Annotated in this window: 102 protein-coding genes, 1 tRNA gene and 2 riboswitches (2 of these 105 running past the window's edge); of the genes, 61 read left to right on the forward strand and 42 right to left on the reverse strand. The window is 68.0% G+C overall.

Annotated elements, in window-relative coordinates; all coding sequences use genetic code 11:
- Positions 1 to 62: the 5' end (the start) of a hypothetical protein gene (locus AC3WS6_RS07810; protein WP_492500473.1), read on the reverse strand. The gene continues 607 nt to the left of window position 1, outside the view; 62 of the gene's 669 nt are visible here — the first part of the coding sequence; it begins with the start codon at positions 60 to 62; its stop codon lies beyond the left edge, outside the window.
- Positions 63 to 191: 129 nt separating this feature from the next.
- On the opposite strand from AC3WS6_RS07810, the gene AC3WS6_RS07815 reads away from it, so the two are divergent.
- Positions 192 to 1,856: an ABC-F family ATP-binding cassette domain-containing protein gene (locus tag AC3WS6_RS07815; protein ID WP_492500475.1), complete on the forward strand. Its 1,665-nt coding sequence runs from the start codon at positions 192 to 194 to the stop codon at positions 1,854 to 1,856.
- A 21-nt stretch (positions 1,857 to 1,877) separates the two neighbouring features.
- On the opposite strand, the gene AC3WS6_RS07820 is transcribed toward AC3WS6_RS07815, so the two are convergent.
- From AC3WS6_RS07820 to AC3WS6_RS07830, 3 genes are all read right to left on the reverse strand, one after another.
- Positions 1,878 to 2,222 (reverse strand): LysR family transcriptional regulator, encoded by a 345-nt coding sequence (locus tag AC3WS6_RS07820; RefSeq protein WP_492500476.1) that lies wholly within the window; start codon positions 2,220 to 2,222, stop codon positions 1,878 to 1,880.
- A 131-nt stretch (positions 2,223 to 2,353) separates the two neighbouring features.
- Positions 2,354 to 2,653 (reverse strand): Fe-S cluster assembly protein HesB, encoded by a 300-nt coding sequence (locus AC3WS6_RS07825; protein WP_492500477.1) that lies wholly within the window; start codon positions 2,651 to 2,653, stop codon positions 2,354 to 2,356.
- A 76-nt stretch (positions 2,654 to 2,729) separates the two neighbouring features.
- On the reverse strand, positions 2,730 to 3,284 hold the full coding sequence (locus tag AC3WS6_RS07830; protein WP_492500478.1) for a GNAT family N-acetyltransferase: 555 nt from the start codon (positions 3,282 to 3,284) through the stop codon (positions 2,730 to 2,732).
- Positions 3,285 to 3,385: 101 nt separating this feature from the next.
- On the opposite strand from AC3WS6_RS07830, the gene AC3WS6_RS07835 reads away from it, so the two are divergent.
- Positions 3,386 to 3,928, forward strand: a complete 543-nt coding sequence (locus tag AC3WS6_RS07835; RefSeq protein ID WP_492500479.1) for a Dps family protein — start codon at positions 3,386 to 3,388, stop codon at positions 3,926 to 3,928.
- Positions 3,929 to 3,950: 22 nt separating this feature from the next.
- On the opposite strand, the gene AC3WS6_RS07840 is transcribed toward AC3WS6_RS07835, so the two are convergent.
- The gene (locus tag AC3WS6_RS07840) at positions 3,951 to 4,484 is read right to left on the reverse strand and encodes a DUF6328 family protein (RefSeq protein WP_492500480.1); all 534 of its coding nucleotides are present in this window, start codon (positions 4,482 to 4,484) and stop codon (positions 3,951 to 3,953) included.
- Between the two features lie 69 nt (positions 4,485 to 4,553).
- Here AC3WS6_RS07840 and AC3WS6_RS07845 point away from each other — a divergent pair, with 69 nt between their 5' ends.
- Positions 4,554 to 4,775, forward strand: coding sequence for a hypothetical protein (locus tag AC3WS6_RS07845; protein ID WP_492500481.1), 222 nt, complete (start codon positions 4,554 to 4,556; stop codon positions 4,773 to 4,775).
- Positions 4,776 to 4,786: 11 nt separating this feature from the next.
- On the opposite strand, the gene AC3WS6_RS07850 is transcribed toward AC3WS6_RS07845, so the two are convergent.
- Entirely contained in the window at positions 4,787 to 5,368 is a 582-nt protein-coding gene (locus AC3WS6_RS07850) for a 1-acyl-sn-glycerol-3-phosphate acyltransferase (protein ID WP_492500482.1), read from the reverse strand.
- Positions 5,369 to 5,461: 93 nt separating this feature from the next.
- Between AC3WS6_RS07850 and AC3WS6_RS07855 the strand changes: the two genes are divergently transcribed.
- Positions 5,462 to 5,605, forward strand: coding sequence for a hypothetical protein (locus AC3WS6_RS07855; protein WP_492500483.1), 144 nt, complete (start codon positions 5,462 to 5,464; stop codon positions 5,603 to 5,605).
- A gap of 25 nt (positions 5,606 to 5,630) precedes the next feature.
- Here the strand turns inward: AC3WS6_RS07855 and AC3WS6_RS07860 are convergent, their stop codons facing one another.
- Entirely contained in the window at positions 5,631 to 7,109 is a 1,479-nt protein-coding gene (locus AC3WS6_RS07860; protein ID WP_492500484.1) for a DHA2 family efflux MFS transporter permease subunit, read from the reverse strand.
- Between the two features lie 173 nt (positions 7,110 to 7,282).
- On the opposite strand from AC3WS6_RS07860, the gene AC3WS6_RS07865 reads away from it, so the two are divergent.
- Positions 7,283 to 9,328 carry an ABC transporter ATP-binding protein gene (locus tag AC3WS6_RS07865; protein ID WP_492500485.1) on the forward strand — a complete coding sequence of 682 codons (2,046 nt, stop codon included), beginning with the start codon at positions 7,283 to 7,285 and terminating at the stop codon, positions 9,326 to 9,328.
- Between the two features lie 51 nt (positions 9,329 to 9,379).
- Here AC3WS6_RS07865 and AC3WS6_RS07870 read toward each other — a convergent pair whose 3' ends face one another.
- From AC3WS6_RS07870 to AC3WS6_RS07900, 7 genes are read right to left on the reverse strand one after another with little or no spacing between them, the layout of a single operon-like run.
- Positions 9,380 to 10,177, reverse strand: coding sequence for an SDR family NAD(P)-dependent oxidoreductase (locus AC3WS6_RS07870; RefSeq protein ID WP_492500486.1), 798 nt, complete (start codon positions 10,175 to 10,177; stop codon positions 9,380 to 9,382).
- 20 nt (positions 10,178 to 10,197) lie between these two features.
- Positions 10,198 to 11,145 (reverse strand): glycosyltransferase family 2 protein, encoded by a 948-nt coding sequence (locus AC3WS6_RS07875; protein WP_492500487.1) that lies wholly within the window; start codon positions 11,143 to 11,145, stop codon positions 10,198 to 10,200.
- A 49-nt stretch (positions 11,146 to 11,194) separates the two neighbouring features.
- Positions 11,195 to 12,334, reverse strand: a complete 1,140-nt coding sequence (locus AC3WS6_RS07880; protein ID WP_492500488.1) for a cysteine desulfurase family protein — start codon at positions 12,332 to 12,334, stop codon at positions 11,195 to 11,197.
- 4 nt (positions 12,335 to 12,338) lie between these two features.
- Positions 12,339 to 13,190, reverse strand: a complete 852-nt coding sequence (gene nadC, locus AC3WS6_RS07885; protein ID WP_492500489.1) for a carboxylating nicotinate-nucleotide diphosphorylase — start codon at positions 13,188 to 13,190, stop codon at positions 12,339 to 12,341.
- A complete protein-coding gene (nadB, locus tag AC3WS6_RS07890) occupies positions 13,190 to 14,680 on the reverse strand; it encodes an L-aspartate oxidase (RefSeq protein WP_492500490.1) in 1,491 nt (496 codons plus the stop codon). Before nadB ends, nadC begins: the two co-directional genes overlap by 1 nt.
- Positions 14,677 to 16,014, reverse strand: a complete 1,338-nt coding sequence (gene nadA, locus AC3WS6_RS07895; RefSeq protein ID WP_492500491.1) for a quinolinate synthase NadA — start codon at positions 16,012 to 16,014, stop codon at positions 14,677 to 14,679. Before nadA ends, nadB begins: the two co-directional genes overlap by 4 nt.
- Positions 16,011 to 16,727 carry an NUDIX hydrolase gene (locus AC3WS6_RS07900; RefSeq protein ID WP_492500492.1) on the reverse strand — a complete coding sequence of 239 codons (717 nt, stop codon included), beginning with the start codon at positions 16,725 to 16,727 and terminating at the stop codon, positions 16,011 to 16,013. Before AC3WS6_RS07900 ends, nadA begins: the two co-directional genes overlap by 4 nt.
- Before the next feature lie 246 nt (positions 16,728 to 16,973).
- Between AC3WS6_RS07900 and AC3WS6_RS07905 the strand changes: the two genes are divergently transcribed.
- The 13 genes from AC3WS6_RS07905 (at position 16,974) to AC3WS6_RS07965 (ending at position 33,347) form a co-directional block, all read left to right on the forward strand.
- The gene (locus AC3WS6_RS07905) at positions 16,974 to 18,665 is read left to right on the forward strand and encodes an ABC transporter substrate-binding protein (RefSeq protein ID WP_492500493.1); all 1,692 of its coding nucleotides are present in this window, start codon (positions 16,974 to 16,976) and stop codon (positions 18,663 to 18,665) included.
- A gap of 39 nt (positions 18,666 to 18,704) precedes the next feature.
- Positions 18,705 to 19,700 carry an ABC transporter permease gene (locus tag AC3WS6_RS07910; protein WP_492500494.1) on the forward strand — a complete coding sequence of 332 codons (996 nt, stop codon included), beginning with the start codon at positions 18,705 to 18,707 and terminating at the stop codon, positions 19,698 to 19,700.
- Positions 19,693 to 20,673: an ABC transporter permease gene (locus tag AC3WS6_RS07915; protein ID WP_492500495.1), complete on the forward strand. Its 981-nt coding sequence runs from the start codon at positions 19,693 to 19,695 to the stop codon at positions 20,671 to 20,673. Before AC3WS6_RS07910 ends, AC3WS6_RS07915 begins: the two co-directional genes overlap by 8 nt.
- Positions 20,670 to 21,533 (forward strand): ABC transporter ATP-binding protein, encoded by an 864-nt coding sequence (locus AC3WS6_RS07920; protein ID WP_492500496.1) that lies wholly within the window; start codon positions 20,670 to 20,672, stop codon positions 21,531 to 21,533. Before AC3WS6_RS07915 ends, AC3WS6_RS07920 begins: the two co-directional genes overlap by 4 nt.
- Entirely contained in the window at positions 21,530 to 22,366 is an 837-nt protein-coding gene (locus tag AC3WS6_RS07925) for an ABC transporter ATP-binding protein (protein ID WP_492500497.1), read from the forward strand. The genes AC3WS6_RS07920 and AC3WS6_RS07925 overlap by 4 nt, the downstream gene beginning before the upstream one ends.
- A gap of 87 nt (positions 22,367 to 22,453) precedes the next feature.
- Positions 22,454 to 22,548: riboswitch (glycine riboswitch) on the forward strand.
- A 67-nt stretch (positions 22,549 to 22,615) separates the two neighbouring features.
- A riboswitch (glycine riboswitch) is annotated at positions 22,616 to 22,739 on the forward strand.
- A 53-nt stretch (positions 22,740 to 22,792) separates the two neighbouring features.
- Positions 22,793 to 23,977, forward strand: a complete 1,185-nt coding sequence (locus AC3WS6_RS07930; RefSeq protein ID WP_492500498.1) for a glycine cleavage system aminomethyltransferase GcvT — start codon at positions 22,793 to 22,795, stop codon at positions 23,975 to 23,977.
- The gene (gene gcvH, locus AC3WS6_RS07935) at positions 23,974 to 24,351 is read left to right on the forward strand and encodes a glycine cleavage system protein GcvH (protein ID WP_492500499.1); all 378 of its coding nucleotides are present in this window, start codon (positions 23,974 to 23,976) and stop codon (positions 24,349 to 24,351) included. Before AC3WS6_RS07930 ends, gcvH begins: the two co-directional genes overlap by 4 nt.
- A gap of 61 nt (positions 24,352 to 24,412) precedes the next feature.
- Complete coding sequence (gene gcvP, locus AC3WS6_RS07940; RefSeq protein ID WP_492501468.1) at positions 24,413 to 27,241, forward strand: aminomethyl-transferring glycine dehydrogenase; 2,829 nt, start codon at positions 24,413 to 24,415, stop codon at positions 27,239 to 27,241.
- Positions 27,242 to 27,466: 225 nt separating this feature from the next.
- A complete protein-coding gene (locus AC3WS6_RS07945) occupies positions 27,467 to 29,143 on the forward strand; it encodes a peptide ABC transporter substrate-binding protein (protein WP_492500500.1) in 1,677 nt (558 codons plus the stop codon).
- Between the two features lie 104 nt (positions 29,144 to 29,247).
- The gene (locus AC3WS6_RS07950; protein ID WP_492500501.1) at positions 29,248 to 30,174 is read left to right on the forward strand and encodes an ABC transporter permease; all 927 of its coding nucleotides are present in this window, start codon (positions 29,248 to 29,250) and stop codon (positions 30,172 to 30,174) included.
- Positions 30,167 to 31,111, forward strand: a complete 945-nt coding sequence (locus tag AC3WS6_RS07955; RefSeq protein ID WP_492500502.1) for an ABC transporter permease — start codon at positions 30,167 to 30,169, stop codon at positions 31,109 to 31,111. Before AC3WS6_RS07950 ends, AC3WS6_RS07955 begins: the two co-directional genes overlap by 8 nt.
- Positions 31,108 to 32,781 (forward strand): dipeptide ABC transporter ATP-binding protein, encoded by a 1,674-nt coding sequence (locus tag AC3WS6_RS07960; RefSeq protein ID WP_492500503.1) that lies wholly within the window; start codon positions 31,108 to 31,110, stop codon positions 32,779 to 32,781. Before AC3WS6_RS07955 ends, AC3WS6_RS07960 begins: the two co-directional genes overlap by 4 nt.
- Positions 32,782 to 32,783: 2 nt before the next feature.
- Positions 32,784 to 33,347 carry a PH domain-containing protein gene (locus AC3WS6_RS07965; protein ID WP_492500504.1) on the forward strand — a complete coding sequence of 188 codons (564 nt, stop codon included), beginning with the start codon at positions 32,784 to 32,786 and terminating at the stop codon, positions 33,345 to 33,347.
- Between the two features lie 31 nt (positions 33,348 to 33,378).
- On the opposite strand, the gene AC3WS6_RS07970 is transcribed toward AC3WS6_RS07965, so the two are convergent.
- Positions 33,379 to 34,164: a CPBP family intramembrane glutamic endopeptidase gene (locus tag AC3WS6_RS07970; RefSeq protein WP_492500505.1), complete on the reverse strand. Its 786-nt coding sequence runs from the start codon at positions 34,162 to 34,164 to the stop codon at positions 33,379 to 33,381.
- 101 nt (positions 34,165 to 34,265) lie between these two features.
- On the opposite strand from AC3WS6_RS07970, the gene typA reads away from it, so the two are divergent.
- The 4 genes from typA to AC3WS6_RS07990 all read left to right on the forward strand — a co-directional run bounded on the left by typA (position 34,266) and on the right by AC3WS6_RS07990 (position 40,047).
- Complete coding sequence (gene typA / locus AC3WS6_RS07975; protein ID WP_492500506.1) at positions 34,266 to 36,179, forward strand: translational GTPase TypA; 1,914 nt, start codon at positions 34,266 to 34,268, stop codon at positions 36,177 to 36,179.
- Between the two features lie 170 nt (positions 36,180 to 36,349).
- On the forward strand, positions 36,350 to 37,231 hold the full coding sequence (locus AC3WS6_RS07980) for an aggregation-promoting factor C-terminal-like domain-containing protein (RefSeq protein ID WP_492500507.1): 882 nt from the start codon (positions 36,350 to 36,352) through the stop codon (positions 37,229 to 37,231).
- Positions 37,232 to 37,365: 134 nt separating this feature from the next.
- Entirely contained in the window at positions 37,366 to 38,382 is a 1,017-nt protein-coding gene (gene glsA / locus AC3WS6_RS07985; protein WP_492500508.1) for a glutaminase A, read from the forward strand.
- Between the two features lie 33 nt (positions 38,383 to 38,415).
- The gene (locus AC3WS6_RS07990) at positions 38,416 to 40,047 is read left to right on the forward strand and encodes an MFS transporter (protein ID WP_492500509.1); all 1,632 of its coding nucleotides are present in this window, start codon (positions 38,416 to 38,418) and stop codon (positions 40,045 to 40,047) included.
- Between the two features lie 2 nt (positions 40,048 to 40,049).
- Here the strand turns inward: AC3WS6_RS07990 and AC3WS6_RS07995 are convergent, their stop codons facing one another.
- Positions 40,050 to 40,598 carry a helix-turn-helix domain-containing protein gene (locus AC3WS6_RS07995; RefSeq protein ID WP_492500510.1) on the reverse strand — a complete coding sequence of 183 codons (549 nt, stop codon included), beginning with the start codon at positions 40,596 to 40,598 and terminating at the stop codon, positions 40,050 to 40,052.
- A gap of 93 nt (positions 40,599 to 40,691) precedes the next feature.
- Between AC3WS6_RS07995 and AC3WS6_RS08000 the strand changes: the two genes are divergently transcribed.
- The 7 genes from AC3WS6_RS08000 (at position 40,692) to AC3WS6_RS08030 (ending at position 45,635) form a co-directional block, all read left to right on the forward strand.
- Positions 40,692 to 41,408, forward strand: a complete 717-nt coding sequence (locus tag AC3WS6_RS08000; protein WP_492500511.1) for an AzlC family ABC transporter permease — start codon at positions 40,692 to 40,694, stop codon at positions 41,406 to 41,408.
- Complete coding sequence (locus tag AC3WS6_RS08005; RefSeq protein ID WP_492500512.1) at positions 41,405 to 41,719, forward strand: AzlD domain-containing protein; 315 nt, start codon at positions 41,405 to 41,407, stop codon at positions 41,717 to 41,719. Before AC3WS6_RS08000 ends, AC3WS6_RS08005 begins: the two co-directional genes overlap by 4 nt.
- 36 nt (positions 41,720 to 41,755) lie before the next feature.
- Entirely contained in the window at positions 41,756 to 42,232 is a 477-nt protein-coding gene (locus tag AC3WS6_RS08010; RefSeq protein ID WP_492500513.1) for a histidinol dehydrogenase, read from the forward strand.
- A 9-nt stretch (positions 42,233 to 42,241) separates the two neighbouring features.
- Complete coding sequence (gene fdxA, locus AC3WS6_RS08015; RefSeq protein WP_042542002.1) at positions 42,242 to 42,562, forward strand: ferredoxin; 321 nt, start codon at positions 42,242 to 42,244, stop codon at positions 42,560 to 42,562.
- Between the two features lie 3 nt (positions 42,563 to 42,565).
- The gene (gene dapC, locus AC3WS6_RS08020) at positions 42,566 to 43,678 is read left to right on the forward strand and encodes a succinyldiaminopimelate transaminase (protein ID WP_492500514.1); all 1,113 of its coding nucleotides are present in this window, start codon (positions 42,566 to 42,568) and stop codon (positions 43,676 to 43,678) included.
- Positions 43,679 to 43,824: 146 nt separating this feature from the next.
- Entirely contained in the window at positions 43,825 to 45,144 is a 1,320-nt protein-coding gene (locus tag AC3WS6_RS08025; protein WP_492500515.1) for a citrate synthase, read from the forward strand.
- A gap of 11 nt (positions 45,145 to 45,155) precedes the next feature.
- Positions 45,156 to 45,635, forward strand: coding sequence for an SRPBCC family protein (locus tag AC3WS6_RS08030; protein WP_492500516.1), 480 nt, complete (start codon positions 45,156 to 45,158; stop codon positions 45,633 to 45,635).
- A 66-nt stretch (positions 45,636 to 45,701) separates the two neighbouring features.
- On the opposite strand, the gene AC3WS6_RS08035 is transcribed toward AC3WS6_RS08030, so the two are convergent.
- Positions 45,702 to 47,105 (reverse strand): DEAD/DEAH box helicase, encoded by a 1,404-nt coding sequence (locus AC3WS6_RS08035; protein WP_492500517.1) that lies wholly within the window; start codon positions 47,103 to 47,105, stop codon positions 45,702 to 45,704.
- A gap of 227 nt (positions 47,106 to 47,332) precedes the next feature.
- Positions 47,333 to 48,286, reverse strand: a complete 954-nt coding sequence (gene dapD, locus AC3WS6_RS08040) for a 2,3,4,5-tetrahydropyridine-2,6-dicarboxylate N-succinyltransferase (RefSeq protein WP_492500518.1) — start codon at positions 48,284 to 48,286, stop codon at positions 47,333 to 47,335.
- 65 nt (positions 48,287 to 48,351) lie between these two features.
- Here dapD and dapE point away from each other — a divergent pair, with 65 nt between their 5' ends.
- From dapE to AC3WS6_RS08055, 3 genes are all read left to right on the forward strand, one after another.
- On the forward strand, positions 48,352 to 49,425 hold the full coding sequence (dapE, locus tag AC3WS6_RS08045) for a succinyl-diaminopimelate desuccinylase (RefSeq protein WP_492500519.1): 1,074 nt from the start codon (positions 48,352 to 48,354) through the stop codon (positions 49,423 to 49,425).
- Positions 49,407 to 50,624 carry a hypothetical protein gene (locus AC3WS6_RS08050; protein WP_492500520.1) on the forward strand — a complete coding sequence of 406 codons (1,218 nt, stop codon included), beginning with the start codon at positions 49,407 to 49,409 and terminating at the stop codon, positions 50,622 to 50,624. The genes dapE and AC3WS6_RS08050 overlap by 19 nt, the downstream gene beginning before the upstream one ends.
- A 96-nt stretch (positions 50,625 to 50,720) precedes the next feature.
- A complete protein-coding gene (locus tag AC3WS6_RS08055; RefSeq protein WP_017203323.1) occupies positions 50,721 to 50,894 on the forward strand; it encodes a DUF3117 domain-containing protein in 174 nt (57 codons plus the stop codon).
- A gap of 86 nt (positions 50,895 to 50,980) precedes the next feature.
- Here the strand turns inward: AC3WS6_RS08055 and AC3WS6_RS08060 are convergent, their stop codons facing one another.
- Complete coding sequence (locus AC3WS6_RS08060) at positions 50,981 to 51,616, reverse strand: O-methyltransferase (RefSeq protein ID WP_492500521.1); 636 nt, start codon at positions 51,614 to 51,616, stop codon at positions 50,981 to 50,983.
- Between the two features lie 89 nt (positions 51,617 to 51,705).
- On the opposite strand from AC3WS6_RS08060, the gene AC3WS6_RS08065 reads away from it, so the two are divergent.
- Positions 51,706 to 52,092: a twin-arginine translocase TatA/TatE family subunit gene (locus AC3WS6_RS08065; protein WP_492500522.1), complete on the forward strand. Its 387-nt coding sequence runs from the start codon at positions 51,706 to 51,708 to the stop codon at positions 52,090 to 52,092.
- Positions 52,089 to 52,697, forward strand: a complete 609-nt coding sequence (locus tag AC3WS6_RS08070; protein WP_492500523.1) for a hypothetical protein — start codon at positions 52,089 to 52,091, stop codon at positions 52,695 to 52,697. Before AC3WS6_RS08065 ends, AC3WS6_RS08070 begins: the two co-directional genes overlap by 4 nt.
- Here AC3WS6_RS08070 and AC3WS6_RS08075 read toward each other — a convergent pair.
- The 3 genes from AC3WS6_RS08075 to AC3WS6_RS08085 are packed head-to-tail and all read right to left on the reverse strand — an operon-like array spanning position 52,694 to position 55,619.
- Positions 52,694 to 53,812 carry an Mrp/NBP35 family ATP-binding protein gene (locus AC3WS6_RS08075; RefSeq protein WP_492500524.1) on the reverse strand — a complete coding sequence of 373 codons (1,119 nt, stop codon included), beginning with the start codon at positions 53,810 to 53,812 and terminating at the stop codon, positions 52,694 to 52,696. The genes AC3WS6_RS08070 and AC3WS6_RS08075 overlap by 4 nt on opposite strands.
- Positions 53,809 to 54,354 carry a DUF1003 domain-containing protein gene (locus tag AC3WS6_RS08080; protein ID WP_492500525.1) on the reverse strand — a complete coding sequence of 182 codons (546 nt, stop codon included), beginning with the start codon at positions 54,352 to 54,354 and terminating at the stop codon, positions 53,809 to 53,811. Before AC3WS6_RS08080 ends, AC3WS6_RS08075 begins: the two co-directional genes overlap by 4 nt.
- Positions 54,354 to 55,619: a magnesium transporter MgtE N-terminal domain-containing protein gene (locus tag AC3WS6_RS08085; RefSeq protein ID WP_492500526.1), complete on the reverse strand. Its 1,266-nt coding sequence runs from the start codon at positions 55,617 to 55,619 to the stop codon at positions 54,354 to 54,356. Before AC3WS6_RS08085 ends, AC3WS6_RS08080 begins: the two co-directional genes overlap by 1 nt.
- Positions 55,620 to 55,729: 110 nt before the next feature.
- On the opposite strand from AC3WS6_RS08085, the gene AC3WS6_RS08090 reads away from it, so the two are divergent.
- The 3 genes from AC3WS6_RS08090 to AC3WS6_RS08100 are packed head-to-tail and all read left to right on the forward strand — an operon-like array spanning position 55,730 to position 57,896.
- Positions 55,730 to 56,482, forward strand: a complete 753-nt coding sequence (locus AC3WS6_RS08090) for a YflT domain-containing protein (RefSeq protein WP_492500527.1) — start codon at positions 55,730 to 55,732, stop codon at positions 56,480 to 56,482.
- Entirely contained in the window at positions 56,482 to 57,234 is a 753-nt protein-coding gene (locus tag AC3WS6_RS08095; protein ID WP_492500528.1) for a DUF4870 domain-containing protein, read from the forward strand. The genes AC3WS6_RS08090 and AC3WS6_RS08095 overlap by 1 nt, the downstream gene beginning before the upstream one ends.
- Complete coding sequence (locus AC3WS6_RS08100) at positions 57,234 to 57,896, forward strand: alpha/beta hydrolase family protein (protein ID WP_492500529.1); 663 nt, start codon at positions 57,234 to 57,236, stop codon at positions 57,894 to 57,896. Before AC3WS6_RS08095 ends, AC3WS6_RS08100 begins: the two co-directional genes overlap by 1 nt.
- A 120-nt stretch (positions 57,897 to 58,016) precedes the next feature.
- On the opposite strand, the gene AC3WS6_RS08105 is transcribed toward AC3WS6_RS08100, so the two are convergent.
- On the reverse strand, positions 58,017 to 59,438 hold the full coding sequence (locus tag AC3WS6_RS08105) for an aminopeptidase P family protein (protein ID WP_492500530.1): 1,422 nt from the start codon (positions 59,436 to 59,438) through the stop codon (positions 58,017 to 58,019).
- 37 nt (positions 59,439 to 59,475) lie between these two features.
- Entirely contained in the window at positions 59,476 to 60,498 is a 1,023-nt protein-coding gene (locus tag AC3WS6_RS08110) for an endonuclease/exonuclease/phosphatase family protein (RefSeq protein WP_492500531.1), read from the reverse strand.
- Positions 60,499 to 60,587: 89 nt separating this feature from the next.
- On the opposite strand from AC3WS6_RS08110, the gene AC3WS6_RS08115 reads away from it, so the two are divergent.
- Positions 60,588 to 61,463 carry a PHP domain-containing protein gene (locus AC3WS6_RS08115; RefSeq protein WP_492500532.1) on the forward strand — a complete coding sequence of 292 codons (876 nt, stop codon included), beginning with the start codon at positions 60,588 to 60,590 and terminating at the stop codon, positions 61,461 to 61,463.
- Between the two features lie 94 nt (positions 61,464 to 61,557).
- Here the strand turns inward: AC3WS6_RS08115 and AC3WS6_RS08120 are convergent, their stop codons facing one another.
- Positions 61,558 to 63,072 (reverse strand): DEAD/DEAH box helicase, encoded by a 1,515-nt coding sequence (locus AC3WS6_RS08120; RefSeq protein ID WP_492500533.1) that lies wholly within the window; start codon positions 63,070 to 63,072, stop codon positions 61,558 to 61,560.
- A 168-nt stretch (positions 63,073 to 63,240) separates the two neighbouring features.
- On the opposite strand from AC3WS6_RS08120, the gene AC3WS6_RS08125 reads away from it, so the two are divergent.
- Positions 63,241 to 63,954 (forward strand): ferritin-like fold-containing protein, encoded by a 714-nt coding sequence (locus AC3WS6_RS08125; RefSeq protein ID WP_492500534.1) that lies wholly within the window; start codon positions 63,241 to 63,243, stop codon positions 63,952 to 63,954.
- A 51-nt stretch (positions 63,955 to 64,005) separates the two neighbouring features.
- On the opposite strand, the gene AC3WS6_RS08130 is transcribed toward AC3WS6_RS08125, so the two are convergent.
- Together AC3WS6_RS08130 and AC3WS6_RS08135 are read right to left on the reverse strand one after the other, a co-directional pair.
- A complete protein-coding gene (locus tag AC3WS6_RS08130; RefSeq protein ID WP_492500535.1) occupies positions 64,006 to 64,293 on the reverse strand; it encodes a hypothetical protein in 288 nt (95 codons plus the stop codon).
- Positions 64,294 to 64,300: 7 nt separating this feature from the next.
- Complete coding sequence (locus AC3WS6_RS08135; RefSeq protein ID WP_492500536.1) at positions 64,301 to 64,525, reverse strand: DUF3107 domain-containing protein; 225 nt, start codon at positions 64,523 to 64,525, stop codon at positions 64,301 to 64,303.
- 184 nt (positions 64,526 to 64,709) lie between these two features.
- Between AC3WS6_RS08135 and AC3WS6_RS08140 the strand changes: the two genes are divergently transcribed.
- Together AC3WS6_RS08140 and AC3WS6_RS08145 are read left to right on the forward strand one after the other, a co-directional pair.
- Positions 64,710 to 67,943: an ATP-dependent helicase gene (locus tag AC3WS6_RS08140; protein WP_492500537.1), complete on the forward strand. Its 3,234-nt coding sequence runs from the start codon at positions 64,710 to 64,712 to the stop codon at positions 67,941 to 67,943.
- Positions 67,940 to 71,440 carry an ATP-dependent helicase gene (locus tag AC3WS6_RS08145; protein WP_492500538.1) on the forward strand — a complete coding sequence of 1,167 codons (3,501 nt, stop codon included), beginning with the start codon at positions 67,940 to 67,942 and terminating at the stop codon, positions 71,438 to 71,440. Before AC3WS6_RS08140 ends, AC3WS6_RS08145 begins: the two co-directional genes overlap by 4 nt.
- On the opposite strand, the gene AC3WS6_RS08150 is transcribed toward AC3WS6_RS08145, so the two are convergent.
- A complete protein-coding gene (locus tag AC3WS6_RS08150) occupies positions 71,386 to 72,699 on the reverse strand; it encodes a protein kinase family protein (protein ID WP_492500539.1) in 1,314 nt (437 codons plus the stop codon). The genes AC3WS6_RS08145 and AC3WS6_RS08150 overlap by 55 nt on opposite strands.
- Before the next feature lie 64 nt (positions 72,700 to 72,763).
- On the opposite strand from AC3WS6_RS08150, the gene nudC reads away from it, so the two are divergent.
- Together nudC and AC3WS6_RS08160 are read left to right on the forward strand one after the other, a co-directional pair.
- Positions 72,764 to 73,660: an NAD(+) diphosphatase gene (gene nudC / locus AC3WS6_RS08155; RefSeq protein WP_492500540.1), complete on the forward strand. Its 897-nt coding sequence runs from the start codon at positions 72,764 to 72,766 to the stop codon at positions 73,658 to 73,660.
- Entirely contained in the window at positions 73,657 to 75,378 is a 1,722-nt protein-coding gene (locus tag AC3WS6_RS08160) for an ATP-dependent helicase (RefSeq protein WP_492500541.1), read from the forward strand. The genes nudC and AC3WS6_RS08160 overlap by 4 nt, the downstream gene beginning before the upstream one ends.
- Positions 75,379 to 76,165: 787 nt before the next feature.
- Here the strand turns inward: AC3WS6_RS08160 and AC3WS6_RS08165 are convergent.
- A complete protein-coding gene (locus AC3WS6_RS08165) occupies positions 76,166 to 77,578 on the reverse strand; it encodes a zinc-dependent metalloprotease (protein ID WP_492500542.1) in 1,413 nt (470 codons plus the stop codon).
- A gap of 117 nt (positions 77,579 to 77,695) precedes the next feature.
- Here AC3WS6_RS08165 and AC3WS6_RS08170 point away from each other — a divergent pair, with 117 nt between their 5' ends.
- Positions 77,696 to 78,790, forward strand: a complete 1,095-nt coding sequence (locus AC3WS6_RS08170) for a YlbL family protein (protein WP_492500543.1) — start codon at positions 77,696 to 77,698, stop codon at positions 78,788 to 78,790.
- A 46-nt stretch (positions 78,791 to 78,836) separates the two neighbouring features.
- Positions 78,837 to 81,734 (forward strand): UPF0182 family membrane protein, encoded by a 2,898-nt coding sequence (locus tag AC3WS6_RS08175; RefSeq protein ID WP_492500544.1) that lies wholly within the window; start codon positions 78,837 to 78,839, stop codon positions 81,732 to 81,734.
- Positions 81,735 to 82,002: 268 nt separating this feature from the next.
- On the opposite strand, the gene AC3WS6_RS08180 is transcribed toward AC3WS6_RS08175, so the two are convergent.
- A tRNA-Met gene (locus AC3WS6_RS08180) sits at positions 82,003 to 82,076 on the reverse strand.
- A 79-nt stretch (positions 82,077 to 82,155) separates the two neighbouring features.
- On the opposite strand from AC3WS6_RS08180, the gene AC3WS6_RS08185 reads away from it, so the two are divergent.
- The gene (locus tag AC3WS6_RS08185) at positions 82,156 to 82,968 is read left to right on the forward strand and encodes a carbon-nitrogen hydrolase family protein (RefSeq protein WP_492500545.1); all 813 of its coding nucleotides are present in this window, start codon (positions 82,156 to 82,158) and stop codon (positions 82,966 to 82,968) included.
- Between the two features lie 15 nt (positions 82,969 to 82,983).
- Here the strand turns inward: AC3WS6_RS08185 and AC3WS6_RS08190 are convergent, their stop codons facing one another.
- Entirely contained in the window at positions 82,984 to 84,183 is a 1,200-nt protein-coding gene (locus AC3WS6_RS08190; protein ID WP_492500546.1) for an aminotransferase class I/II-fold pyridoxal phosphate-dependent enzyme, read from the reverse strand.
- A gap of 98 nt (positions 84,184 to 84,281) precedes the next feature.
- On the opposite strand from AC3WS6_RS08190, the gene AC3WS6_RS08195 reads away from it, so the two are divergent.
- From AC3WS6_RS08195 to AC3WS6_RS08205, 3 genes are read left to right on the forward strand one after another with little or no spacing between them, the layout of a single operon-like run.
- Positions 84,282 to 85,883 carry a S1C family serine protease gene (locus AC3WS6_RS08195; protein ID WP_492500547.1) on the forward strand — a complete coding sequence of 534 codons (1,602 nt, stop codon included), beginning with the start codon at positions 84,282 to 84,284 and terminating at the stop codon, positions 85,881 to 85,883.
- A 53-nt stretch (positions 85,884 to 85,936) separates the two neighbouring features.
- The gene (locus tag AC3WS6_RS08200; protein WP_492500548.1) at positions 85,937 to 87,190 is read left to right on the forward strand and encodes a CDP-glycerol glycerophosphotransferase family protein; all 1,254 of its coding nucleotides are present in this window, start codon (positions 85,937 to 85,939) and stop codon (positions 87,188 to 87,190) included.
- Complete coding sequence (locus AC3WS6_RS08205; RefSeq protein WP_492500549.1) at positions 87,187 to 88,623, forward strand: CDP-glycerol glycerophosphotransferase family protein; 1,437 nt, start codon at positions 87,187 to 87,189, stop codon at positions 88,621 to 88,623. The genes AC3WS6_RS08200 and AC3WS6_RS08205 overlap by 4 nt, the downstream gene beginning before the upstream one ends.
- Positions 88,624 to 88,643: 20 nt before the next feature.
- Here AC3WS6_RS08205 and AC3WS6_RS08210 read toward each other — a convergent pair whose 3' ends face one another.
- Entirely contained in the window at positions 88,644 to 89,669 is a 1,026-nt protein-coding gene (locus AC3WS6_RS08210) for a glycosyltransferase family 2 protein (protein ID WP_492501469.1), read from the reverse strand.
- Between the two features lie 124 nt (positions 89,670 to 89,793).
- Here AC3WS6_RS08210 and AC3WS6_RS08215 point away from each other — a divergent pair, with 124 nt between their 5' ends.
- From AC3WS6_RS08215 to AC3WS6_RS08240, 6 genes are all read left to right on the forward strand, one after another.
- The gene (locus AC3WS6_RS08215) at positions 89,794 to 91,077 is read left to right on the forward strand and encodes a CDP-glycerol glycerophosphotransferase family protein (protein WP_492500550.1); all 1,284 of its coding nucleotides are present in this window, start codon (positions 89,794 to 89,796) and stop codon (positions 91,075 to 91,077) included.
- The gene (locus tag AC3WS6_RS08220; protein ID WP_492500551.1) at positions 91,077 to 91,850 is read left to right on the forward strand and encodes a biotin--[acetyl-CoA-carboxylase] ligase; all 774 of its coding nucleotides are present in this window, start codon (positions 91,077 to 91,079) and stop codon (positions 91,848 to 91,850) included. Before AC3WS6_RS08215 ends, AC3WS6_RS08220 begins: the two co-directional genes overlap by 1 nt.
- 51 nt (positions 91,851 to 91,901) lie before the next feature.
- Positions 91,902 to 92,456 carry a PH domain-containing protein gene (locus AC3WS6_RS08225; RefSeq protein WP_492500552.1) on the forward strand — a complete coding sequence of 185 codons (555 nt, stop codon included), beginning with the start codon at positions 91,902 to 91,904 and terminating at the stop codon, positions 92,454 to 92,456.
- Between the two features lie 112 nt (positions 92,457 to 92,568).
- Entirely contained in the window at positions 92,569 to 93,693 is a 1,125-nt protein-coding gene (locus AC3WS6_RS08230) for a 5-(carboxyamino)imidazole ribonucleotide synthase (RefSeq protein ID WP_492500553.1), read from the forward strand.
- A 123-nt stretch (positions 93,694 to 93,816) separates the two neighbouring features.
- A complete protein-coding gene (purE, locus tag AC3WS6_RS08235) occupies positions 93,817 to 94,284 on the forward strand; it encodes a 5-(carboxyamino)imidazole ribonucleotide mutase (protein WP_492501470.1) in 468 nt (155 codons plus the stop codon).
- Positions 94,281 to 95,735 carry an LCP family protein gene (locus AC3WS6_RS08240; protein ID WP_492500554.1) on the forward strand — a complete coding sequence of 485 codons (1,455 nt, stop codon included), beginning with the start codon at positions 94,281 to 94,283 and terminating at the stop codon, positions 95,733 to 95,735. The genes purE and AC3WS6_RS08240 overlap by 4 nt, the downstream gene beginning before the upstream one ends.
- A 306-nt stretch (positions 95,736 to 96,041) precedes the next feature.
- Here the strand turns inward: AC3WS6_RS08240 and AC3WS6_RS08245 are convergent, their stop codons facing one another.
- Together AC3WS6_RS08245 and AC3WS6_RS08250 are read right to left on the reverse strand one after the other, a co-directional pair.
- Positions 96,042 to 96,620, reverse strand: coding sequence for an LAVTG motif-containing sortase-dependent surface protein (locus tag AC3WS6_RS08245; RefSeq protein WP_492500555.1), 579 nt, complete (start codon positions 96,618 to 96,620; stop codon positions 96,042 to 96,044).
- A 143-nt stretch (positions 96,621 to 96,763) separates the two neighbouring features.
- Positions 96,764 to 98,524: a DUF4012 domain-containing protein gene (locus AC3WS6_RS08250; RefSeq protein ID WP_492500556.1), complete on the reverse strand. Its 1,761-nt coding sequence runs from the start codon at positions 98,522 to 98,524 to the stop codon at positions 96,764 to 96,766.
- A gap of 107 nt (positions 98,525 to 98,631) precedes the next feature.
- On the opposite strand from AC3WS6_RS08250, the gene AC3WS6_RS08255 reads away from it, so the two are divergent.
- Entirely contained in the window at positions 98,632 to 99,705 is a 1,074-nt protein-coding gene (locus tag AC3WS6_RS08255) for a glycosyltransferase (protein ID WP_492500557.1), read from the forward strand.
- A gap of 15 nt (positions 99,706 to 99,720) precedes the next feature.
- Here the strand turns inward: AC3WS6_RS08255 and AC3WS6_RS08260 are convergent, their stop codons facing one another.
- Together AC3WS6_RS08260 and AC3WS6_RS08265 are read right to left on the reverse strand one after the other, a co-directional pair.
- Positions 99,721 to 100,455 (reverse strand): ABC transporter ATP-binding protein, encoded by a 735-nt coding sequence (locus tag AC3WS6_RS08260; protein ID WP_492500558.1) that lies wholly within the window; start codon positions 100,453 to 100,455, stop codon positions 99,721 to 99,723.
- Positions 100,439 to 101,308: an ABC transporter permease gene (locus AC3WS6_RS08265; protein WP_492500559.1), complete on the reverse strand. Its 870-nt coding sequence runs from the start codon at positions 101,306 to 101,308 to the stop codon at positions 100,439 to 100,441. The genes AC3WS6_RS08260 and AC3WS6_RS08265 overlap by 17 nt, the downstream gene beginning before the upstream one ends.
- A 186-nt stretch (positions 101,309 to 101,494) precedes the next feature.
- On the opposite strand from AC3WS6_RS08265, the gene AC3WS6_RS08270 reads away from it, so the two are divergent.
- The 4 genes from AC3WS6_RS08270 to AC3WS6_RS08285 are packed head-to-tail and all read left to right on the forward strand — an operon-like array spanning position 101,495 to position 106,703.
- The gene (locus tag AC3WS6_RS08270; RefSeq protein WP_492500560.1) at positions 101,495 to 103,426 is read left to right on the forward strand and encodes a DUF6541 family protein; all 1,932 of its coding nucleotides are present in this window, start codon (positions 101,495 to 101,497) and stop codon (positions 103,424 to 103,426) included.
- Positions 103,427 to 103,475: 49 nt separating this feature from the next.
- Positions 103,476 to 104,366, forward strand: coding sequence for a glycosyltransferase (locus AC3WS6_RS08275; protein WP_492500561.1), 891 nt, complete (start codon positions 103,476 to 103,478; stop codon positions 104,364 to 104,366).
- A gap of 52 nt (positions 104,367 to 104,418) precedes the next feature.
- Complete coding sequence (locus AC3WS6_RS08280; protein ID WP_492500562.1) at positions 104,419 to 105,555, forward strand: NAD-dependent epimerase/dehydratase family protein; 1,137 nt, start codon at positions 104,419 to 104,421, stop codon at positions 105,553 to 105,555.
- Entirely contained in the window at positions 105,552 to 106,703 is a 1,152-nt protein-coding gene (locus AC3WS6_RS08285) for an acyltransferase family protein (RefSeq protein WP_492500563.1), read from the forward strand. Before AC3WS6_RS08280 ends, AC3WS6_RS08285 begins: the two co-directional genes overlap by 4 nt.
- Here the strand turns inward: AC3WS6_RS08285 and AC3WS6_RS08290 are convergent.
- Genes AC3WS6_RS08290 through AC3WS6_RS08300 form a run of 3 tightly spaced genes read right to left on the reverse strand, consistent with a single transcriptional unit; the run spans position 106,624 to position 109,655 of the window.
- Positions 106,624 to 107,376, reverse strand: a complete 753-nt coding sequence (locus AC3WS6_RS08290; protein ID WP_492500564.1) for a glycosyltransferase family 2 protein — start codon at positions 107,374 to 107,376, stop codon at positions 106,624 to 106,626. The two genes, AC3WS6_RS08285 and AC3WS6_RS08290, sit on opposite strands and share 80 nt — an antisense overlap.
- On the reverse strand, positions 107,366 to 108,673 hold the full coding sequence (locus AC3WS6_RS08295; RefSeq protein ID WP_492500565.1) for an MATE family efflux transporter: 1,308 nt from the start codon (positions 108,671 to 108,673) through the stop codon (positions 107,366 to 107,368). Before AC3WS6_RS08295 ends, AC3WS6_RS08290 begins: the two co-directional genes overlap by 11 nt.
- 10 nt (positions 108,674 to 108,683) lie before the next feature.
- Positions 108,684 to 109,655: a glycosyltransferase gene (locus AC3WS6_RS08300; RefSeq protein WP_492500566.1), complete on the reverse strand. Its 972-nt coding sequence runs from the start codon at positions 109,653 to 109,655 to the stop codon at positions 108,684 to 108,686.
- Between the two features lie 102 nt (positions 109,656 to 109,757).
- Between AC3WS6_RS08300 and AC3WS6_RS08305 the strand changes: the two genes are divergently transcribed.
- Positions 109,758 to 110,765 (forward strand): glycosyltransferase, encoded by a 1,008-nt coding sequence (locus tag AC3WS6_RS08305; RefSeq protein WP_492500567.1) that lies wholly within the window; start codon positions 109,758 to 109,760, stop codon positions 110,763 to 110,765.
- A gap of 1 nt (position 110,766) precedes the next feature.
- On the opposite strand, the gene AC3WS6_RS08310 is transcribed toward AC3WS6_RS08305, so the two are convergent.
- The 3 genes in view from AC3WS6_RS08310 to AC3WS6_RS08320 are tightly spaced (at most 39 nt apart) and all read right to left on the reverse strand, a layout consistent with a single transcriptional unit that may run on beyond the window.
- Positions 110,767 to 111,168: a DUF2304 domain-containing protein gene (locus AC3WS6_RS08310; RefSeq protein WP_492500568.1), complete on the reverse strand. Its 402-nt coding sequence runs from the start codon at positions 111,166 to 111,168 to the stop codon at positions 110,767 to 110,769.
- Entirely contained in the window at positions 111,165 to 111,902 is a 738-nt protein-coding gene (locus AC3WS6_RS08315; RefSeq protein ID WP_492500569.1) for a glycosyltransferase family 2 protein, read from the reverse strand. The genes AC3WS6_RS08310 and AC3WS6_RS08315 overlap by 4 nt, the downstream gene beginning before the upstream one ends.
- Positions 111,903 to 111,941: 39 nt before the next feature.
- Positions 111,942 to 113,608: the 3' portion of a hypothetical protein gene (locus AC3WS6_RS08320; RefSeq protein WP_492500570.1), read on the reverse strand. It continues 412 nt past the right edge of the window; the window shows 1,667 of its 2,079 coding nt (coding positions 413–2,079); its start codon lies beyond the right edge, outside the window; it ends in the stop codon at positions 111,942 to 111,944.

Raw genomic sequence — 113,608 nt, forward strand, 5'->3', positions numbered from 1 at the left:
CAGGCCGCGAGCAGCACCGCGGCGGTTGCCAGAGCGAGCAGGAACGGAGTGCGGCGGCGCATGTCGCCGATCATATCCGCGAAGGTCGCAGCGGTGGGGATCCGCCCTCGTGCGGTGACCGCAGGATGCGGCGTGCGGCAGCGGTGCTCCGAGAGGCTGGCCGCCGGCCACGGGCCTGAGATGATGGTCTGATGACCGCCACTCTCGTCGCCCAGAATCTGGCGGGCGGCTACGGCCACCGCATCCTTTTCGAAGGCCTCGACCTCACCGTCGCACCCGGTGACGTGGTCGGTGTGGTCGGGGCGAACGGCGCCGGCAAATCGACTCTCCTCCGGCTGCTTGCCGGCGTGGACGCACCGCTGGGCGGATCGATCTCCCTCGCCCCGACCGACGCGTTCGTCGGGTGGTTGCCGCAGGAGCACGAGAGGGTCGAGGGCGAGACGGTCGCGGGGTACATCGCGCGCCGCACGGGCTGCTCTGCGGCGACCAGGGAGATGGACGCGGCAGCCGCCGCGCTCGGAGATCCGACGCTCGCGCCCGAGGGCAGCGACCCGGCAGACACCTACTCCGAGGCATTGGACCGGTGGCTCGCGAGCGGCGCTGCCGACCTCGACGAGCGAATCCCCGCGGTTCTCGCCGATCTCGGGCTCCCGAGCGGGAGCGGTGTCGCCGAGGACGCGCTCATGACAGGGCTGTCCGGGGGACAGGCCGCCCGCGTCGGGCTCGCGGCGCTGCTGCTCTCGCGTTTCGACATCGTCTTCCTCGATGAGCCGACCAACGATCTGGACCTCGACGGTCTGGAGCGACTCGAGAGCTTCGTGCGCGGACTCCGCGGTGGCGTGGTGCTCGTGAGCCATGACCGTGAATTCCTTGCCCGCAGCGTCACCCGCGTGCTCGAACTCGATCTGGCTCAAGGGTCGAATCGTCTCTACGGGGGTGGATACGACGCGTACATCGAGGAACGCGCGGTCGTTCGCCGGCACCTGCGCGAGAAGTACGACGAGTTCGCAGACAAGAAAGCCGATCTCGTGGCGCGTGCACGCACGCAGCGTGAATGGTCGAGCCAGGGTGTGCGCAACGCGATGAAGAAGTCGCCCGACAACGACAAGATCAAGCGCAGAGCGTCGATGGAGTCGAGCGAGAAGCAGGCGCAGAAAGTGCGTCAGATGGAGAGCCGGATCGCACGCCTCGACGAGGTCGAGGAGCCGCGCAAGGAGTGGCAGCTGGAGTTCACGATCGGCTCGGCGCCCCGATCGAGCACCGTCGTCTCGACCCTGCGCGGAGCGACCTTCCGCCAGGGCGCCTTCACCCTCGGGCCGGTGTCCCTGCAGATCGACGCGGGCGACCGGATCGGGATCACCGGACCGAACGGCGCCGGAAAGTCGACTCTTCTGCGGGGTCTTCTCGGAAGACAGCAGCCGGCCGAGGGAGATTCCGCGCTCGGCAGCAGCGTGCAGATCGGTGAGATCGATCAGGCGAGATCTCTTCTCGTCGGCGACGCCGCTCTCGCCGACGCATTCGAGGCGCTGGTGCCCGAGCTGGCATCAGCCGAGGTGCGCACGTTGCTGGCGAAGTTCGGCCTCAGGGCAGACCACGTCACACGCGCAGTGGAGGGTCTGTCGCCCGGCGAGCGCACGCGGGCGGCGCTCGCGCTGTTGCAAGCACGCGGGATCAACCTGCTGGTGCTGGACGAACCGACGAACCACCTCGACCTGCCCGCGATCGAACAGCTGGAGCAGGCGCTCGAGTCGTACACGGGAACCCTGCTGCTGGTCACGCACGACCGACGGATGCTCGAGGCCGTGCAGACGACCCGGCGCTGGAGCGTCGAAGGCGGTCAGGTCACCGAGCTCTGAGCGAGGCAGCGACCGTGAAGATCAGCGCCCCTGGCGTTTCTTGTAGGGCTTCGGCTGGCCTTTGACGATGGGGGCGCGTCCTTTGCCCTTCGATGCCTTGGCCTTGCCTCCCGCGGGACCCGCCGTTTTCGGTGCGGGCGGGGGAGCGGCGGCGACCGTCGCCTGAGCTTCGACGAGGAACAGCTCTCCGACGCTCGTGAGGCGCGGGGTGCCTTCGCGATTGATCAGGGTGTGCCCGACCTCCTCCTCGAGCTTGTCGAGCGAGGTGTAGAGCGAGGCGAGCGGGATCCCGAGCTCCTGCGCCGCGCGCGGAAAGTGCAGCGTCTCGGCGAGGACGAGGTACCGACGGAGCAGTGCCAACTTCATGCGGGTGAACGGTCCTTCTGGAGCGCCGACGATCGCCGCTCTTCCTCTAACCTACGCGAGCTCGATACGGGGCTGCTCCGGATGCACGGATGCCGCGGCTCGACGAGCCGCGGCATCCGGGGAGTCGTGCGTCAGGCGACCTTCGAGAGCACGGCGAAGGACACCGAGCCCTCGTCGTCCACGCCGGCGTCGAGCACCTTGTCGTCGAGTGCCGCGGCGGCGGTCTCGTCGAGGAAGAGACGGGTACCCGACACCTCGACGACCTGGTCGGCAGGCTCGGGGTCGGGGGTGACCAGGACCGCGAGGCGAGCGCCTCCGTCGGCTCCCGGGGTGGGGGTGGAGTGAATACGGAGCCCGGCATCAGAGGCGTCGGTCTGACGGCTGACGAGGGTGTTCACGATTGCGGTGGCGTTATCGGTGAGGGTGAGCACGAGACTCTCCTTCCGGTTGCGGACACGACGCAGGTGCGGCGTGTCCGGGCCACGATTCCGCACGTGCCGACAGGATTCAACCCGACGCGCCCGGTTCGGAGGGGTCTCCCACCTGATGCAGAGGTTTTCTCAGGAACACCTGCTCGGTGCCATCGCCCTGGGGCACGCGCTCCGCCTCGCGGTAGCCGCACGCCTCGTACAGACGGATGTTCGCCTCGCTCAGACTGCCCGTGAAGAGCTCGGACACCCGTGCGGTCGAGGTCCGCTCTGCGGCGTCGAGAAGCGTGCGTCCGATCCCTTCTCCCTGGACATCGGGAGCGATGGCGATGCGGCCGATCAGCAGCACGTCATCCGTCTCCGCATATCGGATGGCTCCCACGAGTCGGCCGTCGATGCGCGCGGTCAGGCCGCTGCCGGATCGCAGTTCGGCCTCGACCTCGGAGAGGGTCTGTGTCAGGGGCGGCATGTCGGCGGAGCCGTAGATCTGCGCCTCGGACACGAAGGCCGCCCGCTGCAGTGTGAGCACCTCGCCGGCATCCGCTTCGGTGATCGTCGCGATCACGACCTCGGGCGTGGTCTCGGCCGCAGATGCGGCGCGGTCGTCGGATTCTCTCAGGCTGTCTTTCGTCATCACCTGCGTAACGATCGGGGGCCGGGGCGGAGGTGTCAACCCCCTCGATCGCGGTCGCCCGCTGACGTACGGTCGTGTCTCCGACACGAGGAGGACAAGTCATGGCCGACAACACGAAGTCGAAGAACAGCGGTGCGACGAAGCGCGGAGCGAAGACGACGAGGCGCCAGAACGCGGAACAGGGGTTCACTGCGTCGGCCACTCTCGCCGCGAATCTCCAGTCCGTTCTCGTCGACCTCATCGAGCTCTCTCTCCAGGGCAAGCAGGCGCACTGGAACGTCGTGGGTCGCAACTTCCGCGACACGCACCGCCAGCTCGACGAGATCATCGAGGCCGCGCGCACGTTCAGCGACACGGTCGCCGAACGCATGCGGGCGCTGCACGCCGTTCCCGACGGCCGGACCGACACGATCGCCGAGACGACCTCGCTCCCGGCGTTCCCGATGGGCGAGGTGTCGACCACGGACACGATCGATCTCATCACCGCGCGCCTGGAGGCTGCGATCGGCACGATCCGCGACGTGCACGACGCGGTCGATGAAGAGGACCCGACATCCGCAGACATCCTGCACGCCGTGCTCGAGAGCCTCGAGCAGTTCGCGTGGATGGTCAGCGCCGAGAATCGCACGCCTGCAGCACGCTGACGGCCACATCAGGTCGGCTCTGTCAGCCCCTGTCGTCCGCCCCGCCTCGATCGGCCTCGCGCCGCACGAGGCGGGGGAGGACGAGCCACAGCAGAAGGACTCCGATCAGTGAAGACACGAGAGCGATGAGGCCCGCGGCTCGACCGACCGTGAAATCCACGATGAGCGTCGTGACACCGATCGTCAGGGCGGCTATCGCGACGAGGTCGATCTTCACGATCCGGGCGGCGACGCGAACCAGCTCCGGTTTGCGGCGCCTGCCGAACAGCGCTCGGTGCATGCCGACGGGAGCGAGCGCGAGGATCGTGGCCGCGGCTGCGAGACCGACGAGCACGACGTACAGATCGCGTTGGAGGTCATCCATGTCCTCGAAACGCGGCGTGAACGCGACCGCGAGGAGAAAACCGGTGAGGATCTGCGTGCCGGTCTGCATGACTCGCAGCTCTTGGAGCAGCTCCTCCCAATTGCGGTCCGCGCGCTCGTTCGGTGTCTCGTCCCGCCCATCGCGGCGGTCGTCGAGTTCCTCTGACGGCACGGGTCGGTCACCGGATTCCATGCGGCCAGTCTCGCGCGAGACGCCGGATCGTGTCCACTTCCGTGCGCGTCGATCGGCGAGGGGGCCACGATGACGCTTCCCCCGATCCGGGAGTGGTGGTCAGAGCTGTCGCTCGAAGCGCGCGTCGACGTGCTGGGCGATCTGGCGCCGCACCTGAGCGAGAGAGTGCGCGACGAGATCCGGACGATCACGGGCGCGGTGGTCGGGATGGTCGAGCCGCTGTCTGACGACGATCTGGAGTACGCGCGCTCCGAGGCCCGCTCGCAGATCGACGGACACGACTCGGCCTGATCCGGGGCGACTCAGCTTCCGCCGGAGGGCTGCTCCTCGCGGAGGCGGGGAACCGTGCGACGCTCGGGGCGGAGTCCCGATTTGTCGGCGTAGAACGCTCGGATGCGGTCCATGTCGGCAGAGACGTCGCCGGTCAGGTCGAGAGTGGGACCGAGGCCCGTCGTCATCGTGGTGCGGTCCACGAATCCGAGTGTCACCGGCATGCCGGTCTCTCGGGAGATGCGATAGAAGCCCGACTTCCAATACTCGTTGCCGCCGCGCGTCCCGTCGGGCGTGATCACGAGCCCGAACACGCTTCCCGAGTGCACCTGAGCGACGACATCGTTCACGACTCGGGCAGGATCGGACCGATCGACGGGGATGCCGCCGAGGCCCCGCATCACCGGACCGCGCCACCCCCGGAAGAGGCTGCTCTTGCCGAGCCAGTGCACCTCGATGCGCAGATGCCAGGCGATGGCGAGCATCAGCACGAAGTCCCAATTGGAGGTGTGGGGTGCGCCGATCAGGATCGTAGGGCGCGTGGGCGTGCCCTCGGACGTGAGGGTCCAGCGGCTGAACGTCCAGAACAGTCGGGCGATGAATCGTTTGAGCACTCGTCAACCGTAGGGGAGTCGTGCTGTCGTTTCGCTGTCGGTCGGCGTGTCGATTTCGACGCCACCGGGGTGCGGCAGGCGTAGCATCGAGGGATGGCCAAGACACAGGACTCCGTCGAGCAGGACGCATCTCTCGCGCTCCCGCCGCTTCCGGACGCTCTGAACCTGCTCGCGAACGACTCCGCCGGGTACTGCAGCGGCGGCGTCTGCCACTTCCCTGCGCCCAAGACGCAGTAGCAGCGAGACGCCGCCGCGGCGGTGATCAGTGCCCGCCGTGCACGCCGCCCGCGACGTCGTCTGCGGGCTTGCGGACGAACGCACTCAGTGCGACCGCGGCGAGCGAGATGATCGCGGCGATCAGGAATGCCATGCGCGCGCCGGGAGCGCCGGCGGCCGCAGCCTCGAGCCCCTCGGCCTCACCGGCGTGCAGGATGGCCGAGTAGGTCACAGTCAGCACGGCCACACCGGCTGCTCCGCCGACCTGCTGCAGCGTGTTGAGGACCGCCGAACCGTGCGAGTACAGCGAGCGCTGCAGCGACCCGAGCGAGGCGGAGAACAACGGCGTGAACGACATCGCAAGCCCGACCGACATGACCGCCTGAACGATGATCAGCACCCACCACACGGTGTGCTCGCCCACCGTCGAGTAGTAGAACAGGGCGGCGGACACGAAGATCGTTCCGGGGATCAGCAGCGGCCGCGTACCGCGCGCGTCGTAGAGACGGCCCATGACCGGACCCAGCAGGCCCATGAGGACCGAGCCCGGAAGCAGGATGAGTCCTGACTGGAGCGCGTTGAGTCCGGCGACGTTCTGCAGGTACTGAGGCAGCAGAGTCAGCGTGCCGAACATCGACAGCGCGAGGATCGTCATGATGATGACGGAGAACGTGAAGTTGACCGAGCGGAAGACGCGCAGATCGAGCAAGGCATCGTCACTGCGCTGCAGCACCAGCTGGCGCCAGACGAACAGCGCGAGAGCGATCGCGCCGACGACGAGCGAGGTCACTCCGACGACCTCCCCGGACCCTCCGTGACCACCGAACTGACTCAGACCGAAGACGATGCCGCCGAAGCCGAGAGCGGCCAGCGGGATCGAGATCACATCGAGCGGCACGTCGCGGGTCTCGCCGAGGTTCGTCATCCACTTCGCGCCCATGAGCAGCGACACGATGGCGATCGGCAGAACGATCGCGAAGAGCGCGCGCCAGTTGAGCGTCTCGAGGACGGCGCCCGCGAGTGTCGGGCCGATGGCCGGCGCCAGCGAGATGACGAGACCGACGCGGCCCATCATGCGACCTCGCGACTGCGGCGGGACGACGTTCATGATCGTGGTCATCAGCAGCGGCATCATGATTCCGGTGCCGGCCGCCTGGATCACTCGACCGGCGAGAAGCACCTCGAACCCGGGGGCGATCATCGCCACGAGAGTGCCCGCGGAGAATGCGGTCATCGCCGCGATGAAGACCTGGCGGGTGGTGAGCCGCTGCAGGATGAAGCCGGTCGTGGGAATGACCACGGCCATGGTCAGCATGAACGCGCTCGTGAGCCACTGGCCGAGCTCCGGCGGGATGCCGAGGTCGGCGTTGAGGTGCGGGATCGCGATCCCCATCGTGGTCTCGTTGAGGATCGCGACGAACGCGGCCACCAGCAGCAACCAGATGACGCGCATGTCACTGCGGGCGATCTCGCCCGAGGCGGTCGTGGGTGGTGTGGTGATCGAACCGGTGTCGACGGCAGACATGCGGCCTCCTGGGCACAGCAGAGAAGAGGGAGGGAGCGCGCGAGTGCGCGGGGACAATTCAGCGTAACCACAGGTTCGGACATTTCATTCCGGATTCGGGTGAATCCGCTCTCGGCGGGGCCCGATGCCGAAGAGCGGCCCGTGGTGTCTGCGGCGCTGACTACGCTGACTCCATGAGCATGGGTGGGATGCACGGCGGCTTCCGCCGCGTGGATGAAGACACGCAGCGTCGCCTCAACGCCGACGCACCTCGGATCAGCGGGCTCGGTGCGAGGGTGGTCGCACTGTTCAAGCCTTACAAGTGGCGCATCGCGATCACCGGCATCCTGGTCGTCCTCGGCGCCGGCATCGCAGTGATCCCGCCGCTCATCGTGCAGCGCATCTTCGACGATGCGCTGTTCCCGGTCGACGGCGGCGGACCCCAGCTGGAACTGCTGATCCGGCTCGTGTCTGCGATGGTCGGACTCTTCCTCCTCTCCGCCGTGCTCGGAGTGGCGCAGACATGGCTCACGTCGACCGTCGGCAACAGCGTCACGGGAGACCTGCGCGTGCGGCTGTTCGAGCACCTGCAGGCGATGGAGCTGGGCTTCTTCACCCGCACAAAGACGGGAGTCATCCAGTCGCGGCTGCAGAATGACGTCGGCGGCGTCTCGGGCGTTCTGACCAACACCGTCACCAGCATCCTCGGCAACGTCGTCACCGTCATCGCCTCTCTGGTCGCGATGATCCTGATCGACTGGCGCCTGACGCTGATCGCGGTCGTCCTGATGCCGTTCCTCATCGTCGTGCAGCGACGCGTCGGCCAGGTGCGAGCGCGCATCGCCGGAGAGACGCAGGAGTCGCTGTCGGAGCTCACCTCGATCACCCAGGAGACGCTGAGCGTCTCGGGGATGCTGCTGTCGAAAGCATTCAATCGTCAGCGCACCGAGTCGCAGCGATACCAGGCGGAGAACCGCAACCAGGTGCGGCTGCAGGTGCGCAGGGCGATGAGCGGTCAGGGGTTCTTCGCCGTCGTGCAGGTGCTCATGGCAAGCGTGCCGGCGGTCATCTACCTGGTCTCCGGATACCTGATAGCGGGCGGCACCGGAGCGATCACGGCCGGAACGGTCGTGGCGTTCACGACCGTGCAGGCTCGCTTGCTGCAGCCGCTCATGGGGCTCATGCGAGTGTCGCTCGATCTGCAGACCTCGTCGGCGCTGTTCGCCCGGATCTTCGAGTACCTCGATCTGGTGCCCGAGATCCGGGATGCTCCACACGCCATCGCGGTCGACGCGGCGCCGGGTCCCCGTGGTCGCATCGAGTTCCGCGATGTCGTGTTCCGTTACCCGGATGCGGCGCCGGATGCTCGTCCCACGCTGCAGGGCGTGTCGTTCGTCGCGGAGCCCGGGCAGCATGTGGCCTTCGTGGGTCCGTCGGGGGCGGGAAAGACCACGGTGCTCTACCTCGCCCCGCGACTGTATGAGGCGCATGGCGGGGCCGTGCTTTTCGCCGGAGAAGACGTGCGTTCACTCACGCAGGAGTCGATCATCGACAACGTGGGGATCGTGTCGCAGGAGACCTATCTCTTCCATGCGACGATCCGTGAGAACCTGCTGTACGCCAAGCCGGATGCCACCGAAAGCGAGATGGTCGCGGCGTGCACCGCGGCGAACATCCACCACATCATCGCGGGGTTCGAGCACGGCTACGACACCGTGGTCGGCGAGCGCGGCTACAGGCTCTCGGGAGGTGAGAAGCAGCGCATCGCGATCGCACGCGTGCTGCTCAAGGACCCGCCGGTGCTGCTGCTCGACGAGGCGACCTCGGCGCTCGACACCGTGTCGGAGCGGGTCGTGCAGGAGGCACTCGACGAGGCGGCCAAGGGCCGCACCACGCTGACGGTCGCGCATCGGCTCTCGACCGTGATCGGCGCCGACACCATCCACGTGCTCGAGGCCGGCCAGATCGTCGAGTCCGGCACGCACGCGCAGTTGATGGCGCAGAACGGGCTCTACGCCGAGTTGGCGGCACAGCAGGTCGCCGCGTCGCGGGTGATCGACACCGAAGCTGTGATCGAAGAGGCGGTCACCGGGGGAGTGGCTGCGGCCCTCGCGCATCGCCGTGCCGATCGTGCACCCGACGACTCCGCGGGTGCCGACGCGGTCGCGGCCCTGACGGCGCCCGTGCCGCTGCTGGACTCACCACGACCCGATGAGCGGGTCTATCCGGCGGAGATCTGAACGACGGCCGGCGGTGCGACCGGCGGCACGACGGCAGGGCGGCCCCGCGGATCAGTGCACCGACAGACCGCCGTCGATGAAGAGCGACTGCCCCGTCACGTAGGAGGAGCCCGCGCCCGCGAGGAAGACGGCTGCGCTCGCGAAGTCGGAGGGGAGGCCGTTCCGACCGACCATGGTCCGCGCGGCGAGTGCGGAGACCTGGGCCGGATCCTCCTGCAGCCGGGCGTTCAGAGGGGTCAGCACGAAGCCCGGCACCAGAGCGTTGCTCGTCACGCCGGTGCCGCCCCACGCCTCGGCCTCGGAGCGCACGAGCGACTCGACGGCGCCCTTCGACACACCGTAGACACCGCTGCCCACGAACGCGCGGTGCGCCTGCTGCGACGAGATGTGGATCAGTCGGCCGTATCCGCGCTCTGCCATGCCGGTCGCGAACGTCTGGCCCAGAAGGAACGGGGCGAGCGCGTTCACGGTCATCGTCGCATCCCAGTCGGCCTCGGTGATCTCGGCGAACGGAGGGCGGATGTTGATGCCGGCCGAGTGGACCACGATGTCGGGGGCACCGAACGGCACAGCCGCGGCATCGGCGACTGCGCGGATCCCTTCGCGGGTGCCCAGATCGCCCACGACCCCGGCCGCGATGCATCCCGCATCCGTCAACGCCTGCACGGTCGAGGTGATGCGGGACTCGCCCCGCGCCACGATCACGGTCGACGCGCCGGCTCGTGCGAGAGCCGTCGCGATGCCGTGGCCGATGCCCGAGCTGCCGCCGGTCACGACCGCGGTGCGTCCTGCGAGCGAGAAGAGATCCGCGAGGTAGTCGGCGGTGTTCGTGTGGCGCGCGTGGTTCATGGGGCTCCTGCGTGTGTCGCTCACCAGGCCAGTGCGGTGGTGATCGTGGGGTCCGGGCGGACATGGGCGAACTCGGGAAGCTCCTCCAGCTCGGCCACGAAGGCAGTCACCGCAGCCGCGTACGCGGGATCGGGGTGAGTGCCCGCGATGTCGATCAGAGGGGGCAGGTCCATCGCCAGGATCAGCTCGAGTCTGGCTCTGACGGCCTCGGTCGCGCCGGCCTCGTGCAGAATCCGGATGCCGCCGCGCAGCGCCCCCAAGTAATCACGCAGCACGGGGAGCTGCGCTTTGCCCTGCGTGATCGATGTGCCGTCGGCGCGGAGTCGCCAGCGCACCACGACATCGGGGATCACGTCGAAGGCCCGAGCCCTCGTGTACATCGACTGGGCGACGAGCTGGTCTTCGTAGGCGACGCCCTCCGGGAACCGCAGATCGTGCCACAGGTGAAGCCGACTGATCTTCGACCACGCGACGATGTTCGCGCTGGCATCCGGATGCTCATGGATCGTCGTGCCGAGACGCTCGGGATCCGTGGCGGCCGACACCCAGGGCTGCACGCGGCCGGGCGCATAGCGTCGGCCGTCGAACCGGGTGCGCACGTAGGCGCCGGCGACGAAGTCGCTGCCGGTCTCGGCGATGGTTCCGGTGAGACGCTCGAGGGCGGTGGGAGTCAGCTCGTCGTCGCCGTCGAGGAAGCCGACCAGCGGGGTGTCGACGGCGTCCAGCGCCACGTTCCGGGCCGCCCCCAACCCGCGGGAGGCCTCGTGCGCGATGAACCGGAACCGTCGATCGTCCGCTGCGGCGGCACGGAAGATGGCGCCGGTGTCGTCGCTCGACCCGTCGTCGACGAGGATCGCGTTCCAGCGCTGCTCGGTCTGCGAGCGCAGCGAATCGAGCGCAGCCGGAGCGAAGCCGGCGATGTCACGCCCAGGGACGATCACGGTCACGAGGGGCGAGGCTGCGGTCACCAGCCGAGTCTATGACCGCTCGGCCGGCGGAGCGCGCGGCGCACCCTGCTCACGCGTGGCCGACGCTGCGCACGGAATCGGCGACGAGCGCAGCGAGCTTGTCCGGGGCGCCGTCGGGCAGCGGTTCGCGGCCGAACGTGAAGCGCACGGATGTCTGCGCGAGCTGCGGATCGATGCCGCAGGCGAGGAGCACGTGCGAGGGCTCGTCGCTGCCCGCCGCACACGCCGAGCCGCTCGACGACACGACGCCCCGCCGCTCCAGCTCCAGGAGCGCGGCCTCGCCGCTCACGCCCTCGAAGGTGAACGACGCGGTGCCCGGGAGGCGTTCCTGCGGATGCCCGGTGAGTGCTGCTCCGGGCACGAGTGCGCACACGCGATCGATGAAGCGACGCGTCGCGGCTCCCACCCGGGTCGCGGCGATCTGCCGCTCCGCGTCAGCGAGCTCGAGAGCGGTCGCGAGGCCCACGGCGCCTGCGACGTTCTCGGTGCCCGAGCGGCGGCCGCGCTCCTGGCCGCCGCCGTGCAGCAACGGCTCCAGCTGCACTCGACCCCGCACTCCGAGGGCGCCGATGCCCTTGGGGGCGCCGAGCTTGTGACCGGCGATCGCCACGGCATCCGCGCCCGATCCCCCCAGCGCGAGCCAGCCCGCCGACTGCACCGCGTCCACGTGCACGGGGACACGCGCCTCGTGCGCGACAGCTGTCAGCTCGGAGAGCGGCTGAATCGTGCCGATCTCGTTGTTGGCGTGGCCGAGTGCCACGAGCGCAGTGTCTTCGCGCAGAGCCTTGGCCAGTGACTCCGGCGCAATCCGTCCTGTCCTGTCCACGGGCACATGCGTCACGACGACGCCGTGGAAGCGCCGCAGATACTCGGCGGACTCGAGGATCGACTCGTGCTCGATCGGCGACACCACCAGATGGCGACGATTCTCGGCAAGGGCGGGCAGCACGATGCCCTTGACCGCGAGATTGTTCGCCTCGGTGCCGCCTCCCGTGAAGACGATGTCACCCGTGCGCATGCCGAGGAGACGCGCGACGCGTGCGCGTGCATCCTCGAGCGCGCTCGCCGCAGCCTCGCCGACCGTGTGGTGGCTCGACGGATTCCCGAACACGCCCGTCAGATAGGGGGTCATGGCCTCCAGGACCTCTCGGCGCACCGGTGCCGTGGAGGCATGATCGAGATAGATCACCGGCTCAGTCGATCCTGACGTCGAGGCCGAGATCGAGGGCGCGAGCGGAGTGGGTGAGCGCACCGACCGAGATCACCTCGACCCCGGTCGCGGCGATGTCGCCGACCGTGGCCAGGGTGACTCCGCCCGAGGCCTCGACCTGGGCGCGGTCGCCGATCAGCGCGACGCCTTCGCGCAGATCGTCGAGCGAGAAGTTGTCGAGGAGCACCGTGTGCGCGCCTCCCTCGAGAACCTCGGAGATCTGGTCGAGTCGGTCGACCTCCACCACGACGTGGGTCGTGTGGGGGAGCCGTGCGAGGGCCTCTCGCAGCGCGGTCGAGAGATCGGCGCCCGAGCGCTTCAGCACCGCGAGGTGGTTGTCCTTGGCCATCACCGCGTCGGACAGCGAGTACCGGTGGTTGTATCCGCCGCCGCTCACGACCGCGTGTCGCTCGAACGCGCGCAGCCCTGGAGTGGTCTTCCTCGTGTCGGCGATCCGCGCGCGCGTCGAAGCCACGGCTCGCACGTACGAGGCGGTGATGGTGGCGATGCCGCTCATGCGCTGAGTGAAGTTCAGAGCGATGCGTTCGGCGGTCAGGATGCTGCGGGCCGCACCCGAGACCGAGGCGAGCACGTCTCCGCTCGAGAACTCGTCGCCGTCGCCGACGTGCACGTCGATCCTGAGGCTCGCGTCCGTGAGGGCGAAGGCGGCCGTGAAGACATCGCCGCCGCTGAAGACCCCGGGCTCGCGCGCGACCAGGTCGGCCGTGGCGGTGGCGTCGACAGGCAGCAGAGCCGAGCTGGTGAGGTCGCCCCAGGGCGCATCCTCTTCGAGCGCTGCGCCGACGACGCGGGTGATGATGGCGGGTGTGAGCATCAGACGGTCTCCAAGACGGCGGGGGCGGTTTCGAGGTGGTGCGACCCCACGGATTCGGTTCGAGCACGAGCAGCGGATGTCACGGCCCCCGCCAGTGCCAGCAGGTTCGCGTCCTCGTGGTCGAGGATGCTGCGCACGGAGCGCGGCTCCGCCGCCCACTGCGTGATGGTGTCGTGAGCGCGGCGGAGCCCGGCGGGGGTGCGGATGAGCCCGACTTCGTCCCACATCAGCTGCTGCAGCGCCGAACGGGAGAACGGGGCGTTGCTGCCTGTCTCAGACCTGTCGTCGAAGACGCCGGGGAGCTGTGCGCGGTTCTTCGAGGCTGTGCGCCACGGCAGCCCGAGAGCTGCGGCGGCGCGGGCCCCGAAGACAGCGCCCTCGAGCAGGGAGTTGGAGGCGAGACGATTGGCGCCGTGGACTCCGGTGCGCGCGGTCTCGCCGACGGCGAAGAGTCCGGTGAGGGACGTGCGACCGTCGACATCCGTCACGACGCCGCCCATCAGGTAGTGCGCGGCAGGAGTGACCGGGATGGGCTCGGTCGACCAGTCGAATCCGCGCTCTCTGGTCACGCGGTCGATCGTCGGGAATCGATGGCCGAGCGTCTCGGCGCCCAGCATCGTGGCGTCCAGCCGCACCGGCGATCCCTGCGCGGCGGCCCGTCGCGCGATCGCCCTCGCGACGACATCGCGCGGTGCGAGCTCTCCATCGGGATGGCTGTCGAAGGTGAAGCGACGGCCGTCGTCGTCGATGAGTGTCGCCCCCTCGCCGCGAACCGCCTCGGACACGAGGAACGCCGGCCCCGTGCCGAGGATCGTCGGATGGAACTGCACGAACTCGAGGTCGGCCACATCTGCACCGGCCCGCAACGCAGCGGCGATGCCATCGCCTGTCGTCCCCGCGGGATTCGTTGTGTGCGCATAGAGGTGACCGGCCCCGCCGGTCGCGAGGATCACCGCGTCGGCGTCGAGCTGGGGGGCCCCGTCGTCGATCAGCACGCGCACGCCGCGCACGGCGCCGTCGTTCACGTGCAGATCCAGGAGGAACGCGTTCTCGACCACGGCGATGTGTGCCGCGCGGGTCGCCGCGACGAGGGCTCGCGCGATCTCGGCTCCCGTGGCATCTCCACCCGCGTGCACGATGCGCGCTCGACTGTGCGCAGCCTCGCGTCCGCGACGCAGCACGCCGTCCGCGGATCGGTCGAACGCCACGCCACGCGCGATCAGTTCCGCGATCCTCGCGCCGGCGCCGTCGACGAGTACCTCGACCGCTGTGGCATCGGCCAGTCCGGCGGACGCCGCCATCGTGTCCTCCGCGTGCAGCGCGGGGGAGTCATCGGGGCCGTATTCTCCGGCCACGCCGCCCTGTGCGTACCCCGTGCAGCCGTCGCCGAGCGCTCCCTTCGTCACCACCGTGACGGAGTGGCCACGCTCCTGTGCGTGCAGCGCCGCGGTCAGCCCGCCGATCCCCGAGCCGACCACGATCACCCTCATCGGGCACCCGCAGCCGCCGGGGGCTTCGCCGCCAGCATCCGCTCCAGCGCCACACGCGCGGGATCCGCCACGTCCGACGTCACGGTGATGCGATTCGGCGTTCGCCCTGCGACGAGCTCCTCCAGCACCCACGCCAGATACCCGGGGTGGATCCGATACATCGTCGAGCACGGGCAGACCACCGGATCCAGGCAGAAGATCTCATGCTGGGGGAACTGCGCCGCCAGCCGACGCACGAGGTTGATCTCCGTGCCGATCGCGAAGGACGTGGGTTCGGACGCCGCGGCGATCGCCCGGCGGATGTAGTCGGTCGATCCCGCCTCGTCGGCCGCGTCGACGACATCCATCGGGCATTCCGGGTGCACGATCACCCGCACGCCCGGGTGCTCGGCCCGTGCCTCGTCGATCTGGGCGACCGTGAAACGGCGGTGCACGGAGCAGAATCCGTGCCACAGGATCACGCGAGAGTCGACGAGATCCGCCGCGGACGAGCCGCCGAGCGCTTTGCGCGGGTTCCACATCGGCATCTTCGCGAGAGGCACGCCCATCGCCTTCGCGGTGTTGCGGCCGAGATGCTGGTCGGGGAAGAACAGCACCCGGTGACCGCGTTCGAACGCCCACTCGAGCACTGTCTGCGCGTTCGACGAGGTGCAGACGATGCCGCCGTGGCGCCCGACGAAACCCTTGATGGCGGCGGAGGAGTTCATGTAGGTCACGGGGATCACCGGCACCCGACCGTCCTGATCCTCCGCGTCCAGATCTCCGAGCACGTCGGCGAGCTGCTCCCAACAGTCCTCGACCTGATCGATGTCGGCCATGTCGGCCATCGAGCATCCGGCGGCGAGATTGGGGAGGACCACGGCCTGATCGGCACCGGAGAGCAGGTCCGCGGTCTCGGCCATGAAGTGCACACCGCAGAAGACGATGGCGTCGGCGTCCGGCCGTTCCTTGGCCGCTGTGGCGAGCTGGAACGAGTCGCCCACGTAGTCGGCGTGACGCACGACTTCCTCGCGCTGGTAGAAATGACCGAGGATCACTGCGCGGTCGCCGAGCGTCGCCTTGGCAGACCTGATGCGGGCGTCGAGTTCGTCCTCGTCCGCGTCACGGTACGCGGCCGGGAGCTCTCCCTGTCGCGGTGCGCCGGTGGGGATCACATCGCCCATCGAGGAACCAGGGCCGTATCCGGGTCGGGAGTCGAAGTCCCACGGGCCGACGGCGAGATCGGTGGTGCAGGTGGCATCGGTCGACGCGCCCGACACGATCGACCGGATCATGTGGTCGACGGACGGGTCTGCGGGAGGCACGGCGGGAGTCGGGACGAAGGTGATGCTCATCGGATGCTCGTTTCCTCGGGGCCGAGCGGGCCGTGATCGGCCAGCTCGACATCGGTGTTGTAGCGGTAGAGGCGCGCAGGACGGTGGCTGCCGGTGCGGAATCGATCGGTGGGCAGCAGGTTGCCCGCTGACTCGACCTGTCGCCGGAAGTTGGCCGGGTCCAGGTGTTTCCCGAGGATCGCCTCGTAGGCCTCTCGGAGCTCCGCCAGGGTGAACTCGGCGGGCAGGAATCCATGCGCGACGCGGCTGTAGCCGACCTTGTTGCGCAGTCGCCAGAGTGCGTAGTCCACGATCTTGGCGTGGTCGAACGCGAGCGGCGGAAGCTCGTCGAGGTCGAACCAGCGCACGTTCTCGGGTGCCTGGCCGGATGCGCGGTGCGCGGCACTCTGTGCGTCGACGTCGTCCTGCCGCAGCAGCGCCCAATACACGATCGACACCACTCGGGTGGGGGAGCGGTCGACGGCACCGAAGGCGTAGAGCTGCTCGAGATAGCTCGGGGTCAGCCCCGTGGTCTCCGCGAGGGTGCGGGCGGACGCGTCGACGGGAGATTCGGCGGGGGTGAGCCATCCGCCGGGAAGCGCCCACTGATCGGCGAAGGGTTCTCGGGTGCGCAGCACGAGCGGCAGTGCGAGCACCGCGCGGCCGTCACCCGTGCGGCGCAGAGTGAGGATCACCGTGGATACGGCGACATCGATGCCGGAGCTTTGAGTCATAGGTACCTTAACCTCCCGAGTCGATCTTAGTGTCATAGCGACCCTTAGTGCACCTTCGTGACGGGACGGTGGTCGAGTCCGAAACGTTATATGCCGGTGTTCTGAACCCTTGTCGCACGAAAAGGGATTTGTTAGGTTACTGTCCTAACAAATCCCTTTCCCTGGGATCTGTCACGAGCCCCACCTCCGGGGCTCGGCTCCATCCGGAGATCCCTCCTGCAGTGCAGCACCGAGAGGAAATACAGAATGATCCGTAACGGAAGGCGCAAGATCGCGCTCACCGCTGTGGCGGGGGCATCCGTCCTCGTCCTGGGTTTGACCGCGTGCGGCGCGGGCGGCGGCAACGAGGGGAGCGGTGGCGACGGCGACCGCGCACTTCGAGTGTGGGCCGGCAGCCAGACCCCGATCACCGCGAACTACAACCCGTTCGCCCCCACCGTGCTGCACGGCGCGCTCGGGCCGATCTACGAGCCGCTGTTCTTCTTCAACAAGACGGCGGACTCCGAGCCCGTCGGCCTGATCGGAGACTCGTACGAGTACAACGAGGACGGCACGGCGATCACGATCGCCATCAAGCCCGACCTCAAGTGGAGCGACGGCGAGCCGTTGACCGCCGCCGATGTCGCGTTCTCCTTCAACTACGAGGCGAACAACCCGGAAGGCAACGGTCTCGTCTCGGCGGAGGCGACCGACGACACGACGGTCGTCCTCACGTACACGACCGCGCAGTACACGACCGAGTTCCAACGCCTCGGCTCGACCTACATCCTCCCCGAGCACATCTGGTCCGAGGTCAGCGACTTCGCGAACTTCGCCAACGAAGAGCCGGTCGGGTCCGGTGCCTACGTGGTCGACAAGACGACGAGCGAGTCGTACACGCTCGTCGCCAACGAGAACTTCCGCGACGCCGACGACCTCGGAGTCAAGAAGGTCCAGTACATCGCGGTCGACAACAACCAGACCGCACAGGACCTGCTCGCCGCCGGCAAGCTCGACTGGACGGGCATGTTCATCCCGAACCCGGACGATGTCACGGGCAACGGTGCGATCGACTGGATCAACACCCCGCAGGACCCGACCGTGCTCTACACCTGCTCCAACGCCGAGCTCGGCTGCACCGGTCCGCAGACCGATGTCGCGGTGCGTCAGGCGCTCAACGTCGCGATCGACCGTGCGGCCATCAAGGACAAGGCGTTCGTCGGTCTGACCGGCGACATCTCGCCGACATTCGCGCTGCTGCCTCGTGACGAGAAGTGGGTCGCGGACTCCGCCAACGAGGTCAGCCCGCAGGAGGCGAACGCCGCCGAGGCGGGCGAGATCCTCGAGGCTGCCGGGTACACCAAGGACGGCGACTTCTACTCCAAGGACGGCAAGCCGCTCGAGCTCAGCCTGATCTCCGTCGACGGGTGGACCGACTACAACGATGCGGCCAAGCTGATCGCCGAGCAGGCAGCGGCGGCCGGCATCAAGGTCACGGCATCCACGGTGCAGTGGCAGGAGTTCTCGGACGCCCGTCAGGGCGGCGACTTCCAGCTGATCGTCGGTGGAGTCATCGGCACGTCGGTGGCCGACCCGTTCCAGATCTACCGCGACTGGTTCGGCGGCACGACCGTCGGCTCCACTTCAGCCGTGGGCTCCGAGGTCCCCGCCGGACGCTGGAACTTCAGCCGCTACAGCAACCCCGTCGTCGACGAGGCGGTCCAGGCCGCGGTCAGCACGAATGACGAGGCGGAGAAGAAGGAGCTGTACGGAACGATCCAGACCGAGATCGTCCGCGACCTGCCGTACATCCCGCTGGTGATCAATGCGACGCAGACCTTCTACAACACGAAGGACTTCACGGGCTGGCCGACGGAGGAGGACCTCTACGCCTTCCCGCCGTCCTGGGGCGCGATCGCGGCGGGCTACATCCTGACGCAGCTCGAGCCGGCGAACTAATCGAATGGAGTCGGGGGAGCAGGAAGCACGGTCAGTGACATGAAGTTCTATGCACGGAGAATCGGGTTCTACGCGTTCACGCTATGGGCCGCGATCTCACTCAACTTCCTGCTTCCCCGGCTCATGCCGGGGAACCCGGCGGACATCATGATCGCCAAGATGCAGCGAGCGGGCGGCGAGGTCTCCGAGACCACGATCCGCAACATCAAGCTCCTGCTCGGCGGCGATGACTCGTCCCTCTGGGAGCAGTACATCGCGTACTGGGGACGGATGTTCCAGGGCGACCTGGGCATCTCCGTCACCAAGTTCCCGGCACCTGTCAGCGAGCTGATCGGGCAGGCGCTGCCCTGGACGCTGATCCTCGTCGGCACGGTGACCGTCATCTCGTTCATCCTCGGCGTCGTGCTCGGCGCCTGGGCCGGATGGAAGCGCGGCACCTGGGTCGACCACCTCATCCCGGCGACCACCGTGCTGCAGTCCATCCCGTACTTCTGGATGGCTCTGCTGCTCGTCTCCGTCTTCGCGGTCGGACTCGGCTGGTTCCCGATCTTCGGAGGCTACGACGTCTTCGATTTCCCGGACGGCCCCGAACCGACGTGGGCGTTCTTCACGAATGCGCTGTCACATGCCGTCCTCCCCGCGCTGACCATCGTGCTGTCGTCGGTCGGTGGGTGGATGTTCGGCATGCGCAACATGATGGTGCAGACCATGGCCGAGGACTACGTCCTCACGGCCGAGGCCAAGGGGCTGAGGCCCCGCCGCATCATGACCACGTATGCGGCCCGGAACGCCGCGATCCCCTCGATCGCCGGCTTCTCGATCACGTTGGGATTCGTGGTCGCCGGTTCGATCGTGATGGAGCAGGTGTTCACCTACCCGGGTATCGGCAAGCTGATGTTCCAGGCGGTCACGAACAACGACTACGCGCTGATGCAGGGCTTGTTCCTCGTCATCACCATCACCGTGCTCGCCGCCAACTTCATCATGGACCTCGTCTATGGCTTCATCGACCCGAGGGCTCGCCAGAATGTCTGACACCGAGAACGCAGTGCTGATCACCAAGGATCAGCCCATGACCCAGCCCGCGAGCACCATCTCGCTGGCCACGCAGCGCGGACGCAAGCGTCGCCGCATCCTGCCGAGCACATCTCCGAAGTTCATCGTCGGCGCGACGCTCGTACTCGCGATCGTCCTCTTCGCGATCATCGCCCCGATGTTCTCGCAGGACCCGCGAAGCACCGACAACCCGGCTCTGCTGCCTCCGTCGTCGGAGCACTGGCTGGGTACCACGAAGCTCGGCAACGACATGTTCGCGCAGCTCGCAGTCGGCGCCCAGGGCTCTCTGCTCGTCGGCGTGGTCGCCGGCGGTATCGCGATCGTCCTCTCGCTGCTGTTCGGCGTCCTTGCGGGGTACCTCGGCGGTTGGCGGGAAGACGCACTCGCACTTCTGACCAACGTCATGATCGTGATCCCGGGTCTGCCGCTGGTCATGGTGATCGCCTCTTTCGTCCCGCAGCGCACGTGGCAGCTCGTCGCGTTCGTGCTCGGGATCACGTCATGGGCCGGGGCGGCGTACGTCCTACGCCTGCAGACGCGTTCGTTGCGCACCCGCGACTACGTCTACGCGTCGAAGGTCGCGGGGGAGCGGTCGTTCCGCGTCATCCTCGTGGAGATCATGCCGAACCTGCTCCCGCTGCTCACCGCGCAGTTCCTGTTCGCGATCATCTTCGCGATCCTCGGGGAGGCCGGACTCTCGTACCTCGGGCTCGGCCCGACCTCGTCGATCACATGGGGCACGATCCTCAACGACGCGCAGTCCGGGCAGGCGCTCGGCCGCGGAGCCTGGTGGTGGTTCGTACCCCCGGGCGTCATGATCGCGATGCTCGGTGCCGGCCTCGCCCTGATCAACTTCGCGATCGACGAGGTCATCAACCCCAAGCTGCGCAATGCGCCGGATGCCGCTCGGCGCGTGCGCAAGGCCGCCAAGACGAAGGGGGTCGCCGCATGAGCGCTCCGGATGCCGTGCTCACGGCGCGCAACGTGTCGATCGAGTACGAGGTGGATCCGCCGGTGAAGGCCGTCCGCAACGTCTCTCTCACCCTCAACAGGGGGGAGATCCTCGGCCTCGCAGGGGAATCCGGGTGCGGCAAGACCACGCTCGCGTATGGGATGAACCGGCTGCTCAAGGCACCCGCGCTCATGACCAGCGGCGAGATCGTCTTCCATGACCGCGACGGGCACGACATCGACATCGTGGCGCTCGACGGCGAAGGGCTGCGCGCGTTCCGCTGGGACAAGATCTCGATGGTGTTCCAGGGGGCGATGAACTCGCTCAACCCGGTCATCAGCGTCAAGGCGCAGATCTTCGACATCTTCGACACACACCGACCGGGCATGTCCAAGAAGGACAAGCAGGCCAGAGCTGAAGAGCTCCTCACACTCGTCGGAGTCGATCCGTCGAGGTTGACGAGCTTCCCGCATGAGCTTTCCGGCGGCATGCGCCAGCGCATGATGATCGCCATGGCGCTCGCGCTCGACCCGCAGGTGATGATCATGGACGAGCCGACCACCGCGCTCGACGTGGTCGTGCAGCGCGGGATCATCCGCGAGATCATGCGGCTGCGCGAGCGCCTCGGCTTCGCGGTCATCTTCATCACACACGACCTGCCGATGCTGATCGAGATCAGCGATCGCATCGCCGTGATGCTGCAGGGCCAGATCGTCGAAGAGGGCACGGCTGAAGAGATCTACCGCACCCCGCAGCACGAGTACACGCAGAGGCTGCTCTCGAGCTTCCCCAGTCTCACCGGGGAGCGCGGCGACTTCGTCCGCACCGGCAACCAGCCCAGTCAGGAGGAGGTCCGATGAATGCTCCCACCCTCGAAGCGCGCAACCTGGTCAAGGACTTCACGCTGCGATCAGGCCTCAAGACGTCGATCCTGCACGCGGTGAAGGACGTCTCGTTCACGATCGAAGCGGGCAAGACGGTCGCGCTCGTCGGCGAATCGGGATCCGGCAAGTCGACGATCGCGCGGATGCTGATGAAGCTCGAGACTCCGACCAGCGGCCAGATCCTGCTCGACGGCAAGGACGCAGGGATGCGTGGCCGGGCGGTCGAGGAGTACCGCTCGCAGGTGCAGATGGTCTTCCAGGATCCTTTCGCCTCGTTGAACCCGTTCCACACGATCATCCATCATCTGGAGCGCCCGATCAGGCTCCACCACCCGAAGCTTTCTGGCCCAGAGGTGCGGGCGCGCGCGATCGAGCTGCTCGAGCGAGTGCGGCTGTCGCCCGGCGAGAGCTTCGCCGAGCGCCGTCCGCACGAGCTGTCGGGCGGTCAGCGACAGCGCGTCGCGATCGCGCGTGCGCTCGCCCCGGGGGCGCGGTTCATCGTCGCGGATGAGCCGGTCTCGATGCTCGACGTCTCGATCCGCCTGGGGGTGCTGAACCTGCTGGCGGATCTGCAGCGCGAAGAGAACCTCGGCGTGCTCTACATCACGCACGACCTCGCGACCGCACGGCATTTCAGTGACGAGATCATGGTGCTCTACAAGGGGGATGTGGTCGAGCGGGGGCCGGCCGACGAGGTGATCCTCAACCCGCAGCACGAGTACACGAAGACACTCCTGGGTGCCGCGCCCGAGCCCGAGAACCTCGGTCGTCTGCGTGACGAGGTGCGGGCGGAGCTCGCGGGGCTGTGAATGTCCGCCGCGACAGGGACGATGAGGGTGCACCTGTCGCGGCGGAGCCGAGCCGCTAGACTGTAGCCACAATTGAAGACAGGCCGAATGACCCACGCGGGAGAGCCCCGGCGAACGCAGCCGGGCACCGAAGGAGCAAGCCTCCCCGCCAATCTCTCAGGTATGCGTACCGCGCGGTTCCGGCCACTCTGAAAAGCGAAAACGAGCGAAGCGAGTTTTCGGGTTGAGCGAGGCCGCCGCAGGCGCCCGAGTCGAAACCCTGGTGAGGGACACCCCGCGTGTCTCCGCGCCTCCACACTTCGTCCCGTGATCCGCCGACGGTGAAAGCCCAGTCTCTGGGCGAAGCTCTCAGGCCCATGACAGAGGGGGAGTTCCGAGGAACGGCGCGATGTCGCCGTTCCGCCCGATCCAGCCCGGGAGAACTCCATGTCCGACCCCCGCTACACACCGCTCCGAGAACGCCATGAGGCGCTGGGCGCCTCGTTCACCGACTTCGGGGGCTGGCAGATGCCGGTCCGCTACACCTCGGACCTCGCCGAGCACCATGCGGTGCGGCAGGCCGCGGGCATCTTCGACATCTCGCACATGGCGGAGTTCCTCATCACCGGCGAATTCGCCGGAGAGTTCCTCGACTACTCGCTCGCCGGACGACTGTCGGCGATGACGGTGGGCAAGGCGAAGTACTCGCTCATGCTCGCCGACGACGGCGGGATCATCGACGACGTCATCGTCTACCGACTGGCGGATGACCGATTCCTCGTCATCGCGAACGCCGGCAACCGCGGGTTCGTCGACGCCGCCTTCGCGTCCCGCGTGCGTTCCTTCCCGTCGCGCATCGAGCGCGAACGTGCCGATCTCGCCGATGCCGAGGTGCGCACGTTCGAGGGCTTCATCGGCGACCGCGGGGTCGATGTCGAGGATGTCTCCGACGACTATGCGCTGCTCGCTGTGCAGGGTCCCGCTGCCGAGGCTGTCGTGTCGGGCACCGAGGGGATCTCCGACCTCAGCGCGCCCTGGAGCGCGCAGAAGTACTACGCCTGGGCCGACGCCTCGTATCGGGGGAACCCGCTGCTCATCGCCCGCACCGGCTACACCGGCGAGGACGGCTTCGAACTGCTCGTGCGCGCGGCCGATGCCCCCGCCCTGTGGGATGCGCTCATCGAGGCGGGACGCCCGCACGGCCTCGTCCCGGCAGGGCTCGCAGCGCGAGACACACTGCGACTCGAAGCCGGCATGCCGCTGTACGGTCACGAGCTCTCGCGCGAGGTCAAGCCGTCGCAGGCAGGTCTCGGCCGTGTCGTCGTGTCGGACAAGGAGAGCTTCATCGGCAAGGGAGCGGTGGATGCCGCATCCGATGCCGCTGTGCTCGTCGGTCTCGTCGCCGAGGGCAAGCGCGCCGGGCGTGCGGGCTATCCGGTGCTCGACGCCGACGGCGGCGTGCGGGGCGAGATCACCAGCGGCGCTCTGAGTCCCACGCTCGGACACCCGATCGCGATGGCGTACGTCGACCCTTCTTCCGCTGCGGTGGGAACCGCAGTATTCCTTGATGTGCGGGGGACCAGCATCCCCGCGACCGTGACCGCTCTGCCTTTCTATCGGAGGACCAAATGACCGACCTCAACGCACTCCACTACACCGACGAGCACGAGTGGATCGCCGCCGACGGCGACACCGCGACCATCGGCATCACCGACTACGCGGCCGACAAGCTCGGTGACGTGGTCTTCGTCGAGCTCCCGGCCGTGGGCACCGAGGTGACCGCCGGGTCCGTCGTCGGGGAGATCGAGTCGACCAAGTCCGTCGGCGAGCTCTACGCCCCCGTGACCGGCACGGTCGTCGAGATCAACGACGGCGTCGTGGATGACCCGTCACTCGTGAATGCGGAGCCGTTCGCGGGCGGCTGGCTCATCAAGGTCGCCGTCGTCGACGGCGCCCTCGACGGCCTGATGGACCGCGACGCGTACGTCGCTCTGACGGAGGGCTGATCCACCCGTGACCTCATTCGCCGCTCGTCACATCGGAACCACCGCCGCCGCCCAGCGCCAGATGCTCGACGCGCTGGGAGTCGCCTCAGACCTCGAGGACTGGAGCCCCGTCGAGGCTCTGATGCGCCAGGCCGTGCCCTCCTCGATCTTCACCACCGCAGCCGATGACTCCGTGATCCCGCGAGCCGCGAGCGAGACCGAGGCACTTGCCGAGCTGAGGGCGCTCGCCGCGCGCAACACGGTGAATCGTCCCATGATCGGGCTCGGGTACTACGGCACGATCACCCCGCAGGTGATCCAGCGCAATGTGCTCGAGAACCCCTCGTGGTACACGGCGTACACGCCCTACCAGCCGGAGATCTCACAGGGGCGCCTCGAGGCGCTCATCAACTTCCAGACCATGGTCGCTGAACTGACCGGGCTGTCGACGGCCAATGCATCGATGCTCGACGAGTCCACCGCGGTCGTCGAGGGGATGCTGCTCGCCCGACGCGCATCGAAGACGAAGTCGAATGTCTTCGCGGTCGACGCCGACGCCTTCCCGCAGACCGCCGCTCTGCTGACTGCCCGCGCCGAAGCCGTGGGGATCGAGATCGTCACGGTCGACTTCGCGGCAGGCGAGGAGCTGCCTCCCGAGCTGTTCGGCGTGTTCGTGCAGTACCCCGGGGCGTCGGGACGCGTGTGGAGTCCGAGCGCCGTGATCGATGCGGCGCACGTGGCCGGCGGTCTCGCGGTCGTCGCGGCGGATCTGCTGGCGCTGACGCTCATCTCGTCGCCCGGTTCGCTCGGCGCTGATGTGGCGGTCGGGACGACGCAGCGTTTCGGTGTGCCGATGGGTTTCGGAGGCCCGCACGCGGGCTACATGGCGGTCCGCGCCGGACTCGAGCGTCAGCTTCCGGGCCGTCTCGTCGGAGTGTCCGTCGACGCCGACGGCAAGCCGGCGTACCGGCTGTCGCTGCAGACGCGTGAACAGCACATCCGCCGCGAGAAGGCCACCAGCAACATCTGCACCGCGCAGGTGCTCCTGGCCGTGATGGCCGCGATGTACGCGGTGTACCACGGTCCCGAAGGGCTTCGAGCGATCGCCGCCGAAGCCGCGGCCAAGGCCGCTCTGCTGCGTGACTGGCTCGCCGATGCGGGCGTCGAGGTCGTGCACGACTCGTTCTTCGACACGATCAGGGCGCGCGTACCGGGCCGGGCGGCCGAGATCGTCGAGTCGGCGCATGCCGAGGGCATCCTGTTGCGCGCGAACGATGCCGACACCGTCAACGTCGCCGTCGACGAGACGACGACGGTCGCCGACCTCCACCGTGTCGCTCAGGTGTTCGGGGGCAAGCGCGATCGTGCGTTCGGATTCTTCGGCATCGGCGCGGCCGGCGCACTTCCCGAGGTGCTGCACCGGCAGGACGAGTACCTGACGCATCCGGTCTTCCACGCCCATCGCAGCGAGACCGCCATGATGCGGTACCTGAAGAGCCTCGCCGATCGGGACTACGCGCTCGATCGCGGCATGATCCCGCTCGGCTCCTGCACGATGAAGCTCAACGCGGCGACGGAGATGGCGTCGATCACCTGGCCGGAGTTCGCGGGGATCCACCCGTTCGCGCCGGCAGCCGACGTCGCGGGATACCTCGAACTCATCGACCAGCTCGAGTCCTGGCTCGCCGAGGTCACCGGCTACGACGCCGTCTCGCTGCAGCCCAACGCGGGCTCGCAGGGCGAGCTCGCCGGTCTCCTGGCGATCCGTGGCTATCACCTCGCGAACGGAGACGACCAGCGCACCGTGTGCCTGATCCCCTCGTCAGCGCACGGCACGAACGCGGCATCCGCCGTGCTCGCGGGCATGAAGGTCGTGGTCGTGGCCTGCGATGAGCTCGGCAACGTCGACCTCGCCGACCTGCGTGCCAAGATCGACGCGCACTCGACCGAGCTGTCAGCCCTGATGATCACGTACCCGTCGACGCACGGTGTCTACGAGCAGGACGTGGTCGAGATCACGTCCGCCGTTCATGGCGCGGGGGGTCAGGTGTACGTCGACGGCGCCAACCTCAACGCGCTGCTCGGCTACGCCCGATTCGGCGACCTGGGTGGCGACGTCTCGCACCTGAACCTGCACAAGACGTTCGCGATCCCGCACGGGGGCGGCGGCCCCGGCGTCGGCCCTGTCGCCGCGAAGGCGCACCTCGCGCCCTTCCTGCCCTCGCATCCGCTCGCGCAGCGCGACGAGCACGCGGGCGGGTTCGTGTTCGAGGGCGGGCCGGTGTCTGCGGCCCCGTACGGCTCCGCCGGGATCCTCCCGATCTCGTGGGCGTACGTGCGCATGATGGGCGCCGACGGACTCCGCCACGCGACCGCCGCTGCGGTGCTGTCGGCGAACTACATCGCGGCGCGTCTCGGCGAGCACTACCCGGTGCTCTACGCCGGCGAGAACGGCCGGGTGGCGCACGAGTGCATCCTCGATCTGCGTCCGCTCAAGGAGGCGACGGGCATCTCGGTCGACGACGTGGCGAAGCGACTGATCGACTACGGCTTCCACGCCCCGACGATGTCGTTCCCCGTGGCGGGCACGCTGATGGTCGAGCCGACGGAATCCGAGGATCTCGGCGAGATCGAGCGGTTCATCGAGGCGATGATCATGATCAAGGCAGAGGCCGACGACGTCGCGGCGGGTCGCTGGCCCGCCGACGACAACCCGCTTGTGGGCGCTCCGCACACCGCGGTCTCGCTGATCGCGGGGGAGTGGGATCACGCGTACACACGCGAGGACGCCGCCTACCCCGTGCATGCGCTCATCGCCGGCAAGTACTGGCCCCCGGTGCGCCGCATCGATCAGGCCTACGGCGACCGCAACCTCGTGTGCGCCTGCCCGCCGGTGGAGGCGTTCGCCTGAGTCAGGCATCACCATGAGGCGGCGTCGCATCCATCGCGGATGCGACGCCGTCGCTCGTTTCCGTGCATTTCCGCATGTTTCCGCGAGATTACAGATGGTCACCACTGAGTAACAGTTCATTAGCCGAGTGTGCCGTCCGCCGAGACCCGGGTTACAGTCAACTATCCCTACGTGCTTGATGTCGAGCGCGCAGTCTGATGAATTCCCGTCCACAGGAGGACACAAGTGAAGCGCAACAAGATCGCCCTTTCGGGCACCGCGCTGTTCGCGATCGGCGCCCTGGCGCTCGCGGGCTGCGCGAGCGGTGGCAACGACAGCGGTGACGGCGGGAACGCCGGCGGCGACGTCAATGCAGATGCCATCATCACGACCAATGGTTCCGAGCCGGAGAACCCGCTCATCCCCACCAACACCAACGAGGTGGGTGGCGGAAAGATCCTCGACGAGATCTTCGCCGGCCTGATCTACTACGACGCCGACGGCAAGCCGGTCAACGACGTGGCCGAAGAGATCACGACCGAGGACCCGCAGAACATCACGGTCAAGATCCGCGAGGGCCTGAAGTTCACCGACGGTGAAGAGGTCACCGCCGACAACTTCATCAAGGCGTGGAACTACGGTGCGCAGGCGGAGAACGCTCAGCTCTCGGGCTACTTCTTCGAGGACATCGAGGGCTTCGTCAACGACGCCGGAGACCCCGACAACCCCGACGACGACATCTTCGGCGCGCAGGGCGACATGTCCGGCCTGAAGCAGGTCGACGACTACACCTTCACGATCGCGCTGAACAAGCCGGCATCCGACTTCGCACTGCGCCTCGGATACTCGGCGTTCTACCCGCTGCCCGACGCCGCCTTCGAGGACATGGAGGCCTTCGGTCAGAACCCGATCGGCAACGGTCCGTACAAGATCGACGGCGACGACGCGTGGCAGCACGACGTGCAGATCGACCTCGTCCGCAACGATGACTACGACGGTGGCCGCAAGGCCGCCAACGGCGGTCTGACCATCAAGTTCTACGCCACGCAGGAAGCGGCGTACGCCGACCTGCAGGGTGGGGACGTCGACGTGATCGACGCGATCCCGACCGGCTCGCTCCAGGTCTTCCAGGACGAGCTCGGCGACCGCGCCGTCAACCAGCCGTCTGCGGTCTTCCAGTCGTTCACGATCGGCCAGTTCCTCCCGCACTTCAGCGGCGAAGAGGGCGAGCTGCGCCGTCAGGCGCTGTCGATGGCGATCAACCGCGACGAGATCACCGAGACGATCTTCTCGGGCACCCGCACCCCGGCATCCGACTTCACCTCCCCGGTGATCGACGGCTGGTCCGACTCGGTTCCCGGCAGCGAGGTCCTCGAGTACAACCCCGAAGAGGCGAAGAAGCTGTGGGCCGAGGCCGACGCGATCGCTCCGTGGGACGGCGAGTTCAAGATCGCTTACAACTCCGACGGCGGGCACGACGCCTGGGTCGACGCGGTGAGCAACAGCATCAAGAACACGCTGGGCATCGAGGCATCGGGCGACCCGTACCCGACCTTCCAGGATCTTCGCACGAAGATCAACGACCGCACGATCACGACTGCTGCGCGTTCGGGATGGCAGGCCGACTACCCGGGTCTGTACAACTTCCTCGGACCGCTCTACGCGACCGGCGCCGGTTCCAACGACGGTGACTACTCGAACCCCGAGTTCGACGAACTCATCAAGGCCGGCATCAGCAACCCCGACGCCGACGCGCAGATCGAGGACTTCACCCAGGCGCAGGAGGTCCTGTTCAAGGACCTTCCCGCGATCCCGCTGTGGTACGCGAACGTGACCGGCGGCTTCAGCGAGAGCGTCGACAACGTCACGTTCGGCTGGAACTCGGTTCCGCTGTACTACGAGATCACGAAGGCCGGCGAGTAAAGTCTGACGGCACTTCACCTGTGAGGCGGTGACGATTTCTTCGTCACCGCCTCACAGGCTTGTGTCCACGCGGCTTTCTTTCCCCTCACAGAAGGGACAAGTGGATGCTCGGTTACATTCTGAGACGTCTTCTGCAGGTGATCCCGGTCTTCTTCGGAGCCACCCTGCTCATCTATTTCCTGGTGTTCGCCATGCCCGGCGACCCGATCCTCGCCCTGTTCGGCGACAAGACGCCGAGCCCGGCGGTCGTCGCGCAGCTGCGCGAGCAGTACCACCTGAACGAGCCGTTCCTCGTGCAGTACTGGTACTACATCACCGGTGTGTTCCAGGGTGACCTGGGCATGACCTACTCCGGACGACCGGTCTCCGTCGTGCTCGCCGCGACCCTGCCGGTCACGGGGCGCCTCGCCGTCATGGCGATCGCGATCGAGTTCACGCTGGCGATCATCATCGGTACCATCTCGGCCCTGCGCAAGGGCAAGATCTTCGACAACGTCTCGCTGATCGTGGCTCTCGTCGCGATCGCGATCCCGATCTTCGTCGTGGCCTTCCTCGCCCAGTACTTCCTGGCGATCCAATGGGGATGGTTCAAGCCGACCGTCGGCGCCGACAACGACTGGGGCGGCCTCTGGCTTCCCGCGATCGTGCTCGGCTTCAGCCTCTACGCGGTGAGCATGCGTCTGATGCGGAGCTCGGTCATCGAGACCCTGAATCAGGACTGGGTACGCACGGCGTACAGCAAGGGTCTCTCGCGCAACCGCGTGCTTCCCGTGCACGTGCTGCGCAACTCGCTGATCCCCGTGATCACCAACTCGGCCACGAACTTCGGCGTGCTGCTCGTGGGCGCGACCGTCACCGAGGGCATCTTCAACGTGCCCGGTGTCGGTAACACGCTCTTCCAGGCGATCCAGCGCGGCGAGGGACCCACGGTCGTCTCGTTCGTGACCGTGTTCGTCATCCTGTACGTGTTGGTGAACCTGCTCATCGACCTGCTCTACGGTCTGCTCGACCCGAGGATTCGCTATGCCTGATCCCATCTCACAGAAGCACTACGTGGCCCCCGTCGAGACGGAGTCGATCGCGGTCGACGCCGTCCGGATCTCGGACAAGCCCAGCAACCTCTGGCGTGACGCCTGGTTCGATCTGCGTCGCCGTCCGCTGTTCTGGTTCTCGGTCGTGCTGGCTCTGTTCTTCCTCGTGATGGCGTTGTGGCCGACGCTCTTCACGTCCACGCCGCCGAACGACGACTGCTTCCTGTCGAACAGCAACGGCGGACCGACCGACGGTCACCCGCTCGGCTTCACGTTCCAGGGCTGCGACATCTATTCCCGCATCGTGTGGGGGTCGCAGACATCTCTGGCCGTCGGCCTCATCGCGACTCTGCTCTCGTCGGTCATCGGCTTGATCATGGGAGCCCTCGCGGGCTTCTACGGTGGATGGCTCGACGGTCTGCTCTCGCGTATCGGCGACATCTTCTTCGCGATCCCGTACATCCTCGCGGCCGTGGTCGTGATGACCGTGTTCCGGGATTCCCGCTCGGTATGGACGCTCGCCTTCGCGATCGGCGCCTTCGCGTGGGCCTCCACGGCTCGCGTCGTGCGCGCCGAGGTGCTCCGCGTGCGCCAAGCAGACTTCGTCATGGCATCGCAGGCACTCGGCCAGTCCAAGTTCAAGATCCTGCTGAACCACGTCGTCCCGAATGCGATCGCGCCTCTGCTCGTCGTGTCGACACTCGGGCTCGCGGCGGCGATCGTGGCAGAGGCGACGCTGTCGTTCCTCGGCGTCGGCCTCGGGAGCGACGTCATGTCGTGGGGGCTGGATATCGGCAGGGCTCAGGCCTCGCTGCGAGTGGCTCCCATGGCGCTCATCTACCCGTCGATCGCGCTCACCCTCGCGGTGCTCGCGTTCGTGACTCTGGGCGAGCTCATCCGAGACGCCCTCGACCCGAAGGCGAGGGCACGCCGATGAGCGAGCGAATCACCGAACAGGTCCCGCTGCTGAGCATCCGTGACCTCACGGTCGCGTTCCGCACGCAGGAGGGCCTGCGCGAAGTGCTCCACGGAGTCAGCTTCGACGTCATGCCCGGCGAGACCGTCGCCATCGTGGGCGAGTCCGGCTCGGGCAAGTCGACGACGGCCACGGCCATCGTGAACCTGCTCCCGGGAACCGGCGAGGTCACCGCGGGGTCGATCACGCTCGAGGGCCGCGAGCTCACGACGCTCAACCGTCGTGAGATCGAGGCGGTGCGCGGCCGGGACATCGGCTTCGTGCCGCAGGACCCGATGTCGAACCTCAACCCGGTCTGGAGCATCGGCTTCCAGGTCAAGGAGGCGATCCGTGCGAACGGCATCGCCCGAGGACGCGACGCCGCGAAGGCACGCACCGTCGAGGTGCTGCAGCAGGCAGGGCTCGCCGACGCCGAGAAGCGTCTGCACCAGTTCCCGCACCAGTTCTCGGGAGGCATGCGTCAGCGCGCGCTGATCGGGATGGGGCTCGCTGCCGATCCGAAGCTGCTCATCGCCGACGAGCCGACCTCGGCTCTGGATGTGACGGTGCAGCGCGTGATCCTCGATCACATGGCGACGTTGACCCGCGACAAGGGCACGTCGGTGCTGCTGATCACGCACGATCTCGGCCTCGCAGCCGAGCGTGCCGACAAGATCATCGTGATGAACGGCGGAAACATCGTCGAGGCGGGGCCGAGCCGGCTGATCCTCGAGGATCCGCAGCACCCGTACACGAAGCGTCTGGTGTCGGCAGCGCCCAGCGTGGCGTCGCAGCGCATCCAGGCCGTGGTGGAGGACCGGGGGATCGAGACGCTCGACGACCTCGCAGCCATTCCGCCGACGGTGCGCGTGGCAGGGCTCACGAAGGACTACAAGATCCGTCAGGGGAACTTCCGCAGTGAAGCCTTCCGCGCGGTCGACGATGTGTCGTTCGAGATTCCTCGGGGCAAGACTCTCGCGCTCGTCGGAGAGTCGGGCTCGGGCAAGTCCACCGTCGCGAAGATGGTGCTCAAGCTCGAGGAGCCGACCAGCGGAACGATCGAGATCGACGGCCAGGACGTGTCGAAGCTCTCCAACGCCCAGGCATTCGGGTTGCGTCGTCGCATGCAGCCGGTCTTCCAGGATCCGTACGGCTCGCTCGACCCGTTGCGCAACATCGGTAACACGATCGCCGAGCCGCTGCAGATCCATGGTGTCGGGGACAGCGCATCGCGACGTGAACGCGTCGAGGAGCTGCTGGACCAGGTGTCACTGCCGCGCGTGCTCGCCACCCGGTATCCGAACGAGCTCTCGGGCGGACAGCGCCAGCGTGTGGCTATCGCCCGCGCGCTCGCCCTCAAGCCCGACATCATCGTCCTCGATGAGGCCGTCTCGGCGCTCGATGTGCTCGTGCAGGATCAGGTGCTGCAGCTGCTCGCCGAGCTCCAGTCCGAGCTGGGACTCACGTACCTGTTCATCACGCACGACCTCGCCGTCGTGCGTGTGTCGAGCGATCTCGTGTGCGTGATGGAGAAGGGCAGGATCGTCGAGCAGGGAACTGTCGACGAGATCTTCGCCAACCCGCAGCAGGAGTACACGGATCGTCTGCTCAAGGCGATCCCGGGTGCATCGATCACCCTCGGCGGTCACTGAGAGTGAGCATCGAACCTCGACCGGAGGCCGCACGGACATTCCGTGCGGCCTCCGGGCCTGTATCCCTCGTGCTGTGCTCGCTGCTCGCGATCTTCCTGCTCGGCGATGCCGTCGTGCGCGCGGGCTGGGGGCAGATGCTCCTGCTCGCCCCGTGGGTGCTGCTCGGGCTCTGGGTCGTGTACGAGATCGCCTTCGTCTCGGCCGTGCGGGTCGACGGCGAGGGGGCGACGGTGCAGAACATGCTGCGACGCACCTCGTTCGGCTGGAGCCGCGTGCGCGACATCGACCTGCGCTGGCAGCTGCTCTTCTCGCTCGATGACGGGACGGATCTCTCGTGCTACGGCGGGCCCGCTCGCGCACGTCCGGTGCGGCGCCCGGGAGTGGGCGATGAAGCGGCCACAGCTCCGGCGGGTCTGCGCGACCTCACCGAGATCCGGGACAGGTGGCAGGCGGCGCCGTCTGGGGCTGATGCCCCGATCCGCCGTTCGTGGGACTCTCGGGCGCTGGTCGTGCTCGTCGCCATCGCCGTGTGGGCTGTGGCATCCGTTCTCATCGCCAACGGCTGAACCCGCGCGGGCTCCGCGGCGGGGCGGTGGGTCAGGTCGGAAGACCGAACAGCGCGGGGAAGGCGCTCGCGGCCCACGGGTAGCCGACGAACACCGTCGCGTCGATCAGGAAGTGCGCGACGAGGAACGGCATGAGTCGTCCTGTGCGCAGGAACAGCCAGCCGAAGAGCAGCCCCATCGCGAGGTTGCCGATGAACGCCCCCGGCCCCTGGTACAGGTGGTAGCTCGCTCGCAGCACAGACGTGGCCACGATGATCGTCCACGGCCCCCAACCCAGCTGCTTCAGCCTCGCGAAGAGGTAGCCGAGCACGACGAACTCCTCCTGCAGCGATGCGCGGGCCGCCGCGAGCAGAAGCACGGGAATCGTCCACCAGTGGGAGTCGAGCCCTGAGGGATCGACCGCGACGAACAGTCCCAGGGCACGCCCCGCCAGATACAGCCCGAGACCGGGGATGCCGATGGCCGCGACGAGCAGGACGCCTCGGCCGATGTCGGATCCGACGCGTGTGCCGTCGAGGCCGAGGCGACCGAGGTGGGGCCTGCGCGATTGCCAGAGCAGGAAGCAGACCAGGAGGACCGGAACGAGCGAGAACCCGATCGAGAGGATCTGGTAGATCAGGTCGAAGATCTCCCGATCGCTGCGCGACGGATTGAGGGTGGCCGTCTGATCGGCGAGCGGTGTCGAGTCGGTGAGCCGGTATGCGAGCTGGACGATCGCGTAGATCGCGGATTGCCCGAGGCCGAGCGCGAGGACGATCGCGATCTCCCACCACAGTCGAGCACGTGACGGAGCGGGGGAGAAGTCGGTGGTGGTCACGATCACGATCGTACTTGCGGCGTACAGGAACGGATTCGCGGCATACGATAGTCTGGAACGTCGGCTTCTCGACAAAAACCCACACTCTTTAGGACATCTGCATGGCGCACGCCCTTCGCTCTGACCTCCGCAACGTCGCAATCGTCGCGCACGTCGACCACGGCAAGACCACTCTCGTCGACGCCATGCTGCGTCAGACCGGCTCGTTCGGTGAACACGCCCACGTCGATGAGCGCGCGATGGACTCGAACGACCTCGAGCGTGAGAAGGGCATCACGATCCTCGCCAAGAACACGGCGATCACCTACAAGGGCAAGCACGCTCAGGGCAAGGAGATCACGATCAACGTGATCGACACCCCGGGCCACGCCGACTTCGGCGGCGAGGTCGAGCGCGGCCTGTCCATGGTCGACGGTGTCGTTCTGCTGGTCGACGCGAGCGAGGGCCCGCTGCCGCAGACCCGCTTCGTGCTGCGCAAGGCTCTCGAGTCCAAGCTCCCCGTCATCCTCCTGGTCAACAAGACCGACCGTCCCGACGCTCGCATCGCCGAGGTCGAGGAAGAGGCGCACGACCTGCTCCTGGGACTCGCGTCCGACCTCGTCGACGACGTGCCCGACCTCGACGTCGATGCGCTGCTCGACGTCCCGGTGGTCTACGCGTCCGGCCGTGCCGGTGCGGCATCGCAGAACCGTCCCGCCGACGGCTCGCTGCCCGACAACGACGACCTCGAGCCGCTGTTCGAGGCGATCCTCGAGCACGTGCCCGCGCCGTCCTATGACGATGAGGCTCCGCTGCAGGCGTGGGTCACGAACCTCGACTCCAGCCCGTTCCTCGGTCGCCTCGCGCTCCTGCGCGTCTTCAACGGCACGCTGAAGAAGGGCCAGACCGTCGCGTGGGTCCGCGCAGACGGCACCACCAGCAACGCCCGCATCACGGAGCTGCTCAAGACGCGTGCGCTCGAGCGCTACCCCGCAGAGTCCGCAGGTCCCGGCGACATCGTCGCGATCGCGGGCTTCGAGAACATCACGATCGGCGAGACCATCGCCGACCCCGAGGATGTGCGCCCGCTTCCCGCGATCACGGTCGACGACCCCGCCATCTCGATGACGATCGGCACGAACACCTCGCCGCTCATGGGCAAGGTCAAGGGTCACAAGCTCACGGCTCGCATGGTCAAGGACCGTCTCGACAAGGAGCTGATCGGAAACGTCTCGCTCAAGGTCGTCGACATCGGACGACCCGACGCGTGGGAGGTGCAGGGCCGAGGCGAGCTCGCTCTGGCCATCCTCGTCGAGAACATGCGTCGTGAGGGCTTCGAGCTCACCGTCGGCAAGCCGCAGGTGGTCACGAAGAAGATCGACGGCAAGACGTACGAGCCTTTCGAGCACCTCACGATCGACACCCCGGAGGAGCACCTCGGGGCGATCACTCAGCTTCTCGCGAACCGCAAGGGTCGCATGGAGAACATGACGAACCACGGCACCGGCTGGGTGCGCATGGAGTTCATCGTCCCGTCGCGCGGCCTCATCGGCTTCCGCAGCGAGTTCCTCACGACCACGCGCGGTACGGGCATCGCCAACGCGATCTCGCACGGCTACGAGCCGTGGGCCGGTTCCATCACGACGCGTCAGAACGGCTCGATCGTCGCCGACCGTCAGGGTGTCGTCACCCCGTTCGCGATGATCGCCCTGCAGGAGCGCATGTCGTTCTTCGTGCAGCCCACGCAGGAGGTCTACGAGGGCATGGTCATCGGCGAGAACTCCCGCGCCGACGACATGGACGTGAACATCACCAAGGAGAAGAAGCTCACCAACATGCGTGCAGCGAGCTCCGACACCTTCGAGTCGATGACGCCCCCGCGTCAGCTGACGCTCGAGGAGAGCCTCGAGTTCGCGCGTGACGACGAATGCGTCGAGGTCACGCCCGAGGTTGTCCGCATCCGCAAGGTGAACCTCGACGCCAACACCCGTGCGCGTGAGACCGCCCGCCTGAAGCGCCAGGACGCGAACGCCTGAGTCGTCCCACGAAGGCTTCGATGAAGGGGCCCTGCACCGCCTGAGAGCGCTGCAGGGCCCCTTTCTCATGCTTCACCCAGGTCAGATGTTGCAGAATCGTTACCTTGCGCCTGGGATCGACTCCCGATGAGGATCCCGCGAGGGGCGTACGACGACCCGAAAGTCGATTCATGCTTCAGAACACCCGTGCCCTTCGGCGCGCCTCCGACGCGGCATCCGCCCGAGCCGCCGCGAAATCCCGCCGCTCTCGATGGATCCTCGGATCGGTGGCCGGTGGTGCCGCCGGAATCGCCCTGACACTCGGCATCGTCGCCGCGCCTGCCGCGGCGGCGGAACTGCCCGATGCGGTGGACCACGTGACCGCACTGGTCACCGGCGCCGATCCGCTGCACAAGACCGTCGATGATTCGGCGATCACCATCAAGCTCGCGAAGGATGCCATCGCGGCAGCCGATGCCAAGAACGCCGAGGTCGCGGCATCCGGCCTCGATCTCGCCGGCGCCCCCGCGGCGGTCGAGACCCAGGACCTCGGCACGTGGATCGGGCAGCTCGCCGACCGCGATTCGCTGAGCGACCGTGAGCTGAGGAGCCTGACCGCCTACACGGCGACCGGCACCGACGCGATCGTCGCCGAGACGGCGGCGCTCCAGTCCTCGTACGATGCGGCCCAGCAGGCCAAGGCCGCAGCGGAGCAGGCAGCGGCGGAGGCGGCCGCCGCTGCGGAGGCGCTCGCGCAGGCGAACACCGTCGACGGCGCGAAGTCCACAGCCCGCAGCATGGCGTCGAGCCAGTACGGCTGGGGCGACGATCAGTTCTCCTGCCTGAACTCCCTGTGGACGAAGGAGTCAGGGTGGAACTATCAGGCCTACAACTCGTCGGGGGGAGCAACCGGCATCCCGCAGGCGCTCCCGGGCAGCAAGATGGCCTCGGCGGGCAGCGATTGGCAGACCAACGCGTCGACGCAGATCGCCTGGGGCCTCGGATACATCTCGTCGGTCTACGGCACTCCCTGCAGCGCGTGGTCGCACTCGCAGGCGACGAACTGGTACTGATCCTTCCGGAATCGATCCGATCGGATCCGGACCGGAATGCTGACATGACGGCCCTCTGCCCTAGGCAGGGGGCCGTCTCTGGCGCTACGGTGAGCGGAAGATGGCTGGGGCGTCGTCGATCCTGAGGAGGACGTGTGGACCCTGCTGTGCTCACCGGCGTCACCCAGAGCGTCTCCACAGGCTCGCTTCCGGGTTGGGACCGTGTGGATGAGCTCGTTCGAGAAGCGCATCGGCGATACGCGGATGAGCGCAGCGGAGCGGTCGCCGACTACATCCCCCTTCTGGCCGAGGTCGACCCGGAGCTCTTCGGACTCGCGTTGATCGAGTCGAACGGCGGACTGCACGATGCGGGCGACGCGCTGCACAGCTTCTCTATCCAATCGATCTCGAAGATGTTCGTGTACGCACTCGCGATCCAGGAGCACGGGCACGCGCTCGTGAGGGACATCGTCGGTGTGAACAACACCGGGCTGCCGTTCAACTCCGTGGTCGCCATCGAGCTCAACGGCGGTCATCCGATGAACCCGATGGTCAACGCCGGCGCGATCGCCACCACGGCACTCGTGCCCGGCAGCACCCCGGCCGAGCAGTGGGAGCGGCTCAGCGACGGACTCTCGGCGTTCGCAGGGCGGCCGCTGACGTTGGACGGAGTCGTGTATTCGTCGGAGGCCGAGACGAACGACCGCAATCGCGCGATCGGACGTCTGCTGCGCAGCTACGGCAGGCTCGAGGGGGATCCCGACGAGGTGGTCGACGTCTACACGCGGCAGTGCGCACTCAGCGTCACGGCTCATGATCTGGCGGTGATGGGGGCGACGCTCGCCGACGGTGGAGTGAACCCTGTGACCGGTGAGCGCGTGGTCTCGGCCGACGTGTGCCGCGATACGCTCGCCGTGGTCGCCTCGACAGGTCTGTACGAGCGCTCGGGGGAGTGGCTCTTCGAGATCGGCCTCCCGGCCAAGTCCGGTGTCGCGGGAGGCATCGTCGCCGTCGCTCCTGGCAAAGGTGCGGTGGCCGGATTCTCACCGCGGCTCGACCACGCGGGAAACTCGGTGCGCTCGCAGCTCGCGATCGGACATCTCTCGCGCTCCCTGGGGTTGAACCTCTTCGCCTCGGCCCCGGCGTCGTCATCGGACCACCCCGAGACCTGACATCCACACGCATCCCGTTCGGAGGACACTGCCATGACCCAGACCACGTCTCCCTCCTCGACCACGAAGGCATCGTGGATGCCGCTCGCCAGCCTCTTCCTCGCGCAGGTGCTGATGTCGTTCAACGTGGCCGCGCTGCCGATCTCGCTCGGCGGCATCGTCAGCGATTTCGGTGTGCCGCCGACTGTCGCGAGCACCACGATCGTCATGTACGGACTCGCCGTCGCCGCGCTCGTCATGACCGGTGCCAAACTCGGACAGCGCGTGGGATGGGTGCTCATCTTCCGCGTCGTCATCGTGCTCTTCGCCGCGTCGTCGCTGTTCATGATCTTCGCGCCGAGCGTCGGATGGGCGATCGCGGGTCAAGCCGTCGCGGGTGCGGCCGCCGCCATCATCGTGCCGTCCATCGTGGCGCTGATCGCCGAGAACTACCGCGGCGCGCAGCAAGCCACCGCGATCGGTGCGATCGGATCGGCCCGCGCCATCTCGGGCGTCACGGCGTTCCTCATCGGCGGCACCCTCGGCACTCTCGTCGGATGGCGGCCGATGTTCGTCATCGTCTTCGGCATCGCCGTGATCGTCTTCGCATTCAGCTTCACCCTGCGCGGGGATCGGGGAGACGCGTCGATCCGGATCGATCTGGTGGCCTCCCTCCTCATCGGTGCGGCGATCGTCCTCCTGACGCTGGGCTTCAACAATCTGAACGGGTGGGGCGCGATCGCGGCCACCGAGGCGGCCCCGTTCAGCGTTCTCGGTCTCTCACCGGCGCCGGTGTTCATCGTGGTGGGCGTGGTGCTCGGCCAGTTCTTCTTCGTGTGGACGCGCAGACGCATGGCCGAGGGCAAGGTGCCTCTGATCGACCTGAGTGTGCTCGACTCGTCGAAGGAGCGGGCGGCGGTCTATGCGATGTTCATCGTGGTCGCGCTCGAAGCGTGCGTGAACTTCACGATTCCGCTCTACATACAGATCGTTCAGGGACGCACCCCGTTCGACACCTCGCTCGCCATGATGCCCTTCAACCTCACGGTGTTCATCACAGCGACGCTGGTGGTGCGCTTCTACAAGACGTATCCGCCGCGCGTGATCGGTGTGTTCGGGTTCATCCTCACCACCGCTGCGCTCGTGTGGCTCTCGTTCGTGGTGAACAACAACTGGGAGACGCTCCCGACGATTCTCGGTCTGGTGATCTTCGGCATCGGCCAGGGGGCGCTCGTCACGCTGGTCTTCAACGTTCTGGTGACGTCGGCTCCGTCGGAGCTGGCCGGTGATGTGGGATCTCTACGGGGGACGACGCAGAACCTCGCCTCCGCGGTGGGAACAGCGCTCGCGGGTGCCCTGCTGGTGTCGCTGCTCGGTCTGAGCGTCGGTCGCGCCGTCGTGGAGAACCCCGAGCTGCCGCCGGAGCTCGTGGCGCAGGTCGACCTCGACGCGGTGAACTTCGTCAGCAACGACGACCTCCGCGCCGTTCTGGAACTGACCGACGCCACGCCCGCGCAGGTCGATGCCGCGGTGGCCGTGAACGAACAGGCGCGCCTCGGAACGCTGCGGCTGGGGTTGCTCATCCTCGCGGGGATCAGCGCCGTGGCGATCCTGCCTGCGTCGAGGCTGCCGCGGTACAAGCCCGACGAGATCCCGGATCCTTCCCCCACAGTCGGCGGCGACTGAGGTCAGCGCAGCTCCGAGATGAGCACCGCGCTGGTTCCGGGCGCCATCGCCTCGAACACGTGCGGCGCATCGCCGGGGTAGGAGAGGTAGTCTCCCGGGTTCAGCAGCACGGGGTCCGCGACGGGGCCGACACGGGCCTGTCCCGACACGAGGATCACATGCTCGGTGGTGCCGCTGTGGTGCGGATCCGAGCGCCGCGGGTCGCCGGGTTCTCCCTGGATGAGATAGACATCGCGTCGTGCTCCGGGAGGGCTGGCCGAGAGCAGCGTCGCGCTGTACGCAGCAGCAGCGGAGGGGACGCCGGCGTGCGCATCGGCGCGGATGAGGGTGGGTGCGTTCGTCTGCTGGTCGACGAGCACGGCGAACGGCACGTTCAACGCCACTCCCAGTGCCCACAGGGTCTCGACGCTGGGGTTCCCCGCACCGGACTCGAGTTGTGAGACGGTCGCCTTCGAGATCTTCGCGCGTCGTGCGAGCTCCGAGACCGAGAAGCCGGCGGCCTCTCGTTCTCGACGCAGGGTTCGGGAGATCCGGGTGCGGAGTTCATCCATGTGTTCATCATGTCAAACGAACGTTCGCTTGACGATCCTCCTGAGCGTGTTCAGAATGATCTACATGTGTTCACTGTGCCGAACGGGGCGGGTATGAGCGCCGAGCGTGAGGTGTGGCGCGAGGCTCTCGGCGTAGTGCTTGCGACGAGCGCGTACGGCGTCTCGTTCGGGGCCCTGTCCGTGGCGTCGGGCCTCGACGTCTGGCAGACGTGCGTGCTCAGCCTGCTGATGTTCACCGGCGGCTCGCAGTTCGCGTTCATCGGGGTCTTCGCGGCGGGAGGGGTCGCCGCTCTGCCCTCTGCGATCGCTTCGGCCGGGCTGCTCGGAGTGCGCAACGTGGCCTACGGCATGCGCATGTCGCCGATCGTCGGAACGACCCGTGGCCGTCGCGTCGCCGCGGCGCATTTCACGATCGACGAGTCGACCGCCGTGTCGATCTCGCAGCAGGACCCCCGACTGCGCCGGGTCGGCTTCTGGGTCACCGGCATCGGGATCTTCGTCGGCTGGAACATCACGACTCTGGTCGGCGCACTCGTCGGTGATGTGCTCGGCGACCCGAAGACGTGGGGGCTGGATGCGGCGGCGGCCGCGGCCTTCCTCGCACTCCTGTGGCCACGGCTCAGGGAGCGCCAGGCGATCGCTGTCGGTGTCGCGGCCGCGGTCGTCGCGGCCGCGTGCACCCCGTTCATCATGCCCGGTCTTCCCGTTCTGGTCGCTGCTGTCGTGGCGATCGTCGTCGGCTGGTTCAACTGGTTCGGCCGCGAGGGCGACTCCGCTTCCGCGTCCGCTTCCGCAGGAGGGTCGACATGAGCGTCTGGAGCGCGGTACTGCTCGCCGCTGTCATCTGCCTGGCGCTCAAGGCGGTGGGCTACCTCGTGCCGCCGTCGGTCCTGGAGGAGCCGCGGCCGGCCCGAGTCACGGATCTGCTGACGGTCGCCCTGCTCGCGGCGCTGGTCGCCGTGCAGACGCTGGGCGCCGGACAGGCTGTCATGGTCGACGCCCGGCTGCCGGCGGTGCTCGTCGCCGCAGGACTGCTCTGGATGAAGCAGTCCTTCCTCGTCGTGGTGGTCGCCGCCGCAGCCGTCGCAGCGCTTCTGCGCGTGCTGGGCCTCGCCGCCTGACCGGCGAGGTGCGCGCGTCGCGCGTAAGATCGTCTCGTGCGTATCGGATGGATCTCCCGGGTGCTCTCCTGGATCGCCGCGGCCCTGGTCGGCGGCGTGTTCGGCATCGCCGGGACGATCGGCCACAGTCTGATGTGGGGTCCGATCCCCGTCGGGCTCATCGTCGGAGCGGTGGCGTGCGGAGCGATCCTCATCGCGATCAGGTCACTGACGCACGACCGTGGTGCGACCCTCGCGGCGGGCCTCGGGATGGTCGGCATGCTCGTTCTCATCTCGGGCGTCGGTCCCGGGGGTTCCGTGGTGGTGCAGGACACCGTCAGCGGCCGGATCTGGATCTACCTCGTCGCGGGACTCGTGCTGCTCGCGGTCGCCTGGCCCTCTCTGTCGCGGCTGCCCGTCCGCACGGACGCGGGTGCCGAGCCGGCTGCGTCGACTGCGTATCCTGCGGTCGACGACGCTTCGCCACTCACTCGCCGGTCGGCGCTGGACGATCGGACAGGTCGCGAGTCGTAGACTGAAGGGGTGACGTATGTGATCGCCCTTCCGTGCGTCGATGTCAAGGATCGCGCCTGCATCGACGAGTGCCCCGTTGACTGTATCTACGAGGGCGAACGCTCGCTGTACATCCATCCCGACGAATGCGTCGACTGCGGTGCATGCGAGCCGGTCTGCCCCGTCGAGGCGATCTACTACGAAGACGACCTCCCCGACGAGTGGCAGGACTACTACAAGGCCAACGTCGAGTTCTTCGACGAGGTCGGCTCTCCCGGAGGCGCGGCCAAGGTCGGAGTCATCGCGCACGACCACCCGATCATCGCTGCCCTCCCGCCTCAGGGCGAGTAGTCGATGAGTGTGCGCGATCTGGCCGACTATCCCTGGGATGCGGTCGTTCCCTACCGTGAGCGCGCGTCCCTGCATCCGCAGGGCATCGTCGACCTGTCGGTGGGCTCGCCGGTCGATCCGACCCCGGAGCTGATCCGCCGGGCTCTGTCCGAGGCGACGGATGCGCACGCGTACCCTCAGACCGTCGGGACCCCGGCGCTGCGCGAGGCGATCGTCGACTGGTATGCGCGGCGCAGGGGAGTGCCGGATCTCACCGTGGCGAACGTGCTTCCGACCATCGGCTCCAAAGAACTCGTCGCGCTGCTGCCCACGCTCCTCGGGCTCGGCGAGGGCGACATCGTGGTGCATCCGCGTATCGCCTACCCGACGTACGAGGTGGGCGCCCGCGTCGTGGGCGCGACGCCGCTGGCCGCCGACGACCCGGCCGAATGGCCCGAAGGCGCGAAGCTGATCTGGATCAACACTCCGGGAAACCCCGACGGGCGCACCTGGACGGTCGATGAGCTCTCGACGGCAGTCCGACGCGCGCGCGAGATCGGAGCCGTGCTCGCCAGCGACGAGTGCTACGCGGAGCTCGGCTGGGACGGCCGCTGGGCGAGCGAGCCCATTCCCTCGATCCTCGACCCGCGCGTCGCAGGAGACAGCCGAGCCAATCTGCTGAGCGTGTACTCGCTCAGCAAGCAGTCGAATCTCGCCGGGTACCGCGCGGCGTTCGTCGCAGGATGCGCGCGCATCGTCGGCGAACTGCTCACGGCACGCAAGCATCTCGGCCTGATGCCGCCCGAGCCCGTGCAGCACGCCATGGCTGTCGCGCTGGGCGACGACGAGCACGTTGCGGCGCAGAAGGAGCTGTATCGGCGTCGACGCGACGTTCTGCGACCCGCGCTCGAGGCCGCTGGCTTCCGGATCGATGGATCCGAGGCGGGTCTCTACCTCTGGGCGACCGAGAGGAAGGACGCGTGGGAGAGCATCGCGCGTCTCGCGGATCTCGGCATTCTGGCGGGACCGGGGCCCTTCTACGGTCCGCACTCGGGTCAGCACGTCAGGCTCGCGCTGACCGCGCCGACGGAGCGGATCGTCGAGGGTGCACGCCGCCTTCACTCACACGCCTTGTAGGTTCTCGCCTCAACGCACGCCTTCTTTTGTCCGATGTCACAGTAGGCCAGTGCGCCTACTAGGCTGTAGAGGCGATTCGGTCGTGTATCGATGATCTCGATCCGGCCCGGCGCACAGCGCCGTGACATTCGCCACATCCGGCTTTGATGAACATCCACGAGGAGGCCCGCGTGAGCGCAGCGGCAGAGCAGCAGGCGACGGCGAAGCTGACGATCGGCGATACGACAGCGGAGTTCCCGCTCGTGCGCGGCACGGCGGGGAACGACAGCATCGATTTCTCGACGCTGACCCGCCAGACCGGCTACACGGGGTTGGACTACGGGTTCGTCAACACGGCATCCACCAAGTCGGACATCACGTTCATCGACGGCGACAAGGGCATCCTGCGCTACCGCGGTTACCCGATCGAGCAGCTCGCGGGCAACACGAGCTACCTCGAGGTCGCCTGGCTCCTGATCTACGGCGAGCTTCCGTCGGCTGCCGAGCTGGCGGAGTTCGACGAGAAGATCCGTCGCCACACGCTGCTGCACGAGGATCTCAAGCGCTTCTTCTCGGCCCTGCCGCACACCGCGCACCCGATGTCGGTGCTGTCGTCGGCGGTCGCGGCTCTCTCGACCTACTACGAGGGCCAGACCGACCCGCACAATCCCGAGCATGTCGAACTCAACATGATCCGCATGCTCGCCAAACTCCCGGTGATCGCTGCGTATGCGCACAAGAAGAGCGTCGGTCAGGCGTTCCTCTACCCCGACAACTCGCTCGGCTTCGTCGAGAACTTCCTGAAGCTCAACTTCGGTGTGCATTCGGAGGAGTACGAGGTCAACCCCGTGATGTCGAAGGCGCTCGAGCTGCTGCTCATCCTGCACGAGGACCACGAGCAGAACGCGTCGACCTCGACCGTGCGCCTGGTCGGATCGACGGGTGCGAACCAGTTCGCCTCGATCTCGGCCGGCATCCAGGCCCTCTCGGGCCCCCTGCACGGCGGTGCGAACGAAGCCGTTCTCACGATGCTCGGGCAGATCCGCGACTCGGGGCAGAGCGTCTCCCGCTTCGTCGAGCGGGTGAAGAACAAAGAAGAGGGCGTGAAGCTGATGGGCTTCGGGCACCGGGTCTACAAGAACTACGACCCCCGTGCCAAGCTCGTCAAGGAAGCCGCCGGCGAAGTGCTCGCCGAGCTGGGCGTCACCGACCCGCTGCTCGACCTCGCTCAGGAACTCGAGGAGCTCGCGCTCGCCGACGACTACTTCAGGGAGCGTCGTCTCTACCCCAACGTCGACTTCTACACCGGGGTCATCTACAAGGCGATGGGCTTCCCGACGCGCATGTTCACCGTGCTGTTCGCGATCGGACGCCTGCCCGGCTGGCTCGCGCAGTGGCGCGAGCTGCAGCTCGACCCGCAGACCAAGATCGGCCGCCCGCAGCAGCTCTACACGGGATCCCCGGAGCGAACCTTCCAGACCCGCTGATCCGAGGCGCGATGCCCGTCGTCACTGCAGAGGCCGTCGTTCCGGTGGATCCGGCGACGGCCTTCGCGGTCTCGCAGACCACCGGAGCGGTGCGTCGCCGGTGGGATCCGTTCATCAGCGAGCAGCATTTCCTCGATGGGGCGGAGGTCGCGGCCAAGGACGTCCGTACCTTCACGCGACAGCGCTTCGGCCTCTCGATGGTGAGCCGTTACGTGTCGTACGCGCCGCCACGCAACGTCGGTATGGTGATGGAGTCCGGGCCGTGGTTCTTCACCAAGCTCGGCGGCGGCTGGCGGTTCACCGCGGTGGCTGGGGGCACGCTCGCCGTCTGGAAGTACAACTTCTCATGTCGCCCGGAGTGGATCGCTCCCTTGGCCGAATGGATCGGCGTGCGGGTGCTCGGCTTCGAGATCAGACGACGCCTCGCAGGGTTCGTCCGCGGATGCTCGGACCCTGAGGTCCTGGCCGAAGCGCGTCGCGCTGCGGGCTGACCCGGAAACGACGAGCGGGTGCGTCGATGCCTGAGCATCGGCGCACCCGCGGGTGTCGTGCAGGGGTCAGCGACCCTGAGAGCTGCGACCGCGGCCGCCCTGACCGCCGGAGCGGGACTGGCCACCCTGACGTGCGCCGGCCTGTGCCCCCTGGCCGCCCTGACCACCCTGGCCGGAGCGCGGACGACGGCTGCGACGCGAGGGCGGGGTGCTCGCCGAGTTGCGCTCGCCACCCGCGGGGCGCTGCTTCGACGACGCACGCTGCTGCTGCGGTGCCTGGACGGGAGCGGGACGAACGTGGGGTGCGCGCTCGGGGACGAGCTCGGTGACCGCATCCGAGGTGAGCGGCTCGAGGGCGGCGGTGATGGCTGCCTTGCGAAGAAGGTCCTTCACATCGCGACGCTGCTCGGGCAGCACGACCGTGACGACCGTGCCCGCTGCGCCCGCACGCGCGGTGCGACCCGAGCGGTGCAGGTACGCCTTGTGCTCCATGGGCGGGTCGACGTGCACCACGAGGTCGACGTTGTCGACGTGCACGCCGCGGGCGGCCACGTCGGTCGCGACGAGAACGCGCACTCCGCCGTCTTCGGGTGCGGAGGAGAAGGCGCTGAGGTTGCGCTCACGTGCGTTCTGCGACAGGTTGCCGTGCAGGTCGACGGCCGGGATGCCGGCGGCGGTGAGCTGCTTCGCGAGCTTCTTCGCCTGGTGCTTGGTGCGGGTGAAGAGGATGCGGCGCCCGGTGCCCGATGCGAGATCGCGCACGAGAGTGGTCTTGTTGTCGGTGGAGTCGACGACGAGCACGCGGTGCGTCATCTCGCCGACGGGAACGCTCTCTTCGTCGACCTCGTGGCTCACGGCGTTCGACAGGAAGCGGCGGGCGAGCGTGTCGATGCCGCGGTCGAGCGTGGCGCTGAACAGCAGTCGCTGACCGCCTGCCGGGGTGGCGGTGAGGATGCGGGTGACACCGGGAAGGAAGCCGAGGTCGGCCATGTGGTCGGCCTCGTCGAGCACGGTGACCTCGACCGCGTCGAGCTGCACGACGCGCTGCTTCATCAGGTCTTCGAGGCGACCGGGGCATGCCACGACGATGTCGACGCCGTTGCGCATCGCCTGCTCCTGCGGGCGCTGGCTGACCCCGCCGAAGACGGTGGTGACGCGCAGGCCCTTGGCCTCGGCGAGCGGCGCGACGGTCGCGGCGATCTGGGTCGCGAGTTCACGGGTCGGAGCGAGCACGAGGCCGCGGGGGTGTCCGGGACGGCTCTTGCGCGACGACGCGGCGAGGCGGGCGACGAGGGGGAGCGCGAACGCGATGGTCTTGCCGCTGCCGGTGCGGCCGCGGCCGAGCAGGTCGCGTCCGCCGAGGGAGTCGGGAAGCGTGTCGCGCTGAATCGCGAACGCCTCGGTCTTGCCGTCCTTCGCAAGGACGGCGGCGAGGTCGGCGGGCACGCCGAGATCGAGGAAGGAAGTCATGAAGTATCTCCGAGAATGCACGCATGAACCGATGAGGCCGAGTGCGGGAAGGTGGGCGACGGCGCGGGATCGCGCATCGTTTCGCCGTTCGAAATGGCCAGAACCAGGCAAGTGGCGCGGGAGCGTGTCGACGACGCAGACGCCTCGCATCGCGAGGAGCGTCGCGTTCAGGCTAGCACGCGCCACGGGGAGAAGGCTGGGACGCGGCGTCTCCCCGCGCGTCGCGCTCAGGCGTGGAGCGCCTCGTTGAGCGTCACGCCGACACCCGCACGACGTACGGCCTCGACCGCTCCGCTCAGCGAGTTGCGGCGGAAGAGCAGGCCGTTCCGGCCCGACAGCTCCGCGCCCTTCACGGTCTTCCTGCCGCCGTCGGAGGTCACCGGTCCGTCGACGAGCACGATCTTGGTTCCGGCGGTGACGTAGAGCCCCGCCTCGACCACGCAGTCGTCGCCGAGCGAGATGCCGATCCCGGCGTTGGCTCCCAGCAGAGTGCGCGCGCCGATCGAGACGCGATGCGCACCGCCGCCGGACAGGGTTCCCATGATCGACGATCCGCCCCCGATGTCGCTGCCGTCGCCGACGACGACGCCCTGCGAGATGCGTCCCTCGACCATGGAGGAGCCGAGCGTACCGGCATTGAAGTTCACGAAGCCCTCGTGCATGACGGTCGTACCGGGGGAGAGATGGGCGCCGAGGCGCACGCGCGACGCGTCGGCGATGCGGACGCCGGCGGGCTGCACGTAGTCGGTGAGGCGGGGGAACTTGTCGAGGCCCTGCACCTGGATGCCTGCGCGCTGAAGAAGGGGACGGAGCCTGGCCGCATCATCAGGATGCACGGGACCGGCGTTCGTCCATGCGACGTTGGGCAGATGGGCGAAGATGCCGTCGAGGTTGAGTTCGTTCGGGCGCACCACCAGATGAGACAGCGCGTGCAGGCGCAGGTAGGCATCCACAGTGGATGTCGGTGACGCGTCGAGGTCGACCCGCAGCTGCACGGTCTCGACCGTGACGTTGCGGCGCGCGTCGGGTCCGACCAGGCTGCCGAGGGCCGAGAGCGCGGCGGCTGCGGCATCGGCGGTGGGGGCGGATGTCGTCACTTCGGGGAACCAGGCATCCAGCACGGTGCCGTCGCCCGCGATCGTCGAAAGTCCGGTACCCCACACGGTGCGCGCCTCACTCATGCCTCCACGGTATCGCGAGCGGACAAGGGCGATGACACGGATGTCGGTGTAAGTAGGCTGGACGCATGCTGCTCGATCTGACCGCGTCCTCCATCGACCTGACCCGTGCGATCTGCGACATCCCGAGCGTGTCCGGCGACGAGGCCGCGCTCGCGGATGCCATCGAAGAAGCGATCTCGGCGCACTCCCATCTCGAGGTGCTCCGTCACGGCAACACGATCGTCGCCCGCACGAACCTGGGACGTGCCCAGCGCGTCGCCATCGCTGGCCACATCGACACAGTGCCGATCAACGACAATGTGCCGACGAAGGACATCGAGATCGATGGTGTCCCTCACCTCTGGGGCCGGGGGACGGTCGACATGAAGAGCGGCACGGCGGTGCAGCTGAAGCTCGCCGCAGAGCTCACCGATCCCTCGGTCGACATCACCTGGATGTGGTACGACAACGAGGAGGTCGAGGCCTCGAAGAACGGCCTCGCGTTGCTGGCCGCGGTGCGACCCGACCTCTTCCAGGCCGACTTCGCGATTCTCGGCGAGCCGTCGAACGGCGAGGTCGAGGGCGGATGCAACGGCACGATGCGTGCGATCGTTCGCACCTCCGGCGTGCGCGCGCACGCAGCCCGGGCCTGGATCGGCGAGAACGCCATCCATCGCGTGGCGCCCGTCCTCGCTCGCCTGGCGGAGTACCGAGCCAGGGAGGTGCCGGTGGAAGGGCTGGTCTACCGCGAGAGCATGAGCGCCGTGCGCATCAGCGGCGGGGTTGCGGGCAACGTGATCCCCGATGCGTGCGAGGTCGAGGTCAACTACCGGTTCGCGCCGAGCAAGACGGCCGCCGACGCGGAAGCGCACATCCGCAATCTGTTCGCCGGTTTCGACGTGCAGATCACCGACGCGGCCGAGGGTGCACGGCCGGGTCTCGATGCTCCGATCGCCCAGGAGTTCGTGAAGGCCGTCGGTGCCGAGCCGCGTCCGAAGTACGGGTGGACCGACGTCGCCCGGTTCTCGGCGCTGGGCATCCCTGCCGTCAACTACGGTCCCGGTGACCCGCATCTCGCTCATCACGACGAAGAGCGGGTCCCTCTCGTTCAGATCGACGCGGTCGAGCGGGGACTGCGCGCGTGGCTCACGTCGCGCTGAGGCTCGCGCGCCGCTGGGCCCAGCTCGCGCTGCCGCTGCAGATCGCGCTGATCTATCTGGCTGCGCGTGCCGTGACGACCGGGCTCATGATCGGCGCCGCGGCGCAGTCGACCTCGCTCTCCCGATTCGGCGCTCAGCCAGGACTGATCGACTTCGTTCTCGGGTGGGACGCGCAGTGGTACTGGCTGGTCGCAGAGCAGGGCTACCCGAGCGACCTCCCGCGAACCGACACGGGCGACGTCGCCGAGAACGCCTGGGCGTTCATGCCTGTCTTCGCATACGCGGCCAAGTTGCTGGGGATGCTGTTCGGGTCCTGGGGTGCCGGCGCGTTCCTGCTGTCCTTCATCGCCGGCTATCTGGCCTGTCTCGCGCTCCATCGCCTGCTTCGCGACCGCGTCGGTCGATCGGCCGCGATGTGGTCGGTCGTCTTCTTCGCATGCGGCCCCCTCGCGGCCATGTTCCAGGTCGGCTATGCGGAGACTCTCTTCCTGCTGCTCCTCTTCCTCGCGCTCGACCTCACCATCCGACACCGATACGCATGGCTCTATGCCGTGATCCCCGTGATGGCGTTCACCCGCCCGGGAATCCTCGCCTTCGCCCTGTTCCTCGGCCTGCATGGGATTCTGAGGTGGTCGCGCCGTCGTGAGGAGGCGCTGCACGCACGTGAGGTCGTGCACATCATCGCGCTGGGTGCACTGGCCACGGTGTGCGGTTTCGCCTGGCAGGGGATCGCCGGTGCGGTCACCGGCGACTCGGGCGCGTATCTCGCGACCGAGCTGGCATGGCGACGTAACTGGGTCGCGGGCGGTGTCGAAGGCTTCGTGCCCTTCGAAGGCTGGGTGCAGGCGGCGCAGTTCTGGTTCGTCCAGTGGGGGCTGCCGGAGGCTGCGGGGCTGGTCGCTCTCGTGATCCTCGTCGCCGGCGCAGGATGCGCCCTGCTCTTCGCGTCTCAGGTGCGGCGCCTCGGCCCGGATCTGCGCCTGTGGAGCGCGAGCTACCTGCTCTACCTGCTCGCGGTCTTCTTCCCGCAGTCCAGCACCTTCCGGTTGCTGCTGCCGATGAGTCCGCTCTGGGGGGCGGTGGCGCTCCCGCGCTCGCGGGTGTGGCGACTCGGTGTACTGGTCGCGTGTGTCATCGGACAATGGGCATGGATCCACCACATGTATGCCCTGGGCAACACGTTCTGGCAGGTGCCCTGAATGTTAATGCTCGATGCATTTCTTCACGGGAGACATACAGCCTTCGGTGACACCCGATAAACTGGTGAGATACCACCGGAGGAAAAGGAGCCCACGATGGCAGCGATGAAGCCGAGGACTGGCGACGGACCCATGGAGGCCGTGAAGGAAGGGCGACTCATCATCGTGCGCGTCCCCCTCGAAGGCGGCGGCCGCCTGGTCGTTTCCGTGAACGACGCAGAAGCGAAGGAACTCCACGACGTGCTGGCAGCCGTCGTGGCGCCAGCCTGATCGACATCCGTCCGCCACGCGCGGATATACACATGAGAGGGCGACGGATCACCGATCCGTCGCCCTCTTCGTGTTCGTAGCGCCGGTCAGGCGTCCGTGACGCGGATCAGCTGAAGCAATCCCTCACCCGAGGCCGAGACGGTCGCGAGTACCGCGGCCGACTCCTGAGTCTCCTGGATCAGAGAGCGGTACGCGGCCGTGACGGCGTCGCGCTGGACGGGATCTGCCACACGCCCGGCGGCGAGAACGCGGGGAACCAACACCATTCCACCGTCCCGAGCAAGTCGCAGCCCGTGCTCGACGTACTCGATCACGTTCTCGGGGTCGGCGTCGACCAGGACGATGTCGTACGACGACTCGTTCATGCGGGGGAGGACGTCTGCCGCTCGGCCGCTGATGAAGCGAGCGCGAGTCGCGGGGACGCGCGCGTCGGCGAACGCCTGCCGTGCTGCTGCCAGGTGCTCGGGTTCGTTGTCGATCGATGTGAGCACTGCGTTCGGGGCTCCGCGCAGCAGCCAGAGTCCGGACACGCCTGCTCCGGTGCCGATCTCGACGATCGAACGAGCGTTCGTCGCTGCGGCGAGGACTGCGATCTGCGAACCGACGACGGCGCTGACGGGCGCGGCTCCGAGCTCGACCGCATTGGCGCGAGCGCGTGCGATGGAAGACGGCTCCACGATGGATTCTCGGAGGAAACGCGCGTTCGCATCGTTCTCGCTCATTGCCCTGTTCTCCCGACTCACATGTGTGTTCTCCCAGCGTATGCGCTCGGCGCGCAGCAACCAGGCAGGCGCGGCGGTAGCCTGGTCAGATGGAACTCGGAATCTCATTCGAGAAGATTCTGCTGATCGGTCTGGTCGCCGTTCTTCTCGTCGGACCCGAGCGGCTGCCCCGTTATGCCGAAAACGTGGCCAAGCTCGCTCGGCGCGCCGGTGAGTTCCTGCGCGACACCAAGAGTCGGGTTCGCGAGGAGATGGGTCCCGAGGTCGACGACGTGGACTGGCGCAAGCTCGACCCTCGTCAGTACGACCCGCGTCGGATCATCCGGGACGCCCTGTTCGAGGACGCGCCGGCCGTCGCCGCGACTCAGGCTGCCACGGTGGTCGCAGAGCCCGCGGTCGCGCCCGTGCGGCCCGTGCGCACGCGACCGGAGTTCTCGGTGGCGAACCCACCCCCGTTCGACCTCGAAGCGACGTGACGCGCACTTCGCTCGAAAGGCTGAAGGCGAAGGACCATGCCGCTTTCCTCGCGGCCGCCGTCTGTGCCGTGGTGTCGATCCTCATCTGGATGCTGTGGGTGCTGCCGATCGCGGGCTCGATCGACGATGCTCGGCCTGTGCCGATCGGTCGCACGATCGCCGTCGACCTCTCCGCGGGGCAGACGGTAGGGATCTGGGCGAGCGGTCGATCCGCCGCGCTGGGCTCGATGGACTGCTCGGTGACCGACGTGCACGGTTCGGAGGTCCAGCAATCGGGTGGCTCATCGCTGCGCTGGGATGACGTGCTCTGGTGGATGACACCGAGGCGGGGGTTCGAGCAGCACTCGCAGATCACCGCGAGCGAGGCCGGGGAGCACGTCGTCCGATGCGAGGATTCGCTCGACACCTACGACGGAGAATTCCTGGTGGCGGGCGATTCATTCGGCACGGGGGATGTCGGCCTCGGTCGCACGGGTGGCAGCGACTACTCGATCGGTGCGATCCTCGTCTTCTGCGCCGTGCTCTGCCCGCCCGTCGCGGTGCTGATCCCGGCCGTGATCCTGCTGCGTCGACTGTTCACACGACGCGGCCGGATGCCGCGCTAGCCGAGCGACAGCGGGAGCGGGCGGCCCGCGAGGCCCCGGCCTCGGCCCGCGAGGGAGCGGGCGAGGTCGTCGATCGCCCGCGCCGAGGCATCCGCGGGGTCGGCGATGACGATGGGAGTGCCGTCGTCGCCGCTCGCGCGCAGCGCCGGGCTGAGGGGGATCGATGCGAGCAACGGCACGGGGTCGGTCTCAGAGAGCGCGGTCGCGACCGCAGCGCCGCCACCGGAGCCGAACAGATCGAGCACTGTCCCGTCGGGGAGCGTGAAGGGTCCCATGTTCTCGATCACCCCGATCACACGCTGTCCGGTCTGGCGCGCGACCAGACCGCTGCGGATCGCCACATCGGATGCCGCGGCCTGAGGCGTCGTGACGACCAGGACCTCTGCGTGCGGCAGCAGCTGGCCTATCGAGATCGCGATGTCGCCGGTACCGGGCGGCATGTCGATCAGGAGCACGTCGAGGTCGCCGAAGAAGACGTCTGTCAGGAACTGCTGCACGGTGCGGTGGAGCATCGGACCGCGCCAGGCGACCACCGCCTCGCCGTCGCGCAGGAACATGCCGATCGAGATGGTCTTCACCCCGTATGCGACCGGGGGCAGCATGAGGTCGTCGATCCGCGTGGGCTGCGTGCCCGCGGGGATCCCGAGAAGACCGGGAATCGAGAAGCCATGGACGTCTGCGTCGACGAGCCCGACCGAGAGGCCCTGCCCGGCCAATGCCACCGCGAGGTTCGCGGTGACCGTGGATTTGCCGACGCCGCCCTTCCCGCTCGAGACGAGGATCACGCGGGTGAGCGAGTCGGGGCCGAACGGCATCTGGCGCGGCGCGCGGCCGTCGCGGAGCTTCTCGGTGAGCGCTCTGCGCTCGGCAGGGGTCATCACTCCGACGTCGACCTGCACGTCGTTCACACCGGGGACGGAGGCTGCTGCAGCACGCACGTCGGACTCGATCCGCGCGGCCGCCGGGCAGCCCACGATCGTCAGGACGATCGACACTTCCGCCGTGCCCGCATCGACGGAGACGCCTTTGACCATGTCGAGGTCGCCGATGGGGCGGCGCAGCTCGGGGTCGGTGACCGCGGCGACCGCCGCCCGTACGGCGTCGGCGGGACTCACGATGACGATCGGCCGCTCTGGTGTGGCGACTCTCGTGGCTCGTCGTCGGTCTCGCCCAGTTCGGCGAGCAGCGCCTTGAGTTCCTGACGCAGCACGTCTCGGGTCACGATCTGGTTGTTGCGCTCTTCCAGAGACATGCGCAGGGCGACGATCTCTCGGGCGAGGTACTCGGTGTCGGCGAGATTGCGCTCGGCGCGCTGACGATCCTGCTCGATCTGCACCCGGTCGCGGTCGTCCTGCCGGTTCTGCGCGAGCAGGATCAGCGGTGCGGCGTACGACGCCTGGAGCGACAGCATCAGGGTGAGCGCCGTGAATCCGAGGGCCGCGTCGTCGAAGCGGAGGTGCTCGGGGAGCAGCGTGTTCCAGCAGATCCACAGCACGCAGAAGAGCGTGAGGATCAGCAGGAACGCGGGCGTGCCCATGGCACGGGCGACCCACTCCGTGAAGCGCCCGAAGCGGTCCCTCGACGTGGAGCGCTGCCGGGACGACCCTCGGCCGAGCGGGGCGTCGAGTCGAGGAGAGCGAGAGCGGGAGCGAGCCATCAACGCACCGTCCCGGGGATCGCCGGCTCGTCGCTGTCGTGCGTGCGCCAGTCGTCGGGAAGCAGATAGTCGAGGACGTCATCGATGCTGATCGCGCCGACCAACCGGTGCGCGGCGTCGATCACCGGAAGCGACACGAGGTCGTAGCTCGCCAGCATCCTCGCCACCTCGGCAGCAGACGCGGTGACGGCGACGGGCTCGAGACTGTCGTCGACGATCGCTCCCAGCCTCTCGTGCGGGGGATAGCGCAGCATCCTCTGGAAGTGCACCATGCCGAGCAGTCGCCCCGTCGGCGTCTCGAACGGCGGGAGCGTGACGAACACGGCGGCGGCGAGAGCCGGATGCAGCTCATGACGGCGGATGAGTGCGAGCGCCTCTGCCACCGTGGCGTCTGCCGAGAGGATGATCGGCTCGGGGGTCATGAGGCCGCCGGCAGTGTCGGGGCCGTAGCGGAGCAGCATCCGCACGTCCTCCGCCTCCTCCGGCTCCATCAGCTCGAGGAGCTGCTCGAGACGGCTGGGGGGAAGCTGCGCGAGAAGGTCGGCGGCGTCGTCGGGCTCCATCTGGTCGAGGATGTCGGCGGCGCGCTCATCACCGAGTCTGTCGAGGATGTGCACCTGCTCGTCTTCGGGCATCTCTTCGAGCGCGTCGGCGAGGCGGTCGTCGGAGAGCTCCTCGGCGACCTCGATCATGCGCTGCTGCGGAAGGTCGAGCAGGGTGTTCGCGAGGTCGGCCGCATGCAGCTCCGAGTACGAGGCGACGAGCTGCTCGGCAGACTGGGCCTCCCCGGGCGATTGCTGCTCGGACACCTCGTTCCAGGCCGCGAACGTCGTCGGGCCCTTGGCGAACGGCGACGCACTCGTCTTGGGGCGGCGGAGGAAGAGCTGACTGACGGCCCACTCGCCGAGGCGGTTGGGCTCGATCGCGACGTCCTCGATCACGGCCTTGCCGCTGCCGTCGACGAGATCGACCCGGCGTCCCAGCAGCTCCGCGAGCACCCGCACCTCGCCGGCGCGGGGCGAGAACCGTCGCACATTGATGAGCCCGGTGCTGATCACCTGGCCCGCGCGGATCGAGGTCACGCGACCGATCGAGAGGAAGACCTGCCTGCGTCCGGGGATCTCGACGACAAGGCCGATGACACGCGGGGCCGCCGTACTTCGATACACGATGACGACGTCACGGACCTTGCCGAGCCGGTCGCCCACGGGGTCGAAGACGGCGCACCCGGCAAGGCGCGCGGCGAATACCCGTTGTGTGCTCACCTCTCCAGCGTAGTGCGCGGGGCCTGCGAAGAGGGCTCGGACGGGGGTCGGACGCCGGCTGCGCGCGCGACTCGCGGGCCGCTCATCGGCAGGCATGGAACAATGGCGGGATGAGCATGCTGAACCGTCCAGCTGACAGCCGCGATGAGGGCGAGATCGTCGCTTCCACCCGCGATTACGAAGGCGCGCAGAAGACGGTGTCGAAACTGATCGCCGAAGAGGTTCCGGCGCGCGACATCGCGATCGTCGGTCAGAGCGTGCGCACGGTCGAGCGCATCACCGGTCGGCTCGGCTATGCCGCAGCCGCGCGCTCGGGTGCCGTCAACGGTGTGCTCATCGGCCTCTTCCTCTCGGCGATCCTCGTGATCGGCAATCCCGATGTCCCGATCCAGCTCTTCGTCGGATTCGTCTTCATCGGAGTCGCCCTCGGCATGCTGCTCAGCCTGGTGACGTATGCGATCGTCCGTCGCCGTCGGGACTTCGCCAGCATCACGCAGTTCGCCGCCGACCATTACGAAGTGCGCGTGCAGGCAGCGTCCCTCGCGAAGGCGCGGCTCGCACTCGGCGCCGGGAAGCCCGCGCCCGTGCGCGCACCGGTGAACTTCGACGAGCCGCCCCGGTACGGCGAGCGGATCACGCCGGGCACCCCGAGCGCGCCCACTCCGCCTCCCGTGCCCGAGGAGCCGGCTCCCGGCGCTGACACCGCGCCCGGCACGGAACCGACTCCTCCGCTGGGGGGCGGTCACACCCCGCCTGCCGAGGCCCCCGTGCCGCCTCGCCCCGCCGACCCGACAGGGCCGCAGACCGACGCTCCCGGAGCCGCCTCGCCCGGTGTGCCGCCGAAGCCGGCGGAGACCGCCTGATGGTCGATCCGCAGCGCGAGAACGAGCCCGACCGCCCGGTGGTGCCGCCCGTGCCGCCGGCACCACCCCAGTACGCGTCCGCCGATGGCCAGTACGCGGTTATACCGCCGGCACCGAGGGGCACCCCCTCTGCGCCGCCGCAGGCTCCGGGGTACGCGCCGCCGCAGGCTCCTGGGTACGTGGCGCCGCAGCCGACCCCGACCTACGCTCCGCCGCAGCCCCCGGGCCATGTACCGCCACAGCATCTGCCGCTCGGTCACATGCCACCGCAGCAGCCGACGCCCGGTTACGCACCGCCCCAGGCCCCGGGCTACCCCTCAGCGGCCTACCCCGCGGGTGCCTACTACCCGGTCGCGGCGCCGCCGCGTGGGCTGCTGCCGTGGGCTCTCGGGCTGCTGATCTTCATTCCCTTCCCGTTCGTCGGAGGGTTGGCCTCGGGAATCGCGATGGCTGTCAGCGGCGGGGCATCCCGACGCTTCGGCGGCGTGGCGCGCGAGAACGCTCGTGCTGCACTGAACTGGGGTCTCACCTATCTTCTCGTGTCGACCGTCCTCCTGCTGTCGCACTTCGTGATCCTCTTCGCGCTGACCTCGGAATCGAGCGCGAGCGGTTTCTATCCGATCGGCATCCCGATCACGCTGTACTTCGCGGTGTCGGTGCTGCATGTCGTGCTCGTGATCATGGGCATGGTGAAGGCCTCCGCCGGCAAGGTCGTGCGCGTGCCGTTCGCGATCCCCTACCTGCGCGCCTGATGGTCGACCTCGCGGTCGACCTCTCCACCGGTCCCGTGACAGTCTCCGCCGACTGGTGTCAGGGATCTGCGGGTGCGACCGTGATCATCGCCCACGGCGCCGGTGCAGGGAAGGACCATCCCTTCCTCACCGGGTTCGCCGACGCCATCGGCACGCTCGGATTCTCGACGTTGCGCTTCAACTTCCCCTACGTCGAGCAGGGGCGTCGGATGCCGGGGCCGGCCGCGCACGCGATCGCCACCTGGAAGGCAGCCGTGGCATTCGCCCGTGAGCAGGATCCCGGGGCCGCCGTCTGGGCCACCGGCAAGTCGTACGGCGGACGCATGGCCTCGATGGCCGTGGCCGAGGGCCTCGTCGTCGACGGGCTGGCGTACCTCGGGTATCCGCTGCACGCACCGGGCAAGCCCGAGAAGCCGCGCGCGGAGCACCTTGCGGCCATCGAGGTCCCGCAGCTGTTCGTCGAGGGGACGAACGATCCGTTCATCCAGCCGCTGTCGCAGTTCGAGGAGGTCGTGGCGACCTGCCAGGACGCGCGTGTGGTCTGGATCGAGGGCGGGGCGCACACCTTCGAGATCAAGGGGCGCAGGCGCGCGGCATCCGAGATCGGCATGACGCTCGCACCGTTCGTCGCGGAGTTCGTCCGCGGCAGTGAGCACGGCTGACGTCCGTCGTCGAAGGTTGTGGCTGCGAGCCCAGGCTCACGAGCACGAAGACCGCCGAGCGATCACTCGCTCGGCGGTCATCTCGATGAGGCCGACCTCGCCCTGGGAGGGGGGCCGTGATCAGCTCTGGACGCGGGCGATCCAGGCCTCGACCTCATCGGCAGTGCGCGGGATTCCTGCCGAGAGGTTGACCGGCCCGTCCGCCGTCATGAGGATGTCGTCCTCGATGCGTACACCGATGCCGCGGTACTCCGCGGGCACCGTGAGATCGTCGATCTGGAAGTACAGGCCCGGTTCGATCGTGAACACCATGCCCGGTGCCAGGATGCCGTCGTAGTACATCTCGCGCCGCGCGTGAGCGCAGTCGTGCACGTCGATGCCGAGGTGGTGCGAGGTGCCGTGCACCATGTACCGGCGGTGCTGCCCTCCGAAATCGGCCGACAGTGCCTCCTCCGCGGTCACGGGAAGCAGGCCCCACTCGGCGACGCGGGCTGCGATCACCCGCATGGCCGCCTCGTGCACCTCGCGGAAGCGGACCCCGATGCGGGCCGCGGCGAAGGCGGCATCCGCCGCTTCTCGCACGGTCTCGTAGACGCGGCGCTGGACCTCGGTGAACGTGCCGGACACGGGCAGAGTGCGCGTGATGTCGGCCGTGTAGTAGCTGTCGGCCTCGACGCCGGCGTCTACCAGGATGAGATCACCGGGGACGACCGTGCCATCGTTGCGGGTCCAGTGCAGGTAGCACGCGTGCGGGCCGGAGGCGGCGATCGTGTCGTAGCCCTCTCCATTCCCGTCCTCGCGCGCACGGCGGTGGAAGACGCTCTCGACGACGCGCTCGCCGCGAGCGTGCGCGACGGCGTCGGGGAGCGATCGGATGACGTCGTCGAAGCCCTGGGCGGTGATGTCCACGGCACGACGCATCTCGGCGATCTCGAACTCGTCCTTGACCAGGCGCAGCTCGGAGACGAAGCGGGTCAGGTCGTCGTCCTCCTCGAGGACGAGCTCGCCGTCGGCGGGAGCGAACCTGTCGAGATGGTCGGTGGCGACCGCGAGGTCGGCGGCGACGCCGGCGAGCGACGGGCGCGGGCCGATCCAGAACTCGCCCACGGTGGCGTCGGCGTAGAACTCCGTGGTCGTGCGGTCTGCGCGCTCGCGGAAATACAGGGTGACGTCATGACCGGCATCGGTGGGGTCGAACACGAGCACCGAGTCGGGCTCGGAATCCGACGCCCATCCCGTGAGGTGCGCGAACGCGGAATGCGCGCGGAACACGTAGTCCGTGTCGTTGCTGCGCTGTTTGAGCGAACCCGCGGGGATCACGAGGCGCTTGCCGGGGAATGCCGCCGAGACGGCAGCGCGACGTTCAGCGGCGTACGGCGCCTGTGCACGCGGAGCGGGAAGCGTCTCGGTCCGCTCGGCCCAGCCGGTCGAGATCGTGTCGAGGAATCCTCGAGGGAAGGGCTGCTTGCGGTTCGTGGTGCTGCCTTCGACGGGGGCATCGACGGCGGGCTCTGCGATCGTGTCGCGTTCTGCGGTGCTCATCCCTCCAGTCTGTCACCTGAAGGGGACGCGTGCGGGGTCAGCCGGCCGGCTCGAGCTGGACGACCAGCCCGCGGTGGTCGCTGCCGCCCGCATCGTCGATCACGACCGATCCGGTCGGTACCCAGTTGGGCGACGCCATCACGTGGTCGATCGGCGTGCTGAGCAGCGCGGGCAGCGAGCTCGGCCAGGTTCCGCTGTAGCCGTTCCCCGTGCGCGAGGCGACATCGCGGCAGTAGCCCATGTCGCCCCCCTCGACCCCGAGACCCGCCATGTGATCGACGGTCGCGTTGAAGTCGCCCGCCAGCAGGAAGTCGCCTTCGGGGCACTGGTCCGCGATCCATCGCAGATCGCTGCTCCACTGATCCATGTCCTCCATGCGCGGAGCGACGGCGTGCACCGCCACGATGGTCGGGCCCGATCCGTCGACCGGCATGAGCACCGCGCTGGGCACGGAGCCGGTGTTGTTCGATCCGTCCTCCGACGATTGGATCACGGAGTACTCGCCGAGCTCGGGCGAGACCAGGACGGTCGTGTGCCACGACTTCGGGCCGTCGACGACGTCGGGCTGGAACTGCACGTGATGCACCCACATCGGGTGCCCCTGTTCGCGGAGCATGACCGCGATCTCCTCGCCCACGGCTTCGGTCGTCTCGGGGAGCGCGACGACGTCGGCGCCCTGATCGAGGATCTGCTGCGCGATCTGCGGTGCGGAGACCTTGTCTCCGGCGGTGTTCCAGCTGAGCACGCGCACGCTGGTGGCGGTGGCGGCGGGGAGAGCGCCGGACCCGAATCCGCGCAGGGCTCCGATGACCCCTGTCGCGCCGGCGCCGAGCAGCGCCACGATCAGCACCGAGGCGGCGAATCCGCGCAAGGGGCGGGCGAACAGCAGGAGCATCGACAGGACGGCGATGACGAGGAATGCCGCGAGGACCACGCCTCGAGCCGCGACGATCTGCGCGAAGGGGTACGTCTGCTCCAGATGGAAGAACTGCGGCCACACGACGATCGCCGTGGCGATCGCGAGCAGCACGGTGAAGAGAATCCCCAGAAGTCGAAGCATCCGTTCCAGCCTAGAAGCCCTCGCTGTGAAGAGCCTGCCCCGCCACGGAGCTTTCGCTGGAGCCGTCTCCTCGTGGGTACTCTCGGAGGATGGCAGCCGCTCGATCCCACCGCTTCTCAGGTCCGTCCGACCTGCATCTGCACTCGAACCATTCGGACGGCACGGAGGCTCCGGCCGACGTCGTGCGACAGGCGCACGCACACGGAGTGCGCACGCTCGCGCTGACCGACCACGACCGCACGACCGGATGGGACGAGGCAGCCCATCAGGCCACGGCGCTGGAGATGACGTTCATCCCCGGGATGGAGCTGTCGGCGAAGCACGAGTGGCGCAGCGTGCACGTGCTCGGGTATCTCTTCGATCCGCATGACGACGCACTGCGCGTCGAGACGGATCGGATCCGTGGCGACCGCGTCGGTCGTGCGGAGCGGATCGTGCGCAGCATCGGCCGTGACTACGACCTCGTCTGGGAGGACGTGCTCGCCCAGACCGCCCTCGACGCGACGGTGGGGCGGCCGCACATCGCGGACGCCCTGGTCGCTCGGGGGATCGTCCGGGATCGCGCCGAAGCGTTCGACGGCATCCTGCACCCGCGCGAGGGATATTACGAGCCGCACTACGCGCCGGATCCGCTGACCGCCGTGCGACTCATCACCGAGGCGGGGGGAGTGGCGATCATCGCGCACCCGGTGACCGCGGGCCGAGACCGCATGCTGCCGGTGCCGTTCATCGAGACGCTCATCGAGGCGGGGCTCGGCGGGTTCGAGATCGACCACCGCGAGAACACGGATGCCGGGAAGAGGAAGCTGCGGGCGCTCGCTGCCGAACACGACCTGATCGTCACAGGATCGAGCGACTACCACGGCGCAGGCAAGCCCAACCTCCCCGGTGAGAACACGACTGCGGACGAGATGGTCGCGCGCCTGATCGACCGCGCGACGGGGTCGGCACCCACGTACGCCTGACATCCGCGAGACGGGCTCTCGCGGTACGACAAAGGGGCGGATGCTGCCGCAGCAGCATCCGCCCCTTCGATCTCTCGATCAGGACCTGTGCCGGTCAGGCTCCGGCGACCGGGGCCGAGCCTGCGGCACCCGAGCCGCCGCGGCGGCGACGCCGACGACGTGCGGGTGCGGGCTTGCCGTCGTGGTGCTCTTTGCCCGCTCCGTCGTGCGTGCCTGCGCCTTCCGCACTGCGGTCGGCCGCCGGCGCTGCGGACTCCGAGGCGTCGCTGTCGGACGCACCCTCTGCGAAAGTCGATCCGATCTGGGCCGAGCCGCCCCGGCGCCGGCGGCGGCGGCGAGTGCCGCTCTCGCCTGCTGCATCGGCGGCCACATCGGCCGCGCGCTCGGGTCGCGGTGCGCGCGCCGGCTTCTCGGCCTTCGGTGCGCTCACGAGGCGGCCCTTGGTGCCCGCCGGGATGTCGAGGTCTTCGAAGAGATGCGGGCTCGACGAGTACGTCTCGACGGGCTCGGGCTGGCCGAACTCGAGGGCGCGGTTGATCAGGGCCCACTTGTGCAGGTCTTCCCAGTCGACGAACGTCACGGCGATGCCGGTCTTGCCCGCGCGCCCGGTGCGGCCCGCACGGTGCAGGTACGTCTTGTCCTCGTCGGGAATGGTGTGGTTGATCACGTGGGTGACATCGTCGACGTCGATCCCTCGGGCCGCCACATCGGTGGCGACGAGCACGTCCTTCTTGCCGGCCTTGAAGGCAGCCATCGAACGCTCGCGCTGATCCTGGCCCATGTCGCCGTGCACGCCGCCAACGTTGAAGCCGCGGTCGCCGAGCTCGTCGACGAGGCGCTGTGCGGCGCGCTTGGTGCGGGTGAAGATCACGGTCTTGCCGCGACCCTCGGCCTGCAGGATGCGCGCGATGATCTCGTCTTTGTCGAGCGAGTGGGCGCGGTAGACCAGGTGCTTGATGTTCGCCTGCGTCAGACCCTCGTCGGGGTCGCTCGCGCGGATGTGGATCGGGTTCGTCATGAACCGCCGGGCCAGGGCGACGATCGGACCGGGCATGGTCGCGGAGAACAGCTGAGTGTGGCGGACCGCGGGGACCTTCTGGAAGATCTTCTCGATGTCGGCGAGGAAGCCCAGGTCGAGCATCTTGTCGGCCTCGTCGAGCACGACCTCGGTGGCGTTCGACAGGTCGAGCAGACGCTGGCCTGCGAGGTCGATCAGACGACCGGGCGTGCCGACGACGATCTGGGCGCCGGCCTTGAGCTGGTCGATCTGACCCTCGTAGGCCTTGCCGCCGTAGATGGCGACGACGCTGGTGGAGCGATTGCTGGTGAGCAGGTCGATGTCCTCGTACACCTGCACCGCGAGCTCGCGGGTGGGGACGACGATGAGCGCCTTGACGCCATGCTCGGGGTCGAGGCCCAGTCGCTGCACGACGGGGATGCCGAAGCCGAAGGTCTTGCCGGTTCCGGTCTTGGCCTGGCCGATGATGTCCTGGCCGGGCAGGCCGAGGGGAATGGTCTGCTCCTGAATGGGGAACGCGTCGACGATGCCCTTGGAGGCGAGTGCGTCGACGATGTCCTGATCGATTCCGAGATCAGCGAAGGTTGTCAATGTTCAGATGCCTGTCCGGCGATCTTCGAGGATCGCCCAGTTTCACGGATCCACGCCGTCTCATGTGCCACAGGCGCGGGCCCCGCTCCGACGGCGGGGACAGGGACAGCCTACCTGAGAGGGTCCGCAGCGCCCGGAAATCGTGTCGGTCCCGGGTAGTGTGAATCCGTGGTCAACTGGTTCTGGAAGCGGAAGGCGCCGAGGCGCGCCCTGACGTTGCGCAGTCGCGGCGAGCAGGGAACGGCCACTCGGGTGGACTTCTCGGAGCTCGCGCCGGAGTTGAATCGCTTTCTCGGACAGGCGGCCTACCTTCAGCTCGGCTACTTCGAGACCCTGACACGGCTAATCCGCGCGACTCCCGAGCTCTCTGAGAAGGAGTCGCTGTCGCGCGCCGCCGGTGCCGCTCTCACCAAGCACCGCGCGATCGTCGACCTGATCGCCGAGCGCGGGGACGACCCCACTCAGCTCATGCTCCCGTTCCGGGAGAACCTCGACGCGTTCCGCCGCAAGACGATCGGTGCGCGCCCACGCGAGACGCTCCTCGCCGTCTACATCACCGCGGGAATGCTCGACGACTTCTACTTCGCTCTCGCGTCCAGCTACGGCGACACGGGGGAGAAGGTCGCTGCGATCCTCGGCGAGGATGACGCGCGCCATGAGATCGTCGCGATCATCCAGGAGACGATCGACGGCGACGGAGAATGGCGATCGCTGCTGTCGATGTGGGCGCGGCGCCTCGTCGGCGACACGATCCTGGTCTGCCGATCTGCGTTGCGGCAGCCCGAGCTCGCGGCGATGAGCGAGGACCGCGTCGAACTGGTCTACACCGAGTTGATGGGCGCACACGCTCGTCGCATGGATGCCATGGGCCTGGCGTCCTAGACGCCGACGTCAGAGACGACCCGATCGCAGAGACGACCCGACCGCGGGCGATCAGATGCCGAGCGCCGCTTTCGCCGAGGCGTCCGCGCGACGACGGAAGGTGACCACGGCGACCGTCAGCGCCGCCGCGACCACGACCGAGCCCAGAACGCTGGCGAGCCACAGCCAGATGCTGTCCTCGCCGACGCCGAGCCACTGCATGCCGGTGTAGACGACCGCCGCCAGAGCGGTCGCGATCGCGGGTGTCAGCACGACCCCACGGAGTTCTCGGCCACCGATCAGGAAATGGGCGGCGATGCCGAGCGCGCACGCCCCGATGAGTGCGAGAAGGATGTACATCGAGACGTCAGGCGAAGAAGCCGACTCGACGGGACTCCTCGGTGCCGAGCTCGATGTATGCGAGGTTCGCTGTGGGAACCAGGTAGGAGTTGCCCTTCACGTCGGCGAAGCTCAGGTGCGAGGTGTTCTGCTCGAGAGCCGAGGCGACCTGCGTGCGGACCTCGTCCGCGCTGGATGCGGTCTCGAAGCTGAGCTCGCGGCCGGTGTTGATGATGCCGATGCGGATTTCCACGCGTACTCCTGTTTTCCAGTCGACGATGCTGTGGTCGAGCCGACCTCGGGGGCCGGCGACTGCGCCCAACTCTACCGGGCAGCGAGGTGCACGGATCCCTCGACGGGTCGGTTTCGCCCTGAGCGCACAGCGCGGAGTGACGGTGCGAGAGGCGATGTCCGTGTGCCGCAGTAGCGTGGATGACATGACAGAGGACGCCGCGCAGACCGCCGTGATCGGCGCCCCCGCAACGGCATCCGGCATCATCATCGGGGCGCCCGGCACGGGCAAGACCCGCACCCTCACCGAGCGCGTCGTCCATCTGCTCGACACGGTCGGCATGCGTCCGGAGCAGGTGCTCGTGCTCACTCCCAGCCGGCAGGCGGCGACGGCGCTGCGCGACCGTATCGGAGTGAGGATCGGTCAGGCGACGCCCGGTCCGCTGGCCCGTTCCCTCGGCTCCTTCGCCTTCCAGGTGGTGCGCGGAGCGATGGTGCGTGCCGGGGCGGAGCCGCCCGCTCTGCTGACCGGTGCCGACCAGGACAGACTGATCGCCGAGCTTCTCGCGGGCGACGCCGAAGACGGACGCATCGAATGGCCCGAGGCGCTGAGCCCGGCGGTCCGGGCATCGAAGGGCTTTCGGTCCGAGCTCCGGGCGTTCCTCGCCGAGTGCGTGGAACTGGGTGCTCTGCCGCAGGAGCTTCGCACTGCGGGCGATGCGACCTGGTCATCTGTCGCAGAGTTCCTGGTCGAGTACCGCGCCGTCCTCGACCACGCGCGCGCATCGCACCGCGACGCGGCCGACCTCCTCGCCGAGGCGCGCACGATCCTGCGGACGGCCGAGCCCGCCGCCCTGGGGCCCCTTGCAGGCCTCCGGGTCGTGCTGATCGACGATGCGCAGGAACTCACCCGCGGCGGCATCGCCGTGGTCGAGGCGCTGCGTGCGCGGGGGACGGCCGTGCTCGCCTTCGGCGACCCCGACATCTCGTCCGGCGCGTTCCGCGGGGCGAGTCCCGAACTCTTCGCGCGACTCGCGACGTCACTCGGCGAGGTGCATGTGCTCGACCGTCCCCATCGCCAGGCTCGTGCTCTCACGTCACTGACCCGCACCGTCACACAGGCGATCGGGGCATCGGGACGCGTCGACCATCGTCGTGCCCCCGAGCCTCGCGACGATCAGGAGCGCGGCGTCACGACCGGCGTCAGCACCTTCATCGCGCCGTCTCCGCACGAGGAGCTCGACCGCATCGCCGGCGTCATGCGGGGCTGGCACCTCAGTGATGACGTCCCCTGGGACCGCATGGCGGTGATCGCGCACGACACGCGTCAGGTCACGCAGCTCGAGGCGGAACTCGCGGCGCGCGAGATTCCGACCAGGGCCGCAGGCGTGCAGCGGCCGCTCGGGACCGAGACCGTCGTGCGCGACATCGTCGGCATCGTACGCCTGGCCCTCACCGCGCCCGAGGAACGCACACCTCAGGAGTGGGAGGAGGCGCTCCGCACTCCGTTCGGCGGAATGGACGCGATCGGCCTCCGGCGCCTTCGCGCTCGGCTGCGTCATATCGAGCTCGACCTGGGAGGGGCGACGCCGGCGCGCGAGCTGCTCCGTCAGGCGCTGATGTCGCCGGACCACCTCACGCTCATCGACGCGCACGAGTCGCGCCTGGCCGCGCGTTTCGCCGCGACGGTCACCGACGTCGCGACCGCTGCGGCCGCCGGAGAGACGATCCACGATCTGCTCTGGAGGGTGTGGGATCAGTCGAGGGCGGTCGACGGGCGCAAGCTCCAGATCGCATGGCGGGAGATGTCGCTGCAGGCCAGCGGCGCAGAGACCGCGCGAGCTCTCGACGCCCTGGTCTCGTTGTTCGGCGCAGCGAAGCGATTCGTCGAGCGGACGCCGAACGAGAAGCCCGACGTCTTCGTGCGCGACATCCTCGACAGCGAGGTGCCCGAGGACTCCCTGTCGAGCCCGGACCGGCCGGGGCGGGTGACTCTGCTCACTCCGGCGACGGCCCTCGGCACCGAGTTCGACGCCGTCGTGGTGGCCGGGGTGCAAGACGGCGTCTGGCCGAACGTGCGACTGCGTGGCGGGATGCTGCACACGTGGCGACTCGCTGATGCCCTGCACGCCGTCCGCACCGGGACCGCAGAAGACCCGCCCGAGACCCTCGACAGACGCCGCGCGGCGCTGCACGACGAGCTGCGTCTCTTCGTGCGGGCGATCTCCCGTGCGCGTCGGAGGCTCCTGATCACCGCTGTCGACGACGATGACATGACGCCCAGCGCGTTCTTCGGCTTCCTGCCCCCGCCGGATCCGCCCGAGCTGCATGCATCGGCGGAGCATCCGCTCACTCTTCGAGGCCTCGTCGCTCGTCACCGCCGTGTGCTGACGACTTCGACCTCGGCCGCCGCGCGCGACCACGCGTCCGCTCAGCTGGCGGTGCTCGCGAAAGAGGGCGTGCCCGGTGCGGACCCTGCCGAGTGGTACGGGATCGCACCGCCCACGACCGACGCTCCGCTGCACGATCTCGCCGTCGAGGCTGCGAGGGTGTCGCCGTCGCGCATGGAGTCCTTCGAGGAATGCGAGCTGAACTGGGCCGTGTCCGCTCTGGGAGGCGACACCGTGATGCCTCCGTCCGCGGGCATCGGCACCATCATCCACGAGGCGATGGAGCAAGTGCCCGACGGAGAACTCGATCGCCTTCGCGAGGTGCTCGCCGAGCACTGGCCCGAGCTCGATTTCGAGACGGCGTGGATCGGCAGGAAGGAGCGCCGGCGGGCCGACCTCTACATCGATCGACTGCACAGCTATCTGTCGGACGTGGCGGAGGAGGGCGGTCGCGTGATCGCCGGCGAGGTCGAGTTCCGATTCGCCGTCGAGGTCCCCGAGCAGAGCGGCGTCGACCCGGCTGTCCGCGCGGCGAGCGCCGAGACGGAGCCCCATCCCCATCATGCGATCGTGCACGGCTTCATCGACCGGGTCGAGGCGTATGCGGCCGGTGGCGGGGAGCATGCGAAGGCGCGAGGCCAGAGGTGGACGCGCATGGCCGGGGAGCAGGATGGAGAGCGCGTCGTGGTCGTCGATCTGAAGACCGGGAAGTACGAGCCGGAGAGCGAACAGAAGGTGGCGGATCACGCGCAGCTCGCCGCCTACCAGGTGGCCGTGCAGGAAGGGCTCATCGCGGGTGCTGATCCCGCGGCCCTTGCCGGAGCACGGCTCGTGCTGGTCGCCAAGACGCTCGCCGGCAGCGATTTCCGTGTCGCGCACCAGCACACGCTCGCGGGCGAGGATCGCGTGCGCTTCCTCGGACGGATCGCCGATGCCGCGCGGGGCATGTCGGCGTCGAGCTTCACCGCCCACGTCGAGTCGCACTGCGCCGACACGCAGTGGCGCGTGCATCCGTGCCGCATCCACACCGTCGCCGCGGTGAGCGCATGACGGCGTGGACAGGAGCGGGATACGGCGTCTCCGCTCTGGACGTCGCCGCAGCGCTCGGCCTTCCGGCGCCCACACCGGCGCAGCAGCGAGTGATCGAGTCGCCGCCCGCTCCCGCGCTCGTGGTCGCGGGTGCGGGAAGCGGCAAGACCGAGACCATGGCCGGACGCGTGGTCTGGCTCGTCGCGAACGGGCATGTGCGTCGCGATCAGATCCTCGGGCTGACGTTCACGCGCAAGGCCGCGGGCGAGCTCGCGGAGCGCATCGGCGCCCGACTCGCGCTGATCGACGAATACGGAAGACGCGGCCTGCTGCCGCACCTGCACGAGATCGTGGCGAGCGGTGCGCTCGATCGCGTGTCGAAGGCCGCGTCCGCTCGCCAGCGCGAGGTCGTCCGTTCACAGGTGCTCGACGAGCTCGCGACGCGATTCGGAACCGGGGCGGACCCGACCCCGCGGTCGGCCGAAGATCTGTTGATCCGGCCGAAGGTGTCGACGTACAACGCGTTCGCCGACGGCATCGTCGGTGAGCACGCCGCGCGCATCGGCCGCGACTCGGATGTCGCGATGCTCAGTCAGGCGGCGTCCTGGATGCTGGTGCGCGACGTCGTGCTCCGAGCCGACCTCCCGGAACTCGAGGAGATCGAGCGCTCGGTGCCCGGGGTGGTCGACGCGGTCCAGCGACTGGCAGGCGATTCGCTCGACCACAGGGTGGATCTCGACCGCGCCGATCGGATAGCGCTGCGCCAGGCCGAGGCGTTCGCTCCGTATGTCAGCAACGCCGAGATCGCGACCGCGGCGGCGAATCTTCGCGCACTCCCCGCACTGTCCGTCCTGGTGCGCGACTACATCGCCGAGAAGCAGCGTCGGGGGGTGCTGGACTTCGCCGATCAGGTGAGCGGCGCGTACGACATCGTCGAGACCTCGCTCGATGTGCGCGACGATCTCCGACAGCAGCACCGGGTCGTGCTGCTCGACGAGTACCAGGACACCTCGGTCATCCAGACCCGGTTCCTCGCACGTCTCTTCCGCGACTGCGCCGTCATGGCGGTCGGGGATCCCCACCAATCGATCTACGGGTGGCGAGGCGCGAGCGCAGACAACCTGCATGCCTTCGCACGCACGTTCGCCGAGAACGAGACGGTCGGGAACTACAGCCTGATGACGAGCTGGCGCAACGACCGCACCATCCTCGGCGTCGCGAATCGCATCCTCGGTCCTCTGCGCCGACCGGGGTTGGATGTCCCGCCGCTCGAGGCTCGTCCCGGGGCCGGAGCCGGTGCGGTCGAGGTGAGCTTCCCGCTCACTGTCGACGATGAGGCCCGCGAGGTCGCCGAGTGGTTCGCTGCCCGCCGTGCGGCGCATGACGAGCCCGCGAAGCCGCACACCGGGGCGATCCTGTTCCGGTCGAAGCGCCACATGCAGACGTTCGCGGCTGCCCTGGCCGCGCAGGGGATCCCGCATCGGATCCTGGGCCTCGGCGGTCTTCTGGCGACCCCCGAGGTCGTCGATGTCGTCTCGACGCTGCGGGTGCTGCACGATCCCACGGCCGGTTCCGCACTCATCAGGCTCCTGGTGGGTCCTCGATTCTCGGTGGGAGTGGCGGACATGGCCGCACTGCAGGCGCTCGCGGCCGAGCTCTCGCGGCGCGACAGTGGGTTGCTGCCGCTCGACGACGAGCTCCGCAAGCGCATCCGTGCATCGCGGGGGGCCGATGAGGCGCTGTCGATCATCGATGCCGTCGACGTGCTCCGCGGCCTGAGCGACGACTATCGCCTTCTCGCGGGCATCACCCCGGAAGGCCGGTCTCGCATCCGTGCGGCGGGCGAGATGCTCGAGCGTCTGCGTCGAGCGTCTTCGCTGCCGCTTCCCGATCTGCTGAGGCTCATCGAGCTCGAGCTGCGTCTGGACATCGAACTCGCCGCGAATGAGACCAGAGGGCCGGCGCGCATCGCTGCCACGCAGCTGCGCGCGTTCACCGACGAAGTCCGGTCGTTCCTCGCCGCCGATGAGCGGGGCACCATCTCGAGCCTCCTCGCCTGGCTCGAGAAGGCGGAGAGCACCGACGAGTTGGTGCCTCGACCCGAGCCGCCGGAGCCGGGGGTGGTGCAGCTTCTGACCATTCACGGCTCCAAGGGCTTGGAATGGGATGCGGTCGCCGTCGTCCGCATGGTCGAGGGGGAACTCCCGTCGCGGCCGACCGACACGTCAGGGTGGTTCGGCTTCGGGGTGCTGCCGTTCGCTCTGCGCGGCGACAGCGCCGCGCTCCCGACGTTCAGCTGGATCCCGCCCTCCGATGAGGAACTGGATCCGGCGAAGCGGCTGAAGGCGGGCATCGCCTCACTCACCAGCAGGAGCAAGACGGCACCGGGCGCGATCACCGTCTTCAAGGATGCATACCGGGAGTACCAGCAGCAGGAGGAGAGAAGGCTCGCTTATGTCGCCGTCACCCGCGCGCGCAGCAATCTGCTCCTGACCGGCGCGCACTGGGCGGGACAGAAGCAGCCGAAGGCGCCGAGTCCTTATCTGCTCGAATCGATCGACGCGATCGGTGCTCGTGCGATCGACGAGGTCGACCCTGAGAGCAATCCCTACGACGGACCGGGCGCGACGCTCGCGTGGCCGATCGATCCCCTCGGCGCTCGCCGGGGCGTCGTCGAGGCGGCGGCCGCCGCTGTGCGAGCTGCGGCCGAGAGCGATCCTCAGGCGTCTCCCGAACTGACGCGCCTGCTCGCCGAACGGGCAGCACGACTGCGAGGAACCGATGCGCCGCCGCCGACGCGTGTGCCCGCGTCGCGCTTCAAGGACTACGTCACGGACTTCGGCGGGACGCTGTCGTCCATCGTGCGCCCCATGCCGGAGCGGCCCTACCGGCAGACGCGTCTGGGCACCCTGTTCCACAGCTGGGTGGAGCAGCGCAGCGAGATGGTGGGAGTCGGGGTCCGAGTCGACGAGGCGCTCTGGGAGGTCGACGAAGAAGACCCCGCGTACGAGGCGACGATCGGCGGAGCAGAGGTGTCCGCTGCGGACGCCGCCGATCTGTCGACTCTGCAGTCCATCTTCGAGGCCAGCGAGTGGGGGCCCCTCAAACCCATAGCGGTCGAGATCGAGATCGATTTCGCGCTCGGTGGGGGAGTCGTGTCCGACGCCGAGGAAGACAGCGACGGAGACGCCGACGGCCACGGAAACGCCGACCGCCAAGACGCGCACATCGTGATCTGCAAGCTGGATGCCGTCTACCGCCGTGATGATCGCGGGGGTCGCATCGAGATCGTCGATTGGAAGACGGGAAAGGCGCCGCGCACGGCCCAGGAGCGCGAGGAGCGGATGCTGCAGCTCGCGCTCTACCGCCTCGCGTACCACCGGCGCTTCGGTGTCCCGCTGGAGGAGATCGACGTGGCGCTCTACTACGTCGCCGACGATCTGGTCATCCGCGGAGACAGGGTCTACTCCGAGCTCGAGCTCTTCCAGCGCTGGAGCGCTGCCCGGGCTGCGCGCTGAGCTTCGTCCTCCGGCGCACCCGACTCCGAACGGTCGTCGGGGGTCGCGCCGCGGTCCTGGCGGGGCGTGTCATCGTGATCGAGGTCGGCAAGGGAGTCGCGCACGCCAGAAAGGTCCTCGGTCTCCAGAGCGCCGGCCTGAGCGCGCCGCGCCGCCTCGGCAGCGGCTGTGTGGTCATCTGTCAGATCATCGTCGGAGCCCGGCCAGAGCTGCTCGGGATTGTAGGCGTCGGTCTGCATCGAGGTGTCGACGGCGGCGGCGGCGCTCACCGGCACGCGGTCCAGAGCGTCCAGCGCCGAATCCACGCCGTCGCGACGCGAGGCGATGACAGAGAGGTCGTCCGAGTGGAGTCCGTCGGCGAGGGACTCGAGCAGCGCGGCGGCATCGTCGACGATGTCAGTGCGATGCAGCGAGTCCCCGTGCACGAGCCAGCGCGCGAAATCGAGCTCGGCGAGCAGACGCGCCCTGATCTCGAGCGCCGGGTCCGACACTCGATCGATCGAACGCGCGTACGCGGCGTGCACATCGCGTGCGGCCTCGGGGGCGGTGGAGAGCCACGAGAGATCCACGGCGGGGTCGCCGACAGAGAGCGAGTGCCATCCCAGGACGCCGGTCACCGCCGGACCCCGATCAGGGTCATCCGTGAACACGAACGAGGCGGCCTGTGCTCCGCCGAGGACGACGGTGGACTCGAATCGCCAGAGCTCGTCGTCGTCGACGGCTTCACGCCAGCGCACGGTGAGTCGTGCAGGCACACGCCCGGTCGCCGCCGCGGTGTCGATCAGCCGGCTCAGCTCGTCGCGACTCTCCTGCGCCGAGCGAGCCAGGAGCCCCGCACCCCTGACCACCGAGGTCGGCAGTGCGTGCACCGCGGCGATGGCGTGTCCCATCGATTCCGCGGCTCCGCGCCCCGCGGGTACGAGGGCCGCATCGATCTGGAACCCGGGGACGAGCTCGGTCACGAGGGCCGGTGCGTCGTCGAGGCGGGTCTGCCCGATGTATTCAGGGACGCGGAACGGGAGCATCGCCCGCGCGCCGGCGGTCAGTGCGCGCAGTGCGATGGCTTCGGCAGCCAGCTCCCGCGCGGCCTCATCGTCGTCGGCGACCCGGATCGCGAGCTCGCGACCATCGGCGAGGGTGGCGACAGCGGAGTCGAAGCGACCGTCCGTGTCGGACGACAGGGCGCGGGCGCCCGTGACCTCCGCTCCGGGAAGTGCGGCGGTCACTGCCGCGGCTAGAGTGAAAGGAGAGCGTCCCATCCCCCCAGGGTAGGTCGGCTCGGGGGCGGTCCTGCTTCCGCCACGCCCGTGAGAGAGGGAGTCGATGACCACAATGCGCCCGTCCCTCGACCGCGCTGCCGATCTGAGGACAGAAGCGGGGGTCATCGATCGCCTCCGTGCAGAGTCCGCGACGCGCGTGATCGCCGTCCGCCAGGGCAGGGTGCGCATCGTCGCGGGGGAGAGCGACGGCGTCTCGCTGCTCACGGTGGAGCCCTCCGACGTCGTGGATGCCACCTGGGCGCTGCTCGGGAGAGACGCCGACGGCGCCGCGATCCTGCTCGCGGCGCTCGCCCCCGAGGTCGACGCGCTCGACACCGCACCCGACGAGACCTGGCTGGGTCTTCGGGATCTCGGCGGGCGACTCGCCGATCACGAGACGGAGCTGCTCATCGAGGCGCTCGCACTCGCAGGCTGGCTGCGGGACGCGCCGTTCTGCCCGTCGTGCGGCGGGGGGACGGAGATCCGCCAGGCCGGGTGGTCGCGGCGCTGCCTGGTCTGCGGCAAGGAGCATTTCCCGCGCACCGACCCCGCGGTCATCGTCGCGGTCGAGAGCCCTGACGGGGAACGTCTGCTGCTCGGCGCGAACGCCAACTGGGGCGGCCGGATGTACTCGTGCTTCGCGGGCTTCACCGAGGCGGGCGAATCGCTCGAATCGACGGTTCACCGCGAGCTCGAAGAAGAAGCCGGCGTGCGTCTCGCGTCGCTCCGCTACGTCTCTTCGCAGCCGTGGCCGTTCCCGCGGTCGCTCATGCTGGGATTCCGCGCCGTGGCCGTCGATGAGGACGAGGTCCGGCCAGACGGCGAGGAGATCATCGACGTCCGGTGGTTCACGCGAGCCGAGATCTCCACGGCGCTCGATGGAGAGGGGCCCGTCGGACTCCCGGGACCGGCGTCGATCGCGCGGGCCCTGATCGTGGCGTGGCTCGAGGACGACGAGTGAGTGCCCTCGAGGCCCTCGACGAACGACAGCGCGAGGCGGCATCGGTGCTGCGCGGACCCGTGGCCGTGCTGGCGGGCGCAGGAACCGGCAAGACCCGGGTGATCACGCATCGCATCGCGCACGGCGTCGATACGGGGGCCTATTCGCCCTCCCGGGTGATGGCTGTGACCTTCACGGCCAAGGCCGCGGGCGAGCTCCGCGGGCGACTCCGGGCGCTCGGGGTCGAAGGTGTCGCCGCCCGCACATTCCATGCGGCCGCTCTTGCGCAGCTCAACTTCTTCTGGCCGACCCTGGCGGGTTCGCCGGCTCCGTCGATCATCGACAACAAGGTCCGGATGCTGGGACAGGCCGCCGACGCGATGCGGATGCGACCGACCACCGCGACGCTCCGCGACATCGCCTCGGAGATCGAGTGGCGCAAGGTCTCCATGCTCTCGATCGAACAGCACGCTGCGCTGGGCCGCTCTGTGACGGGTATCGATCACGATCAGCTCGTCGAACTGCAGCAGCGATACGAGGCACTCAAGGACGAGCGTCATCAGCTCGACTTCGAAGATGTGCTGCTCGCGTGCGCGGGCATGCTCGAAGCCGAACCGCGTGTCGCAGCGTCCGTGCACGAGCAGTACCGCCACTTCACGGTCGACGAGTTCCAAGACGTGTCGCCGCTGCAGAACCGTCTCCTGGAGCTGTGGCTCGGCGACCGCCGAGACATCTGCGTGGTCGGTGATGCGAGCCAGACCATCTACTCCTTCGCCGGTGCGGAGCAGCGGTTCCTCCTCGAGTTCGAGCGGCGCCACCCCGATGCGACCGTCGTACGGCTCGAGACCAACTACCGTTCGCAGGCGCCGATCCTCGAGGCCGCCAACGCGCTCATGCACGACCGGCCGGGAGCCCTTGAGCTGGTGCCCGCGCGCGAGACCTTCAACGCAGAGGCGCCGACCGTGACGGCGTACGACACCGAGCACGATGAGGCGGCCGGCATCGCGGCATCCGTGTCCGCTCGCATCGAGGCGGGGGCGTCGCCCGCCGACATCGCCGTGCTGTACCGCGCCCACGCCCAGTCCGCGGTGCTGCAGCAGGCGCTCGCGGCCGAGGGGATTGCGACGTCGGTGCTGGGCGGCACGCGCTTCTTCGCGATGCCCGAGGTCCGGCAGGCGATCCTCGCACTGCGGGCGGCCGCGGTCGCGCCGACCGAACATGGATTCCTTCCCGGCGTGCAGCGGGTGCTCCGCGAACTCGGCCTGACCGACGACCCACCCGAGGCCGGTGGCGCGCAGCGCGACGGTTGGGAGGCACGACGAGCGATCCTGCGTCTTGCCGAGGAGGCGGGTCCCGACGAGACGCTGCGCACGTTCAGCGATGCGCTGATGGCCCGGGCCAAAGATCAGCACGAACCCACGATGCGCACGGTCACCCTGTCGACCCTGCACGCGGCGAAGGGTCTCGAATGGCCGCACGTGCACCTTGCCGGGTGGGCAGAGGGCTCCTTGCCGATCTCGTACGCGACGGGTTTCGAGGCGATCGACGAGGAGCGGCGCCTCGCCTACGTCGGCGTCACGCGCGCTGCGCGTACGCTCGCCGTGTCCTGGGCTCGTTCGGCCGGGCGAGGAGAGCGGGCTCCGTCGCGGTTCCTGACAGAGATAGGGACGACAGGTCGCGGCACCGGCATTCTTCGTGAAATGTCACCGAACGCCACACGCGGTGGCCGTCGGCGCTGACCTCCACGTACGCACCTGCGTCGGAATCCGAGAGCAGGAGTCGCGCGACGAGGCGAGCAGCATCCGCGATGCGGGCGAGACTCATCGGCCCGGCAGCTCTGCCGATGAGTTGAGCATGCATGCGCGGCCAGTCGGAGTCTCTGTCGCGCTCATGTCCGTCGCGGCAGGTGAGGCACGGCGATTCGCCGGGGACGATGAGCGGGCCGACCGTCGTGCGCCCCCGCTCCAGCGCGACGGGAAGGTGCGGAGTATCGTCGCGCAGGTAGCGCGCGAAGTGCAGTGCGGCCGCTGCTCCTTCGAGCAGAACCACTCCGATGTCCTCGGCGTTGGTCCGCAGCCCGAGCGTGACGCCCTCGTCGGTCAGTGCGTCGCGCAGCCGGAACTCGCATCTCGCATCGAGGACATCGATGCTCTCGACCCATGCGGCGCGCGGCGGGGGAGCGTCGTCGACGAGCAGCGGCTCCAGGCGGGCGAGGAGCATACGCGCCTCGGCGCGCGGCGCTCCCACAGAGTGGGCCACGACGTCGAACGCAGCGCGGCGGAACCCCGCCGCCATCTTCCCGACCAGCAGCTCGACCCACGGCTCTGCCGCGGGAATGCGCAACGTCCCCTCGATGCCGATCTGCAACGTCTCACCGTCGCGCCACAGCAGCGGCACGTCGGGGTCGAGGCGGGTGAGGATCCTGGGAGTCAGCGGAGACATTCCCCGATTCTGCGGATGCCGTCACCCGCATGGGGCGGATCTCCGGCATCCGTGGAGAACTCCCCGACGCCCCACCCGTGAGGGTCACACCGGTCGGTCTCCTCCGGGGCCGTCCTCGCCCTGCTCGCCGTCCTCGTCGCTCGGTTCCTCGTCGGCCGAGTCCCGTCCGGCGAAGTCGTCTCCGTCCAGCAGGCGTGCGAGGGCTTCGTCGAACTCGTCGGCGACCGGCTGTTCGCCGCGGGCCGTCGCCTGCAGTCGAGCGACGAGCGCCGTCGGGTCATCGATGTCTTCGGCCGTCGGCATCAGATCGGGGTAGTCCCACAGCGCGTCGCGTCCTGCGGTGCCGACGGCGTCGGTGACCGCCTGCCACATCGCGGACGCCTCTCGCAGCCGCCGCGGGCGGAGTTTGAGACCCACGAGCGCACCGAGCGCGTCTTCGGCGGGTCCGCCCACCGCGCGTCGGCGACGCGCAGCCTCGGCGATGCGTGCTCCGTCGGGGAGACGCGAGGTCGCCTGTGCGGTCACCACGTCCACCCAGCCGTCGATCGTGGCGACCAGATTCTCGAGTCGTGCCAGCGCTTCGCTCTGGGCCTCGCTTTGAGTGGGCAGCAGCGCGCCGCCCTCGATCGCCGCGCGGAGTTCCTCGGGGTTCGACGGATCGAGGCGACTCGCGACGTCTTCGAGCGCATCCACATCGACGGTCACGCCGCGGGCGAAGTCGGTGATCTGTGCCATCACGTGCAGGTGCAGCCACTTGGCGTGCCGATACAGTCGCGCATATGCCAACTCGCGTGTCGCGAGGTAGAGCGTGATCTGGTCTTCGGGGATCTCGAGCCCCTCGCCGAATGCGGTGAGGTTCTGGGGGATCACTGCCGCCGTCCCCGCCGGGAGCACCGGGATGCCGACGTCGCCGCCGGAGACGACCTCGAGCGACAGGTTTCCGAGCACCTGGCCGAACTGCGCCGCGAACACCGACCCGCCGAGTCCGCGCATGAGTTTCCCCGCGCCCTGCACGAGACCGCGCATGTCCTCGGGGACCTGGGTGTCGAGCGCACTCGTCAATGCGTCGGCGATGCTCGTGGACACCGGTTCCGCGATCTCCTTCCACACGGGCAGGGTGGCTTCGACCCACTCACCGCGCGTCATGGCCCGCGGTGCCTCGGAGAGTTCTGAGATCGTGGTGGACTCGCCGAGCCAGAGGTTCGCGAGAGCGAAGGAGTCGGCCAGAGAGGTCCGGGAGCCGTCGGTGATGCCGAGGCCGTCCCGATTCGCGATGTGCAGCGCCTGCCGGAGCGAGCTCTCCCAGGGGTCGCCTCCGAACGCTCCCTGCAACTGAGCCATGATCGTCTGCATCATCGCCGGGTCGAGCTGAAGCCCGTCCATTCCGGAGAGCGCGTTGCGCAGCGCCTCGGGGTCGATGTCGCCGGCGCCCTGGCCTGACATCATTCGTCGGAGGAACTCCTCGAAGTCCTCGGGGGTCGGATCGTTGTCTGCCATCGCTGTCGCCTCTCAGCACGTCTGAAGCCGTGGCCTCTACGCTAGTCACAGGAGCGGCCGCGAGACCCCGAACGCGGACAGATAGCTGTACGCCGCCCGCGAACGACGGAGGAACCTGTGGATCGAACCCGGCCCGCGAGGCTCGGACTGGGAGTCTGGGCGCTCGTCGTCGCGCTGGTCGCGCTGGTCGTGCTGACCTTCCTCCCGACGCCCTATGTGATCCAGCGGCCGGGTCCCGTCTACGACACGCTCGGAACCGCGGCGGACGCCGATGGAGAGCAGGTGCCTCTCATCAGCATCGAAGGAGCGGAGACGTTCGAGACGGCAGGCACGCTCGACCTCACCACGGTGCAGGTGGTCGGCAACCGCGAGCGCACTCCCAGCTGGTTCGAGCTCGCACTCGCCTGGACCGACAGCTCGAAAGCGGTGGTTCCTCTCGACTCCGTCTTCCCCGAGGGAGTGACCACCGAGCAGCGCGACGAGCGCAATGCCACGCTCATGGTCGACTCGCAGCACGAGGCGACGGCGGCGGCCTTGAACGCGCTGGGCTATGACACGGGTGCGCAGGTCGCGGTGGTCGATGTGCTCGACGATTCCCCCGCGAAGGGGGCTCTCGAGCCCGACGACGTCGTGACCGCCATCGACGGGACCCCCGTGGCCTCGGCCAAACAGCTGCGGCAGGCGATCCAGGATGCCGGGGGAGACCCGGTGAGGCTCACGGTGCTGCGCGGCGGCGCCGAGCAGACCGTCGAGATCACGCCCGAGAAGCAGGTCGAGGGTGATGTGACGACCTGGCTGATCGGCATCACCCTGCGCACCGACTACGACTTCGAGATCGATGTCTCCCTGCAGCTCGACAATGTCGGCGGTCCGAGTGCAGGGATGATGTTCGCCCTCGGCATCGTCGACACCCTCACCCCGGGCGAGCTCAACGGCGGCGAGAACATCGCCGGCACCGGCACGATCGAAGCCGATGGCACCGTCGGGCCGATCGGGGGCATCCGTCAGAAGCTCTACGGCGCGCGCGACGCCGGCGCCTCGTTCTTCCTCGCGCCGGAGTCGAACTGCGACGAGGTGGTCGGGCATGTTCCCGACGGGCTCACCGTGATCAGCACGGCGACGCTCGATGATTCCCTCGATGCGCTCGGCGTGATCGCCGACGGCGGCGAGCTCGCCTCGCTGCCGAGCTGCGACGTCGTGACCTCGCCGTGACCGGGATGACAGCCGCAGCACAGTAAGGCATGCCTAGGATGGAACGGTGACCTCGACTTCTGCACCGAACCCGGCCACTCCCCGAACCTCGCGAAGAATCTTCGGCATCTCGTTGGCGATCATCGCCGCGCTGATCGCCGTCTTCTTCGTCTTCGCGTCGTTCTACACCGAATTCCTCTGGTTCGACCAGGTGGGCTTCGCGGGAGTTCTCACCACCCAGTGGTTCGCCACGGCGGTGATGTTCGTCGTCGGTTTCCTGGGCATGGCCGTGCCGCTGTTCGTCGCAATCCAGCTGGCGTATCGACTCCGCCCCGTCTACGTGCGGCTCAGCTCGCAGCTCGATCGCTACCAGGAGGTCATCGAGCCGCTCCGTCGCCTGGCGATGTGGGGCATGCCGATCTTCTTCGGTCTCTTCGCCGGATTCTCGGCCGCGAGCCAGTGGAAGACGGTCTGGCTGTGGGCGAACGGCGTCGCCACCGACACGGTCGACCCTCAGTTCGGCCTGGACACCGGGTTCTACATGTTCGCGGTGCCGTTCTACTCGATCCTGCTGGCGTTCATCTCGGCCGTGCTGCTGCTCACGTTGATCGTGACCGCCCTCGTGTCATACCTCTACGGCTCGGTCCGCATCGGGCAGGGCGAGCTTCGCATCTCGAAGCCTGCGCGCATCCAGCTCGCCGTCGTCGCGGGTCTCTACCTGCTGGTGCAGGCGGCGAGCCTGTGGCTCGACCGCTACAAGACGCTCTTCGCTCAGGATGATCGCATCGTCGGCCCCGCCTACACGGGCGTCAACGCGACGATCCCGGGCCTCGCGATCCTCGCGATCATCGCTGCGCTCGTGGCGATCCTCTTCTTCGTCACGGCGGTCATCGGCCGCTGGCGCTTCCCGCTCGCCGCGACCGCGCTGCTGATCGTCGCGTCGCTGGTCGTGGGAGTCGGCTTCCCGTGGGCTGTCACCACGTTCCAGGTGCGCCCGAACCAGAACGCCTACCAGGCCGAGTTCTATCAGAAGAACATCGACGGCACGAAGGAGGCGTACGGGGTCGCCGACCTCGAGACCACGCCGTTCGAGGCCGAGACCGACGCCGAGGCGGGACAGCTGCGCGAAGACGCCGAGACCACCGCGTCGATCCGCATCGTCGACCCCGCTGTGATCAGCCCTGCTGTGCGTCAGCTCGAGCAGTACCGCGGCTACTACCAGTTCCAGGAGAACCTCGACGTCGACCGCTACGAGATCGAGGGCGAGATGCAGGACACCGTCGTCTCCGTGCGCGACCTCGACATGGAGGGTGTCGACGTCACCAACTGGAACAACCGCGCGGCCGTCTACACGCACGGCTATGGACTCGTCGTCGCTGCGGGCAACCAGCGCACGCCCGACGGCGAGCCGGTGTTCCTCGAGCGCGGCATCCCTTCCGCCGGCTTCCTCACCGAGCAGGAGGAGTTCGAGCCGCGGGTCTACTTCGGTGAGAACTCTCCCGAGTACTCGATCGTGGGCTCTCCTGAAGGCACGGATCCCGTCGAGATCGACTACCCGCGCGGCAAGGACGGCTCGACCGAGACCAAGACCACGTTCGAAGGCGACGGCGGGCCGGCGATCGACAACACGTTCACCAAGCTCCTGTACGCGCTGAAGTTCCAGTCCGAGCAGATCCTCTTCTCGAACCTCGTCAACGACGAATCGCAGATCCTCTACGACCGGGACCCCAAGACGCGCGTGCAGAAGGTCGCGCCGTACCTCGAGCTCGACAGCGACCCGTACCCCAGCGTGGTCGACGGTCGAGTGGTGTGGATCATCGACGGCTACACGACGAGCTCGACGTACCCGTACTCGACGAGTGTGAGCCTGTCTGAGGCGATCGCCGACTCGAACGTGCCGTCGCCGACGCTCGCGATCGACGAGATCAACTACATCCGCAACTCGGTGAAGGCCACGGTCGACGCCTACGACGGATCGGTCACGCTCTACGCGTGGGACGACGAGGATCCGGTCCTGAAGAGCTGGCAGAACATCTACCCGTCGACGCTCAAGCCGGTCAGCGACATGTCGTCGGATCTGATGAGCCACGTGCGGTACCCGACCGATCTCTTCAAGGTGCAGCGCGATGTCCTCGGCATCTATCACATCGACACCGCCGGCTCCTTCGCTCAGCAGGACAACCGCTGGCAGACGCCGAACGATCCGCGCAGCGACGCCGTGCTGCAGCCGCCGTATTACCTGACGATGCAGATGCCGGGCCAGGATTCTCCGCGGTTCTCGATGTTCTCGACGTTCATCCCGTCGGCAACAGGGAGCGGTGGTAACCGAGACGTGCTGATGGGTTACCTCGCGGTCGATTCGGATGCAGGGTCGGAGGCCGGCGTCAAGGCCGAGGGCTACGGACAGCTCCGGATGCTCGAGATCGACACCGACACGACGGTTCCGGGCCCCGGTCAGGTGCAGAACACCTACAACTCGGACACGGCTGTGGTGCCACAGCTGAACCTGCTGCAGCAGGGTGAGTCCGAGGTGCTCTACGGAAACCTGCTGACCCTGCCCGTCGGAGGCGGTCTGCTCTACGTGCAGCCGGTCTACGTGCAGTCGTCGGAAGGCACGAAGCTGCCGCGACTCCAGAAGGTGCTGGTGGCCTTCGGCGACAAGGTGGCATTCGAGGACACTCTGACCGCCGCGCTCGACACGCTCTTCGGCGGAGACTCCGGAGCGACGGGCGGCGACGATCAGGTCGAGCCGACCCAGCCTGATCCGGACACCGGCGAGGTCCCGGCCGAGCCGACCGTGCCGACCGACGCCGAGGCAGAGGCGCTCGCTGCGGCGCAGCAGGCGCTGACCGACCGTGAGGCCGCTCTCAAGGAGGGCGACCTGACGAAGTTCGCCGAGGCCGACAAGCGGCTCACCGATGCCGTGAACACGCTGCTCGGACTCGAAGCGGGCACGGGGGAGTAACCCTCTCTGCCCAGCCGACGACGAATGCCGCCCCTGCAGAGGGGCGGCATTCGTCATTCATGTCGGTGTGCTCGGGCACGTCCCGAGGTCGAGCGTCAGCTTCGGGGGCAGGACGGTGCCGGGTGCGCATCGAGATGGACCTCCCCTCGCGTTTCGGAGAGAGCGTCGCGGATGACGTCCACACGGCGCAGCGTCTCGAAAGGCGGCATGCGAAAGGCCCCTGATCAGGATTTCTCCGATCAGGGGCCTTTCGTGTGTCGCATTCTCGTTGCGGGGACAGGATTTGAACCTGCGACCTCCGGGTTATGAGCCCGGCGAGCTACCGAACTGCTCCACCCCGCGGCACGTTTTATAGCCTAACACGGGATTCGGGAGCGCGCGAATCGACGCCGCACAGGATCGGATGGGGAAGGATGTGAACATGACAGAGCCCGCTTCCGCCGCTGTTCCCGTCGCCGTCTGCCAGTTCGCGCCCACGGCGTCCCGGGAGGACAATCGCGATCGGATCGCGGCCATGACGGCGGACGCCGCGCGGCGGGGAGCCCGGCTGGTCGTCTTCCCGGAGTACTCGAGCTACTTCGTCGACCCGATGGACGAGACGCTCGCGGCCAATGCGGAGACACTCGACGGCGACTTCGTCTCGACCCTCACAGCGATCGCGGCAGATCACGGCGTCGTGATCGTGGCGGGGCTCGTCGAGAAGGCTTCCGAGGCGAATCACGTGCACAACACCCTCGTCGCGGTGCGCGGTGACGGGATCCTCGCCGTCTATCGCAAGCAGCATCTGTACGACGCCTTCGGGCAGACCGAGTCCGACTGGATCGAGGCGGGCGAGTTGACCGCCGCCACTTTCGATGTCGCTGGCATCAGGTTCGGGCTCATGACCTGTTACGACCTGCGGTTCCCCGAGGTGGCGCGCACGCTCGTCGACGAGGGGGCTGACGCGCTGGTCGTTCCGGCGGAGTGGGTGCGCGGCCCGCTCAAGGAGCACCACTGGACGACTCTCCTCGCGGCGAGGGCGATCGAGAACACGGTGTTCGTCATCGCCGCCGACCACCCGGCACCGGTGGGGGTGGGGCACTCGCAGATCATCGATCCGCTCGGTGTCGTGATCGCCGGGGTCGGCCTGGATGACGGCATCGCGGTCGCATCGGTCGAGCGCTCTGCGGTGGACCGTGTACGCGAGACGAACCCGTCGCTCCGCGTGCGCCGATACGCGGTCGTACCGCGCTGACCGCCGGACGCCGCGTCAGAAGCTCGTGGCGAGGCGCCGCGCGGCCTCTTCAAGAACCTCGACGCGCTTGCAGGCTGCGAAGCGCACGAGGCCCGAGACGTCGCCGCGATGCGCGTCAGAGACGAAGGCCGCGAGAGGGATCGCGACGACCCCCGCGCGCTCCGGAAGGCTGCGGCAGAATGCGGCCGCGTCGGATCCGCCCAGGGCGGTCGCGTCCGCGACGGTGAAGTATCCCCCCTGCGGCGCGAACACCGTGAATCCCGCCGAGACGAGGCCGGCACCGAGGATCTCGTGCTTCGAGGCGAGTCTCGCGGCCGCGCCGGTGAAGTACTCGTCGCCGAGCCGCAGCCCGACCGCGATCGCAGGCTGCAGGGGAGAGCCGTTGACGTAGGTCAGATATTGCTTCACGGTCAGCACGGCGGTGATGAGCGGTGCGGGGCCGTGCACCCAGCCGATCTTCCACCCCGTCGTCGAGAACGTCTTCCCGGCAGACGAGATCGTGAGCGTGCGCGGGGCCGCTCCCGGCAGCGTCGCGATGGGAGTGTGCGGTGCGTGGAACGCGAGGTGCTCGTAGACCTCGTCCGTCACGATCACCGCGTCATGCGCGTCAGCGAGGCGCACGATCTCGGCGAGCACCTCATGATCGAAGACGGCGCCGGTGGGGTTGTGCGGGTCGTTGACGAGGATGATCCGAGTGCGGTCCGAGACCACCTCCGCAAGACGGTCGAGATCGGGTTGGAAATCGGGAGCGCGCAGCGGCACCGTGCGCAGGCGTGCCCCTGCCAGCGCGACGGCAGCGGCGTACGAGTCGTAGTACGGCTCGAACACGACCACCTCGTCATCCGGGCCGTCGATCAGCGCGAGGATCGTCGCAGTCAGTGCCTCGGTCGCCCCCGCCGTGACGATCACCTCGGTGTCGGGGTCGACTTCGAGGCCGTAGAACCGCCGCTGATGCTCCGAGATCGCAGACAGCAGGTCGGGGATCCCGCGTCCCGGAGGGTATTGGTTCGCTCCCGCCGCGATGGCGCTGCGAGCGGCGTCGAGCACCTCGGCCGGTCCGTCCTCGTCGGGGAACCCCTGACCGAGATTGATGGCGCCTGTTCTGGCCGCTGCTGCCGACATCTCTGCGAAGATGGTGGGTGCGACGCTTCCGTCTGGTGCGAGAAGACCGGCTCCCGCTGCAGTGCGCCGCCAGGCGCCGGGGATGACACTCATGAAGAACAGGCTAAGGCCATAGGCGACACTCATCTTCGCCATACGAAACGCACAGATACACACGTCACTCTGAAGGGGCGTTGTTGAAGGAGCACACCATGAACGAAGACAGCACCCAGGACCACTCGGTACCCGCGTCGCACGACGCCGTGCCGTCCACCGAGGCAGCAGAGGCCGTCGACCGTTCGACGTCCCAGCCCGCCGTCGAGACCTCGCGCGCGCCGGCCGCGACGGACGTCGGCCAGGGGCACCATGTGCCGCCGACGTTCACGTCGACCCCCGCTGTGCCCGGCGGGCAGACTGCGGTCGCCGCCGCGCAGCATCCGGCCGGTATCCCGCCTCGCCCGGAATCGCCGTACGCGGCGCCGCAGCTCTCTCCCGCACAGGCGGGCGCGGGCCAGCACGCCACGGCGCAGGGCGCAGCTTTCGGCATCCACACCGCTACCCAGCCGGGACCCGGCGGGGAGACCGCCGCAGAGGCGCCCAAGACCAAGGAGAAGCCGCGCGCGGGTGTGAAGTTCGCCGCGATCGTGGTTGCCGCAGCCCTCGTCGGCGGTGTCGCCGGCTTCGGCGGCGGAGCCATCCTCAACGGGATCTCGGAGCAGAACTCGACGGGCGTCGCCCAGGGGCCCGAGACCGTGACGGTCAACAACCCCGGGTCGGTGAACGAGACCACCGCGGTCGCGACCGCCGCACTCCCGTCCGTCGTCACCATCGAGGTCGCAGGTGCCAGCGAGGCCGGCAGCGGTTCCGGAGTCATCATCAGCGATGACGGATACGTGCTGACCAACACGCACGTCGTCACGCTCGGTGGCGCGGTGGCTGATCCCACGATCCGCGTGACGACCTCCGACGGCCGGATCTTCTCGGCCGCCGTGGTCGGCACGGATCCGCTCTACGATCTCGCGGTCATCAAGCTCACCGATGCGACCGACCTCACGCCCATCGATTTCGCCGATTCCTCCGACCTCAACGTCGGCGACACGGCTGTGGCGCTGGGCGCACCACTCGGGCTGTCGAACTCGGTCACGACGGGCATCGTGAGCGCACTGAACCGCAGCATCCAGATCGCATCCTCGGCACTGCCGGACTCGTCCGCGGAGGACGCTCCGCAACAGGAGGAGTCTCCCGACAACGGTCAGAGCGAGGGGCCGTTCCAGTTCGATCTTCCGGGCAACACGGCGCAGCCGACCTCGGAGTCGATCTCGATCGCCGTCATCCAGACCGATGCCGCGATCAACCACGGCAACTCGGGCGGCGCTCTCGTGAACAGCAAGGGCGAGCTCATCGGCATCAACGTGGCCATCGCGAGTTCGGGGAGCTCTGAGGAATCCGGTTCGATCGGCATCGGTTTCGCGATTCCCTCGAATGTGGCCAAGCGCGTCTCCCAGGAAATCATCGCAGACGGCGCCGCGACGCACGGTCTGCTCGGAGCGTCCGTCCAGGATGCTGCGAGCGCCGAGAACGCTGAGGTCGCCGGCGCTCTGATCGCGAACGTATCCGACGGGGGAGCCGCGGCGGCTGCGGGGCTCAAGGCGAACGACGTCGTGACGGCCTTCAACGGAGTTCCCGTCACGAGCGCGACCGACCTCACGGCCCAGGTGCGCGCGGCGGCCGGCGGCAGCGACGCCACCGTCACGTACATCCGGGGCGGCAAGGAATACGAGATCGATGTGACTCTCGGCACCCTCGCCGACTGACGGGAGAAACCCCGCGCACAGAGAAGGACGCCACCCCGCGATAGGCTCGCGGGGTGGCGTCCTTCTCTTTCGGCTCCGGCAATGCGGCCAAGCTGCTCAGGATCCCGCTGTACGTCTTCGGCCGACTCGGAACGGCGCTGGTTCCGCGAGGTGAGCGCTGGGTCTTCGGGTGCGGCGCCGGCGTCGGTGACGGCGCCCTTGCGCTGCAGCGGCTGGCCGCCGCAGAGGGGCACGAGACGCTGTGGCTCACGTCGTCGGAACGTGAACGGCGCGACGCAGCGGCGCTCGGCATCCCCGCGGTGCCGAAATCGGGACTGCGCGGCTGGTGGGCGACGGCGCGCTCGGGCGTGGTCGTGGTGACACACGGTCTCGGCGACGTGAACCGATACGCGAATGGCGGAGCCTTCATCGTGCAGCTGTGGCACGGCATACCCCTCAAGCGGATCGGGCTGGACTCTCCGGCGACGGTCCAGGTCCCTGACGTTCCGGGAGCCCCCGCGCTCCGACGGCTCATCGCGCTGCTCTACCGCCACACCGCGCAGCGCATTCGGGTCCTCCCGGCGGCATCGCATCGAGCGCGTGGTCGTCTGGAGTCCGCCTTCGCGCTCGGTGACGACCGGGTGGTCGTGACCGGGGAGCCCCGCGTCGACGTGCTCTCCCGCGGCACGACGACGGAGCGCAGGCGGGCCGCGACCGAGCGGCTCAGCGATGCCGTGGGCGCCGTGTCGCCGGCGGCGCGGACGATCCTGTACGCCCCGACCTGGCGTGACGGCGCCCCTGATCCGGCCGTGCCCACCGCAGAGCAATGGGTGCGGATCGTCACGGTGCTCGAGCAGCACGACGCCACTCTGCTGGTGCGTTCGCATCCGCTCGGAGGGGGCGGCTATGCGCCGCCGATTCCGACCGACCGTGTGCGTTCGCTGGGATCGGGTCTGCTTCCGGACGTGACCCCCGTGCTTGCTGCCGTCGATGTGCTCGTGACCGACTACTCCTCACTCGCCTACGACGCCGGGCTGCTCGCGATGCCGGTGCTCTTCCTCGCTCCGGATGCCGCCGACTATGCGGCGACCCGGGGGTTCTACGGGCGGTTCGAGGAGGTGGCGGGTGGAGATCCCGCGGAGGACTGGGATTCGCTGCTGGCGCGGCTGGTCGCCCTGCTCGATGATGACGCGGCGTTCCGAGAGGCCTCCGCGAGGTCCGCTACGCTCAGCGCGGAGATGCACGCGTTCCGCGACGGGCGCAACACCCGTCGGGTGTACGAGACGATCCGAGCGCGGGGAATCCCCGCGCCGAAGGGAGCAGCATGACGACGGCCCGTATCGATGAGGCGGCAGAGACGCTGATCATCACCGGGGCAGGGCCGCGTCCCGGCATCGCAGAGCTCGTGGGCCCGCGCGCCCGCGTCGCCGCGCGTGTGACGGGCGGCGGCAAGACGTGGAAGGCGGCCTTCCCTCTGCAGGCCGCCCGGTGGGGCGGGCCAGAGCTGCCATTGCCCACGGGCGCGTACGAGCTGCGCATCAGCGATGTCGACGTCGAGGGCCTCGCTCTCCCGCCGACCGTGCTCGAAGGAGTGCGCATCGCTGTGGACTCGGGGATCGCCCATGTCGCCGCTCCGATCGACCCGGTGTACGAGACCGCCGAGGGGCAGGCGACTCTCGAAGGCCGGTACGTCTCCCACCCCGGAGGCACCGAGAACGCGGTGTTCTTCGAGAGCTTCTACGGGCGCAGCGTCGGCTGCAACCCCCGAGCGATCGACCGCGCGCTGGCCGCAGCAGCACCTGAAGTGGTGCGCTACTGGAGCGTGGTGGATCTCTCGGTCGAGGTGCCCGAGGGCGCCATCGCTGTGGTCGAGGGCAGCCCGGAATGGTGGAGGGCACGTGCCGCGGTGCGGCTCCTGATCGTCAACGACTGGCTACGACGACGCTTCGCCCGCAAGCCCGGTCAGAAGGTCCTGCAGACGTGGCACGGCACCCCGTTGAAGCGACTCGCGCTGCATCGCCCGGGCTTCGACCCGAGGCGCATGGCGGCGGTCGTCAAGGAGTCGCGCCGGTGGGATGTCCTCCTCGCCCAGAACACCTACGCCGAGCGCATTCTCCGCAAGGCGTACGCCTTCTTCGGACGACCGATCTGGGTCGAAGGATATCCGCGCAACGACGCGCTCGTCGGGGGAGATTCTTCGGGGATCCGCGCGGCGCTCGGCATCGCCGACGATGAGCACGTGCTGCTCTATGCGCCGACCTGGCGAGACGATCGCACGGAGATGGTCGATTTCATCGATCCCGAGCAGCTCGCACTCCAGACCGACTCGGTGGTTCTGGTGCGTGGACACTCGCGCACGATCGACACCGATCGCGACCGCGCGGGTGCACGCGTGATCGACGTGACGGGTTTTCCGGAGACGGCCCAGCTGCTGCTCGCCGCCGACGCGCTGATCACCGACTACTCCTCCGTGATGTTCGACTTCAGCGTCACGGGCAAGCCGATGTACTTCCTGGTCCCGGACCTCGACCACTATCGGGGAGAGCTGCGCGGCTTCTACTTCGATCTCGCCAGCCGGGCGCCGGGGCCCCTCGTGCAGACGCAAGACGAGCTGATCGCGGCACTGGCCGACGAGACGCATGAGTCGGCTTTCGCGGAGCGGTACTCCCGGTGGCGCGCGCAGTTCAATCGGCGTGACGACGGGAATGCGGCGGAGCGGGTCGTGGCCCGCATCCTCGATCAGGGGTACGTCACGCGCTGATCGGTCCCGGGCAGGACGGATCAGGGAAGAGGCGTGTTCTGCGTGCCCAGCCGTGAGGCGTCGACCGTGTCGCGGGCGCCGCGGAGAACACCGCCGAGGAATCCGAGCCCCCAGGACAGGTGCATGGTCGGCAGCACGAGCAGGGTCCAGAGTCGCTGACGCGGCCCGCCTCCGCCGGGGAGGCACGCGACAGCGACGACGAGAGCCACGTAGAGCAGGATCGGTAGGTGCACGAGCAGCGACAGCGCTGCGGAGAACCAGCCGCCGACGACGCCCGTCACCTGGAGTATGCCGGTCACCACGGCGAGGCCGACGAGCACGACCAGTGCCGGGGGAGCGAAATAGCGGATGCCGTTGCGACGACCGAACCGGCGGACGAGCTCACCACGCCACGCGCCCGTCGCGCGGAACTGCCGCGCGAGGCGAAGCCAGCTCTCGCGGGGCCAGTAGGTCACCGAGAGCTGCGGATCGAACCACACCCGGTGGCCGGCCTGACGGATGCGCAGGTTGAGTTCCCAGTCCTCGCCTCGACGGATCGTCTCATCGAAGAGACCCACTTCGTCGAGCACCTCGCGGCGCATCACGCCGAGATACGCCGATTCGGCTTCGCCTTCGTGGGTCCCACCGTGGTAAGCGCCGCCGCCCAGCCCGACAGGGGAGTTGTAGAGGCGCGCGACCGCCTTCTGGAACGGCGTGCGGCCTTCCGCGTGCATGACCCCGCCCACATTGGCGGCACCCGTGCGGTCGAGCGTCTCGAGCGCACGCGCGACGTATCCGGGCGCGAGTTCGGAGTGCGCATCGACGCGGACGATCGTGGCGTATCTGCTCGCCCGGATCGCTGCGTTGAGTCCGACGGGGATGTGAGCGGCGGGGTTGTCGACGAGACGGATGCGCTCATCGCCCGCTGCGAGGCGGTGAGCGAGCTGCGTCGTGCCGTCGGACGATGGCCCGAGCGCCAAGACGAGTTCAGCCGGAATGTCGAGCTCCTGTGCCAGGACGGAGGCGACAGCGTGCTCGAGGTACGCCCTCTCGTTGAGCACGGGCATCACGAATGAGACCCCGAGCGCAGGGGAGGGGGAGTCGTCGTGGGGCACATGACGATCATGGCATGTGCTCGTCGGACGTTCGCTGATTCCCCGAGAGGTGGCGAGCCCTCGGTATCCTGGAGGGATGGGTGCCGTGTCGGATGCGAAGAAGGCCTACCGTCTGCTGAAGCGGGCGCTCGCCTCGCGAACCGCCGTGCAGCGCGTTCGCAGGAGACTGGCTGAGAGCGAACCGCATCAGCCAGGGCAGTACAAGGTCGCGGTGTACTTCGCCGACGGCGCCGTCAACATGTACCAGATGCGTCAGTGGTATCGCCCGCTCGCCGAGTTGGGCAAGCATTGGCCGGTCGTGGTGCTCGCCCGTGCGGCGACGGGGGCAGACAAGCTCCTCGACGAGGATGCTCCGCCCGTGGCGTTCGTCCCGACGGTGCGCGATCTCGAGCGCTTCATCGCCACCCAGGACATCCGCGTCGTTCTCTACGTGAACCAGAACACCCGCAACTTCCAGATGTTCCGGTACGGCCGGCGGTGGCATGTCTTCATCAATCACGGCGAGTCCGACAAGATGTACATGACCACGAACCAGTACAAGGCCTATGACTATGCGTTCGTCGCGGGGCAGGCGGCGCGCGACCGGCTGTCGCGGACCCTGTGGGACTACGACATCGACAGGCGGACGCTGGAGATCGGGCGTCCCCAGGCCGACCATTACTCGGGCAGCCTGCCGTACACGCCCGATGATCGGATCGTCGTCCTCTACGCGCCGACGTGGGAGGGCGATCGTCCGAGCGCGCATTACGGGTCGATCGCGACTCACGGCGAGGCGCTCGTCGCGGCCCTGCTCGCGTCGAAGAGTCATCGGGTGATCTACCGGCCGCATCCGCGGAGCGGCGTCGTGGACCATGAGTACGGCGCTGCGCACAAACGCATCATCGCGTCGATCTCCGCGGCGAACGCGGCGGATCCCGCGGCACAGCACGTGTATGACCACGGCGCCGAACTCGGGTGGCAGCTCGCCGCGGCCGACGTCGCCGTCGTCGACATCTCGGCGATGGTCTACGACCGCCTCGCTGTCGGCAAGCCGCTTCTGATCACACGCCCGGCCGACGAGCGTGCATCGGTCGACACGAACGGGTATCTCTCCGATTGCGAATGGCTGGACGCGGATGCTGCGAGCGGCATCGTCGCCCAGGTCGAGCGCGTCCGGGCAGATGAGGCCGCCACGGCACGTCTGCGGATGTGGGTTCAGCACTATTTCGGTGACACCACCGAGGGCGTGGCGACCCAGAAGTTCCACGCCGCGATAGAGCGACTCATGCAGGAGTGGGATCACTGGCACCGGCATGAGGTCGGGGCGGTCCGCGGCGACGAGGACGATGATGACGATGAGATCGATGACGAGGAGGTCTGATGCTCGCGCTCCCTCTCGTCCGAGCGGTCGCCTCGCGCCTCGAAATCGTGGCGGAAGCGGGTTCCACCAACGCCATGCTGCGCGAGTCGGCTGCGGAGTCTGACGCCTGGCCTCATCTCTCGGTGCTGGCGACCGACAACCAGACTGCCGGTCGCGGGCGGCTCGACCGCCAGTGGACGGCTCCGCCAGGAACCTCCCTCGCTGTTTCCGTGCTGCTGCGTCGCCTGCCGGAATCATGGTCCGCGCGGGGGTGGATTCCGCTCGCCGCGGGCCTGGCCATGGCGGATGCCGTGTCCGATCAGGCCCCGGGGCGGTCTGTCACGGTGAAGTGGCCCAATGACGTCCTCGTCGACGGATCCAAGATCTGCGGCATCCTCGCGGAGGCTGCTGCGGCGTCGGTCATCGTCGGCACCGGTGTGAACATCACCATGACCTCCGAGCAGCTTCCCGTGCCGACTGCGACGTCGTTCGCCGTTCTCGGGATAGACGCTGATGCCGACCGGCTCCTGGCGCGATACCTTCGGAGTCTCGACGCGACGATCAGCCGGCTGGTCTCGACCGGGGATGCGCAGGCGAGCGGCCTCCACGAGGCGGTCAGTGCCCGTTGCAGCACTCTCGGCCAGGACGTCGTCGTGCTGCTCCCGGGCGATCGCAGACTCGAGGGGACCGCGGTCGCGCTCGATCGGGAGGGGCGTCTCGTCGTGAGCGAAGGCGGAGTCCTTCACTCCGTCGCAGCGGGCGATGTGGTGCATGTGCGGCCGAATCAAGGCTGACACGCCCGGCGCGCAGAACGCGATGTCGGCAGTGGCGGGCACAATGGAGGGGTGACCCAGCCCGTGACTCTCGGCGGCCGGCCGACGATGCCGCCGCCGGGCGTGCCCACCGAAGAGCTGCTCATCGCACGCTTCCGCGGGCACGCGCGCCGCCTGTTCTGGTCTGCTCTGGTGCTGATCGCTGTCTTCGGCGCGACGGCGTACCTGTACGACAACCTGCCTGAGCCTTTCCAGAACTGGATGCTCCTGACCGCAGCGGGAGCGGCCCTGCTGCTGCTCGTCGTCGTGCCCTACGTGATCTGGTACTCGCGAACGACCACAGTGACGACCCGCAGGGTGATCGTCGTGCACGGGCTCGGCGCGCGAAACCGCCGTGAGATGTCGCACGCCCGCGGCTACACGATCGGCGTGCGCCGGGGCATCCTGCAGCGCATGTGGGGTGTAGGGACCATCGCGCTCTCGAACGGGGTCGATGCGCCTCTCCGGCTCGCGAACGTGCCGAACGTCACGCTTGTGCATGAGGCGCTCGCGGATCAGATCGAGGTCAGCCAGATCCTCGCGCACCGCGATGCGCAGTCGGGGCAGGATTCCTCGGGCGGGTTCTGACCTCCGCGGCCCGTTCGGCGCTCGAGGCCCTCCGGCACCGAGACTCTCGACCCCAGGCGCACACCACGGGTGCGCCGATGCGGGAGAATGGTCGGGACGAATGGAGGCGCACATGGCGTTGCGCGTTGGCGTGATCGGTGGCGGCCAGCTGGCCAGGATGATGATCGCCCCTGCGGTGGAGCTGGGGCTCGACCTGAGGGTGCTCGCAGAGGATGAGGGCATGTCCGCCCGACTCGCGGCGACGGCGGTCGGAGACTACCGCGACCTCGAGGTCGTCCGCGCGTTCGTGAAGGACGTCGACGTGGTGACCTTCGACCATGAGCACGTTCCGCAGGAGGTGCTGCGCGCGCTGGTGGCCGACGGCGTGGCCGTGCATCCGGGGCCGGAGGCGCTCCAGTTCGCGCAGGACAAGCTGGTGATGCGGGCTCGCCTCGCCGAGCTCGGCGTACCTCAGCCCGACTGGGCTCCTGTCCGCGATGCGGCTGATCTGCAGGCCTTCCTCGATGAGCACGACGGGCGAGGAGTCGTCAAGACGCCTCGCGGGGGTTACGACGGCAAGGGGGTCCGTGTCGTGCGCTCGGTGGACGACGCGCAGGATTGGCTCGCCGCGCTGGGAGAGGGCGACGAGCTCCTCGTCGAGGAGCTCGTGCCGTTCGTGCGTGAACTCGCCCAGCAGGTCGCGCGCCGTCCGAGCGGCGAGATCGTCGCATACCCCGTCGTCGAGACTGTGCAGCGCGAGGGCGTGTGCGCCGAGGTCATCGCTCCCGCTCCGGCCGCGACCGACCGTCTCGTGCGGGTCGCAGAGGACATCGGGAGGTCGATCGCAGAAGGGCTCGGCGTCACCGGCATGCTCGCAGTCGAGCTCTTCGAGACCGACGACGAGCGCATCCTCGTCAATGAACTCGCGATGCGTCCCCACAACAGCGGTCACTGGAGCCAGGATGGCGCCGTGACCGGGCAGTTCGAGCAGCATCTGCGCGCCGTCGCCGATCTGCCGCTCGGCGCCACCGAGCCTCGGTCGCGGTGGTCGGTCATGGTGAACATCCTCGGCGGTCCCCGGGAAGGGACGCTCGGGCAGCGTTTCGCCGGTGCGATGGCGGAGCACCCCTCGGCGAAGATCCACACCTACGGCAAGGATCCACGTCCTGGCCGGAAGGTCGGTCATGTCAACGTCTCCGGCGACGACCTCGACGACGTCGTGTATGTCGCGCGTGCGGCGGCAGCGCATTTCGAGTGACCGGCTCCGAATGCCGTGCGAGAGAGAGGCGCGCCGTTCGGGGTTTCTCCCAGCACCAGACCGTAGCCTGAGTGGGTGACTGAGCCATTGCATTCCTCCGCTGCGCCCCTCGTCGGTGTCGTCATGGGATCCGACTCCGACTGGCGCGTGATGCGTGACGCATCGCAGGCGCTGACGGACTTCTCCATTCCGCATGAGGTGGAGGTCGTGTCGGCTCATCGCACGCCGGACAAGCTCATGCAGTACGCGAGAGAAGCCCGTTCCCGTGGCATCCGCGTCATCATCGCCGGAGCCGGGGGAGCGGCGCACCTTCCCGGGATGCTGGCCTCGATGACGGCGCTGCCGGTGATCGGTGTGCCTGTACCGCTCGCCTACCTCGACGGCATGGATTCGCTGCTCTCCATCGTGCAGATGCCCGCAGGGATACCCGTCGCGACGGTGTCGATCGGCGGTGCCAAGAACGCCGGCCTCCTCGCGGCCCGCATACTCGGTGCGTCCGACGACGATCTCGCCGACCGGGTCGAAGCCTATGCTCTCGATCTCGAGGCGCAGGTCGAGGAGAAGAACGAACGGCTGAAGGGCTCGCTGTGACCCTCGCGCCGCCGCGTGGTGCGGCGCGTCCGATCATCGAGACGAAGCCGCTGCGTCACCCCGATTCCGCGGACAGCGGGCTCATGACCAAGCGCGGCTGGTGGCTCGTGCTGCTCAACGTGATCGTTCCGGGGTCCGCTCAGGTGCTCGCCGGCAACAGAAGGCTCGGCCGGTTCGGGCTCGGAGCGACTCTCGTCGCCTGGTCGCTCGTCATCGTGGCGGCCGGTCTGGCTCTCTTCGCACGACCGTTCTTCCTCTGGTTGACGGTAGGCGGAGGTTTCTTCTCGGCGGCGATCCTCACGCTCATCCAGGTTCTGCTGATCGCCTACGTCGTGCTGTGGATCGTGCTCACCTTCGACGCGCTACGACTCGTGCGGCTCGTCAAGGTGCCGGGACTCTCGAAGCTGGCCATCCCGCTTGTCGCGCTGCTGATTCTCGGACTCGTCGGAAGCGGGACCGCCTACGCGGCCTCCATCGTCGGTTCGGCGCGCAACACCATCAGCACGATCTTCGGACAGAGTGGACCGAGCCTTCCGCCGAGCGACGGCTACTACAACATCCTCCTCCTGGGCGCGGACAGCGGCGAGGGCCGCGATTCGATGCGGTACGACAGCATCTCGGTGGTCTCCGTCAACGCCGACACCGGTGCGGTCACGATCACCGGAATCCCGCGTGAGTTGCCGAATGCCCCCTTCAGCGAGGGCAGCCCCATGCAGGCGCTGTACCCGAACGGCTTCGAGGGCCACCAGTCGAGTGCGTGCGGGTGGAACGGGTGGATGAACCACATCCGCAACGCCGCGGAGGTCTGCCGCGACGACAACGGCACGAGCCTGTATCCGGATGCCGTGGCGAACGGCTCGGACCCGGGGATCGAGGCGACGAAGGATGCGGCCGAGGGAGTACTCGGAATCGAGATCCCCTACTACGTCTTCGTCGACATGCACGGGTTCGCCGCCCTCGTCGACGCCCTGGGCGGCGTCACGATCACCGCGACCGAGCGACTCCCCAAGGGCGGGCCGCCGGAGGGGACGGATCCCTATGATGTCGATGCGTGGGCGATCGGCTGGATCGAGCCCGGCGAGCAGATCATGGACGGTGACACCGCTCAGTGGTACGCGCGCTCCCGGTACACGACCAGTGACTGGGACCGGATGAAGCGTCAGCGGGAACTGCAGGAGGCGATCCTCGCGCAGTTCACCCCGCAGACCGTTCTGACTCGGTTCAACGAGGTCGCGTCCGCAGGTACCGCGCTCATCAGCACCGACCTTCCTCAGGGCAAGCTTCCTGAGTTCTTCGAGCTGATGACCAAGGCGAAAGAGCAGCAGGTCACGACGATCGAGTTGACACCGGAGAACGGCGTCGAAGAACTCAGCCCTGACTACGGGTACATCCACTCGATGATCCAGCAGTCGCTGCATCCGCCGACGCCGACCCCGGTTCCCTCACCCTGATCACCCGTCGGTCGGCATTCGGGTAGCCACCGCCATCCCGCGCCACGCGCGGAGGAGCCGGTCGGTGTGCGGAGCCTGTGCGTTCGGTGACCGGACGCGCAGCAGCATGAGTGAACCCACGGCTGCCTCTCGAATACGAGAGTGCGGCCGTGGGCTGGTGGTGTGGATGACCCCACGGCTGCCCCTCGAGAGAGTGAGGCGCAGCCGTGGGTCTCCGGTGAAGCACCGGATTCGCCAGACGACGGTGATCGGAGGGGGAGGGATCACCGTCGTCCAGCCGACCCCCGCACGTGGCGGGAGCCTGACCTAGGCGCGCTGCTTGTTGCGGCGCGTGATTCCAGTGGCGACGAGAGCGCCGCCCGCCACGACGGCGGCAGCGCCACCGCCGAGGATCCACGGAGAGACCTCGGAACCGGTCAGAGCCAGCTCGAGCCCTCCCCCTGTGAGCGGAAGCTCGCTTCCGGCTGTTGCGACAGCCGGATCGTGGTCGCAGCTCACGGCCGAGTCGTGTCCGTGGGACACGGTGACCGTCGCTGTGTACGACCGAGTGCCGTTGAAGGCGAGGGAGTATGAGCCCTCGCCGTCTGCGGGCGGACGGAACGTGACCATCAGGCTGCCATCGGCAGCCGCCGTGTTGCCCGAGACCGCAGATGCTCCGGCATCGAGACCCGATACCGAGACACCGACATTCTCCGACGGCTGGAAGTATCCCGCGCCGAAGACGACGGTCGATACCTCGCAGGTGTCGATGATCGGTTCCCCGACCGCGACGCGTGGCGTCTCCGCATAGTTATCGGAGTCGCCAGGTGCGGCGGTTGCGACGGCCGGTGCCATGAGCACGAGCGCGCCAGCGGCAAGGCTGATTGCAGCCAGTTTCTTCAGCATGATTCTCCCCAGAAATACACGCGGAATCACACCCGGACACACCCCTGCGTCCGACTGTGTGAGCTCATCCCGTCCCCACGACAGGATTACTGAGCCCAGATATTCCCCAGTGGGGATGACACTACATCATCGCGGAACCAAAGTCACGATGCGCAACGCAGTTGTTCCCGAGTGATTTCCGGCGTCCTCACCATCGGGGTGTGCTCGACCTCGGTCAGGCGCTCGCCGGCACCGGTTCCGGTGTACTCGACGGTGATCGTGGTCGATTCTCCGGGTGCCAGCAGCACGTCGTGCTGCACCGCTGTGCGATCACCGAGAAGAGCCGTCTGCACAGTCTCCTCCTCGCCGTCACGGTCGATGTGCGACGGCGTCGCGCCCTCGGGGCCGTAGACCATCACGAGGGTGCGCAGAGAGCCCGGCGTGACCCCGTAGTAGCCTCCGCCGGTCACGTACGGCGGGAGAGCGGGAACCTCGGCTGCGGCGATGCCGTTCGTCCAGGTCACTCGGACCTGCGTTGTCGGCTCGCCGTCGCAGATCCCCACCGCCGTCGAGATCTCGGCGTCGGAGTAGTAGTCCATCTTGCCGCCCGTGGCATCGTTGATCAGCACGCCCACGTGCACCTCCGTGCCGTCGGCCGGCAGGGCGCCGCCGAGACTGCTCGCGGCGAGGAGCTGCTCCTCGTCCTCGTACGCACTCCAGATGCGGATGCGATCCTCTTCGGCCGACGTGACGAGCGCGCCCACGAGCTTCTTCGGATCCCCGCCCGAGAGCGCCGCCCCGAAGAGCGCGCTCGCCGCCTGAGCGAAGATCTGGTCCTGCACGGCCGGATCGGGGACCGTCGCGTAGATCTCGGAGAGGAGGATGCTCACGACGTTGTCCTGATCGGCCGTGAACGGCCCGAAGGGGAGGGGGCCTGTGACCGCGAGAAGGTGCTTGGTCATGACGGAGTCGACCGCGATGACGCCGTCGACCGGAGTTCCGAAGCGGTCCTGCCAGCGAGCGGCGATCACCGGGGCCGCCTCGGTGAAGTCCGGAATGCTGGTGATGTTCTGGAGGTAGCGCCCCGGCCGGTCCTCGAACAGCGCAGTCGTCGACTCGCTCAGCGGCAGGGGCGTATCGAGAGCGGGGAAGTCCAGTGTCGACGCCTGCTGGATGAGACTGATCCGACCGCCCTCGGCGTGCAGCAGTGCGATCGCTCCGATGATGCCTCCGGCGGATCGCAGCTCGGAGTTGTTCTGCATGGCGATGACGTAGTTCCTCGGTCCCTCGCCTCCCAGCATGCTCGGAAGCAGAGCCGCCGCCCCGTGGAGGGACCCGACGACCGTCGCGCCCTCGGTCACCGCCGTCCGCATCTCGCGGACCGCGTCGGCGAGCGGGGGCAGCGTGCCGTCTGCGTCGATGCGGAGCGCCTGCGACTCGGCCGCTGTCAGCGTGGCGCTCGCGTCGGCGAGTGCGGGCTCGATCAACTGGAACGGCGCGAGATCGATCGCTCCGTTCGAGAATCCGAGGCTCGCGAGGTCCACCTCTCCTGCCACTTCGAGCACAGGCACGAGCGCGTCGCCCGAGATGTCGTCGACGATCTCTGAGATCTCGCTCACCGCGGTGAAGTTGGGACCGACCCACGGAACGATTCCGAAGGCGTGCCAGACGGGATCGGACGTGAGGCCGTGTGCCGACTCCGCGTGGTGGGCGATGCTCTTCGCAAGCGACGCCGCTTCATCGAGGTCGCCCTCGCCGATCGCCGACTTGAGGTCTGTCGATGACGCGGCGACCTGCTGCAGGTCGTTCACGGCTCCTATGCCACGCACCGTCACCCAACCGATGCAGAGGACGAGCAGGGTCAGGATCACGCCGATGGACCATTTCAGCCATCGGCGCTGCACAGGAAGTCGTCCGTCACTCACGTGAGCATTCAAGCACGAAGCGGGATGACGGCCTACACGGCCGCCGATCAGCCCTGTCTGCCGCGATCCTCCGCGGCCCCCGGTGCCCGGACTATTACTGTTGTCGCATGAGTGCTCGGCTGCGTGTTGTCCTCGATCAGCTGGCGCACGTCGTCGATCCCGATCAGGCGTCGGCTTCGCTCGACCTCGTCGCCGGCCTGGTGCGCACCGCGCCGTCCGGCTGCGATGTCGAGGCCATCGTTCCTGCCGGCGCGGAGCCCTCAGTGCAGGGGCTGGCCGCGGTGCGGAAGCTGCCTCTCGCGCGCCGGGAGCTGGCCGGTTCCTGGCAGCTCGGGTTGACGCAGGGTGTCGGTGGCGGGCTCATCCACTCGTCGACGTTGATGGCCCCGCTCGTTCGGCACGACCGGGTGCACGATCACGACCAGACGACGGTGACTGCGTGGGACCTGCTCGCCTGGGATGCCCCGGGCTCGCTCCCCAAATCCGTCGCCTCGTGGCAGCGGGCCATGATGAAGCGCGCGGTGAAGCATGCGGACGCGGTGGTCGTGCCCTCACATGCGATGGCCGCGCGACTCGATGAGATCACCGGGCTCGGAGATCGCGTGCGTGTGATCGCGGGTGCTGCGCCGAACGGATTCATCGTCCCGTTCGACGCCGCCCGACGCCGCGACGAACTGTCGCTGCCTCAGGGCTATCTCGTTCTGACGGGATCGGAGCGGACTCTCGAGGCGGGGTTCCTCGCTGCAGTCGCCGCCGGAGCGCAGGCCGTCGTGCTCGACGTGGCGGAAGGGATGGAGCCCCGGATCGCCGAGATCGCAGCGGCGGCCGGCCTTCCGGAGTCGCGCGCCCACATGCGCGGGAGTCTGTCGCGAGACGATCGTGCTGCGGTCTTCGCCGGAGCCTCCGCTCTGGTCGCCACGAGTGCCGCGCCCGCGTGGCCGTGGCGCGTCGTCGAGGCGATGACTCTCGGTGTTCCGGTGATCGCGGTCGAGAGCGCTGTACACCGCGACGTCATCGCGGACGGCGGGGCGATCGTGTCTGCAGGCGAGATCCCCGACGCGGTCGTCGACGGTCTCGGCGCCGGAGCACGGAGGCTCAGCGTTCTCGGTGCCGACCGTTCGCGGGCATTCTCGTGGCTGGGTGCAGCCGAGCGGGTGTGGGGACTCCACGCCGACCTGTGAGGCCGGGACGCTCGGTCAGATGCGCATCAGTTCGACGGCATCCTTGCTCGGACCGTCGTAGCGGATCTTGCCCTCCTGCAGCAGGATCCCGCGTTCGCACAGATCCGAGACCATGTTCAGATCGTGGCTCACGACGACCAGGGTCTTGCCCTGTGCGTGCAGCTCGCGGATCCGCGTGAGGCATTTGCGCTGGAAAGGCTCGTCGCCGACGGAGAGGATCTCATCGATGAGCAGCACGTCGACATGCGTGTGGATGGCGACCGAGAACGCGAGGCGCAGGAACATGCCGGAGGAGTAGTGCTTGACCTCCGTGTCGATGAACTTCTCGATCTCGCTGAACTCGACGATCGAATCGAACTGGTCCTTGGTCTCCTGCTTCGACATGCCCAGGATCGCGGCGTTCAGGAAGATGTTCTCGCGTCCGGAGAGATCCGGGTGGAATCCGGCGCCGACCTCGATGAGCCCGGCGACGCGTCCCCTCGTGCGCACCTGTCCCTCGTCGGGGCGCAGGACTCCGGAGATCAGCTTGAGCATCGTCGACTTGCCGGATCCGTTGAATCCGAGGAGCGCCACCGCCTCGCCCTCGCCGATCTCGAATGAGACGCCGTCGAGCGCCTGGAAGTCGGTCGTGAGCGGCTTGCGCCGCACGGCCGCCACGAACGTCTCCTTGATGGAGTGGGTGTGGCGGAGCTTGAAGTGCTTGTGCACGTCCTCGACGAGGATGCGAGGCGTCTCAGAGATCCTGGGCAAAGCGACCCTCCAGGCGGCGGAACACGAGTTCGCCGATGATCAGGATGACGATGGACACGGCGAGGGCTATCAGGGAGTGGACCCACAGCGCCGGCAGCGGCTGGGCGTTCGCGGGATCGAGCCCATGCCAGATGCCGTAGTGGAACAGCTCGACGGCGCCGGTGATGGGATTGAGCGCGTAGAGCTGGAACAGCCATTCCGGCACCTTCGACTGCACCATCTGCCACTGGTACATGACCGGCGAGGCCCAGACCGACACCATCACGATGATCTCGACGAAGCTCTGCGCGTCTCGGAAGGTCACGTTGATCGCGCCGAAGAGGAGTCCGAGCCCCGTCGCGAGCAGCGCGATGATCACCAGCCCGAGCAGAAGGGCGCCGATGCCGATGAGGGTCGGCGTCCAGCCGAAGAAGAGTGCGATGACGATCACGACGATGATCTGCGGCACGGTGTTGATCGCCGCGACCATGGTGCTCGCGACGGGGAACATCTGCCGAGGGAAGTAGATCTTCTTGATGAGCGCCGCGTTGTCGACGAGCGACCTCGTGGCGTTCGAGAACGACTCGTTGAAGAACGTCACCGCGGTGATGCCCGACAGCAGGTAGATCGGGTAGTACTCGATGCTGTCGTTCAGGCGGAGGAAGACGCCGAGGGCGAAGAAGAAGACCAGGAACTGGATCAACGGCTTGACGTACGACCACAGCCACCCGAGGACCGAACCCCGGTAACGGATGCCCACTTCCTTGCGGACGATCAGGCTGAGAAGGTACCTGCGCCGAAACACGTCGAGCAGTCCGGTGCTCCCGCCGGGCTGGGTCAGTCGCAGCTCATCGGGTACTGATGTGTGAGACACGGGCGTTCTCGTCACCTCCGTCAGACGTCCGGTTCGGGTGGAACGCCTCACCAATCATAGGTTCTCGCGCAGTCGGCGAGCTGATCGCAGCCCCTCGCGGTGTGTCGGCGGTCCCTCAGGCGAACCTCGATAGGATCGACGCCGGCGACCGACACACGGTCACGCGATGAGAAGGGTGCTGCGCACATGGGATGGATCGACCTCGGTCTGGCCGTGCTCGTCACCGCAGGAATCGTCCTCATCCCGGGGCTGCTCGTCTCTCTGCTTCTCGGCGCGCGGGGTCACATCGCGTGGGCTCTCGCCGCCCCCGCAGGCACCACGATCATCGTCCTGGCGGCCCTCGCCGCCCCGGTAGTGGGTCTCGCATGGGGTGTGCTGCCGGTGCTCGCGGTGACAGCGGTCATCTCTCTGATCGCGGCGATCCTGAGATTCATGCCGTGGTTCTCCGTTTCCGCGCTGCGACTGGATGTGCGCCTCGGCCGAGCGGCGTTGCTCTCCACGATCGGCGCGGTCGTCGTCGTCGCAGTGCAGCTGATCATCGTGATCGGCGGCCCCGAGAACATCTCGCAGACCTTCGACAACATCTTCCATCTGAACGCCATCCGCTACGCGCTCGATACGGGCTCGGTGTCTCCGCTCACGATCGGCTCGATGACGAGCGCCGCGACCGGAGGCCTGCCGTTCTACCCCTCGGGGTGGCACGCGGTGGCGTCGCTCGTCGTGCCGCTGACGGGCGCGAGCATCCCGGTCGTCTCGAATGCTGTGATGATCTTCTTCGCCGCGTTCGTCTGGCCCGTGTCGATCCTGCTCCTCACGCGAGTGCTTGTGGGATCCTCGGCCCCCCACGTGGTCGCGGCCGCCGCGATCAGCGCCGCGATCCCGGCGTTCCCGCTGCTGCTCGTCGACTACGGCGTGCTCTTCCCCTACATGATGTCCTTGAGCATGATCGGCGTGCCGCTGGCGCTGATCGCCTCGGCGGGCTCTCGACGCTCCTGGCGTGAGCGGTGGCCGTTCGTGATCGGTGCGCTCGGCTCGATGCCGGCCATCGCGATCGCGCACCCGGGCGGGTTCGTGGCGCTCCTCGTGTTCACGACCGTGATCCTCCTGGTGCTCTGGATCCGGCTGCTCCTCACTCACACGTCGAAGCGGGCCAAGATCGTCTCCTCCGTGTGCGCGGCGATCTACACAATCATGGCGCTCGCGGCCTGGTATGTGCTGCGTCCGCCGATCGACGCTCGTTCATGGCTGCCGACCGAGACCGTCGGACAGGCGGTCGGCGAGGTGCTGACGGCATCCGTCTGGTTCGGTCCGGTCAATGTGATCGTCGCGACCCTCGTCATCACCGGTCTCGTCGTCTGCCTCCGGCGTCGATCCACCACGGACTGGATGGCCGTCGGCTTCTTCCTCGCCGCTGCCGGACTGTACATCGTCGTCTCCGGCTTGCCGTACCTGGTGCAGCGCGACGTCCTGACCGGAGCCTGGTACAACAACGCCCCGCGTCTCGCGGCGCTTCTGGCGTTCGCGTGGGTTCCGCTCGCCTCGGCGGGCGGTGCACACCTGTGGACGATCGCGTCGCGGTGGAGCGCAAGGATCGGCAGCCCAGGTCTGCGGCGGGCCGCACTGGCTGCGGGCGCCGTGCTCGTCCTCGTCGTGATCCCGCAGTTCGGCACGATGCGTCAAGCGGTGTCGAGCGCGCACGCGTCGTTCGCGACGACGGACGACTCGCCTCTGCTCACCTCGGACGAACTGGCGCTGATCGAGCGACTCGATGACGAGGTGCCCGAGGACGCCGTGATCCTGGGCAGCCCGTGGACGGGCACCGCGTTGGCGTACGCGATGGCCGATCGCAAGGTGGTCATGCCGCACACGCTCATGGACATCACGGAGGAGATGTCGACGCTGCTCGACCGGTTGGACTCCGCACGACCGGGGTCGGTCGAAGTGTGCTCGGCGCTCGACGATCTCGGTGTCGAGTACGTGCTCGACTTCGGGACGCAGGAGATCAACGACGGCAAGCACCCGTACAAGGGCCTCGACCGGTTGCGGACCTCGGAGTCCGTCGAGAAGGTCGATCAGGTCGGGGATGCCGTGCTGTACAAGGTCGTGCTCTGCGGATGATCGCGACGCACGACGATCGCGGATGCCGCGCTCATGAGGAGGCAAGACCATGACCCTGGAGATCTTCGTACCGTTCTGGGGAGACCCGGCGCTCCTTCGAGAGACCGTCGATTCCGTGCTCGCTCAGCGTGACGGCGACTGGCGTCTGATCGTCATCGATGACTGCTACCCCGATGACTCGGTGCCGGAGTACTTCGCCGGCATCGAAGACGAGCGCATCACCTACGTCCGCAACGAGACGAACCTCGGCATCACCGAGAACTACCGCGAAGCGATCCGGCGCGCCACGACCTCGCACATCACGATCCTCGGCTGCGACGATCTCTTGCACCCGAACTACGTCGGGCTTGTGAAGCGAGTGATCGACCGTCTGCCGGACGTCGACGTGATCCAGCCCGGAGTCGAGGTGATCGACGAGAACGGTACCGTCGTGCGACCTCTCGTCGACCGAGTGAAGCAGGGACTCCTGGCGCCGCGCGGAGGGGAGGGGATCGCTCTCCTCTCCGGCGAGCGGATGGCCACCAGCCTGATCCGCGGGGACTGGCTCTACTGGCCGTCGCTGACCTTCCGAACGGAGACACTGCAGCGGATCGACTTCCGCGACGGGCTCCCGATCATCCAGGATCTGGCCCTTCTCATGGACGTCGCGTTCGAGAACGGCTCTCTCGCCTATGTCCCGGAGCTGGCGTTCTCGTACCGCCGTCATGGCTCGAGCGCCTCCCAGAAGACCTTGCTCGATGGCAGACGCTTCCGCGACGAACGCGCGTACTACGCGATCGCCCGAAAGCTCGCAGAAGACAAGGGCTGGCAGCGGACGAGCACCACGGCTCGTGTGCGTCTCATGTCGCGTCTGCACGCCATCACGGAGCTCCCCGGTGTCATCCGGCACGGGAACCGTGCTGGGCTACAATCGACGCTGGCGCACATCTTCGCCGTCTGATCACGGACCGGCGCGCGATCGCCGCGCCGATACACCTGCAGGAGGCCTCCGTATGTCCGAACACGTGCTCATCACCGGTGGCGCCGGCTTCATCGGTACCCGGCTCGCGGCGCGGTTCGCTCGTGACGGACACCGCGTCACGGTGCTCGATTCCCTGATCCCGCAGGTGCACGGGGACGACCCCGAGACGACATCGCCCCTGCTGCGATCCCTCGAAGGCATCGCCGACGTCGTCGTCGGCACGGTCACGTCGAAGGACGATCTGCGTTCGGCGCTCAGCGGGGCGACGATCGTGGTGCACCTCGCCGCGGAGACCGGCACGGGGCAGTCGATGTACGAGATCGACCGCTACGTCGACGCCAACGTCGGAGGAACGGCGAAGCTGCTCGACATCCTCGCGAACGAGGAGAACTCGGTGCGCCGGGTCGTGATCGCGTCGTCGCGGTCGATCTACGGCGAGGGGGCCTATCTCACCGAGGACGGGCGTCAGGTGTACCCGGGTCACCGTGCGGATGCCGACATGGCATCGGGTGACTTCGACGTCCATGCGCCCGGTGAGGGGCCGCTCCGACTGGTCCCGACCGATGAGAGCGCGCTGCTCCATCCCTCCTCCGTGTACGGGATCACGAAGCAGATGCAGGAATCGCTCGTGATGACGGTGGCTCCGACGATCGGGATCGAGGGCACGTCCGTCCGGTACCAGAACGTCTACGGCCCCGGACAGTCGCTCAAGAACCCGTACACCGGCATCCTGTCGATCTTCTCGACCCTGATCCGTCAGGGCAAGGAGATCAACATCTTCGAGGACGGCGAGGAGAGCCGAGACTTCGTCTACATCGACGACATCGTCGAGGCCACGTTCCTCGCGGCCACCGATCCTCGCGCCGCGGGTGAGACGTTCAACGTCGGTTCCGGCGTCGCGACGACTGTGAACGAGGTCGTGTCGGCGCTGTTCACGGCGTTCGGCACAGAGGTTCCGACCCGGGTCTCGGGCAACTACCGACTCGGTGACATCCGCCACAACGTCGCCGACACGTCGCATCTGGAACAGACCCTCGGCTTCACGCCGCGTGTGTCGTTTCAGGAGGGTGTCACAGCGTTCGTCGAGTGGGTCCTCTCGGAGCCGGTGGAGGAAGACGGATACCAGCGATCGCTCGATGAGATGAGCAAGCGGAACCTCCTGAAGTGAGCCGCTCGCTGCTTCGCGCGACGGAGTTCCCCTACCGGGAGAACAGCCTGAACCTGTTCCGGCTGATCCTCGCGTTCCTCGTGCTGTTCGCGCACGGCTTCTACGTCGTGGGGCGCTCTGACAGTCCCGGATTCAACGGCGAGAACCTGGGCGGCTGGGCGGTCATCGGATTCTTCGTGATCAGCGGGTTCCTGATCACCCGTTCGAGGTTCCGGAGCGACCCCGGGACGTTCCTCCTGCACCGGATCGCGCGGATCATCCCTGCGTTCGTGGTCTGTCTGCTGGTGACAGCGCTGATCTTCGGCCCCCTCGCCCAGGTGCTCACACACGGGACGCTCGCCGGATACCTCACGACCGACCCGACACCGCTCGAGTACATCTGGGGGAACTTCTTCCTCCACATCGACTACTACCAGATCGGTTCCTCGCTGTCGGAGGTGCCTTACCCGAACACCTGGAACGGTTCGCTGTGGACTCTGTACTTCGAGTTCCTCTGCTACCTGACGGTCTGGGTCCTCGGCGGCCTCGCGATCTACCGAAAGTCGATCTCGGTCGTGGCGGTCCTCTGGGGGGCGTCCGTGCTCGTCAGGATCGCGTATGCGAACGGAGTCACCGGCGGCCTCGACGGTGACTTCGGCCTGTTCACCCGACTGCTGCCCTACTTCCTCGGGGGCTCGCTGATCTACCTGGTGGTGCAGCGCTGGGGCATCTTCCCTCTGTTCGGGATCATCAGCATCCCCGTCGCGGCGGTCCTCATGGTGTTCGTTCCGGTCGCCGGCGGCCCGATCGCCGCGCCGCTGATCGGATACGCGCTCCTGTACCTGTCGACGGTGATCCCGCAGCCCGGGTGGATCGCACGGAACGACGTCTCCTACGGCTTCTACATCTACGCATGGCCGGTGCAGCAGCTCGTCGTCATCGTGGGCGGAGCGGCCTTCGGGATGGGCGTGTATCTGGCGATCACGACCGCGGTGACGTTCCTGCTGGGGTGGGCGAGCTGGATGCTGGTCGAACGCCACTTCATCCGGCTGGCGCGTGGCGCGAAGAAGCCGGCCGCTGCGCCTGCACTCAGCTCAGACGCCTCACGCGCCGACGGGCTTCCCGCCACAGGCGGATCAGCAGTGCACGGGAGCGCAGAGCAGCGGTGAGACCGCGAGGGCGCGATGTCGACGCGTTGTCGTCGTGGACGCGGCGCAGCACCGTCGTCTGCGCGAGATGACCGAGTCGTCCTGCGGCGTTGGCGGCTGTCGCGATCCACAGATCGTGGGACTCTCGCAGATAGTCGGGAAACGGCATCACGAGCGCGAGAGCATCGCGGCGAAGAGCCATGGCGCAGCCGAAGTAGGGCGCATCACCCGCGAGGATGCGGAGCTCGTTGCGCAGGCGTCTGCCGTCGTCATCGGGGGAGAGCAGCCAGGGGCGCCCGGTGAGCGGGGAGCGGAGCGGCTGCTCCGAGTCGAGCAGCTTCAGGTTGGATGCCACGACATCATGCGCCTCGGTCGCAGCGACGAGAGCGTCGAGACGCCCTTCGACCCAGATGTCGTCCTGATCCGACAGCACGATCACGTCGGCGGTCGAGAGCTCGATGGCACGCGCGAACGATCTCACGTATCCGCGGTTGCGGTCGTTGCGGTGAACGATGATCCTCGGGTCCCGCACACTTTCGACGACGTCGACCGTGGTGTCGGTGCTCGCATCGTCGACCACGACGACTTCATCGTTCGGGCCGAGCTGGTCGAGGATCGACGAGAGCTGCTCGGCGACGTATCTCGACCCGTTGTACGTCGCCATGCAGACGCTGACGGTACGGCTACGAGACATCGGACTCCTCTGAGCGGTGGACGGGCGGGATGACACTGTCTGCTTCGGCAGCCGCCGCCGGAAGCGTCCCACCCGCGCGAAGGGATGAGCGAAGCGCGAGTATCTGGTAGACCGCCACGCAGATCTCGGAGACGGCGACGGCGGACGCCACCAGGAACAACGACCCTGCCCAGGCCGAGATGAGGATGAGCGGAGCGCCGACGACCGCGCCGACGACCGTGCTCACGGCCAGTGCGCGCGTGCGGCCCACGGCGACGAGGCAGGCGTATCCGACGACAGCGGTCGTGCCGATGCCGATGAAGGCGATACCCAGCGGGCCGCTGACGCTCAGCGGAACGTCGATCTCACCGGTTCCACTGAGGATCGGCCCGAACACGGGGGAGAGGAATGCGATGCAGGCGCCGCCGATGGTGCCGATGCCTATGCCGGCGATCGTGGCGATGCGGGCGCGGCGTGCGAACTCGGACGCAACCTCGGGAACCCAGCCCTGGAAGAACTGCTGGACGGGCAGGAAAGCGATCGACGCGAACCGGAACATGCGATCGGCGATGAGGTATGTGGCGAGTGCGGGCCCCGCGCCGAGGAACCAGTTGAGCGCGATCACCGGAAGTGTGACGTACAGCGAACTGGTTCCCGAAGTGATGACGGCGTGCTTCTGCGAGGCGAGGACCGTGCGGATGGACCGGGTCTCGGTGCCGTCCGCCGTGCGGCCGGTGTATCGCCAGATGTAGGTCGTGTCGCAGACCGCTGCGACGAGCGAGCCGACCGCCTGCAGGATCAGGAAAGCCCAGGCCTGGTGGATCAGATGGGCGGCGATGATCCCTGCGATCGTGCCGAGCGCCGTCGGCAGGGTGTTCTGCAGCAGGAGGCGAGCGGGTTTCGCGGCGCCTGCGTAGAACCATGTGCCGCCGAGCGCGGGCAGCAGGTAGGCGATCGTGCCGAGGCCCGCGATCAGCGCATCGCCGCGCAGCATGACCGTCAGGATCCCGAATGTCAGGGGAGCGGCGATGAGTGCGAGGACCAGTCGAGATCGTACGGATTCGATGAAGAGCGCGTGCCGTCGCGAGAGCGTGGTGCTCGCGACCAGTGCCGGTCCTGTGGCGCCCCAGCCGAAGCCGACGAAGATCGCCGCGAACTGCACGAACGTCTGCGCCACTCCGATCTGGGCCCAGGTCGCCGCTCCGAGAGCGGTGATGAGCGTCGGGATCGCGGCCACGCTGATGATGGCCGTGATCGCGACGGACACAGTGAATCCACTCAGTCTCCGCAACGCGACCAGCCCGCGTGGAGCCTTCATCGTGCCGTCCTCACCGGTCGCTCTGACGCGCGGCGCCATGGACGCCGCTCTCGACCAGTGGTGCGTCCCAGACGACCTGAGCGGCGAGGTCCGCGACGGCAGCAGGCATGCGCCCCATGCGCCTGTTGAACCCGGCGTTCACACCAGCCCGGAGCACACGGGCGAAGGCGCCCCGCGGACGGGCGACGAGGAGCGCATTCACGAAATGGAGCAGGTCGATCGCCGTATCGCGGAGGATCTGTCCTGGCGCGCTCCACAGGTAGAGACGATTCAGCACCATGCGGTTCCGCACGCGATAGAAGTATCGGAACGGCGTGCTGAATGTCGACACCGGCGGGAGGCCGGGAAGGCTCAGTGGGCGTCCGAACAACAGCCGGGCGTACTGGCGTCCGAGCTGGTGGCCGAGAGCAGCACCTGGAGCCGCGATCGTCAGGTAGCCCTCTGTGCGGGCGCGGAGTTCGAATTCGGTGTCGACGAGATCGATGAAGAAGTCGTCCCGCAACGGGCCGAGCGCCCTGAGGACACCCGCGTCGACGAGCATCCCGGACTGGATGATGTTCTTCGCGAGAAGGGTGCCGTCCGCGAGTTCGGCATGCGCCTGGCGCACGTCTGCGAAGTGCTCGGGGACGATGAGCCCCACCCGGTGACCGCGCGCGACGGCGGCATCGTACGCGGCGACGACGGTCTGCACGTAGTCGGCCTCGATGTGGGAGTCCTGATCGAACGAGAGGACCTTCGATGCGCCATGCTGCAGGGCGAGTTCGTATCCGCGGTTGAGCGCGGCGGCGATGCCGGAGTTCTCCGTGAGGGGCTCGACGACCGCACCGCGCTCGGCGAGCGCGGAAAGGATCTCCGAGGAACCAGCCCCGCTCGCGTCGTCGACGACCACGACTCCCGACACCTGCGCCGCGATCGAGTCGAAGGCCGACAGGAGATCGTCGTCGGGTCGGAAGGTCGAGATGATCGCCCAGACAGATTCCACTCGTCGCCCTTCCTTCGCTCCCGACTGAAATACCCTATCCGCTCGGGCTGACAGCCACCGCCACCTAGACTGGAGAGCGTCGTCAGCAGAGGGAGATTCGGCGTGCGTCAGGAATTCGGATCGATCGTCCTCGCGGCCTACCGCCCCGATCCGGAGCTGTTCCGACGTCAGCTGGAATCGATCCGCGCACAGACCGTGACGGAATGGCAATGCGTCATCTCGGTCGACGGTGATCCCGACCCGGTGCGCTCCCTCGTCGCCGAGATCACGCTCGACGATCCGCGGTTCCGTGTGATCGGCGACGGGAGTCGTCGAGGTTTCTACCTCAACTTCGAGCACGGCATCCGCTCTGTCGCTCAGGGCGCTCGCTGGATCGCACTGAGCGACCAGGACGACGAATGGTATCCGCACAAGCTCGAGACCCTGCTGCCTCACCTCGATGAGGTCGATCTCGTGAGCGGGCAATCCCGGCTCGTGGAGCAGCCGTCCGGGAGGGTGCTCGGAGAGACGTCTCGAGCGGACCACGGTCTCGTGGCGAACGTGCTGAACAACCAGTTCAGCGGATCCGCCTTCGTCTTCCGTTCCGAGATCCTTTCGCGTGCGCTCCCGTTCCCCGTCGCATCGACGCGCACGGCCGCGCACGACCACTGGCTGGCCGTGGTGGCAGGGGCGGGGAACGGAACTCGGATGCTGCCCGACGTCCTGCAGGATTACGTGCAGCACGCGGACAACGTGTTCGGGGATCCCAGCGCGATGACGGGACCTGTGCGTCCGCTGCAGTCGATTCGCACGGTGCTCTCCCTCGCGCAGAAGTATGAGGGGGCGCGAACCCCTGTCGCGCTCCTGCGGATGCTGTTCTGGCTCAACGTCGGATGGCGTCAGCTCCTCACGGATGTCCTGCGGGAGCGCCTCGGACCGGGGTCGGCATCCGCGGACACGCTGATTCCGTACTTCTCCGCGCGTCGACGATTCGGCCCGCTTCAGCGCCTTCTTCGCGATGCGGTTGCGCGTGGAGAGGTGGTGGGGCGGTTCCGCGTCGAGTACCTGGCGAGTTGGTTCGCCGGAACGCTCGTGCGCGGGCGGGCGATCGTGCGTCGACGCGCTCGCTGATTCAGTCGCTCTGGCGGCGGTCCCGCGCACGCAGCTCGTCGACGGCGTGTTCGAGCTCGGCGATGCGCTTCGCGTGCGCCTCGCGCTCGAGGCGCCCGATCGCTGCCTCCTCCGCGAGCCGACGGATCTCTTCCTCGGCCTGCGAGAGCTCCCAGGAGAGGTGCAGCGAGACGGCCAGGAGAAGGAAGATCGCGAGCGTGAACAGGAGGTTGGCCGGCACCTGGAAGCCGAGCGAAGCGGTGATGAACAGCAGCGCCTGCGGGAAGATGCCGAGCAGCAGGACGGCGAGCCCGATCACGAGCCAGATGATCGCGTACTTCTCCCGGAGCTGACGCTTGAGCAGCAGCGCCAGGACGACGCCGAGGATGACGACGGCGAGGCCGATCGCTCCGGTGACCATCATGCGCGTTCTCCGTCGTGTCGTCGGACTTGGGGGCGCCTCATGATCGAGAGCCCGAGGGCCATCACAGAGCGCATGAGGTAGACCGTCGAACCGAAGAAGCCCTGGCTCGGGACTCCGTGCATGCGAGGCCGCATGGCCACGGGCACCTGTGTCACCGTGAGACCGGTGTGAACGGCCGCGACCAGGCTGTCGATCGTGTCTCCGAGGTACTCCGCCGGGTAGTACTGGACGTACTGGTCGATGGCGCGACGATTCCCTGCCCTGAACCCGCTCGTGACGTCGGTGAGAGGGGTCTTGGCGACTCGCGACAGCACCTTGGCGAGGACCACCATCGCCCAGCGCCGCGGACCCCGGCTCTTGTAGTCGCCGACCTCTGCGAAACGGGCGCCGATCGCGATGTCGGCGCGATCGAGGGCCTCGATGATGCGTGCGATGTCGACGGGGTTGTGCTGGCCGTCGGCGTCCACCTGGATCGCGGCTTCGTAGCCGCCGCGCTGAGCACGCACGTAACCCGCTCGCATCGCGCCGCCGACTCCGAGGTTGAACGGGAGCTGCAGGACGTCGGCACCGGCTTGTCGCGCGACGTCGGCCGTGGCGTCCGTCGAGCCGTCGTCGACCACGAGGATGTCCGTCGCGGGGAGCGCGGTGCGGATCTCCTCGACGGTCCTGCCGACGTTCCGCTCCTCGTTCCAGGCGGGAACGATGACCAGGACCCGGTCCAGCGACGAACTCATACCCCCATTCTATGGGGGTCGATCGGCGGCTCCCGTGACTCAGCCGAGCGGCGCGCCCACCTTGTAGAGGGCGAGGTCCTGAGCGTTGCGTCTCACGATCTCGATCGGCCACTGCCCGTTGGCGAGTTGGATGAGCAACTGCTGCGTGGGCACGTGACGAAGCTGCCCTCCGCGCATCATGTACACGGTCTCGCTTCCGAACGTCACGAAGACGCCTTCGCGCAGGTACGGAGTGCCCTTCGGGAACGCCTCGATGGTCGCGTTCGACCATGTGGCGGTGTACGGCGAGTTGCCGCCGGTGATCTCCAGCAGACGTTGGCCGGACTGGACATGACGGAGCTGGCCGTTCTCGAGAGAGTAGATGGCGTCGGCGGTCCGGGACTTGACGAACACCGGGTTCGAGAACGTCGTGCTGCTTCGGGGCAGCACGTTGCACACGGATCCGGGGAGCGCGGGCCCCTTGCCGGTGCGGCCCGGATTCGCCACGGCGGTGATCTTCCCGCCGTCGACGACGAACGTCTGCGCGCCGCAGGTGAAGAGCGGCGCCAGCGCGGTCGTCCGGCTGTAGCCCGCGAACGTGCCGTTCACGACCGGCTGATACGCGGTGATGCCCGCATCCGCGCTCATCTCCCAACTCGGGATGTGCGTGAGGTCCGCCCCCTGGCCGACGATGTACACCTCGTTGCGGGAGTTCTCCTTCACGAGGGTTCCCGGTGCGAGGAATGAGCGTCCCTGGGGTGGGAAGGCGGCGTTGCCGGCAGGGAAGACGGCGACGTAGTCCTTCGCCTTGCCGCGCTCCAGCTGCCACGCGAGTCCGTTGGCGATATGCCTGCGCTGACCGTTCTCCCACTTGTAGTAGTCGGGGGAGTCCTCGGATCTGAAGTAGTCGCCCACCGGCTGTCCGGTGGGGTACGCCCCGAGGATCGCCGGAGTGAGCGGGGTGTAGTCATCCGTCCTCATGCCGTACCGGGTGATGAGGGCTGCAGAGGAGAAGTGATGCTTGGTGCCGTCGGGCTGAAGCAAGTACATGGCCCCATCGCGCGCATCGCGCACCAAACGGATGAACCGGTTGCCCGAGGTCAGGGAGGCGATGTATCCCGAGCTCACGGACCGCACCGCGCCGAGGCGCTTGGTCAGGACGTTGAGGTCGGATGGCGTCGTGACATAGTGCTTGACGCCGCCTGAGGTGAGGAAGATCTGGCCCGTGCTCGAATCCCGGACGAGGGACGAGGCCGGGTTCTGGGTGCTGCCGAACCAGTCGGTGAAGTAGTTGTGGAAGTTGCGGTTGCCGTATGCGGAGCAGTTGTCGCCCGAGCCGTAGCCGGCGCGCAGCGCCGCGGCGTTGGGCTGGTACGGCGTGTAGTAGTAGAGCGCCGCGGTCGCGGAGTTCTCGACGTACACCGGGCCGCGCCCGCATGCGCTGTTCGGGTTGTACATGATGTTCCAGGTCTTGCCCGGAGCGTAGTACGTGAAGTAGCGGCCCTCGGTGTAGATCTTCATCTGCCGACCGGCGCCGTAGATCTGGTAGAAGAAGCCGGCGAACGACGGGTCGCAGGGCGCGGTGTCGGGGCACCCCTGGCCGAGGGCCATGCTGAACCGCCAGTCGCTCGGCCACGTGTGCGTGACCAGGCTCTGCTCCTTCTGCAGCATGACGATGAAGACCTGGGGGTTGATCCCGCACGACTGCGCGACCTTGTAGATGATCG

The organism is Microbacterium sp. EB106-03-03-XG65, assembly GCF_058791955.1.

Bases quoted from the DNA above. Each gene is read 5' to 3' on its own strand.
- AC3WS6_RS08195 (WP_492500547.1), top strand. From the start codon at position 84,282: ATGAACGAAGACAGCACCCAGGACCACTCGGTACCCGCGTCGCACGAC.
- nadC (WP_492500489.1), bottom strand. From the start codon at position 13,190: ATGCTCACACCCGCCATCATCACCCGCGTCGTCGGCGCAGCGCTCGAA.
- AC3WS6_RS08290 (WP_492500564.1), bottom strand. From the start codon at position 107,376: ATGTCTCGTAGCCGTACCGTCAGCGTCTGCATGGCGACGTACAACGGG.
- AC3WS6_RS07860 (WP_492500484.1), bottom strand. From the start codon at position 7,109: ATGTCTGCCGTCGACACCGGTTCGATCACCACACCACCCACGACCGCC.
- AC3WS6_RS08030 (WP_492500516.1), top strand. From the start codon at position 45,156: ATGCCCGTCGTCACTGCAGAGGCCGTCGTTCCGGTGGATCCGGCGACG.
- AC3WS6_RS08005 (WP_492500512.1), top strand. From the start codon at position 41,405: ATGAGCGTCTGGAGCGCGGTACTGCTCGCCGCTGTCATCTGCCTGGCG.
- AC3WS6_RS07980 (WP_492500507.1), top strand. From the start codon at position 36,350: ATGCTTCAGAACACCCGTGCCCTTCGGCGCGCCTCCGACGCGGCATCC.
- AC3WS6_RS08220 (WP_492500551.1), top strand. From the start codon at position 91,077: ATGCTCGCGCTCCCTCTCGTCCGAGCGGTCGCCTCGCGCCTCGAAATC.
- AC3WS6_RS08295 (WP_492500565.1), bottom strand. From the start codon at position 108,673: ATGAAGGCTCCACGCGGGCTGGTCGCGTTGCGGAGACTGAGTGGATTC.
- AC3WS6_RS07925 (WP_492500497.1), top strand. From the start codon at position 21,530: ATGAATGCTCCCACCCTCGAAGCGCGCAACCTGGTCAAGGACTTCACG.
- AC3WS6_RS08095 (WP_492500528.1), top strand. From the start codon at position 56,482: ATGGTCGATCCGCAGCGCGAGAACGAGCCCGACCGCCCGGTGGTGCCG.
- AC3WS6_RS07855 (WP_492500483.1), top strand. From the start codon at position 5,462: ATGGCCAAGACACAGGACTCCGTCGAGCAGGACGCATCTCTCGCGCTC.
- AC3WS6_RS07990 (WP_492500509.1), top strand. From the start codon at position 38,416: ATGACCCAGACCACGTCTCCCTCCTCGACCACGAAGGCATCGTGGATG.
- AC3WS6_RS08105 (WP_492500530.1), bottom strand. From the start codon at position 59,438: ATGAGCACCGCAGAACGCGACACGATCGCAGAGCCCGCCGTCGATGCC.
- AC3WS6_RS08275 (WP_492500561.1), top strand. From the start codon at position 103,476: ATGACCCTGGAGATCTTCGTACCGTTCTGGGGAGACCCGGCGCTCCTT.
- AC3WS6_RS08270 (WP_492500560.1), top strand. From the start codon at position 101,495: ATGGGATGGATCGACCTCGGTCTGGCCGTGCTCGTCACCGCAGGAATC.
- AC3WS6_RS08205 (WP_492500549.1), top strand. From the start codon at position 87,187: ATGACGACGGCCCGTATCGATGAGGCGGCAGAGACGCTGATCATCACC.
- AC3WS6_RS07950 (WP_492500501.1), top strand. From the start codon at position 29,248: ATGCTCGGTTACATTCTGAGACGTCTTCTGCAGGTGATCCCGGTCTTC.
- dapE (WP_492500519.1), top strand. From the start codon at position 48,352: ATGCTGCTCGATCTGACCGCGTCCTCCATCGACCTGACCCGTGCGATC.
- AC3WS6_RS07830 (WP_492500478.1), bottom strand. From the start codon at position 3,284: ATGACGAAAGACAGCCTGAGAGAATCCGACGACCGCGCCGCATCTGCG.
- AC3WS6_RS08190 (WP_492500546.1), bottom strand. From the start codon at position 84,183: ATGAGTGTCATCCCCGGCGCCTGGCGGCGCACTGCAGCGGGAGCCGGT.
- AC3WS6_RS08115 (WP_492500532.1), top strand. From the start codon at position 60,588: ATGGCAGCCGCTCGATCCCACCGCTTCTCAGGTCCGTCCGACCTGCAT.
- purE (WP_492501470.1), top strand. From the start codon at position 93,817: ATGGGATCCGACTCCGACTGGCGCGTGATGCGTGACGCATCGCAGGCG.
- AC3WS6_RS08215 (WP_492500550.1), top strand. From the start codon at position 89,794: ATGGGTGCCGTGTCGGATGCGAAGAAGGCCTACCGTCTGCTGAAGCGG.
- AC3WS6_RS08185 (WP_492500545.1), top strand. From the start codon at position 82,156: ATGACAGAGCCCGCTTCCGCCGCTGTTCCCGTCGCCGTCTGCCAGTTC.
- AC3WS6_RS08090 (WP_492500527.1), top strand. From the start codon at position 55,730: ATGAGCATGCTGAACCGTCCAGCTGACAGCCGCGATGAGGGCGAGATC.
- nadB (WP_492500490.1), bottom strand. From the start codon at position 14,680: ATGAGGGTGATCGTGGTCGGCTCGGGGATCGGCGGGCTGACCGCGGCG.
- AC3WS6_RS07865 (WP_492500485.1), top strand. From the start codon at position 7,283: ATGAGCATGGGTGGGATGCACGGCGGCTTCCGCCGCGTGGATGAAGAC.
- AC3WS6_RS07915 (WP_492500495.1), top strand. From the start codon at position 19,693: ATGTCTGACACCGAGAACGCAGTGCTGATCACCAAGGATCAGCCCATG.
- AC3WS6_RS07920 (WP_492500496.1), top strand. From the start codon at position 20,670: ATGAGCGCTCCGGATGCCGTGCTCACGGCGCGCAACGTGTCGATCGAG.
- AC3WS6_RS07845 (WP_492500481.1), top strand. From the start codon at position 4,554: ATGACGCTTCCCCCGATCCGGGAGTGGTGGTCAGAGCTGTCGCTCGAA.
- AC3WS6_RS08210 (WP_492501469.1), bottom strand. From the start codon at position 89,669: ATGCCCGTGCTCAACGAGAGGGCGTACCTCGAGCACGCTGTCGCCTCC.
- dapC (WP_492500514.1), top strand. From the start codon at position 42,566: ATGAGTGTGCGCGATCTGGCCGACTATCCCTGGGATGCGGTCGTTCCC.
- dapD (WP_492500518.1), bottom strand. From the start codon at position 48,286: ATGAGTGAGGCGCGCACCGTGTGGGGTACCGGACTTTCGACGATCGCG.
- AC3WS6_RS07960 (WP_492500503.1), top strand. From the start codon at position 31,108: ATGAGCGAGCGAATCACCGAACAGGTCCCGCTGCTGAGCATCCGTGAC.
- AC3WS6_RS08255 (WP_492500557.1), top strand. From the start codon at position 98,632: ATGAGTGCTCGGCTGCGTGTTGTCCTCGATCAGCTGGCGCACGTCGTC.
- AC3WS6_RS08130 (WP_492500535.1), bottom strand. From the start codon at position 64,293: ATGTACATCCTTCTCGCACTCATCGGGGCGTGCGCGCTCGGCATCGCC.
- AC3WS6_RS08145 (WP_492500538.1), top strand. From the start codon at position 67,940: ATGACGGCGTGGACAGGAGCGGGATACGGCGTCTCCGCTCTGGACGTC.
- gcvH (WP_492500499.1), top strand. From the start codon at position 23,974: ATGACCGACCTCAACGCACTCCACTACACCGACGAGCACGAGTGGATC.
- AC3WS6_RS08110 (WP_492500531.1), bottom strand. From the start codon at position 60,498: ATGCTTCGACTTCTGGGGATTCTCTTCACCGTGCTGCTCGCGATCGCC.
- AC3WS6_RS08165 (WP_492500542.1), bottom strand. From the start codon at position 77,578: ATGGCAGACAACGATCCGACCCCCGAGGACTTCGAGGAGTTCCTCCGA.
- nudC (WP_492500540.1), top strand. From the start codon at position 72,764: ATGACCACAATGCGCCCGTCCCTCGACCGCGCTGCCGATCTGAGGACA.
- AC3WS6_RS07910 (WP_492500494.1), top strand. From the start codon at position 18,705: ATGAAGTTCTATGCACGGAGAATCGGGTTCTACGCGTTCACGCTATGG.
- AC3WS6_RS07815 (WP_492500475.1), top strand. From the start codon at position 192: ATGACCGCCACTCTCGTCGCCCAGAATCTGGCGGGCGGCTACGGCCAC.
- AC3WS6_RS08230 (WP_492500553.1), top strand. From the start codon at position 92,569: ATGGCGTTGCGCGTTGGCGTGATCGGTGGCGGCCAGCTGGCCAGGATG.
- AC3WS6_RS07820 (WP_492500476.1), bottom strand. From the start codon at position 2,222: ATGAAGTTGGCACTGCTCCGTCGGTACCTCGTCCTCGCCGAGACGCTG.
- AC3WS6_RS08065 (WP_492500522.1), top strand. From the start codon at position 51,706: ATGGAACTCGGAATCTCATTCGAGAAGATTCTGCTGATCGGTCTGGTC.
- AC3WS6_RS08080 (WP_492500525.1), bottom strand. From the start codon at position 54,354: ATGGCTCGCTCCCGCTCTCGCTCTCCTCGACTCGACGCCCCGCTCGGC.
- typA (WP_492500506.1), top strand. From the start codon at position 34,266: ATGGCGCACGCCCTTCGCTCTGACCTCCGCAACGTCGCAATCGTCGCG.
- AC3WS6_RS08025 (WP_492500515.1), top strand. From the start codon at position 43,825: ATGAACATCCACGAGGAGGCCCGCGTGAGCGCAGCGGCAGAGCAGCAG.
- nadA (WP_492500491.1), bottom strand. From the start codon at position 16,014: ATGAGCATCACCTTCGTCCCGACTCCCGCCGTGCCTCCCGCAGACCCG.
- AC3WS6_RS07840 (WP_492500480.1), bottom strand. From the start codon at position 4,484: ATGGAATCCGGTGACCGACCCGTGCCGTCAGAGGAACTCGACGACCGC.
- AC3WS6_RS08055 (WP_017203323.1), top strand. From the start codon at position 50,721: ATGGCAGCGATGAAGCCGAGGACTGGCGACGGACCCATGGAGGCCGTG.
- AC3WS6_RS08315 (WP_492500569.1), bottom strand. From the start codon at position 111,902: ATGAGTTCGTCGCTGGACCGGGTCCTGGTCATCGTTCCCGCCTGGAAC.
- AC3WS6_RS08100 (WP_492500529.1), top strand. From the start codon at position 57,234: ATGGTCGACCTCGCGGTCGACCTCTCCACCGGTCCCGTGACAGTCTCC.
- AC3WS6_RS07835 (WP_492500479.1), top strand. From the start codon at position 3,386: ATGGCCGACAACACGAAGTCGAAGAACAGCGGTGCGACGAAGCGCGGA.
- AC3WS6_RS08000 (WP_492500511.1), top strand. From the start codon at position 40,692: ATGAGCGCCGAGCGTGAGGTGTGGCGCGAGGCTCTCGGCGTAGTGCTT.
- AC3WS6_RS08310 (WP_492500568.1), bottom strand. From the start codon at position 111,168: ATGATGGTCACCGGAGCGATCGGCCTCGCCGTCGTCATCCTCGGCGTC.
- gcvP (WP_492501468.1), top strand. From the start codon at position 24,413: ATGCTCGACGCGCTGGGAGTCGCCTCAGACCTCGAGGACTGGAGCCCC.
- AC3WS6_RS07905 (WP_492500493.1), top strand. From the start codon at position 16,974: ATGATCCGTAACGGAAGGCGCAAGATCGCGCTCACCGCTGTGGCGGGG.
- AC3WS6_RS08035 (WP_492500517.1), bottom strand. From the start codon at position 47,105: ATGACTTCCTTCCTCGATCTCGGCGTGCCCGCCGACCTCGCCGCCGTC.
- AC3WS6_RS07995 (WP_492500510.1), bottom strand. From the start codon at position 40,598: ATGGATGAACTCCGCACCCGGATCTCCCGAACCCTGCGTCGAGAACGA.
- AC3WS6_RS07955 (WP_492500502.1), top strand. From the start codon at position 30,167: ATGCCTGATCCCATCTCACAGAAGCACTACGTGGCCCCCGTCGAGACG.
- AC3WS6_RS07870 (WP_492500486.1), bottom strand. From the start codon at position 10,177: ATGAACCACGCGCGCCACACGAACACCGCCGACTACCTCGCGGATCTC.
- AC3WS6_RS07900 (WP_492500492.1), bottom strand. From the start codon at position 16,727: ATGACTCAAAGCTCCGGCATCGATGTCGCCGTATCCACGGTGATCCTC.
- AC3WS6_RS08150 (WP_492500539.1), bottom strand. From the start codon at position 72,699: ATGGGACGCTCTCCTTTCACTCTAGCCGCGGCAGTGACCGCCGCACTT.
- AC3WS6_RS08060 (WP_492500521.1), bottom strand. From the start codon at position 51,616: ATGAGCGAGAACGATGCGAACGCGCGTTTCCTCCGAGAATCCATCGTG.
- AC3WS6_RS08280 (WP_492500562.1), top strand. From the start codon at position 104,419: ATGTCCGAACACGTGCTCATCACCGGTGGCGCCGGCTTCATCGGTACC.
- AC3WS6_RS08245 (WP_492500555.1), bottom strand. From the start codon at position 96,620: ATGCTGAAGAAACTGGCTGCAATCAGCCTTGCCGCTGGCGCGCTCGTG.
- AC3WS6_RS07930 (WP_492500498.1), top strand. From the start codon at position 22,793: ATGTCCGACCCCCGCTACACACCGCTCCGAGAACGCCATGAGGCGCTG.
- AC3WS6_RS08140 (WP_492500537.1), top strand. From the start codon at position 64,710: ATGACAGAGGACGCCGCGCAGACCGCCGTGATCGGCGCCCCCGCAACG.